Annotated in this window: 107 protein-coding genes, 1 tRNA gene and 4 pseudogenes (2 of these 112 only partly in view); 62 read left to right on the top strand and 50 right to left on the bottom strand. The window is 59.6% G+C overall.

The features are described 5' to 3' along the window. A protein-coding gene (locus AO353_RS03970) for a putative bifunctional diguanylate cyclase/phosphodiesterase (protein ID WP_054593780.1) crosses the window boundary here: on the bottom strand, positions 1-272 show its 5' end (the start). The gene continues 1,780 nt to the left of window position 1, outside the view; the window shows 272 of its 2,052 coding nt (coding positions 1-272); its start codon is at positions 270-272; the stop codon falls past the left edge of the window. A gap of 484 nt (positions 273-756) precedes the next feature. On the opposite strand from AO353_RS03970, the gene AO353_RS03965 reads away from it, so the two are divergent. The 7 genes from AO353_RS03965 to AO353_RS03935 all read left to right on the top strand — a co-directional run bounded on the left by AO353_RS03965 (position 757) and on the right by AO353_RS03935 (position 9,974). Next, positions 757-2,781: a type VI secretion system tip protein VgrG gene (locus tag AO353_RS03965; protein WP_054593779.1), complete on the top strand. Its 2,025-nt coding sequence runs from the start codon at positions 757-759 to the stop codon at positions 2,779-2,781. After that, on the top strand, positions 2,778-3,611 hold the full coding sequence (locus tag AO353_RS03960; RefSeq protein ID WP_054593778.1) for a DUF4123 domain-containing protein: 834 nt from the start codon (positions 2,778-2,780) through the stop codon (positions 3,609-3,611). Before AO353_RS03965 ends, AO353_RS03960 begins: the two co-directional genes overlap by 4 nt. Next, entirely contained in the window at positions 3,608-6,880 is a 3,273-nt protein-coding gene (locus AO353_RS03955) for a toxin VasX (RefSeq protein WP_054593777.1), read from the top strand. Before AO353_RS03960 ends, AO353_RS03955 begins: the two co-directional genes overlap by 4 nt. Continuing rightward, positions 6,877-7,827, top strand: coding sequence for a hypothetical protein (locus AO353_RS03950; protein WP_054593776.1), 951 nt, complete (start codon positions 6,877-6,879; stop codon positions 7,825-7,827). The genes AO353_RS03955 and AO353_RS03950 overlap by 4 nt, the downstream gene beginning before the upstream one ends. Beyond that, the gene (locus AO353_RS31070; RefSeq protein ID WP_146016081.1) at positions 7,824-8,174 is read left to right on the top strand and encodes a hypothetical protein; all 351 of its coding nucleotides are present in this window, start codon (positions 7,824-7,826) and stop codon (positions 8,172-8,174) included. The genes AO353_RS03950 and AO353_RS31070 overlap by 4 nt, the downstream gene beginning before the upstream one ends. Then, positions 8,171-9,115 carry a hypothetical protein gene (locus AO353_RS03940; RefSeq protein ID WP_054593774.1) on the top strand — a complete coding sequence of 315 codons (945 nt, stop codon included), beginning with the start codon at positions 8,171-8,173 and terminating at the stop codon, positions 9,113-9,115. Before AO353_RS31070 ends, AO353_RS03940 begins: the two co-directional genes overlap by 4 nt. Before the next feature lie 565 nt (positions 9,116-9,680). Continuing rightward, positions 9,681-9,974 carry a hypothetical protein gene (locus AO353_RS03935; RefSeq protein ID WP_054593773.1) on the top strand — a complete coding sequence of 98 codons (294 nt, stop codon included), beginning with the start codon at positions 9,681-9,683 and terminating at the stop codon, positions 9,972-9,974. 58 nt (positions 9,975-10,032) lie between these two features. Here AO353_RS03935 and AO353_RS03930 read toward each other — a convergent pair whose 3' ends face one another. The 3 genes from AO353_RS03930 to AO353_RS03920 all read right to left on the bottom strand — a co-directional run bounded on the left by AO353_RS03930 (position 10,033) and on the right by AO353_RS03920 (position 11,813). Continuing rightward, complete coding sequence (locus AO353_RS03930) at positions 10,033-10,629, bottom strand: superoxide dismutase (RefSeq protein ID WP_054593772.1); 597 nt, start codon at positions 10,627-10,629, stop codon at positions 10,033-10,035. A 174-nt stretch (positions 10,630-10,803) separates the two neighbouring features. After that, positions 10,804-11,406: a LysE/ArgO family amino acid transporter gene (locus AO353_RS03925; protein WP_054593771.1), complete on the bottom strand. Its 603-nt coding sequence runs from the start codon at positions 11,404-11,406 to the stop codon at positions 10,804-10,806. A gap of 5 nt (positions 11,407-11,411) precedes the next feature. Then, positions 11,412-11,813, bottom strand: a complete 402-nt coding sequence (locus AO353_RS03920; protein WP_054593770.1) for an ACT domain-containing protein — start codon at positions 11,811-11,813, stop codon at positions 11,412-11,414. A gap of 96 nt (positions 11,814-11,909) precedes the next feature. On the opposite strand from AO353_RS03920, the gene AO353_RS03915 reads away from it, so the two are divergent. From AO353_RS03915 to AO353_RS03905, 3 genes are all read left to right on the top strand, one after another. Next, entirely contained in the window at positions 11,910-12,803 is an 894-nt protein-coding gene (locus AO353_RS03915; protein ID WP_054593769.1) for a LysR family transcriptional regulator ArgP, read from the top strand. 71 nt (positions 12,804-12,874) lie between these two features. Beyond that, entirely contained in the window at positions 12,875-13,873 is a 999-nt protein-coding gene (locus tag AO353_RS03910; protein ID WP_054593768.1) for an NAD-dependent epimerase/dehydratase family protein, read from the top strand. A gap of 100 nt (positions 13,874-13,973) precedes the next feature. Next, positions 13,974-14,822 carry an ATPase gene (locus AO353_RS03905; protein ID WP_173859944.1) on the top strand — a complete coding sequence of 283 codons (849 nt, stop codon included), beginning with the start codon at positions 13,974-13,976 and terminating at the stop codon, positions 14,820-14,822. 156 nt (positions 14,823-14,978) lie between these two features. Here AO353_RS03905 and AO353_RS03900 read toward each other — a convergent pair whose 3' ends face one another. Together AO353_RS03900 and pobA are read right to left on the bottom strand one after the other, a co-directional pair. Next, positions 14,979-16,496, bottom strand: a complete 1,518-nt coding sequence (locus tag AO353_RS03900) for an MDR family MFS transporter (RefSeq protein ID WP_054593767.1) — start codon at positions 16,494-16,496, stop codon at positions 14,979-14,981. 79 nt (positions 16,497-16,575) lie between these two features. Further along, a complete protein-coding gene (gene pobA, locus AO353_RS03895) occupies positions 16,576-17,769 on the bottom strand; it encodes a 4-hydroxybenzoate 3-monooxygenase (RefSeq protein WP_054593766.1) in 1,194 nt (397 codons plus the stop codon). A gap of 177 nt (positions 17,770-17,946) precedes the next feature. Between pobA and AO353_RS03890 the strand changes: the two genes are divergently transcribed. Then, the gene (locus AO353_RS03890; protein WP_054593765.1) at positions 17,947-18,843 is read left to right on the top strand and encodes a helix-turn-helix domain-containing protein; all 897 of its coding nucleotides are present in this window, start codon (positions 17,947-17,949) and stop codon (positions 18,841-18,843) included. A gap of 9 nt (positions 18,844-18,852) precedes the next feature. Here AO353_RS03890 and AO353_RS31305 read toward each other — a convergent pair whose 3' ends face one another. Both AO353_RS31305 and AO353_RS03885 read right to left on the bottom strand, forming a co-directional pair. After that, positions 18,853-19,026, bottom strand: a complete 174-nt coding sequence (locus tag AO353_RS31305; RefSeq protein ID WP_173859945.1) for a hypothetical protein — start codon at positions 19,024-19,026, stop codon at positions 18,853-18,855. Positions 19,027-19,139: 113 nt separating this feature from the next. Then, the gene (locus AO353_RS03885; protein WP_081013694.1) at positions 19,140-20,045 is read right to left on the bottom strand and encodes a LysR family transcriptional regulator; all 906 of its coding nucleotides are present in this window, start codon (positions 20,043-20,045) and stop codon (positions 19,140-19,142) included. A gap of 115 nt (positions 20,046-20,160) precedes the next feature. Between AO353_RS03885 and AO353_RS03880 the strand changes: the two genes are divergently transcribed. Next, positions 20,161-21,045: an MBL fold metallo-hydrolase gene (locus AO353_RS03880; RefSeq protein WP_054593763.1), complete on the top strand. Its 885-nt coding sequence runs from the start codon at positions 20,161-20,163 to the stop codon at positions 21,043-21,045. 227 nt (positions 21,046-21,272) lie between these two features. Beyond that, complete coding sequence (locus AO353_RS03875) at positions 21,273-21,887, top strand: NAD(P)-dependent oxidoreductase (protein ID WP_054593762.1); 615 nt, start codon at positions 21,273-21,275, stop codon at positions 21,885-21,887. A 75-nt stretch (positions 21,888-21,962) separates the two neighbouring features. Here AO353_RS03875 and AO353_RS03870 read toward each other — a convergent pair whose 3' ends face one another. Beyond that, a complete protein-coding gene (locus tag AO353_RS03870) occupies positions 21,963-22,844 on the bottom strand; it encodes a LysR substrate-binding domain-containing protein (protein WP_054593761.1) in 882 nt (293 codons plus the stop codon). A gap of 159 nt (positions 22,845-23,003) precedes the next feature. Here AO353_RS03870 and AO353_RS03865 point away from each other — a divergent pair, with 159 nt between their 5' ends. From AO353_RS03865 to AO353_RS03840, 6 genes are all read left to right on the top strand, one after another. After that, positions 23,004-24,641 (top strand): 5-guanidino-2-oxopentanoate decarboxylase, encoded by a 1,638-nt coding sequence (locus AO353_RS03865; RefSeq protein WP_054593760.1) that lies wholly within the window; start codon positions 23,004-23,006, stop codon positions 24,639-24,641. Continuing rightward, the gene (locus AO353_RS03860) at positions 24,638-26,086 is read left to right on the top strand and encodes an aldehyde dehydrogenase family protein (RefSeq protein ID WP_054593759.1); all 1,449 of its coding nucleotides are present in this window, start codon (positions 24,638-24,640) and stop codon (positions 26,084-26,086) included. Before AO353_RS03865 ends, AO353_RS03860 begins: the two co-directional genes overlap by 4 nt. 216 nt (positions 26,087-26,302) lie before the next feature. Next, entirely contained in the window at positions 26,303-27,406 is a 1,104-nt protein-coding gene (locus tag AO353_RS03855; RefSeq protein WP_054593758.1) for an ABC transporter substrate-binding protein, read from the top strand. A 149-nt stretch (positions 27,407-27,555) separates the two neighbouring features. Further along, positions 27,556-28,464, top strand: coding sequence for an ABC transporter permease (locus tag AO353_RS03850; RefSeq protein WP_054593757.1), 909 nt, complete (start codon positions 27,556-27,558; stop codon positions 28,462-28,464). Next, entirely contained in the window at positions 28,461-29,309 is an 849-nt protein-coding gene (locus tag AO353_RS03845) for an ABC transporter permease (RefSeq protein WP_054593756.1), read from the top strand. Before AO353_RS03850 ends, AO353_RS03845 begins: the two co-directional genes overlap by 4 nt. Before the next feature lie 18 nt (positions 29,310-29,327). Further along, positions 29,328-30,383 (top strand): ABC transporter ATP-binding protein, encoded by a 1,056-nt coding sequence (locus AO353_RS03840; protein ID WP_054593755.1) that lies wholly within the window; start codon positions 29,328-29,330, stop codon positions 30,381-30,383. 136 nt (positions 30,384-30,519) lie between these two features. Here the strand turns inward: AO353_RS03840 and AO353_RS03835 are convergent, their stop codons facing one another. Beyond that, complete coding sequence (locus AO353_RS03835) at positions 30,520-31,449, bottom strand: AraC family transcriptional regulator (RefSeq protein WP_054593754.1); 930 nt, start codon at positions 31,447-31,449, stop codon at positions 30,520-30,522. 335 nt (positions 31,450-31,784) lie between these two features. On the opposite strand from AO353_RS03835, the gene AO353_RS03830 reads away from it, so the two are divergent. Then, positions 31,785-32,150: a putative quinol monooxygenase gene (locus AO353_RS03830; RefSeq protein WP_054593753.1), complete on the top strand. Its 366-nt coding sequence runs from the start codon at positions 31,785-31,787 to the stop codon at positions 32,148-32,150. A gap of 9 nt (positions 32,151-32,159) precedes the next feature. Then, positions 32,160-32,423, top strand: coding sequence for a hypothetical protein (locus tag AO353_RS03825; RefSeq protein ID WP_054593752.1), 264 nt, complete (start codon positions 32,160-32,162; stop codon positions 32,421-32,423). Between the two features lie 9 nt (positions 32,424-32,432). On the opposite strand, the gene AO353_RS03820 is transcribed toward AO353_RS03825, so the two are convergent. The 6 genes from AO353_RS03820 to AO353_RS03795 all read right to left on the bottom strand — a co-directional run bounded on the left by AO353_RS03820 (position 32,433) and on the right by AO353_RS03795 (position 40,238). Then, positions 32,433-33,065 carry a flavin reductase family protein gene (locus tag AO353_RS03820; protein WP_054593751.1) on the bottom strand — a complete coding sequence of 211 codons (633 nt, stop codon included), beginning with the start codon at positions 33,063-33,065 and terminating at the stop codon, positions 32,433-32,435. Positions 33,066-33,209: 144 nt separating this feature from the next. Then, positions 33,210-33,497, bottom strand: a complete 288-nt coding sequence (locus tag AO353_RS03815; protein WP_054593750.1) for a hypothetical protein — start codon at positions 33,495-33,497, stop codon at positions 33,210-33,212. Between the two features lie 449 nt (positions 33,498-33,946). Beyond that, entirely contained in the window at positions 33,947-35,266 is a 1,320-nt protein-coding gene (locus AO353_RS03810; RefSeq protein ID WP_054593749.1) for an MFS transporter, read from the bottom strand. A gap of 206 nt (positions 35,267-35,472) precedes the next feature. Next, complete coding sequence (locus AO353_RS03805) at positions 35,473-36,798, bottom strand: sigma-54-dependent transcriptional regulator (RefSeq protein ID WP_054593748.1); 1,326 nt, start codon at positions 36,796-36,798, stop codon at positions 35,473-35,475. Beyond that, positions 36,792-38,558 carry a sensor histidine kinase gene (locus tag AO353_RS03800; protein ID WP_054593747.1) on the bottom strand — a complete coding sequence of 589 codons (1,767 nt, stop codon included), beginning with the start codon at positions 38,556-38,558 and terminating at the stop codon, positions 36,792-36,794. Before AO353_RS03800 ends, AO353_RS03805 begins: the two co-directional genes overlap by 7 nt. Positions 38,559-38,714: 156 nt before the next feature. Then, positions 38,715-40,238, bottom strand: a complete 1,524-nt coding sequence (locus tag AO353_RS03795; RefSeq protein WP_054593746.1) for a fumarate hydratase — start codon at positions 40,236-40,238, stop codon at positions 38,715-38,717. Between the two features lie 491 nt (positions 40,239-40,729). Between AO353_RS03795 and AO353_RS03790 the strand changes: the two genes are divergently transcribed. Genes AO353_RS03790 through AO353_RS03780 form a run of 3 tightly spaced genes read left to right on the top strand, consistent with a single transcriptional unit; the run spans position 40,730 to position 43,542 of the window. Further along, positions 40,730-41,836 (top strand): sensor domain-containing diguanylate cyclase, encoded by a 1,107-nt coding sequence (locus AO353_RS03790; protein WP_054593745.1) that lies wholly within the window; start codon positions 40,730-40,732, stop codon positions 41,834-41,836. Next, entirely contained in the window at positions 41,829-42,764 is a 936-nt protein-coding gene (locus AO353_RS03785) for an iron-sulfur-binding ferredoxin reductase (RefSeq protein WP_054593744.1), read from the top strand. Before AO353_RS03790 ends, AO353_RS03785 begins: the two co-directional genes overlap by 8 nt. Positions 42,765-42,792: 28 nt before the next feature. Beyond that, on the top strand, positions 42,793-43,542 hold the full coding sequence (locus AO353_RS03780; protein ID WP_054593743.1) for an enoyl-CoA hydratase-related protein: 750 nt from the start codon (positions 42,793-42,795) through the stop codon (positions 43,540-43,542). A 135-nt stretch (positions 43,543-43,677) separates the two neighbouring features. On the opposite strand, the gene pyk is transcribed toward AO353_RS03780, so the two are convergent. Beyond that, positions 43,678-45,129, bottom strand: a complete 1,452-nt coding sequence (gene pyk, locus AO353_RS03775; protein ID WP_054593742.1) for a pyruvate kinase — start codon at positions 45,127-45,129, stop codon at positions 43,678-43,680. A gap of 245 nt (positions 45,130-45,374) precedes the next feature. On the opposite strand from pyk, the gene AO353_RS03770 reads away from it, so the two are divergent. From AO353_RS03770 to AO353_RS03760, 3 genes are all read left to right on the top strand, one after another. Continuing rightward, positions 45,375-45,674 carry a hypothetical protein gene (locus tag AO353_RS03770; RefSeq protein ID WP_054593741.1) on the top strand — a complete coding sequence of 100 codons (300 nt, stop codon included), beginning with the start codon at positions 45,375-45,377 and terminating at the stop codon, positions 45,672-45,674. A gap of 127 nt (positions 45,675-45,801) precedes the next feature. Continuing rightward, positions 45,802-46,176 carry a tetratricopeptide repeat protein gene (locus tag AO353_RS03765; RefSeq protein ID WP_054593740.1) on the top strand — a complete coding sequence of 125 codons (375 nt, stop codon included), beginning with the start codon at positions 45,802-45,804 and terminating at the stop codon, positions 46,174-46,176. A gap of 253 nt (positions 46,177-46,429) precedes the next feature. Further along, a complete protein-coding gene (locus AO353_RS03760) occupies positions 46,430-46,789 on the top strand; it encodes a PilZ domain-containing protein (protein WP_054598168.1) in 360 nt (119 codons plus the stop codon). 22 nt (positions 46,790-46,811) lie between these two features. Here AO353_RS03760 and AO353_RS03755 read toward each other — a convergent pair whose 3' ends face one another. The 7 genes from AO353_RS03755 to AO353_RS03725 all read right to left on the bottom strand — a co-directional run bounded on the left by AO353_RS03755 (position 46,812) and on the right by AO353_RS03725 (position 54,470). Further along, the gene (locus AO353_RS03755; RefSeq protein WP_054593739.1) at positions 46,812-47,201 is read right to left on the bottom strand and encodes a DUF6124 family protein; all 390 of its coding nucleotides are present in this window, start codon (positions 47,199-47,201) and stop codon (positions 46,812-46,814) included. 345 nt (positions 47,202-47,546) lie between these two features. Then, complete coding sequence (locus AO353_RS03750; protein ID WP_054593738.1) at positions 47,547-48,878, bottom strand: DUF58 domain-containing protein; 1,332 nt, start codon at positions 48,876-48,878, stop codon at positions 47,547-47,549. Between the two features lie 212 nt (positions 48,879-49,090). Beyond that, on the bottom strand, positions 49,091-50,092 hold the full coding sequence (locus AO353_RS03745; protein ID WP_054593737.1) for an AAA family ATPase: 1,002 nt from the start codon (positions 50,090-50,092) through the stop codon (positions 49,091-49,093). Further along, positions 50,089-51,246: a DUF4350 domain-containing protein gene (locus tag AO353_RS03740; protein ID WP_054593736.1), complete on the bottom strand. Its 1,158-nt coding sequence runs from the start codon at positions 51,244-51,246 to the stop codon at positions 50,089-50,091. Before AO353_RS03740 ends, AO353_RS03745 begins: the two co-directional genes overlap by 4 nt. Further along, complete coding sequence (locus AO353_RS03735) at positions 51,243-52,781, bottom strand: DUF4129 domain-containing protein (RefSeq protein WP_054593735.1); 1,539 nt, start codon at positions 52,779-52,781, stop codon at positions 51,243-51,245. Before AO353_RS03735 ends, AO353_RS03740 begins: the two co-directional genes overlap by 4 nt. Next, positions 52,768-53,748 (bottom strand): stage II sporulation protein M, encoded by a 981-nt coding sequence (locus AO353_RS03730; protein ID WP_054598167.1) that lies wholly within the window; start codon positions 53,746-53,748, stop codon positions 52,768-52,770. Before AO353_RS03730 ends, AO353_RS03735 begins: the two co-directional genes overlap by 14 nt. After that, positions 53,745-54,470, bottom strand: a complete 726-nt coding sequence (locus tag AO353_RS03725) for an RDD family protein (protein ID WP_054593734.1) — start codon at positions 54,468-54,470, stop codon at positions 53,745-53,747. The genes AO353_RS03730 and AO353_RS03725 overlap by 4 nt, the downstream gene beginning before the upstream one ends. A 174-nt stretch (positions 54,471-54,644) precedes the next feature. On the opposite strand from AO353_RS03725, the gene sbcB reads away from it, so the two are divergent. Continuing rightward, complete coding sequence (gene sbcB / locus AO353_RS03720) at positions 54,645-56,072, top strand: exodeoxyribonuclease I (RefSeq protein WP_054593733.1); 1,428 nt, start codon at positions 54,645-54,647, stop codon at positions 56,070-56,072. A gap of 100 nt (positions 56,073-56,172) precedes the next feature. On the opposite strand, the gene mvaT is transcribed toward sbcB, so the two are convergent. Next, on the bottom strand, positions 56,173-56,547 hold the full coding sequence (mvaT, locus tag AO353_RS03715) for a histone-like nucleoid-structuring protein MvaT (protein WP_005790963.1): 375 nt from the start codon (positions 56,545-56,547) through the stop codon (positions 56,173-56,175). A gap of 340 nt (positions 56,548-56,887) precedes the next feature. On the opposite strand from mvaT, the gene purU reads away from it, so the two are divergent. Both purU and AO353_RS03705 read left to right on the top strand, forming a co-directional pair. Next, entirely contained in the window at positions 56,888-57,736 is an 849-nt protein-coding gene (gene purU / locus AO353_RS03710; RefSeq protein ID WP_054593732.1) for a formyltetrahydrofolate deformylase, read from the top strand. A gap of 80 nt (positions 57,737-57,816) precedes the next feature. Next, entirely contained in the window at positions 57,817-58,023 is a 207-nt protein-coding gene (locus AO353_RS03705; RefSeq protein WP_054593731.1) for a hypothetical protein, read from the top strand. A 182-nt stretch (positions 58,024-58,205) separates the two neighbouring features. On the opposite strand, the gene AO353_RS03700 is transcribed toward AO353_RS03705, so the two are convergent. The 4 genes from AO353_RS03700 to AO353_RS03685 form a co-directional block, all read right to left on the bottom strand. After that, complete coding sequence (locus tag AO353_RS03700; protein WP_054593730.1) at positions 58,206-59,201, bottom strand: lysylphosphatidylglycerol synthase transmembrane domain-containing protein; 996 nt, start codon at positions 59,199-59,201, stop codon at positions 58,206-58,208. Then, entirely contained in the window at positions 59,198-59,962 is a 765-nt protein-coding gene (locus tag AO353_RS03695; protein WP_054593729.1) for a DUF2334 domain-containing protein, read from the bottom strand. The genes AO353_RS03700 and AO353_RS03695 overlap by 4 nt, the downstream gene beginning before the upstream one ends. A gap of 4 nt (positions 59,963-59,966) precedes the next feature. After that, positions 59,967-61,076 carry a glycosyltransferase family 4 protein gene (locus AO353_RS03690; RefSeq protein ID WP_054593728.1) on the bottom strand — a complete coding sequence of 370 codons (1,110 nt, stop codon included), beginning with the start codon at positions 61,074-61,076 and terminating at the stop codon, positions 59,967-59,969. A 174-nt stretch (positions 61,077-61,250) separates the two neighbouring features. Then, positions 61,251-63,140, bottom strand: a complete 1,890-nt coding sequence (locus tag AO353_RS03685; protein ID WP_054593727.1) for a methyl-accepting chemotaxis protein — start codon at positions 63,138-63,140, stop codon at positions 61,251-61,253. A gap of 182 nt (positions 63,141-63,322) precedes the next feature. Here AO353_RS03685 and AO353_RS31465 point away from each other — a divergent pair. After that, positions 63,323-63,415 (top strand): annotated as a pseudogene (locus AO353_RS31465) (hypothetical protein); the annotation flags it as partial. 96 nt (positions 63,416-63,511) lie between these two features. Here AO353_RS31465 and AO353_RS03680 read toward each other — a convergent pair. Then, complete coding sequence (locus tag AO353_RS03680; RefSeq protein ID WP_054593726.1) at positions 63,512-63,967, bottom strand: DUF721 domain-containing protein; 456 nt, start codon at positions 63,965-63,967, stop codon at positions 63,512-63,514. A gap of 306 nt (positions 63,968-64,273) precedes the next feature. Between AO353_RS03680 and secA the strand changes: the two genes are divergently transcribed. The 4 genes from secA (at position 64,274) to AO353_RS03660 (ending at position 70,032) form a co-directional block, all read left to right on the top strand. Further along, the gene (secA, locus tag AO353_RS03675; RefSeq protein WP_054593725.1) at positions 64,274-67,009 is read left to right on the top strand and encodes a preprotein translocase subunit SecA; all 2,736 of its coding nucleotides are present in this window, start codon (positions 64,274-64,276) and stop codon (positions 67,007-67,009) included. Between the two features lie 138 nt (positions 67,010-67,147). After that, positions 67,148-68,365, top strand: coding sequence for a bifunctional glutamate N-acetyltransferase/amino-acid acetyltransferase ArgJ (gene argJ / locus AO353_RS03670; RefSeq protein WP_054593724.1), 1,218 nt, complete (start codon positions 67,148-67,150; stop codon positions 68,363-68,365). A 96-nt stretch (positions 68,366-68,461) separates the two neighbouring features. Next, complete coding sequence (locus AO353_RS03665) at positions 68,462-69,094, top strand: glutathione S-transferase family protein (RefSeq protein ID WP_054593723.1); 633 nt, start codon at positions 68,462-68,464, stop codon at positions 69,092-69,094. Then, positions 69,091-70,032, top strand: coding sequence for a Nudix family hydrolase (locus tag AO353_RS03660; protein ID WP_019693274.1), 942 nt, complete (start codon positions 69,091-69,093; stop codon positions 70,030-70,032). Before AO353_RS03665 ends, AO353_RS03660 begins: the two co-directional genes overlap by 4 nt. 144 nt (positions 70,033-70,176) lie before the next feature. Here the strand turns inward: AO353_RS03660 and AO353_RS03655 are convergent, their stop codons facing one another. Genes AO353_RS03655 through AO353_RS03645 form a run of 3 tightly spaced genes read right to left on the bottom strand, consistent with a single transcriptional unit; the run spans position 70,177 to position 73,763 of the window. Further along, positions 70,177-70,758, bottom strand: coding sequence for a cob(I)yrinic acid a,c-diamide adenosyltransferase (locus AO353_RS03655; RefSeq protein WP_054593722.1), 582 nt, complete (start codon positions 70,756-70,758; stop codon positions 70,177-70,179). 2 nt (positions 70,759-70,760) lie between these two features. After that, a complete protein-coding gene (locus AO353_RS03650) occupies positions 70,761-72,800 on the bottom strand; it encodes a sensor histidine kinase (protein ID WP_054593721.1) in 2,040 nt (679 codons plus the stop codon). A gap of 45 nt (positions 72,801-72,845) precedes the next feature. Beyond that, positions 72,846-73,763 (bottom strand): putative 2-dehydropantoate 2-reductase, encoded by a 918-nt coding sequence (locus AO353_RS03645; protein ID WP_054593720.1) that lies wholly within the window; start codon positions 73,761-73,763, stop codon positions 72,846-72,848. Positions 73,764-73,906: 143 nt separating this feature from the next. On the opposite strand from AO353_RS03645, the gene AO353_RS03640 reads away from it, so the two are divergent. After that, entirely contained in the window at positions 73,907-74,392 is a 486-nt protein-coding gene (locus tag AO353_RS03640) for a YajQ family cyclic di-GMP-binding protein (RefSeq protein WP_019693270.1), read from the top strand. Between the two features lie 139 nt (positions 74,393-74,531). Further along, on the top strand, positions 74,532-75,368 hold the full coding sequence (locus AO353_RS03635; RefSeq protein ID WP_054593719.1) for a mechanosensitive ion channel family protein: 837 nt from the start codon (positions 74,532-74,534) through the stop codon (positions 75,366-75,368). A gap of 245 nt (positions 75,369-75,613) precedes the next feature. On the opposite strand, the gene AO353_RS03630 is transcribed toward AO353_RS03635, so the two are convergent. Beyond that, positions 75,614-76,972 carry an OprD family porin gene (locus AO353_RS03630; protein WP_054593718.1) on the bottom strand — a complete coding sequence of 453 codons (1,359 nt, stop codon included), beginning with the start codon at positions 76,970-76,972 and terminating at the stop codon, positions 75,614-75,616. A gap of 925 nt (positions 76,973-77,897) precedes the next feature. On the opposite strand from AO353_RS03630, the gene AO353_RS03625 reads away from it, so the two are divergent. Together AO353_RS03625 and AO353_RS03620 are read left to right on the top strand one after the other, a co-directional pair. Next, positions 77,898-78,323: an HIT family protein gene (locus AO353_RS03625; RefSeq protein WP_054598166.1), complete on the top strand. Its 426-nt coding sequence runs from the start codon at positions 77,898-77,900 to the stop codon at positions 78,321-78,323. 3 nt (positions 78,324-78,326) lie between these two features. Further along, a complete protein-coding gene (locus AO353_RS03620; protein WP_019693266.1) occupies positions 78,327-78,533 on the top strand; it encodes a SlyX family protein in 207 nt (68 codons plus the stop codon). 92 nt (positions 78,534-78,625) lie between these two features. Here AO353_RS03620 and AO353_RS31920 read toward each other — a convergent pair whose 3' ends face one another. Next, complete coding sequence (locus AO353_RS31920) at positions 78,626-79,228, bottom strand: cold-shock protein (RefSeq protein ID WP_054593717.1); 603 nt, start codon at positions 79,226-79,228, stop codon at positions 78,626-78,628. Positions 79,229-79,882: 654 nt separating this feature from the next. Here AO353_RS31920 and AO353_RS03610 point away from each other — a divergent pair. The 22 genes and pseudogenes from AO353_RS03610 to AO353_RS32025 all read left to right on the top strand — a co-directional run. Further along, positions 79,883-80,230, top strand: a complete 348-nt coding sequence (locus AO353_RS03610; protein WP_173859946.1) for a ribbon-helix-helix domain-containing protein — start codon at positions 79,883-79,885, stop codon at positions 80,228-80,230. Positions 80,231-80,397: 167 nt separating this feature from the next. Further along, the gene (locus AO353_RS03605; RefSeq protein ID WP_010457489.1) at positions 80,398-80,619 is read left to right on the top strand and encodes an FmdB family zinc ribbon protein; all 222 of its coding nucleotides are present in this window, start codon (positions 80,398-80,400) and stop codon (positions 80,617-80,619) included. A 108-nt stretch (positions 80,620-80,727) separates the two neighbouring features. Then, a complete protein-coding gene (gene aspS / locus AO353_RS03600) occupies positions 80,728-82,503 on the top strand; it encodes an aspartate--tRNA ligase (protein WP_054593716.1) in 1,776 nt (591 codons plus the stop codon). 129 nt (positions 82,504-82,632) lie between these two features. Next, positions 82,633-83,379 carry a YebC/PmpR family DNA-binding transcriptional regulator gene (locus AO353_RS03595; protein ID WP_054593715.1) on the top strand — a complete coding sequence of 249 codons (747 nt, stop codon included), beginning with the start codon at positions 82,633-82,635 and terminating at the stop codon, positions 83,377-83,379. 203 nt (positions 83,380-83,582) lie between these two features. Beyond that, positions 83,583-84,107, top strand: coding sequence for a crossover junction endodeoxyribonuclease RuvC (gene ruvC, locus AO353_RS03590; RefSeq protein WP_019693260.1), 525 nt, complete (start codon positions 83,583-83,585; stop codon positions 84,105-84,107). 118 nt (positions 84,108-84,225) lie between these two features. Further along, positions 84,226-84,834 (top strand): Holliday junction branch migration protein RuvA, encoded by a 609-nt coding sequence (gene ruvA / locus AO353_RS03585; protein WP_054593714.1) that lies wholly within the window; start codon positions 84,226-84,228, stop codon positions 84,832-84,834. Continuing rightward, positions 84,835-85,896 carry a Holliday junction branch migration DNA helicase RuvB gene (gene ruvB, locus AO353_RS03580; protein ID WP_054593713.1) on the top strand — a complete coding sequence of 354 codons (1,062 nt, stop codon included), beginning with the start codon at positions 84,835-84,837 and terminating at the stop codon, positions 85,894-85,896. It begins immediately after the preceding gene. A gap of 139 nt (positions 85,897-86,035) precedes the next feature. After that, positions 86,036-86,503 carry a tol-pal system-associated acyl-CoA thioesterase gene (gene ybgC, locus AO353_RS03575; protein WP_019693257.1) on the top strand — a complete coding sequence of 156 codons (468 nt, stop codon included), beginning with the start codon at positions 86,036-86,038 and terminating at the stop codon, positions 86,501-86,503. Further along, positions 86,493-87,188: a protein TolQ gene (tolQ, locus tag AO353_RS03570; RefSeq protein ID WP_019693256.1), complete on the top strand. Its 696-nt coding sequence runs from the start codon at positions 86,493-86,495 to the stop codon at positions 87,186-87,188. The genes ybgC and tolQ overlap by 11 nt, the downstream gene beginning before the upstream one ends. A gap of 23 nt (positions 87,189-87,211) precedes the next feature. Beyond that, positions 87,212-87,664: a protein TolR gene (gene tolR / locus AO353_RS03565; RefSeq protein ID WP_162174768.1), complete on the top strand. Its 453-nt coding sequence runs from the start codon at positions 87,212-87,214 to the stop codon at positions 87,662-87,664. Then, complete coding sequence (tolA, locus tag AO353_RS03560) at positions 87,664-88,743, top strand: cell envelope integrity protein TolA (protein ID WP_054593712.1); 1,080 nt, start codon at positions 87,664-87,666, stop codon at positions 88,741-88,743. Before tolR ends, tolA begins: the two co-directional genes overlap by 1 nt. A gap of 17 nt (positions 88,744-88,760) precedes the next feature. Then, positions 88,761-90,041, top strand: coding sequence for a Tol-Pal system beta propeller repeat protein TolB (tolB, locus tag AO353_RS03555; RefSeq protein ID WP_173859947.1), 1,281 nt, complete (start codon positions 88,761-88,763; stop codon positions 90,039-90,041). A 52-nt stretch (positions 90,042-90,093) separates the two neighbouring features. Then, positions 90,094-90,591 (top strand): peptidoglycan-associated lipoprotein Pal, encoded by a 498-nt coding sequence (gene pal / locus AO353_RS03550; protein WP_054593710.1) that lies wholly within the window; start codon positions 90,094-90,096, stop codon positions 90,589-90,591. A 6-nt stretch (positions 90,592-90,597) separates the two neighbouring features. Further along, positions 90,598-91,431 (top strand): tol-pal system protein YbgF, encoded by an 834-nt coding sequence (gene ybgF, locus AO353_RS03545; RefSeq protein WP_054593709.1) that lies wholly within the window; start codon positions 90,598-90,600, stop codon positions 91,429-91,431. A 169-nt stretch (positions 91,432-91,600) separates the two neighbouring features. Further along, positions 91,601-92,248, top strand: coding sequence for a 7-carboxy-7-deazaguanine synthase QueE (gene queE, locus AO353_RS03540; RefSeq protein ID WP_054593708.1), 648 nt, complete (start codon positions 91,601-91,603; stop codon positions 92,246-92,248). Between the two features lies 1 nt (position 92,249). Then, complete coding sequence (gene queC, locus AO353_RS03535) at positions 92,250-92,942, top strand: 7-cyano-7-deazaguanine synthase QueC (RefSeq protein WP_054593707.1); 693 nt, start codon at positions 92,250-92,252, stop codon at positions 92,940-92,942. Between the two features lie 63 nt (positions 92,943-93,005). Further along, a tRNA-Lys gene (locus AO353_RS03530) sits at positions 93,006-93,081 on the top strand. Between the two features lie 263 nt (positions 93,082-93,344). After that, positions 93,345-94,403 carry a quinolinate synthase NadA gene (nadA, locus tag AO353_RS03525; protein ID WP_054593706.1) on the top strand — a complete coding sequence of 353 codons (1,059 nt, stop codon included), beginning with the start codon at positions 93,345-93,347 and terminating at the stop codon, positions 94,401-94,403. A gap of 193 nt (positions 94,404-94,596) precedes the next feature. Next, a pseudogene (locus AO353_RS32035) lies at positions 94,597-94,701 on the top strand (hypothetical protein); the annotation flags it as partial. A 193-nt stretch (positions 94,702-94,894) separates the two neighbouring features. Then, positions 94,895-94,999 (top strand): annotated as a pseudogene (locus AO353_RS32030) (hypothetical protein); the annotation flags it as partial. Between the two features lie 163 nt (positions 95,000-95,162). Then, positions 95,163-95,297 carry a hypothetical protein gene (locus AO353_RS31855; RefSeq protein ID WP_256586891.1) on the top strand — a complete coding sequence of 45 codons (135 nt, stop codon included), beginning with the start codon at positions 95,163-95,165 and terminating at the stop codon, positions 95,295-95,297. 193 nt (positions 95,298-95,490) lie between these two features. Beyond that, positions 95,491-95,595: pseudogene (locus AO353_RS32025) on the top strand (hypothetical protein); the annotation flags it as partial. A 157-nt stretch (positions 95,596-95,752) separates the two neighbouring features. Here AO353_RS32025 and AO353_RS03520 read toward each other — a convergent pair. The 12 genes from AO353_RS03520 to arcD all read right to left on the bottom strand — a co-directional run bounded on the left by AO353_RS03520 (position 95,753) and on the right by arcD (position 110,485). Continuing rightward, a complete protein-coding gene (locus AO353_RS03520; protein ID WP_054593705.1) occupies positions 95,753-96,241 on the bottom strand; it encodes an RDD family protein in 489 nt (162 codons plus the stop codon). Between the two features lie 96 nt (positions 96,242-96,337). After that, positions 96,338-96,550, bottom strand: coding sequence for a cold-shock protein (locus AO353_RS03515; RefSeq protein WP_019693243.1), 213 nt, complete (start codon positions 96,548-96,550; stop codon positions 96,338-96,340). Positions 96,551-96,951: 401 nt separating this feature from the next. Next, positions 96,952-98,076 (bottom strand): glycine cleavage system aminomethyltransferase GcvT, encoded by a 1,125-nt coding sequence (gene gcvT / locus AO353_RS03510; protein WP_054593704.1) that lies wholly within the window; start codon positions 98,074-98,076, stop codon positions 96,952-96,954. A gap of 41 nt (positions 98,077-98,117) precedes the next feature. Next, positions 98,118-99,494: an L-serine ammonia-lyase gene (locus AO353_RS03505; RefSeq protein ID WP_054593703.1), complete on the bottom strand. Its 1,377-nt coding sequence runs from the start codon at positions 99,492-99,494 to the stop codon at positions 98,118-98,120. A gap of 185 nt (positions 99,495-99,679) precedes the next feature. Continuing rightward, the gene (gcvP, locus tag AO353_RS03500) at positions 99,680-102,532 is read right to left on the bottom strand and encodes an aminomethyl-transferring glycine dehydrogenase (protein WP_054593702.1); all 2,853 of its coding nucleotides are present in this window, start codon (positions 102,530-102,532) and stop codon (positions 99,680-99,682) included. A gap of 9 nt (positions 102,533-102,541) precedes the next feature. Then, entirely contained in the window at positions 102,542-102,925 is a 384-nt protein-coding gene (gene gcvH, locus AO353_RS03495) for a glycine cleavage system protein GcvH (protein WP_054593701.1), read from the bottom strand. Between the two features lie 495 nt (positions 102,926-103,420). After that, complete coding sequence (locus AO353_RS03490) at positions 103,421-104,929, bottom strand: sigma-54-dependent transcriptional regulator (RefSeq protein WP_054593700.1); 1,509 nt, start codon at positions 104,927-104,929, stop codon at positions 103,421-103,423. A 182-nt stretch (positions 104,930-105,111) separates the two neighbouring features. Further along, a complete protein-coding gene (locus tag AO353_RS03485; RefSeq protein WP_054593699.1) occupies positions 105,112-105,468 on the bottom strand; it encodes a DUF5064 family protein in 357 nt (118 codons plus the stop codon). A 57-nt stretch (positions 105,469-105,525) separates the two neighbouring features. Beyond that, positions 105,526-106,455, bottom strand: a complete 930-nt coding sequence (gene arcC / locus AO353_RS03480; RefSeq protein WP_054593698.1) for a carbamate kinase — start codon at positions 106,453-106,455, stop codon at positions 105,526-105,528. A 221-nt stretch (positions 106,456-106,676) separates the two neighbouring features. Beyond that, entirely contained in the window at positions 106,677-107,687 is a 1,011-nt protein-coding gene (locus AO353_RS03475) for an ornithine carbamoyltransferase (protein ID WP_054593697.1), read from the bottom strand. A gap of 71 nt (positions 107,688-107,758) precedes the next feature. Further along, positions 107,759-109,015 (bottom strand): arginine deiminase, encoded by a 1,257-nt coding sequence (gene arcA / locus AO353_RS03470; protein WP_054593696.1) that lies wholly within the window; start codon positions 109,013-109,015, stop codon positions 107,759-107,761. A gap of 42 nt (positions 109,016-109,057) precedes the next feature. After that, positions 109,058-110,485: an arginine-ornithine antiporter gene (gene arcD / locus AO353_RS03465; RefSeq protein WP_054593695.1), complete on the bottom strand. Its 1,428-nt coding sequence runs from the start codon at positions 110,483-110,485 to the stop codon at positions 109,058-109,060. 496 nt (positions 110,486-110,981) lie between these two features. Here arcD and AO353_RS03460 point away from each other — a divergent pair, with 496 nt between their 5' ends. Continuing rightward, positions 110,982-111,845 (top strand): DNA-3-methyladenine glycosylase family protein, encoded by an 864-nt coding sequence (locus AO353_RS03460; protein WP_054598164.1) that lies wholly within the window; start codon positions 110,982-110,984, stop codon positions 111,843-111,845. A gap of 36 nt (positions 111,846-111,881) precedes the next feature. On the opposite strand, the gene AO353_RS03455 is transcribed toward AO353_RS03460, so the two are convergent. The 3 genes from AO353_RS03455 to AO353_RS03445 form a co-directional block, all read right to left on the bottom strand. Continuing rightward, positions 111,882-113,228, bottom strand: coding sequence for a CoA transferase (locus AO353_RS03455; RefSeq protein ID WP_054593694.1), 1,347 nt, complete (start codon positions 113,226-113,228; stop codon positions 111,882-111,884). Positions 113,229-113,335: 107 nt separating this feature from the next. Then, positions 113,336-113,944, bottom strand: coding sequence for a biliverdin-producing heme oxygenase (locus tag AO353_RS03450; RefSeq protein ID WP_054598163.1), 609 nt, complete (start codon positions 113,942-113,944; stop codon positions 113,336-113,338). A gap of 112 nt (positions 113,945-114,056) precedes the next feature. Continuing rightward, positions 114,057-114,271, bottom strand: partial view of a TonB-dependent receptor gene (locus AO353_RS03445; protein WP_054593693.1) — the 3' end only. It continues 2,350 nt past the right edge of the window; 215 of the gene's 2,565 nt are visible here — the last part of the coding sequence; its start codon lies beyond the right edge, outside the window; the stop codon is at positions 114,057-114,059.

The following is a 114,271-nucleotide window of genomic DNA, read 5'->3' as shown; positions in this document are numbered from 1 at the left end:
TGGCCGATGGAGGCCATGCGCACGGCGTCGTCCTGGAACAGGCCTTCGATAACCTGCATACCCATTTCCCGATCGAGGCTGTACACCGCCTGGGTCGAGGGATCGCGGAACATGTCGAGGATGCGCTGGGCATCATTGGCCACGGCCTGGCGCGTTTTATAAGCATCGAAAACAATCTGCGCGCAGCTCAACACCACACCGACGATCAATGCCGACAGGAGCACGACCCGGAGCAACTTCACCGACAAGCTGTTTTTGAGTTCCAGCTTCAAAGGGTTTTTCCTTGTTCCGTGCGGGTAACGTCAAGTTGCCATGAGTATTGGCAATCCGATGATGGCAGTCAAAGGGACAATCAAGCCGTGTAGATTTTGTCTGCTGGCTTGGCCGCATTGCCCGGGGTATTGGCAATTAGAGCCCATTAGTAGTGTTTCGGTAGGCACCTCCTGCAACTTGAGGGGGAGGGGCGAATATTTGTGTCTGGTTGATGGTAGACGGCTGTGGCGCAGGGGCAAGGGAACGTTTGTTTTCGAGATAACGCTTCAGGTCCTGCAAGTCGCCAGGGCTCAGGGTGCCGGCCGCCTGCTTCAATTTGTTAACGCAACATCTTGAAGGGCAGAACAGTCTGGCTGTATTCGAGGAACGCTCCTACATCAATCCAATTTCCCCATTGTTAACGTGCCCGCCAATTTTCGCGTGCACAAACCATGGACGGTTTGGACATCGCGCTTCATTTCCTCTTTGCTTAGGGATAAGCGTATGTTCGATTCGGCCAATACGGTGCACTTCGCGCTGCAGATTCCCGCTGTTCGCAACGATTTCAAGGTGCTGGCCTTCGACGGCACTGAGGCCATCAGCGCCTTGTACGCGATCCAGGTTGAACTGGTCAGCGAAAACCCTGATTTCGATCTGGAGAGCCTGCTCGCCCAACCCGCATTCCTTCAATTCGGTCATAACGGCGAAGGCCTTCATGGCCATATCGAAGAGGTGTTCGTCGGTGAAACCGGTAGGCGCCTGACCCGTTATCGCCTGACCCTCGTACCGACGCTGCATTACTTGCAGTTCAGTCACGATCAGCGGATTTTCCAGAACCTGACGGTGCCGCAGATCATTGCGAAGGTGTTCAAAGGCCACGGCGTTCAGGCCGATGCCTTCATCTTTCATGTCAGCACCAGTCCCGTCCGCAAATACTGCACCCAATATGGGGAAAGTGATTTTGAGTTCATTCAGCGCCTGTGTGCCGAAGATGGTATCGCGTGGCATCACCAGCATTCGCCTGACGGCCATGTGCTGGTATTCACGGACGATCAGGTCTTTTTCCCAAAGCTGGGCGAAACCCCTTATCAACAAGACGCCGGCATGGTGGCGGAGCATCCGGTCGTTAACCAGTTCTCTCTGCGTTTCAGTACTCGCACCAGCACAGTCACACGCCGTGACTATGACCTGATACGCCCGAGCTTGCTGCTGGAAAGCCGCTTCACGGCCGAGTTCAGCCCAGAGCTTGAGGACTATCGCTACCCGGTGCGGATGGACACTGAAGAACGCGGCAAACAGCTCGCCCGCCAGGCGCTGGAACGGCACCGTACCGATTATCAACTGGCCGAGGGCAATAGCGATCAGCCGACCTTGCGCAGCGGTCACTTCTTCGACCTGACCGAGCATCCGCGCAAAACGTGCAACGATTTATGGCTGCTGGTCAGCGTTCAGCACGTTGGGCGACAACCTCAATCACTGGAGGAAGCGATCACCAGCGACGCCACACCCGAAAGCGGTTTTACCCAAGGCTACCGCAACCGCTTCAGCGCAATTGCGTCGTACGTGCTCTACCGTCCACCGCTGCCTCCCCGCAAACCCGTGCTGGTCTGCCAGACCGCTCGTGTCACAGGACCGCCCGGAGAGGAGATTTTTTGCGATGAGTACGGTCGCGTCAAAGTTGAGTTTCCTTGGTGCAGGGCCGAACTCAACAGCGAAAAGAGCAGTTGCTGGTTACGGGTTGCATCCAGTTGGGCCGGCGAGGGTTTTGGGGCAGTGACCATCCCGCGCGTCGGCATGGAAGTGGTCGTGACCTTTCAGGAAGGCGATCCGGATCAACCGTTGATCACCGGTTGCGTGGTCAACAAGGTCACGTCCGTCGCTCATCAATTGCCCAAGAACAAGACCAGAACGGTTCTGCGCAGCCAAAGCTCGCCGCGCAGTAGTGGCGGCTACAGCGAATTGTCGATTGAAGACCGTGCGGGGCAGGAAAAAATCTACCTGCGTGCCCAACGCGACATCGAGCAACTGATCCTCAACGACAGCCACTGTCTGATCAGCAACAACCGCTTCGAACAGGTGCACAAAAACAGCACCAGTCTGATCAAGGGCGACGAACTGCACACCACCCAAGGCGTGCGTAACACGGTGATCGGTGGTGATGAACTCATCACTATCACCGGCAACAGCAGCACGACGGCAGAAGGCACGCTGGTGATTAAGGCGGGTCAACAGGCTCGCGTTACCGCCACCAACGTGGTGATCGATGCCGGCATGAGCCTGACGCTCAAGGCGGGTGGTCACCACATCGTGATCAATGCCAGCGGGATTTTCAGCAGCGTGGCCATTGTTGAAGGTGGCGCGCCGATGGCCGGGATAGCTCCGGAGCCTGCTCGTTCATTGCTCCCCGTGGCGCCACAGGCTTTGATTACGCCATCACTGGCCGTGCAAAAACAGGCATTGACTGAGGCGGCGCAGCAGGCCGCACCGATCTGTGCCGTGTGTCAAAAACTGGCGGAGACATCGGCATGAGTCAGGCTTACCTGCTGCTGGATCGCGCCCAGATTGAACGCCTGCCTGAGCGTTTGTTCGAGCTCGAGAGCACAGCGTTCCAATCGCTTTACCAGACCACCGCTTTTGGCCTATTGGAGGAAGTCGGGCCGGTGTTGGTGCCTGTTTCCCCCAATAGTCCGCTGGCTTACACCTTTTATCGGGAGTGGAGCGCGATGTGTGGCATCTGGCTGGAGTCAGAGGCGCAAGAAGCGGTTGTGCTTGAGCATTTACGCAGTCTGATTCACGCTCGTGTCGAAGGGGATGTCACGGTTTTATTTCGTTATTACGACCCTCGCATCACAGCGTTGTGGCTGACGGGTTTGCCTCCCCATGAGCGTGATCGGCTGATGGGACCGGTGCGCTTGATCCGGCTTCCGGAATTGGATATCCATCAGGAAAATCCGGATCAGCCCGCTGCACAGTATGCGCAAGAGCCTTGGTTATACCTGCCTGCGGAGCAACTGGAGCACTTGGGCACCGCCCAACGGCAGCAGCTCGCTCAACGGTTGATCGAACATAGCCAACAGTACTTTGCCGAATACCTGCAAGGGCTGGACGCCTTTGCACTGCAACAGTGGGCGTCGCAGTGCCAGCACACTGCCGGACGTCACGGTTACAGCGCCATCGATGAAGTCCTGCTTTGGGCTCGCTTCCACGCAGTGCTGGGCACTGACTTTCCCGATGCGCCGGCTCACGCGGCTTACCGACAGATATTGGTCGAGCCCGGCGTATCGCCCAGGCAACGGCTGGAAAACCTGAATGCCGAACTGACGCGTCAACAGCTCACCGACAAGGAAGGCTGCGTATGAGCGCCCAAAAACTGGCGATGGTCGACCGCGCCGCTCAGGCCGAACGGGCCGCCAAGGCTCAGCCTCACGTCGATATCAACACTACGATGGCACCTTGTCCGGCCAGCCAGTCCGAGCTATTCGTGGTGCCCGTGCGCTATGCCCTGGCTGAGGAAAAAGCCGAGCACCCCTGCTGCGTTCCCAGTGTGAGCACGCAAAGTCGTCCCATGGCGGCGCGTCGTCTGCGCGCCGGGTTTGTTTATCTGTGGCAGGACACAGGCCCCCTCAAGCGTTTTGCCGTCTCGCCGAATGGTTTGCTCAAGGAACAGACGCTGGAGGCCGATGCCACTCAGGTGCTCGACGCCACCCTGACGGGGCTGGCCCTGAAAAAAGTCCACGATGCCTGGATGCTCTACAGCGAGTTCCCACTGGGCCCGGAACATTGCCAATCGCTGAGCGACAGCAGCGCCCAACGCAGCGCGCACATGCGCCCGTTGGCCTTGCGCACCGTGGCCAACGAACTGCAAGCCGAGCATTGTCCGCCACTGGAAAAAGCCGTTCAGGTCATGGCCGAACTCATTCCGAGTACCTATGCGCGGTCGATGAAGGCTGACCAGCAACAGGGCGCTGAGGACACCGACGCGCTGGGCGCAACCCTGATGAAAGACCCGACCCTGGCCAACATCAAGGCCTACACCGACGCCATGCATCGGGCACGTGAGCGCGAGAAGGTCATCGCCCGACATCCTGAGGCCAGTGATCAGGTGCCGGGCGAGTGGAGCGCCGAACGCTGGGATGCTCAGGGCACCCAGGATTGGCTGGACACCGCCAAGGCGAAGGCCGGGGCGTTGTTTCCCGTGTTCGCCTGCCTGGACGACGACCTGGGCGTGCTGCGTGACATCAATCACGAGCAGGAGTGGCTAGAGGCGGATCACGAGCAATGGCTCGCAGATAACCACCTGCGCCTGAGCATCGGCGGCTTTGTGCGCAGCCTGATCAGTGAAGACGGCGCCGAATTGGCCGGGTCCATCAGCTACCGCTACAAGGGGCGCGACATCAACCTCACGCCCGAGCAGGGCCAGGTCATGCTCGATACTCAGCGTCAGCTCGATGAAGCACTCCGGGCTGAAACCCAGGCCCGGCAGCACGGCGGCCAGCCCAGCCAGGCCGAAGTCGCCGCCCGTGATGCGCGCATCACTCACATCGTGGCCCCGGTGCGGGCGTTTATTCCGGCGGACTTGTACGCCGAAGTGGAATACCTGGTGCGCGAATACCGCGCTGAAAAACAGGCCAATATCGATAACCAGATCTTCAGTGCCAAGGTCGGTGAGTACATCGATCTGCACGCCATGAACCGCTGGTTCGCCGAAACCGCCGCGACGCACTATCAGCACATCGAACAGCGTCACACCACGTTATTTGCCGACCGAGGCGTGTACCTGACACGCTCCCGCAGCGGTACCTGGTTTGTCGATTACCACGACCTGGAGACGCGCCACTGGCTGACCGAACTGGCCAGCGGTTGCCTGACGGCCCAATGCATCCGTGCCCAGGGCGCCGAACAATTCGCCGATTACGTGCGGGCCGCCGATGGCGGCGCCCTGAAACAACTGTTCAACGCCTGGACGCCCTCGATCGAGGCGGCGGTTAACGACATTTCTCGCCTGGGCGAGCTGATGGCGGCACTGGCCTCCGACAACATCAGCGCCACCCATCAGGCATTGGCACCTTTGAGCGCAGCGGTTCTGAACGACATCGCGGCCATGGCCCGAGACGCCGGCAGCCAATGGAGCGTGCTGGTCAACCGGCTGGCGGCGGCGCTGTTGTTGCTCAAGGGTGACGGCACCTTCAGCGGCTCATGGATGGGCATCCTCATCGCCGCCCGACTGGGCAGCGACACGCGTTTGCAGTTCGTGACCGAGGCTGGCCGGCAGGTGTGGACGTTGTTGGGGCAACAGGCCGAAGGGCTTCGTCAATGGGTGAGTGCCACAGCGAAGGCCATAGGCATGGGGCGTGTGGAACGGATTGTCAGATCGCTTTTTGTGACCGACAGCGGTGGAGTGGTGCCGTTGGCGGCGTTGTTGTTGAACGTGCTGAATGCGCATAACTATTTGAGTCAGGCCGGGGTGTTGGAGGGGATGGACAGTCGGCGTCAATACGATACGGCCTCTGCCACGCTATATGCGGCCGCAGCGTTGGTGGCGGTGGTTGATAACCAGGTGCGGAATGGGTTGGGGAAGGATCGGTTCTTTATTCGCTCATCTGCGGCTCCGACGCTTACGCTGTTTGGTGGGGTGATTGGTGGATTGTCCACCGCCGCAGCGATTGCGGAGTTCAAGTCTCTACAAGTACAACTGGAGAGTGCCCAAAACCGAGTCGATCCGTGGCTGGAGATGCGGCAGACCGTGGTCGCAGGGCAGGTCGGTGCTTTTGGTGCTCAGGCATTGTTGGGGATGGCCCAAACCGGCAGAGCCTTGGCAGGTTTAGTTGAAGTCGAAGTCGCCATCTTGCGTTACACGCTGTATATGGGCCCGTTGAACTGGATCATCGCCGCACTGGGATTGCTGTACCTGACTGCTTGGTTCTTTGAGCGGACGCCGCTGCAAAACTTCCTGAATTTCTGCTGCTGGTCTAAAGCCCGAGCTATCGATCTGGAACCTATCGCGCCCAAAGCCCAACAAGACGAACTCGACCGGCTGTACCGCATCCTTTATTCGCCTCGGGTCAGCATGCAAAGTAGCTCGGAGACGACTGCGGGTAATGGCCCTTCAGGCCTCGCTTTCGTCAGCTCCATCAATGCCCTGACCATCGATTTACCGGGAGCCGAGCCGGACAGTGTCTATCTGGAACTGAGCATGGTCGGTGACCCCGTTGATACCCAGGCCTCCCGCGACCTGATCAAAAACAGCCCGATCCATCACTACAAAACACCGCGCCCCTGGCGAGACATGACGCCTCATTGGTTATCCAGCAGCATCTGTCAGTGGATACCGCACAAAGAAGGTCAGGGCCTACGCTTGAGTGGCCCCTTTAAAGAGCTGCGCAACATATTGGGCACGACACCCAGCACGGTTTCCCTACGGTTGCGTTATCGCACACCATTGATCGCAATGCTCGGCGCTCGCACTTTTATCGGCGGCGAACTGGGACTCGCTTTTACCCTGAATGACACCACTGGTGTGATAGAGCTGCGGGCCGACCCGACGCCGCAACTCGATCGAGTGTCGAGTTACCCACTCGGCGAGGACCACCCCGGCGCGATTTACCTGCAACCCAAGGACAAACAATGAGCACGCCACCGGCAGGCACCACGAAAAAACGGATCTTTTCGCGCAATGACTACCTGGCGCCGTTGCCGATTCCTACGGGAGAAAAGCCGCAGGACGTGCTCAACACGATCTGGCGCAAGAACGAGGCCTTTCTCGACATTGGCAGCTATAGCATTGGTTCGGCGGTGATGGTGTTGTGGCCAGTGGTGATGCTATTTTTAGCCATAGCTTATCTCACACGCAACATCGCCTCAGGCGATTTTAGCCAAGACATATTGATAGCAGGCTCAATCATCACAGGCATCCCAGCACTGTTTCTGATCCAAGGCCTCTTCCGCGAAGTTCCCTTACCTGTGCGCTTCAATCGACAACGCCGAGAAGTCTGCGTACCGCGCGACAATGGCGAGTATTGGATCGTCCCATGGGAAAGCGTGACGGCCGCCGCCACCCAGCAGTCGTCGGTCAGTCAGGCGGGGAGAGCGACGATGGGCTTACTGATCATTGGTTTCGAAAACCCAGACCCGCAGGCCAAGGAAGATAACAAGCATTTTTCACTAGGATTCAACTGTGGCGGCGGCGGCACGGCGATGGCGTTGTGGGAGTGCATGCGCAGTTACATGGAGATTGGTCCGCAGGCTGTTGAGGATCAAACCGCACGTTTCGACAGATCAAAAGGAATATGGGCTACTTACCTGGACGATCTGATCAATGCCGCGAAATTGAGAGGCTGGTTCGTAACCGCCCTGTGGGAAGGGTTTTGCGGGCTTTTCATTTTCAACACACTACTGATAGATGTCCTTGAACGCTGGAAACTGAATCCTCCCCCTGATTTGCCCTATCCCGACATCATCGAATGGTCAAAACCATTACCCCCGGAACAGTGGGCCAAACGCTCCCCGGAACTGGAAGCCGCCATCGCCAAACGCGAGGCTGAACTGGCCGCACAGGCAGAGCGAGCGTTGGCTTGACGATGAATACTCAAGGTTACTTGCCCAGCAGTACCTGTCAGTGGATACCGCACAACGCAGGTCAGGGCCTACGCTTGAGTGGCCCCTTTAAAGATCTGCGCAATATATTGGGCACGACACCCAGCACAGTTTCACTAAGGTTGCGGTATCGCACGCCATTGATCGCAATGCTCGGCGCCCGCACTTTTATCGGCGGCGAACTAGGACTCGCTTTTACCCTGAATGACACCACTGGCGTGATAGAGCTGCGGGCCGACCCTACGCCGCAATTGGATCGTGTGCCGAAATACCCGCTCGGCGAGGACCATCCCGGCGCGATTTACCTGCAACCCAAGGACAAACAATGAGCACGCCACCGGCAGGCACCACGAAAAAACGGATGTTTTCGCGCAATGACTACTTGGCGCCGTTGCCGATTCCTACGGGTAGAAAACCCTGTGATGCACTCAACATCATTTGGCGCAAGAACGACGTGTTTTTGGATATTGGGAACTACAGCATAGGTTCGGCGGTAATGGTGATGTGGCCGGGAGTAATGGTGGTCCTAGCCATGTCTTTCTTCACTCGTAATCTCAACTCTGATTTTAGCCAAGGTGTGTTAATTCTTGGTGCAGTGATTATGAGCATCCCAATACTGTTTTTAATCCAAGGGCTACTCCGCGATGTGCCCCTACCCGTGCGCTTCAATCGACAACGCCGAGAAGTCTGCGTACCGCGCGACAATGGCGAGTATTGGATCGTGCCGTGGGAAAGCGTGACGGCCGCCGCCACCCAGCAGTCGTCGGTCAGTCAGTCCGGTAAAGCCACGATGGGTTTATTGATCATCGGTTTCGAAAACCCAGACCCGCATGCCAAGGAAGATAACAAGCACTTTTCACTGGGTTTCAACTGTGGCGGCGGCACCACGGCGATGGCGTTGTGGGAGTGTATGCGCAGTTACATGGAGATTGGTCCGCAGGCTGTTGAGGATCAAACCGCACGTTTCGACAGATCAAAAGGAATATGGGCTACTTACCTGGACGATCTGATCAAAGCCGCGAAATTGAGAGGCTGGTTCGTAACCGCCCTGTGGGAAGGGTTTTGCGGGCTTTTCATTTTCAACACACTACTGATAGATGTCCTTGAACGCTGGAAACTGAATCCGCCCCCCGACCTGCCCTATCCCGACATCATCGAATGGTCAAAACCATTACCCCCGGAACAGTGGGTAAAACGCTCCCCGGAACTGGAAGCCGCCATCGCCAAACGCGAGTCTGAACTGGCCACGCGGGCCAGGGATGCGGCGTGAGCACGCCACCGGCAGGTATCTGCAAGGGACGCGCAAGGACAGGTTTGTTTTCAAAAATAGGCGCTGCGAAAGCTGCGATTTTTTGATTTTTGCATGTCCCTAATACTTGTAGGACTGCTCCCGGTGTGGCGAGAGAGCTTGTTCTCATCGGGGGGGGAAGCAGCCAAAAAACCTGCGCGTTCATTCCTCCAGTCACATCGAGTAGCCGGTTTACGCCGGCTTCGCCGCCGAACGGGAGCAAGCTCCCTCGCCACAATGACCGCGCAACCGTCCTACACCGCAGTTGCAGTCACTAAAGTCGACGCCTAAAGTTCTCCCGTGGCCAATGTCAATCGGCTACGGGGTTTCGCAGCCCTTACGATACGTGTAGTAACCTAGCACCCTAAAAAGTAACGACGGTCGTCTCAACGCCCGAAGTCCGTTTTATGGTGGCTGTGTGTGGGAGATCTTCGGGTCTGCCGGGTTCCTCGTATCCCTGGTCTGCGAACCCGCACATAGCTACCACCCCATTCGTTTCGCAGCGAACGGCGGTAGCTCTTCTTTTAGATTCGAGGAAGATTTACTTATGACGATGAACAACCCGTCACGCCGCTTCACCCCCATGGCCCAATTCGCCACCGATTACCCCGTCCTGCTCATCGACAGTGATGCGCCGCTACGCGATCTCCACAACTGCGTCAGCGAACGCCTTAATGCCGTCCTCAAGTACCTCAACCTCATGGCTTGCACCAGCCTGCCGGACTACGCCGAGAACGACATCAACACCGTCACCAACATCGCCCGGATCATGATCCAGGATGTTGCCGATGTGTTTGGGGTGATTGAGCAGCGTGGTTTTGAGGCCTCCCAGCACCAATAGCCGATGTTCAACCATAAAAAAACCCGGCAATGCCGGGTTTTTTTGACTGCAAGCAGACTTAAGCGGTGAAGGTTTTGCCTTCGAACTGCTCAGCCACGAACTTCCAGTTAACCAGATTCCAGAACGCTTCAACGTACTTCGGACGCAGGTTGCGGTAGTCGATGTAGTAAGCGTGTTCCCAGACGTCGCAGGTCAGCAGCGGGGTGTCGCCGCTGGTCAGCGGGTTGCCGGCGCCGATGGTGCTGGCCAGGGCCAGGGAACCGTCAGCTTTTTTCACCAGCCAGCCCCAACCGGAACCGAAGGTGCCGATCGAAGTCTTGGTGAATTCTTCTTTGAACTTGTCGAACGAACCGAAAGCCGCGTTGATTGCGTCAGCCAGTGCGCCGGTTGGTTGACCGCCAGCGTTTGGCGCCATGCAGTTCCAGTAGAAAGTGTGGTTCCAGACCTGAGCGGCGTTGTTGAAGATGCCACCCGAAGAAGTCTTGACGATTTGTTCCAGGGTCTTGCCTTCGAACTCGGTGCCTGGCACCAGGTTGTTCAGGTTCACGACGTAGGTGTTGTGGTGCTTGTCGTGGTGATATTCCAGCGTTTCCTTGGAAATGTGCGGCTGCAGTGCATCGTGTGCGTAAGGCAGTGGCGGCAATTCGAAAGCCATGGTGATTCTCCTAATCAGGTCAGTTGCGGTGAGCGCAAGGCCGATCACGGGCGGCCAGACAAGCGCCGGGAGTTTGTACTCTTTGCGGCGCAGGTGTCGGATCATAGCACCGGGGGTGCGGCTTAACCACGCAGCAACTGTGTGGAATAGAGGTTCCAGAGCCGTTTGTAATATTCAGGCGGCGCTGATCAGTTGAAAGGCCACGGCAAACATCATCACCGCCACCAGCAGGTCGAGAATCCGCCAGGTGCTCGGGCGTGCCAGCCACGGCGCCAGCCACGCGGCACCCAGCGCCAGGGTGAAAAACCACAGCAATGATGCGCTGGCCGCGCCCACTACATAAGCGCTCGGCACGGTTTGTTGGGCCCCGAGCGAACCGATCAGCAACACCGTGTCCAGATACACATGAGGGTTGAGCAGCGTCACCGCCAGTGCACTGAGCAATACCGCGCGCAATGAACGCACGGTCTGGTTTTCACCCTGTTGCAGGCTTTGCCTGGAACAGGCGCGACGCAGGGCCAGGCTGCCGTACCACAGCAGGAAGGCTGCGCCACCCCAACGGGCGATCGCCAGCAACAGTGGATTTTGCGCGAGGATCGTCGCCAGCCCGAACACTCCGGCGGCCACCAGCAACGCATCGCAGGTCACGCAGAGCGCCGCCACCGGCAGGTGATGTTCGCGGCGCAGGCTTTGCGCCAGCACGAACGCATTTTGCGTACCGATCGCCATGATCAGTCCCGCAGCGACCAACAGGCCGTTCACATAACTTTGCCACATAAGGTTTACTCCGCGTTGGCCGCGAGCTGCCGCAGTACCGACATCGCGCGCTTGGCGTCGGCCTGGCCGACAAACAAATGGTCGTGGTAATAGCCGGCAATCACGTTGCAGCTGATCCCGGCCTGGCCGAGGGCTGTGGCGAAGGCGGCGGTCAGGCCAACGGCTTCGAGGGCCGAATGCACGTTGAGGGTGATCCACGCCGCCAGATAGTCGAAACTCAACCCGGCCTTTTCGGCTTGCGAGCGCTCAAGAATCACCGTCAGGCCTTCCTGTTCGCGGAAACTGCCGATGATTTCGCAGCCCTTCGGCAGGTGACCGTCGCGAATCGTACAGAACACGTATTCGCCGTCGTTGAGCTGCGGGCTCATGCTGCGCAGCAGGGTGTTCAATGAGGTTTCGCCAGCCATGTCGCTGATCCTTGTTCAAGAGTTCTTGCTGGTCATTCTCCTGCTCCAGGTTGTATAAGAAAAACCAATATTGCTGATCGCTCATTAGGAAAACTGATGTTCGACTATAAATTGCTGTCCGCCCTTGCTGCGGTGGTTGAGCAGGCCGGGTTCGAGCGCGCCGCTCAGGTGTTGGGGTTGTCGCAATCGGCGATCTCCCAGCGCATCAAGTTGCTCGAAGCGCGCATCGGCCAGCCGGTGCTGGTGCGGGCCACGCCACCGGCACCGACCGAGATTGGCCGGCGTCTGCTCAACCATGTGCAGCAGGTGCGTTTGCTGGAGCGCGACCTGCAAAGCCTGGTGCCGGCGCTGGACGAAGAAGGCTTGCCGGAACGCCTGCGCATCGCCCTCAACGCCGACAGCCTGGCCACGTGGTGGGCCGAGGCGGTGAGTGACTTTTGCGCCGAGCAACATCTATTGCTCGACCTGGTGGTGGAAGACCAGACCGTTGGCCTCAAACGCATGCGCGCCGGTGAAGTGGCGGCGTGCGTGTGTGCCAGTGAGCGCCCGGTGGCTGGCGCTCGCAGCGTGTTGCTGGGCGCCATGCGTTACCGCGCGCTGGCCAGCCCGGCGTTTATTGCCCGGCATTTTCCCCAAGGGGTCAGGGCCGATCAGTTGGCGCGCACGCCGGCGCTGGTGTTTGGCCCGGATGACTTTTTGCAGCACCGTTACCTGGCGTCATTGGGCGTGGAGGGTGGTTTCGAACATCATTTGTGCCCGTCATCCGAAGGTTTTATCCGTCTGACTGAAGCCGGTCTGGGCTGGGGACTGGTGCCGGAGTTGCAGGTGCGTGAACAGCTTGAGCGCGGTGTGCTGGTGGAGTTGTTGCCAGATAAACCGATTGATGTGCCGTTGTACTGGCATCATTGGCGCAATGGTGGCCAGTTGCTGGGGTTACTCACCGAGCATCTGGTACGTTTATCCAGGCAGTGGCTGGTGCCGTTGGACTGACGGGCAGCGTCAAGAGCAGACGAAATCGGTAATGCGACACGCATGAAAAACGAAACACATCGGAGCAAGTCATGAAAATTCTGGTCACCGGCGCAAGCGGCTTCATTGGCGGGCGCTTTGCGCGTTTCGCCCTGGAGCAGGGCCTGGACGTGCGGGTCAACGGCCGCCGGGCCGAAGGCGTCGAACATCTGGTACGGCGGGGCGCGGAGTTTGTCCAGGGCGATTTGAGTGACCCGGAACTGGTTCGCGAGCTGTGCGCAGACGTCGAAGCCGTGGTGCATTGCGCGGGTGCGGTGGGGCTTTGGGGGCGCTATCAGGACTTCCATCAGGGTAACGTGCTGGTCACCGAAAACGTGGTCGAAGCCTGCCTGAAACAGAACGTCCGGCGGCTGGTGCACTTGTCGTCACCCTCGATCTACTTCGATGGCCGTGACCACCTGGGGCTGACCGAAGAACAGGTACCCAAGCGCTTCAAGCATCCTTATGCAGCGACCAAATACCTGGCCGAGCAAAAAGTCTTCGGTGCTCAGGAGTTTGGTCTTGAAGTACTGGCCCTGCGCCCGCGCTTTGTCACTGGAGCCGGTGACATGAGCATTTTCCCGCGTCTGTTGAACATGCAGCGCAAAGGGCGTTTGGCAATCATCGGCAACGGCCTGAACAAGGTCGATTTCACCAGCATGCAGAACCTCAACGAAGCCATGCTCAGCTGTTTGCTGGCGACGGGATCGGCGCTTGGCAAGGCCTACAACATCAGCAACGGCGCGCCGGTGCCGCTGTGGGATGTGGTCAATTATGTAATGCGCCAGATGGACGTCCCGCAGGTGACTCGTCATCGCTCCTACGGTTTGGCCTACAGCATTGCGGCGCTGAACGAGGGCTTTTGCGCACTCTGGCCGGGGCGTCCGGAACCGACCCTGTCACGTTTGGGCATGCAAGTGATGAACAAAAACTTCACCCTCGATATCAGCCGCGCCAGGCATTATCTGGACTACGATCCCAAGGTCAGTCTGTGGACGGCGCTCGATGAGTTTTGCGGCTGGTGGAAGGCCCAGGACCCGGGCGCAAAATAAACTCTGAACCGAGCCAACTGATCACGGTCGATCAATGCGGCGAGTTCAGGGTTTATACTCGTCGCATTTAGCCATCACTGTGGTTCAGAAAGGTTGCCTCATGTCCATGCGTAACGATGCCAACGACGACTTCGACGATGTACCGAGCCTGCGTGCCGACCCTCACGATGCCGACGATTTTCCAACCGCCGCCGCTGCCCGTGAACACACCAGCGTACATGCGCGAAACGCGAGCAGGGGCAAAGTAAAAGTCCCGAGCACCGGCCCGTTGTGGGCCTTGGTCGGGGCGTTGCTGTTCGCTTTTGCCGGCCTTGCCTGGTGGAGTTTTCAGCAGATCTCGCTGATGGAGCAGCAACTGGTCGCGACCCAGGAAAGTTTTGCCCGCATCAGCGAGGAGGCCGCCGGGCGCTTGCAGGATATTTCCGGCAAAGTGGTCGCCAGTCAGTCGAACGTCACCAGCGACAGCGAAGCGCTGAAACTGAAAATCAAGCAACTTGAAACCAAGCTGGTGGAGCAGAACCAACAGCAGCAAGGCGTAGTCGGCCAGGCGTCGGACCTGGACAAGCGGCTGGCACAGATCGCTGCGCAAAGCGTTGAGCAACATGCCGTCAACGCTCAATTGCAAACCGATCTGAAAGCCCTGAGCGCTGACGTGACGACCCTGAAAAATACCCCGAGCGACACCAGCAAGTTCGATGCCCAGCTGAAAAGCCTGAGTGCCGAAATCGCCGCCTTGAAGAAACAAGGCAACCCGAGTGCGGCGATCGAGCGCCTGGAGCAAGAATTGGTAGTGATCAAAAGCCAGCAGGACAGCCGCCCGGCCGCGGCTCAAGGCAGCAATGCGAATGTCGCCGAGTTCGACGCCTTCCGTGGCCAGGTCACACGCAACATCACCACCTTGCAGAGCCAGATCCAGAACCTGCAGCAGCAGCTCAACGCTCGACCTTGATGTATAGGCGTTGAACACCTGTGGCTGCGGGGGGATTACAGCTCTTGATGATGTGGTATTTGTGATGACGCCATCGCGGGCAAGCCTTGCTCCTACAGGTAATGCACTGCTCTTGTAGGAGCAAGGCTTGCCCGCGATGCAGGCGACTCGGTCTCTCTATCGAACCTTGTCTTCCCGCCCGCGCAACACCTTGTTCGGCATCGCAATCGCTGCCGCCAGCCCCAGCAACGACACCGCTGCGCTGACCATCAGCAAATGCTGGAAGGTCAGCAGCAGCTCGGCGCGCAAGGCGTTTTGAGTCTCGCCCGGTGCGGCGTTCAGGCCATCGAGCAAAACGTTTCCGGAACTGCCTTCGGCGATCAGCGACGAGCCGGTCAAATGGGCGAAACTCGAATCCTGCAACAGCGCCAGCAACAAGGCCGACATCAATGCCACGCCGACCGCGCCACCAAGTGAGCGAAACAGGTTGGTGGTGCTGGTGGCGACGCCGATGTCGCGTTGCTCCACCGAGTTTTGCGTGCCGACCAATGAGGTCGGGAACTGCATGCCGGTGGCAATGCCACTGAGCAACATGAAGGCGCTGCTGATGAGCATCGCTTGCGGCGGGCTGAACGCCATGCCGAGAATCGCGATCGGGGTGAGCAGGGCGCCTGTCAGGATCATCGGTTTGTAACGACCGGTCACCGAGGTCCGGCGACCGGCGAAGTAGGCGCCCATCGGCAACCCCATCGCCAACGGCAACAAGTGCAGCGCCGCGCTGTCGGCTCCGGCCCCGGTGACACTCTGGAAACGCAGCGGCATCAGCACAATCAGCGAAATCGCCTGGAAACTGGTGAAGAAAATCGTGCACCAGCAGAGGAGTGCATTGCGGTTGGCGAACAGGTGCATCGGCAGCAACGGCTCGCGCGCCCGCCGCTCATGCCAGACGAACAGCGTCAGGGTCAGCACCGCACACGCCAGCAACCCGAGCACTTCGCTGCTGCGCCACGAATGCCCTTGGCCAACCTGAGTGATGCCCAGCAGCAACGCGGTCAGGCCGATGATCATCAGCAACGTGCCCAAATAATCGATGACCGGCTTGCGCTGCGGCACCGGCAAACCCACCAGTGTGCGGTTGGCCACCAGCCAGGCGCCGAGGCCCAGCGGCAGGTTGATCAGAAACACCCAGCGCCACGACAGGTACTCGGTCATGTAACCGCCGAGCACCGGCCCGGCCACGCTGGCCACCGCGTACATGCTGCTGAAGTAACCCTGATAACGCCCGCGTTCGCGGGGCGGCACGATGTCGCCGATGATCGCCTGGCTGACCGAAATCATTCCGCCGGCACCGATGCCCTGAAAAATCCTGGCGAGGACCAGCTGCTCCATGCTCTGGGCCATGCCGCAAAACACCGAGGCCAGCGTGAATAATCCCATGCCGAACAGCATCAGCCGCCGACGGCCGTAAAGGTCGCCGAGCTTGCCGTAGATCGGCACTGCCACGGTCATCGCCACCATGTAGCCTGCGATGACCCAGGCCAACAGGCTGAAATCCTTGAACTGGGCTGAAATGGCCGGCATCGAGACGGCGACGATGGTTTGATCCAGCGCCCCGAGAAAGATCGCCAGCATCAGGGAGACCAACACGCTGCGGATGGCCGGTTTGGTGGAGTCAGGCTGGTTCAGATTGGTCACGGGTCAAACCTGCGGGCGGTGATTAACCCGCAAGAGGCAAGGCGAGCGGGGATGCTCGCCAGTGTAAGTCGATAGCAGGCTATTCGATAGCCTCATACGGAAGCCCGACGTAATTTTCTGCAATGGTTTTTCGACCGGCTTCGGAGTCGACGAAGTACTCGAGCTCCGACTCGCTGATGCGCTGGCTGAAGGCATCGCTGCCTTCGAACGTGTGCAGCATCGAGGTCATCCACCAGGAAAACCGTTCGGCCTTCCAGACTCTCCGCAGGCAGATTTCCGAGTACTTCTCCAGCAGCTCGGTGCGGCCGTCTCGGTAGACCTTGAGCAGAATGTTGAACAAGGTGCTGACGTCGCTGGCGGCCAGGTTCAGGCCTTTGGCGCCGGTGGGTGGGACGATATGGGCCGCGTCGCCGACCAGGAACATCCGCCCGTACTGCATGGGCTCGACCACAAAACTGCGTAGCGGCGCGATGCTTTTTTCAATCGACGGACCGGTGACCAGCGTGTCGGCAAGCGCCTGCGGCAGGCGCGATTTCAGCTCTTCCCAAAAGCGCTGATCGGACCAGTCCTCGACCTTTTCGTCAGCGGGCACCTGAACGTAATAGCGGGTACGTGTGGTCGACCGCATGCTGCACAACGCGAAGCCGCGAGCATGTCGGGCGTACACCAGTTCATCGTGGACCGGCGGGGTGTCGGCGAGTATACCGAGCCAGCCGAACGGGTAGACCCGTTCGAATATGTTCAGCGTGTCGGCGGGAATCGATTGCCGTGCGACACCATGAAAGCCGTCGCAACCGGCAATGTAGTCGCAGTCCAGGCGCCAGGTTTCACCGTCCTTTTCAAAGGTCAGGAACGGCTCGGCGGATTTCATCCCGTGAGGCATCACGTTGCTGGCCTCGTAGAGGGTCGATGCCCCCGCCGACTGACGGGCGGCCATGAGGTCGCGGGTGACTTCGGTCTGGCCGTAGATCATCACGGTTTTGCCGCCGGTCAACGCGTGTAGATCGATGTGCACCTGGCGTCCATCGAGGGCCAGCTGGAAGCCGCCATGCACCAGACCTTCAGCGTCCATGCGCTGGCTGACGCCGGCCTGGCGCAACAGCTCGACCATGCCTTGCTCCAGGACCCCGGCGCGGATTCGCCCCAGTACATAGTCGGGTGTCTGGCGTTCGACAATGACCGTGGCAATGCCGGCGTTGTGCAGCAACTGGCCGAGCAGCAGGCCAGAGGGGCCGGCACCGATAATCGCGACTTGGGTTTTGAGGGTTTTCATTATTGTTAGGGCTCGCAAGCTTCACGCGGACAAAGTCGGTGAATGGTTTTTATGAATCGAGTGCTTGCATTTTTCGCTTGTGAGTCGGTCAATTGAAGGTGAAAACTGCGCTGAAACCTGTACATTTCGCCAATCGGGGCGATTACCGCCCGTTACGCTGAGGCCTGGACTGAAGTGATGAACAAGCCTGCCCTTCCTTCGATTCCCGTATTCAAACTCTATGGCGAGAGCCTGGACTGGCCGACCCCTGACTTGTTGCATTGCGAAACCATTTCCAAACGCAGCCGTGAACATCAATGGGAAATCAAACCCCATCGGCATGCCGATTTATGTCAGTTACTGTTTGTGTACAAAGGTCAGGCGGAGCTGGAGATCGAGGGGCAGCGCACGCAACTGAGCGAAGCCGCGATCCAGATCCTGCCACCGCTGTCGGTGCACGGCTTTCGTTTTTCCGAAGATGTAGAGGGATTTGTGGTGACACTGGCCGCGCCGCTGGTGGCTCATCTTCAAGCGCAGTTGGGCAGTTCGGTGAATGCCCTGGCAGTGGCGGAGAGTTACGCGGCAGGAAGCGATGCGGACTACCTCAACAGCCTGTTTACAGCCTTGCAGAATGAATACGTCGGGCACCAGCCAGCACGCGAAATGCTCATGCATTCGCTGGTCAGCGTGATCATGGTGTGGGTCAGCCGCCAGGTGATCCAGCGCCGCGCCGCCAGTCAGCGACCACAGCGTGCACGCGAATACCTCAACGGGTTTATTCAACTGGTGGAAGAGAATTATCGCCAGCACGTGAAGGTCGAGGATCTGGCACACCGGCTGGGGATTTCCGTGTCCCACCTCAACGGCACCTGCCGTGAGCTGGCGGGACAACCGGCATTGCAGATCATGCACGAGCGCCAGTTGCTGGAGGCCAAGCGATTGCTGACCTACACCAGCATGACCATCTACGAGATGTCGGATGTGCTGGGGTTCTCCGACCCGACCAATTTCACCCGGCTGTTTCGACGCCGCGTGGGGATCTCACCGAAGGCGTTTCGGGATCGCTTGAAGGCTGATCAGGATAGCGAGGGCTAAGCGCCCTCGTTACTTGAGGTTCAGGGTCGCGGTGTGTGGAATGCACCGTTCAAAGTTGCAGCTGGCGTACTCACGTGGCAGCTGCCGGGCCTGTTCAACGCGGTAGGCGGCGGTGCCATACAACGCCAGCGCGGCGGTGCAGGTGATAAAGATCGCGAGATACCTTCTGGTTTTAACGCTCATGGCGCTGACCTCTGAACCGATACCCCATATTTTTTAAGGGGTACTGATATCAGCATAGGTCAGCGGTGGTGAGTTGCCATAAACCCCCTCACCACAAGGTAGGTGTTCTGCCTTTAAAGCCCCACATCCCACGCAGGTTCTTCGGGAAACCTCGACACCAGAAAATCCAGCATGCTGCGCAGCGCTGCGGGCATGTGTTTGCGTGAGGCGTACACCGCGTACATGTTCATCTGCCGTGGTTCGGCGTGTGGCAGCAGGCGCACCAGTTCGCCGCTGTGGATATGCACGCCGGCCTGGTAGCTGGGCAGCATCGCCACGCCGGCACCGGCCATTGCTGCGCGCAACAGCGTGCTGGCTTCGTTGGCGCTGATGTTGCCCTGCACCGGCACCGAAACCTGCTCGCCGTCCTGTTCGAAATGCCAGAGGCTCTTGCCGAAGTAAGAGTGGGTCAGGCAATTGTGCTGGCTCAAGTCCTCGACCCGTTGCGGTGTCGGGTGTTCGCGCAGGTAGGCGGGGGAGGCGCAGATCACCGAACGGCAGACGGTCAGCTTTCGGGCAATCAGGTTCGGGTCCAGGTCGTTGCTGGTGCGGATCGCGAGGTCTATGCGCTCGTCCACCAGGTTCACCGTGCGGTCGAGCATTTGCAGGTCGATGCTGACCCCGGGAAAGCGTTTGACGTATGCCGCCATGGCGTCCGCCAGTTGTGCCTGGCCGAACGAGGTGCTGACGCTGATCCGCAGCAAGCCGCGTGGCGCATCGTCCGGCTCGCTGACGGCGGCCTGCATGTCGCTCGACAGATCGAGCATCTGCCGGCAACGCGGCAGGATCTCGGTGCCGGCGGCGGTCAGGCTGAGTTTGCGCGTGGTGCGGTGCATCAAGCGCGCCCCGACCCAGTCCTCCAGTTCGGCCAGATAGCGCGACACCACCGGGCGCGACAGGTCCAGGTGATCGGCCGCGGCTGACTGGCTGCCGAGGTCGACGACGGTGACGAACACCCGCATTGCTTGGAGACGATCCATGATTTGCCCGCTTTCAGAAACAAACTATGTTCAAGCATCGCATTTTTTGTAGCGAGTCAGGCAACTAAGCTCTGTCCCATCGCCAAACACGGCTTATGCACAACGGAGCAGCACCATGATCGGCTTCACTTCTTTCAAGCGTCTTTTACTCGCCACCGCCACCCTGGGTTTTGCCGCTCATGCGGCAGCCGCCACCCCGGCACTGACTCTGGACGTCTACAACCCGGGCGCCGCTGCGATTTTCCCGGTGACCTCGGTACTGGTCAGCGGCGAGAAAGAAGCGATTCTGGTGGACGCGCAATTCGGCAAATCCCAGGCCGAGCAGGTGGTGGAAAAAATCCGCGCCAGTGGCAAGCAACTGACCACCATCTACATCAGCCATGGTGACCCGGATTACTACTTCGGCCTGGACACGATCACCGCTGCGTTCCCAAAAGCCAAAGTGCTCGCTTCGCAGCCGACGGTTGACCACATCAAGGCCACCGTTGAAGGCAAAGTAGCGTTCTGGGGACCGAAACTGGGTGCCGATGCACCGACAAAAACCATCGTGCCGGGTGTGCTCAAGGGCCATAGCCTGACCCTGGAAGGCAAGCAGCTCGACATCATTGGCCTGGACGGCAAGCAACCGGACCGGAGCTTTGTCTGGATCCCGTCGATCAAAGCCGCGGTCGGTGGTGTGGTCGTCGCGGAAAACATCCACGTGTGGATGGCCGATACTCAAAGCGCGCAGTCCCATGCCGATTGGTTGACTACGCTGAAGACCATCGACAGCCTGAAACCGAACACCATCGTTCCAGGTCATTACCTGGGTGACAGCGCACGTTCGCTGGCCGCTGTGCACTTCACCGCCGACTACATCAAGGCGTTCGACGCTGAAACTGCCAAGGCCAAAGATTCGGCCGAGCTGATCGCCGCGATGAAAAAGCGTTACCCGAACCTCGGCGAAGAAAGCTCGCTTGAGCTGAGCGCCAAAGTCGCCAAAGGCGAGATGAAGTGGTAAATCGCTGAAGTAACAACTGTGGCAAGGGGCTTTTGTGGCGAGGGGGCTTGTCGGAACGCCGCACCGCCCCGTTCGGCTGCGAAGCAGTTGTAAAACCTGTGAACGCGTTCTACCTGACAGATTTTGTTCACTGGTTTCGGGCTCGCTTCGCAAGCCAACGGGGGCAAGCCCCCTCACCACACAAACCCTATCGCCACAGGTCAACCTAATCAACTGGAGCACTGTTCATGAGCAAGATCGCAATCATTGGCGCCACCGGTCGTGCCGGTAGCCAACTGCTGGAAGAAGCCCTGCGTCGCGGTCACAGCGTCACCGCCATTGCCCGCGACACCTCGAAAATCAGCCCGCGTGCCGGTGTTGTCAGCAAAAATGTCGACGTTGCCGATAGCGCAGCGCTGCAAGCGGCGGTCGCAGGTGCTGATGTGGTGATCAGCGCGGCACACTTTTCGACGATCCCGGCCAGCGCGATTATCGAGCCGGTCAAAAAGGCTGGCGTGAAACGTCTACTGGTGGTCGGTGGTGCCGGTTCCCTGTTGGTGCCGGATGGCAGCAAAGTCATCGAATCCCCGAACTTCCCTGAAGAGTACAAGGCCGAGGCGACTGCCGGTGGCGTCTACCTCGACACCTTGCGCCAGGAAAAGGATCTGGGCTGGACCTTCCTTTCACCGTCGGCGCTGTTCGTCGAAGGCGAGCGTACCGGCACCTTCCGTGTGGGCAAGGACCATCTGCTGGTGAGCGCCGAAGGCAAGAGCTGGATCACCTTCGCCGACTACGCGATTGCGATGCTCGATGAAGTCGAGAAGCCAGCGCATAGCCGTCAGCGGTTTACCGTGGGCTACTGATCCACAGTAAACCACGCGCTCCCTGTAGCAGCTGGCGCAGCCAGCTGCTACAGGGGGAAGCGTTTGAGGGCAGATTCAGCGCGCCTGCGCCTGCACCACCAGCCATTCCATCAGTTCACGCAACTGCGGCGACGGTCCGGGTTTCTGCGGGAACACCAGGTAATACCCCAGCCCCGTTTTCACCTTCAAATCAAAAGGCATGACCAGCCGTCCGGCACTCAGGTCATCGCCGATCAACGACCAATCCCCAATCGCCACTCCCGTTCCTTGAGACGCCACGGACATCGCCAGGTCTAGGGTTTCGAAATGCTGACCCTTGCCGAGTGTGTTGAGGTTGACGTCCGCCGCTTTCAGCCAGGCCTTCCAGTCCCGCTGATCGCGCGTTGGGTGCAGCAGCAAATGTTGACTCAGGTCTGACGGGCTGTGCAGCGGCACCGGGCCGTCAAGCAGTGGCTGCGAACAGACCGGCGTCAGTTGCTCGTCAAACAGATGCAGTGAGGCCAGCGAACTGTCGGGCGGCGCGCCGTACATGACCGCAGCGTCGAACTGCTCGCGATGAAAATCCACGCCATGTTGCACCGTGGTGGTCAACTCCACCGGCACGTCCGGGCGTTCTTTTTGCCATTGCAGCAAACGCGGCAGCAGCCAGCGCATGACGCAGGTCGGGGCCTTGAGCTGCAAGGTTTCGCGGTGCGCGCCCACCTGCTCCACCGCCTCATCAATCAAGCCGAACACCTGCTGGATCCGTGGCAGCCACTCGAGCCCCTCGGCCGTCAGGCTCAAACCGCGTGCCTGGCGATGAAACAGCGTGTAGCCCAAATGTTCTTCCAGCCCGGCGATCTGCCGGCTCACCGCGCCCTGGGTGATGTGCAGTTGCTCGGCTGCCCGGGTGAAATTGCAGCACTGGGCCGTGATCAGGAACGTGTGCAACGCGGGAAGGGGGGGAAGTCGTTTCATAGAACGCCAAGGCATGAGGTGAGGACATGGCGAGTATGACTTTTTATCGATTGTTGCGGCTACCCGCTGACCGTTCCAATAACGCCATGACTGAGCACCGCGGCGCGCCATCCAATGCCGCGCGGGGCCAGCGTCTCAACGAACAAGAAGGGTAAAGATATGGCGACGTGCGGCGAAGTATTGGTCAAGTTACTCGAAGGTTACGGGGTCGAGCAGGTGTTCGGCATTCCCGGCGTGCATACCGTTGAGCTGTATCGCGGGCTGGCCCGTTCGAGCATCAACCACGTTACTCCGCGTCACGAGCAGGGTGCCGGCTTCATGGCTGACGGTTATGCCCGCACCAGCGGCAAACCGGGTGTGTGCTTCATCATCACCGGCCCCGGCATGACCAACATCACCACAGCGATGGGCCAGGCCTACGCCGATTCGATCCCGATGCTGGTGATCTCCAGCGTGCAATCGCGCAACCAGTTGGGCGGCGGACGCGGCAAGCTGCACGAACTGCCGAACCAGAGCGCACTGGTGGCCGGCGTTGCGGCGTTCTCCCATACGCTGATGTCCGCTGCCGAACTGCCGGGTGTGCTGGCCCGAGCCTTCGCCTTGTTCCAGGCCGGCCGTCCGCGTCCGGTGCACATCGAAATTCCGCTCGATGTGCTGGTCGAAGACGCCGATGCCTTGCTCGCCAGCCAACCGGTGAACATCACTCGCGCCGGTGCAGCGCCGTCCGCCGTCGCGCAGATGAGCGAACTGCTGGCCAACGCCAAACGCCCGTTGATCCTCGCCGGTGGCGGTTCGATCGATGCAGCGGCCGAGCTGACCCGGCTCGCCGAATTACTCGATGCACCGGTAGCGCTGACCATCAATGCCAAAGGCATGCTGCCGTCGGCTCACCCGTTGCTGATCGGTTCGACCCAAACGCTGGTGGCCACCCGCGCACTGGTGGCTGACGCCGATGTGGTGCTGGCCATCGGCACTGAGCTGGCCGAGACCGATTACGACGTGACCTTTGCCGGCGGCTTTGAAATTCCGGGCACCTTGCTGCGGGTCGACATCGATTCGGACCAGACCGTGCGCAACTATCCGCCGAAGGTGGCGCTGGTCTCCGATGCACAAAGCGCGGCCCAGGCCTTGCTCGACGGCGTGGCCAAACATTCGCTGGCCGAGCGTTGCAGCGATTGGGGCCAGGCTCGCGCCGCCAGCTTGCGTGCCGAGCTTGAAACCATCTGGGACGCGCCAACCCGCGCGCAGACGCTGTTCCTGCAGACCGTGCAGGATGAGTTGCCGGAAGCGGTATTCGTCGGCGACTCGACCCAACCGGTGTACACCGGCAACCTGACGTTCAACCCGGAACGCCCGCGTCGCTGGTTCAACTCGTCGACCGGTTACGGCACCCTCGGCTATGCCTTGCCGGCGGCCATTGGCGCGTGGCTCGGCGGTGGTCAGGAACGCAACAGTCGTCCACCGGTGGTGTGCCTGATCGGCGACGGCGGCCTGCAATTCACCTTGCCGGAACTGGCCAGCGCGGTGGAAGCACGCACCCCGGTCATCGTCCTGCTGTGGAATAACCAGGGCTACGAAGAGATCAAGAAATACATGGTCAACCGCGACATCGAACCGGTTGGCGTCGACATCTACACCCCGGATTTCATCGCCGTGGCCAAAGGCCTGGGTTGTGCGGCACACGCCGTCAGCGGCGTTGAAGAACTGCGCGCGGCACTGCGTGCAGCCACTGATCGCCAGGGCCCGACCCTGATCGAAATCGATCAGGCCCAGTGGATGAAGGCGGTGTCGGCATGAGCTTTCCAATCATCCAGGACGGTTTGTATATCGATGGCCAATGGTCGGCTGGCGACGAGCACTTGCGGGTCCTCAATCCGGCGACCGAAGCGCTGTTGACCACCGTCAAGGGAGGCGATCAGCGCGCAGTTGATCAGGCGGTCACAGCGGCCAGTGCGGCGTTTGTGCAGTGGTCGAAAACCACCGGTGCCGAGCGTGGCGCGGTGTTGCGCAAGATCGCCAATGGAGTGCAGGCACGCCGCGAGCGCTTGATGTATTTGCAGTCGAGCAACAACGGCAAACCACAGTTCGAAGCGGGCATCGATGTCGATGACGTGATCGCCACGTTCGAGTATTACGCAGGTCTCGCTGAAGCGCTGGACGCCGGCCAGGACCGCGTTGTGGAACTGCCGAGCGAAGACTTCGCCGCCCGCGTGCGCCGTGAAGCGTGCGGTGTGGTCGGGTTGATCGTGCCGTGGAACTTCCCGATGGTCACCACTGCCTGGAAGCTCGCGCCAGCCTTGGCGGCGGGTTGCTGCGTGGTGCTCAAGCCTTCGGAAGTCACGCCGCTGCCGGAGCTGGAACTGGCGGCGATCATCGCCGAGAGCGGCTTGCCCGACGGTGTGTTCAACCTGGTCTGCGGTACCGGGCTGGCGGTCGGTGCGCCGCTGTCGGCCGATCCGCGGGTGGCAAAAATTTCCTTCACCGGCAGCAACGCGGTCGGCGTTCAGGTCATGCAGCGTGCGGCGGAAACCGTCAAGGGCGTGAGCCTGGAACTGGGTGGCAAATCCTCGCTGTTGGTGCTGGCGGATGCCGATCTCGAGCTGGCCGTGGAGCTGGCCAGTGGTGGTGGTTTCTTCAACGCCGGGCAGATGTGTTCGGCCACCAGCCGGGTGTTGGTCGCCGATGAACTGGCGGACGAATTCCTGCTGCGCCTGACGGCGCGTGCCAATGCGATTCGCGTGGCTGACCCGTTTGACCCCGAGGTTGAAATGGGTGCGCTGGTCAATCAGGCGCAATACCAGCGCGTGCTGGGCCACATTGATCGCGGCTTGAGCGCGGGTGCGCGGTTGGTCTGTGGCGGTGACCGGCCTGCCGATCTGCCGCATGGCTATTTTTTGCGGCCGACCATTTTCACTGAAGTGCCCCTCGACAGTGCGTTGTGGTGTGAAGAGATTTTTGGCCCGGTGCTCTGTGTCCGCAGTTTTGCCACGGAGCAGGAGGCAATCGAGCTGGCCAACGACAGCCAGTTCGGTCTGGTGGCCAGCGTGGTCAGCGCTGATCCGCTGACCGCCGAACGGGTCGCCAACGCCTTGCAGGCGGGGCTGGTGTGGATCAACGCGCCGCAGGTGATCTTCCCGCAGACCGCCTGGGGCGGCTACAAGCAGAGCAGCATCGGCCGCGAGTTGGGGCCGTGGGGCTTGCAGGCGTTTCAAGAAATAAAGCACGTGATTCGGGCCGTCTGACAGCACGAAAACAGCCCACGCATGCCTCGTAACGAGGCATGCGCCAGGGACATGGCACCAATGATTTTTTTTCGATTGTTGCGCGTTTTGCGTGACCTCAGGATGAACCCGCAGACCTCGCTACAGCCCTTGTAACACGGGGCTGGCAGCGGATCGAAGAGCGCGGGCGCAAGGGATGCTCCTAACTCATACCTACAACAATAAAGGGAGTCCTTCATGGGCGATCATGATCTGAACAGAAGACAATTCATCAAGACCGTAGGCGTTGCATCGGTTGCGGCGGCCGCCATGAGCATGCCGTTCATCCGCGCCAACGCCAGTGACACACGTTTTCAGGGCAAGACCCTGCGGCTGTTGACCTGGTCCGATGACACCGGGCTTGCGGCGCTGCGCAACATCGCCGCGACCTTTGAAGCCAAGACCGGCGCCAAGGTCATCGCGGACCGTACCGGCAGTACTTCGGAAATGGTCGCCAAACTGAAGGCCGGTGGTGATCGCCCGCAATACGACGTCATCACCCTGGCTGGCGTCGGCGCTGAAGGTCTGGCCGCTGCCGGGTTGCTGGAAAAGCCGGACCTGAACCGCATTCCCAACCTGATCGACGTACCGGAGAAATACCGCACCGGGGCCAACGGTCACGGCATCGGTTACCTGCTCTGGTGCAACAGCCTCGTCTACAGCAGCCGCACTCAGAAAGAAGCCCCGGACAGCTATGCGGCCCTGTGGGACGCGGATCTGGCGCCGAACATCTTCCTGCCGCCGCCGAACTGGACCGAGGCCATGGACCTGATCATCATCGCCGCCAAACTGGCCGGTGGTGACGAGCACAACATCGAACCCGGCTTCAAAAAACTCGCCGAGCTCAAGAGCCGCGTGGTGACCCTGGGTGAGAACCCGAACCAGATCGCCGAACTGTTCCGCACCGGCTCCCTGGACATGGGTGGGTTGTACGCTCCTGCATTCTTCCCGAAACAGATCCGCGATCCGAACTACGGTCTGAGTGCAACCTTTGGCATGAAGGAAGGTTTCTACACCGACCTGATGCAGTCGGTCATGCCGAAGAACCGTCCGGGCGATACCGACCTGGCCTATGCCTTCATCAACCACTCACTCGATCCGCTGGTGCAGGGCAAGATGGCCGAAGACATCTATAACGGCCCGGTCAACGCCAAGGCAATCATCTCTGCCGAAGCGCGCAAGAGCCCGTACATCCTGACGCCGGAGCAGATTGCCGAGAAGGCGATCATGCACGACAACGCCTTCCTGGCGACTGTGCATGACCAATGGATTCGTCGCTACACGGAAATCTTCTCTTCCTGATCTGAATCGCAGGGAGGTTCTTCGAACCTCATCGCGGGCAAGCCTTGCTCCTACTGGAGCAGCGCAATACCTGTAGGAGCGGGGCTTGCCAGCGATCGAGTGCGCAGCACTCGCCTTGCACTTGATCTTCCATTGACGAGACCATTGCTATGGAACACCAACCTCTGACCCAAACGGTCAGCCCCGTTGCCGTACGCCCGAGCTTCGGCGTTTCGCCGACGGCGCGCGCCTGGTTATTTCTTTCGCCATCGATGCTGTTTCTCGGTGTGCTGATTGCCGCCAGCCTGCTGGTGTTGCGCATGAGCGTGGGCACCAAAGGCGCGGAATGGAGCGGTTTCAGCCTCGCCAGTTATGCCCAGCTGCTGGAACCCTATTACCTCAAGTCCCTGCTGCTGACCTTGCGCCTGGCATTGATCAGCGCGGTGATCGCCGTACTGCTGGCGATCCCGGTGGCGTACACCATGTCGCGCCTGACCTCGCCGTTGCTGCGCCGAGTGTTTCTGGCCGCCGTGCTGTTGCCGTTGCTGGTCAACCTGTTGCTGCAAAGCTACGGCTGGCTGGTGATTCTGGGACCTGGCGGGATGCTCAATCAGGCGCTGATGGGCCTGGGCCTGATCAAGCGTCCGATCATGCTGCTCTACAACCAGAACGGCGTATTGATGGGCCTGGTACAAACCGCTTTCCCGTTGGCCGTGCTGCCGATTGCCAGCGCCATGCGCGGCGTTGCCCGCACTTACGAGGAAGCCGCGGCGACCTTGGGCGCGAGCCGCTTGAAGGTGTTTTTCCAGGTGGTGCTGCCGATGAGCATGCCGGGAATCATCACCGGCGCGACCCTGGTATTCGCCTACAACGCCAGCAGCTTTGTGGTGCCCTTGCTGCTCGGTGGTCGGCGTGTGCCGATGCTCGCGGTGATGGTGCATGACCAGATCGCGCCGCTGATGAACTGGCCTGCCGCTTCCGCTGCCGGTGTGGTGCTGATCGTCACCACGCTGGCCATCATGACCTTGTCCGAATACATCACTGGCCGTCGTCGGCGCATGCTGGAGGCTTCGCAATGAGCACGTTGAGCAAGAAGCGCCTGTCGCTGTTGCCAGGCGATACCGGAAAATTTGCCGGGATCCTTTCAGGCGTCATCCTGTTTCTGGCGGTGTTGCCGATCCTGACCATGATTGTCATGTCGTTCAGTGGTTCTTCGAACCTCGACTTCCCGCCCAGCAGTTACAGCCTGCAATGGTACAAGGCTGCCTGGCACACCTTCGTGTCCCCGGACGCCAGCGATGTGCTGAGCCTGGGCAAAGCCATGAGCACCAGCCTGATGGTCTCGTTCATGGCCATGATCTTCGCCACCCTCGTTGCGGTGCCGGCAGCTTATGCACTGACCCGCCTGGAGTTTCGTGGCAAAGCCATGGCACTGCAATTGATGTCGCTGCCGTTGGTGTTCCCGATGGTGGTACTGGGCCTGGCGTTGTTGCTGGTGTTCGACAGCCTGCCGTTCCAGATGACGGTGTCGCGACTAGTGATTGCCCACGTGATCCTGGCCTTGCCGTTTGTGGTGAAAAACTGCACGGCGGCGATGCTGTCCATCGGCAGCGAAGTCGAAGAAGCCGCACAGATGCTCGGCGCTTCGCCGACACGGGCAATTGTCGATGTGGTCGTGCCGTTGATGAAGTCGGGGATCCTGGCCGGGATGCTGCTGGCGTTCATTGTCTCGTTCAACGAATTCACCGTGACTTACTTCCTCTACACCATCGATGTCATGACCGTGCCTATCTGGATGTTCAGCCGCACCGTGTCGTCGCTGGACCCAACCGTATTCTCGTTTGCCGTGCTGATCGTGCTGATCGACTTCGTCCTGATCTGGGCGTTGGAGAAGCTGGTTGGTGAAGGTGGCGTCTCGTTCTGATTTCTGGAGGTAATTAATATGACTGGTCTGATTCTGGAAAACGTCGAGAAACGTTACGGCACGGCGTGTGCGGTCAAGGACGTCAACCTGCATCTGCCTGAGGGCAAGCTGGTATGTTTTCTTGGCCCTTCGGGCTGTGGCAAAACCACCTTGCTGCGAATGATCGCCGGCCTGGAAACCCTTTCCGGCGGCGAGATTCGTCTGGACGATGAAGACATCGGCAACACACCGGCACACCTGCGCAACTTCGGCATGGTGTTTCAGTCGCTGGCGCTGTTCCCGCACATGACGGTCGGCGAGAACATCGCCTATCCGCTGAAACTGCGTGGCGTGAGCAAGGTCGATCAGCAGGCGCGGGTGGTGGAGTTGCTGGAACTGATTCAGCTGCAAGAAATGATTGATCGCCCGGTTGCGAAGCTCTCCGGTGGTCAGCGTCAGCGCGTGGCGATTGCCCGGGCGATTGCCTCGCACCCGAAAATCCTCCTGCTCGACGAACCGCTGTCGGCCCTCGATGCCAAGCTGCGCGAATCGATGCAAGTGGAGATTCGTCAGCTTCAGCAACGCTTGAACATCACCACCATCATGGTCACCCACGACCAGCGCGAAGCCATGACCATGGCCGATATCGTGGTGGTGCTGGGGCAGAATCGGGTGCAGCAGGTCGGCACGCCGATCGAGATCTACCGGCATCCGGCCAACGAGTTCGTCGCCGACTTTATTGGTTCGGGGAACATTTTTCCGGCCACCGCATTGGGTGACGGTAAAGTCGGTTTGCCCGGTGGCGATGCACTTCAGGTGCCGATTTGCAGCAGCATCGTGGTCGGTGAAAAGGTCAAGATGCTGGTGCGTCCGGAAGACCTCCAGCTGTCGCACCCACAGGCAACCGCCGGTAATCGCTTGCTGGGCAGGGTGACGTTCGTGCGCGATATCGGCGCGACCATCGAAACCACGGTCGAGTGTTCCGGGGTGACGCTGACAGCCTTGAGCACGCCATGCCAGGGCATCGGCCTGAGCATCGGCAACCCGGTGTCGGTGACCATTCCATCCGAAGCCTGCCGCGTACTCGCCGCCTGACCCGCCACGCATCCACAAATCCACACCGCTCAACCCGTAGGAGCAAAGCTTGCTCGCGATGCAGGCGCCGCGGTCTCACTCGCTGACCGCGTCATCGTTCATCGCGAGCAAGCTTTGCTCCTACGGGTTTGGGGGGTTAGACAGACATCCGCAACCGCGCCAAATCCCGCAACGGCGGCGCGCCAAACAGCCGGCTGTACTCGCGGCTGAACTGCGAGGGGCTTTCATAGCCCACGCGGTAACCTGCCGCCGAGGCATCGATGCCTTCGGCGAGCATCAAGCGCCGCGCCTCTTGCAGGCGCAGTTGCTTCTGATACTGCAGTGGGCTCATGGCCGTCATCGCCTTGAAGCGATGGTGCAGGGTCGACACACTCAGGTTCACTTCCTTGGCCAACTCATCAATGCGCAACGGCTGCTCGTAGTTACCGTTGAGCCATTTGATCGCCTGGCCGATGCGATGGCTCTGGCTGTTGGCGACGGCAATCTCATACAGCCGATGGCCTTGGGGGCTGCGCAACAAGCGATAGAGAATTTCCCGACGAATCAGCGGCGCGAGCATCGCGATGTCTTTCGGGGTGTCGAGCAAGCGCGCCAGGCGCAGCACGGCATCGAGCATCGGTTGATCCAGTTGTTCGACATACAGGCCGCGCCCGGCAGGGCGGGTGGGCACGCCGATGGGCCCGGCGTCGGCAATCAATGCGGTGATTTCCGCCGGGTCGATATCCAGGCGCAAGGCCAGGATCGGCTTATCTGGCGAGACATCGACCACCCGTCCGCTGAGCGGCATCGAGACCGAGACCACCAGATAGTTGAGCGGGTCGTAGTTGAAGACGTCGTCGGCCAGCCGAACTTCCTTGCGCCCCTGGGCCATGATGCACAGCGCCGGTTGCGCGAGCACCGGGGCAAAGTCGTGGGACTGGCTGTGACGCGACAAAAACAACGAGCCGATGGCGGTCGCGTAGCTGCCATCCTCGCAGGTATTGCGACGAATGATTGCCGAGAGCTCCACACGCTGTTTTTCCATGTTGGCATCCAGCGGGGCGTGAGTGGAATCCAGAGATGGCATGCAAAACATCCTCGGCAAGGAGATGGGATGAGCACAGCTTAAATTTGTGCAAGTCCGGGGGGTAGGCAAATCCTGCGCAAAACTTGCCTGATCCTGCTGTGTGGTCGGATTCAGCATAGAGAACGTGAACAGAACATGGGAAAACTTGCTTGAAACCCCTTTGTCACATTTGCGCAGCTGACCTGGCGTTGGTTTGGCGGCAGTCAGCTGCGGGTGCAGGATTGTGCAATAAGCCGGCAGGAATCGACTAACGGGCCTAGCGCCTGTCGCTTAATCTCTGTCCCTGTCGCAGCTTCTCTCAGGCTGCCGATCGTCTACATCAGGGAGAGTCGAACATGTCCACGCAGATCCCCGTCAGCCATATGGCTTTTGTCCGTGCCCGCGCAGGCCGCTCGATGGAGTTGGGCGCGCGTTTGAGCAGCCTGATCGAACCGTCGCGTCAGGCCAGCGGTTGCCTGCACTTTGCCTTGCAGCATTCGTTGTGCGATCCCGAACTGTGGCTGGTGTCCGGTTTTTGGGTCGACCAGCAGGCCATGACCGCCTATTTCGGCACCCCGGCCATGCAGATCTTTGCCGAGTTGGTACAAGAGTTGGTGGTCAATAGCCTGGATTTTCACACCTTCAGCGAAGTCTCGGCGGCTCAGGCACACGGCGAATATCCGCAGTTGAACAGTGCCTCACTACAGCAGTTGGCCAGCTGACGGTTTAGAATGGCCGACTTTCCATTGGCCAGGATCCGCGACATGGCACGTAAAGAGTTTGCACAGTTCGAAGCTGTTTCCGCCGTAGTACCGGGTGAAGGAGGCTACAGCGCCGCCATCGCCGTCAAAGCCCTGGGTGGCTCAGGCGCCCCGCGCTTTCACAAAATCCTCGATGAACAGAAATTCAAGACCGCCTTCGAAGCCGATCAGGCTGCCGAGCAGAAGCTTGAGCAGTTGACCGACGTCGCTGAAGACGGCGAACTGGTCTGGTAACGATTTGACCTATGCCTTGGTGGCCCCCGGGCGGAACATCTTGAACAAGGCCTCAGGCCCCAGCTGGAAATAATCCGCCGGCCCACCGCCGCGCAGAATCGGTTCTGCCGCGGCGGTGTCGTACACCCCATCCTTGAGCAGCCACTTGGCGATATGCACGGCGACCACTTCGCCAAGAATCAGCCAGCTCGGCACCACTTCTTTATCCGCACGTTGCAACTGAATGATCTGCGTGACCTTGCACTCAAAGGACACCGGGCTTTCGGCGACGCGCGGCACCTGAATGATTTTCGAGGCTGCCGGCGTCAGCCCGGCCAGTTCGAATTCGTTGACGTCGGCCGGGACCGTCGCGCAGCTCTGGTTCATCTGCTCGGCCAACGGTCGGGTGGCCAGGTTCCAGGCGAATTCGCCGGTCTGCTCGATGTTGTTCAGGCTGTCTTTACGGCCGACGCTTGAGAACCCGATGATCGGCGGAATGTAGTTGAACGCGTTGAAAAAACTGTACGGCGCCAGGTTCAGTCGACCTTCGGCATCCTGCGAGGAAATCCAGCCGATAGGCCGCGGGCCGACGATGGCGTTGAATGGGTCGTGGGGCAGGCCATGGCCCAGGGCAGGTTCGTAGTAGTGAATATCATCAGACATGGCGGGCTCTTGTGCAGACGTAAAGGTGAAGGTTGCCATAGTGCAAGTCATTGAGGGTGAGTGCCACTCTCGCAGCGCCGGGTTTTCACTGTCCCAGAAACAACTAAGCCCGGCCGAAGCCGGGCTGTGAAGTCTGCCCAAGGTTTAGCTGATAGCGGCGGCAGTACCGGTGCGATCAAAACCGTCGGCGGCGATAGCGTCAGCGGTACCGGTGTGATCAAAACCATCAGACGCGACTTTGGCCGAGCCAGTGCGATCGAAGCCATCAGCGGCGAAAGACGCCGAGCCTGTGTGATCGTAACCATCAGCCGCGACAGCGGCCGAACGTTCAGCGGTGAAAGCGCCTGAACCGGTGCGGTCATAACCGTCGGCAGCGAAGGTGTTGGCGGCCAGTACGGAGAGGGTCAGGGCGAAGATCAGTTTGGTTTTCATGATGTGTACTCCAGGTGTGTTTGCGTGTTGTGCGTTGGGTATGGAGCTCATACTACGCATATAAAACTGATTAAAAAGCGCAAATAAATGCTAAAAACAATCGATTAAGTAGATATTAAGGTCGTTGCAGAATGTTCCAGACCACTGCTTCGAGGCCTGCATTGTGTATACGTACGAGATGTCGATATGGATTCAAGCGGCGACAGAACGAGAGTGTCAGCAGGGCATTAACGGATCGTTATCGGTTCGTCGCGGGTTGGCGGGGGGATTGGTGGTGTGCAGAACAAGTACGCGAGTCGTAGGGCTGCCGAGTTGTCTTAAGCGTCCTGTGATGATCGTTCTCAGGCAGGAGCGTGAGAACGATCACTCAACAGGCCGCCTGCCAGATCGCTATCGCGGGCAAGCCTGGCTCCCACAAAGGCCTTGCACCTTTGTGGGATTTTTGCCGGTCAGTCAGTCTCGATCCGCGAGTGTTTGCGGGTGTCCTTCATGGTTACGTACACCAGCAACGACACCGCGATGCAGGCGGTAACATACCAGTAGTAACCGGTTTCCATGCCAATGCTCTTGAACCACAGGGCGATGTATTCAGCGGTACCGCCGAAGATCGACACGGTCAGCGCATACGGCAGGCCGACGCCCAGCGCGCGGATTTCGGTGGGGAACAGCTCGGCTTTGACCACCGCGTTGATCGAGGTGTAGCCGCTGACGATGATCAACGCCGCCATGATCAGGAAGAACGCGCCCCACCAGGTCTGGATGGTGTGCAGGGTGGTGAGGATCGGCACGGTGAACAGGGTGCCGAGAATGCCGAAGGCAATCAGGATCGGCCGCCGCCCGACTTTATCCGAGAGGCCGCCGATGATCGGTTGCAGGCACATGAACAGGAACAGCGTGGCCGCCGAAATGGTGGTGGAGTCGGAGATGCTCATGCCGACCGTGTTCACCAGGTATTTCTGCATGTAGGTGGTGTAGGTGTAGAAGGCCAGGGTGCCGCCCATGGTCAGGCCGACCACGGTCATCAGTTCCTTGGGATGACGCAGCAGGGTGCGCATTGCGCTTTCTTTGGACTTTTCTTTCTTGGCGAACGACTCGGTTTCTTCCATCCCGCGACGCAGGTACAACGCGACGATGGCACACAGTGCACCGATGGCAAACGGAATGCGCCAGCCCCAATCGTACAGTTGTTCGGTGGTCAGGGTTTGCTGCAGCACGATCAGCACGCCCAGGGCGATGAGCTGGCCGGAGATCAGCGTGACGTACTGGAAGCTCGAGAAGAAGCCGCGACGTTCCTTGGTCGCCATCTCGCTCAAATAGGTGGCCGAGGTGCCGTACTCGCCACCGACCGACAGGCCCTGCAGCAAACGGGCGAACACCAACAGAATCGGTGCGCCGACGCCGATGGTTTCATAACCCGGGCTCAAGGCGATGATCAGCGAGCCGAAGCACATCAGGTACACCGACGCCATCAACGCGGCTTTACGCCCGGCGCGGTCGGCATACAGGCCCATCAGCCAGCCGCCGATCGGACGCATCAGAAAGCCCACGGCGAAAATCGCAGCGGTGTTCAGCAGTTGGGCGGTGGTGTCGCCTTTGGGGAAAAAGGCTTTGGCGAAGTACAGCGAGAAGGCGGCGTAGACATACCAGTCGTACCACTCGACCATGTTGCCGACAGAACCGCTGAAGATCGATTTGATGCGGCTGGCCGTGGTCTTTTCTTTGGCAGGCACAGCGGCCGACCCAAGAGGCAGGGTTTGTGAGTTATCCATGACGGATCCTTCATTTAATTGTTTTTGTGGAGCGCGCGTAAACGCAGCCTGCGAGGGCTATAGCAGGAGCTGTGCCAAGGGGGAGAGGGCCGGTTTAGAGGGGGTTACGGGAATGAGTGAGCGGAAATCCGCTTATGGTGAATAGGGTGATGAGCAAAAAACCGCCTACGCATGATCATTCCCACGCTCTGCGTGGGAATGATTGATTACAGGAACATCTCTCGGCTCAGCCCATGCCGCTGCATCTTTTCATTGAAGGTGCGACGCGGCAGTTGCAGTTCTTCCAGCACGGCTTTGATATCGCCCTTGTGCCGGGTCAGTGCGGCGCGCAGGCAGTGGGCTTCGAAGGCTTCCTGCTGGGCGGCGAGGGACTGGCCGGGTTCGATGCCGACCGGTTCCGGCTCGCCCAGGCCCAGCACCTGACGCTCGGCGACGTTCGCCAGTTCGCGCACATTGCCCGGCCAGTCGTGGCTCAGCAACCGACTCAACTGCGGGCCGCTCAGAGGCGGAAAGCTGCGTCCCAGCCGCTGCGCCGCAGCGTGAGCGAAGTGTTCGAACAACAACGGAATGTCTTCACGTCGTTCGCGCAACGGCGGCAGGCGCAACTCCGCAACGTTCAGTCGATACGCCAGGTCTTCGCGGAAACGCCCGGCGCGGGCTTCATCCAGCAGGTCGGGTTTGGTTGCGGCAATGATCCGCAGGTCTACGTGAATGCTCTGGTTGGAGCCCAGTCGTTCGAGCTTTTGCTCCTGCAACACGCGCAGCAATTTGACCTGCTGAGCCAGCGGCATGCTTTCGATTTCATCGAGGAACAAGGTGCCGCCATCGGCGTATTCCAGCTTGCCGATACGTTTGCCCTGAGCGCCGGTGAAGGCGCCGCTTTCATGACCGAATAACTCGGCTTCGAACAGTTGCTCGGGGATCGCCGCACAGTTCAGCGCCACGAACTGTTTGTCGGCACGCGGGCCGAAATCATGCAGGCAACGGGCGACCAGCTCTTTGCCGCTGCCGGTTTCGCCGCGAATCAGCACGTTCACCGGCAGCGCCGCGAGGTCCAGCACTTGCCGACGCAGGGTCTGCAAACCACGGGAGACGCCGAGCAGGCTGGCGTCGAGTTTGCTGCGGTTGTCGGCCTGTTCGTGCAGGGCACGGTTTTCCAGCACCAGTCGACGTTTGTCGAGCGCCCGGCGCAGGCTGCTGAGCAAGGTTTCCGGGCTGAAGGGTTTTTCGAGGAAGTCGTAGGCGCCATCGCGCATGGCTTCAACCGCCATCGGCACATCGCCGTGGCCGGTCAGCAGGATCACCGGCAAATCGGCGTCCCGCTGTTGCAGCCGGGCCAGCAGTTCCAGGCCGGTCATGCCGGGCATCCGCACATCGCTGAGGATCACCCCGGGAAAATTTGCCGGCAGTTGCGCCAGGCATTCATCGGCGCGGCTGAACAGTTTGACCTCGAACCCCGAGAGGCTCAGCCACTGTTCGACGGCATCACGAATACTGCTCTCATCGTCGACCACGATCACCGAGTTCAACATTGAATGTGCGTCTCCAGATCGATGGGCAAGGTGAGGGTGAAGACGGCACCGTCGCCGTGATTGTCGGCGCTCAGGCGACCGCCGAGTTCATGCACGATGGCGAACGATACCGCCAGCCCGAGGCCCAGGCCATCACCCACCGGTTTGGTGGTGAAGAATGGATCGAAGACCTTCGGCAGATCCTGCGGCGCAATACCGCCACCGCTGTCGGCGACGGTCAGGCGCCATAGCTGTTCATCGGCTTCAAGGCGGATTTCCAGACGCTTGAGTGGTTTGTCACGCATCGCATCGAGGGCGTTGCGCAGCAGATTGATCAGCACCTGTTCCAGGCGAATCGCATCGCCGCGAACCCAGGCCGGGCGACTCATGTGCAAAACCCGGTCGATCTGTTCATCGCGCAGTCGAGCGTCAAGTAACTGCAAGGATTGATCGACCACCGCCGCCAGGTCCAGACGCTCGCGCAAACCGCTGGGGCTTTTGCGCGCGAACGTCTTGAGATGACCGGTGAGGGCGGCCATGCGTGTCAGCATCTCATCCACCGGCCTCAGCGCTTTATACGCGTCGTCGACCCGGCCATGATCGAGCAGCAGGCGCAAGGTCGCCAGCTGCGTGCGCTGGGCGGTGAGTGGCTGGTTGATTTCATGGGCCAGGGCCGCCGACATTTGCCCCAGCGCCGCGAGTTTGGCCGATTGCACCAGGCCGTCCTGAGCGGTGCGCAGCTCGCGGGTGCGCTCTTCGACCAAGCGTTCAAGCTCTTCGCGGCTGCGCTGGCGCAACCTGGCCAAGCGCCAACGCTGGCTGAGAAACAGCAGCAAAAACACCAGTGCCAGCCAGAGTCCGGCAGCGGCCAACCCGGCGTTACGCACATCTTCGAAGGCCACCTGCGGGCGACGCAGCAGGTGCAAGGTCCAGCCTTCGGTGCTCAAGGGCAGCGATTCCCAGAGGTAATCCGCTGTGCCGTCGGGGCCGTCGACGCGGGCCAGATAACTGTTCTGGTCAAAGCGTCGAATCGGTTGATGGTCAAGCGGGGTCAGCGGCTGCTTGTCGTATTGGCGAGTGGTTTTGAGCTCGGCGCGGTCGGTGTCCGATAGCGTGCCCAGCAACCGATAGCGCCACCCCGGCTGGTTGGCGATAAACACTATGCCCCGTGCATCGCTGACCAGCAGCGTGTCGCTGCCTTGGCGCCATTCGCGTTCCAGCTCCGGAAACTCGAGTTTCACCACCATGGCGCCGAGAAACTCGCCGTTATCGCCCGTCACCGCACTGGACAGAAAATACCCGGGAATTCCACTGGTCACGCCCACCGCGTAAAAGCGTCCGGCACCCTGGATGCGGGTCTGGCTGAAATAAGGGCGGAAGCCGTAGTTGTGGCCGACGTAACTGCTGGGCAAGCGCCAATTGCTGGCGGCCACGGCCAGGCCCGTGTGATCCAGCAGTTCCAGGGTGGACGACTGGGCCGCGCCGTTGATCTTCTCCAGTTTACGGTTCAGTGCGTCCTGTTGATCAGCACTCACCGGGCCATCGAGTGCGGCGCGCAGTTCCGGGTCTAGCGCCAGCACCGCGGGCAGGGTGCGGTAACGTTCGATCAAGGTGTGCAGGGAATTGGCGTACAGCGCCAGTTGCTGATTGGCGCGGGCGGCATCGTCCACCTGGGCCTGGCGTTCAGCGTGGCGCATGGCAAGGCCGGCGGCCAACGCAGCGCCAGCAAGGATCAGCAGGGTATACAGCGTCAGGCGTAATGGACGAGAGATCGCAAGCATGGCGTAAGAAACAGTCAGCAATACGGGCGCGCACCATAGCATGCAGTGGTGCAGGAGGGCTTGACCAAAGGCACCGTTGGCGAGTCGTTATGGAGAATAAAAAAAGCCGCGCTGTTTTTGCAAACAGGGCGGCTTTCTTTTCCAGCGGTTAAAGGCTTATTGCACTTCTACTGCCAGGCTTTCACTGATTTTCTTCTGCCAGATGGCTGGGCCGGTGATGTGCACCGACTCGCCCTTGCTGTCGACCGCAACGGTCACCGGCATGTCTTTGACGTCGAACTCGTAGATCGCTTCCATGCCCAGTTCGGCGAACGCCACCACGCGGGATTTTTTGATCGCTTGCGCTACCAGGTAAGCCGCGCCGCCGACTGCCATCAAGTAAACAGCCTTGTGGTCCTTGATCGCTTCGATCGCGGTCGGGCCGCGTTCGGATTTGCCGATCATGCCCAGCAGGCCGGTTTGCTCGAGGATCTGGCGGGTGAACTTGTCCATCCGCGTCGCGGTAGTCGGGCCAGCTGGGCCGACCACTTCTTCGCGTACCGGATCGACCGGGCCGACGTAGTAGATGAAGCGACCCTTGAGGTCCACCGGCAGGGTTTCACCCTTGTTCAGCATCTCGACCATGCGCTTGTGCGCAGCGTCGCGACCGGTGAGCATCTTACCGTTCAGCAGGACGGTTTCGCCTGGCTTCCAGCTCTGCACTTCTTCAGGTGTCAGGGTGTCGAGATTGACGCGGCGGGCCGACGGGCCGGCTTCCCAGACGATTTCCGGGTAGGCGTCCAACGGTGGCGCTTCCAGCGACGCCGGGCCGGAACCGTCGAGCACGAAGTGCGCGTGACGGGTGGCGGCGCAGTTGGGGATCATGCACACCGGCAACGAGGCGGCGTGGGTCGGGTAATCCATGATCTTCACGTCGAGCACGGTGGTCAGGCCACCCAGGCCCTGGGCGCCGATGCCCAGTTGGTTGACCTTCTCGAACAACTCCAGGCGCATCTCTTCGATACGGTTGGACGGGCCGCGTTTTTTCAGCTCGTGGATGTCGATGGATTCCATCAACACTTCCTTGGCCATGACCGCGGCTTTCTCGGCGGTGCCGCCGATGCCGATGCCGAGCATGCCCGGTGGGCACCAGCCAGCGCCCATTTCCGGAACGGTTTTCAGCACCCAGTCAACGATCGAGTCGGACGGGTTGAGCATGGCCATTTTCGACTTGTTCTCGGAACCGCCGCCCTTGGCTGCCACGTCGACTTCCACGGTGTTACCCGGAACGATCGAGTAGTGGATCACCGCCGGGGTGTTGTCCTTGGTGTTTTTACGAGCGCCCGCCGGGTCGGCGAGGATCGAAGCACGCAGGACGTTTTCCGGCAGGTTGTAGGCGCGACGCACGCCTTCGTTGATCATGTCGTCCAGGCTCATGGTCGCGCCATCCCAGCGCACGTCCATACCTACGCGTACGAACACGGTGACGATACCGGTGTCCTGGCAAATCGGACGGTGGCCGGTAGCGCACATGCGCGAGTTGATCAGAATCTGCGCCATCGAATCGCGGGCTGCCGGCGACTCTTCACGCAGGTAGGCCTCGTGCATCGCCTGGATGAAATCCACGGGGTGGTAGTAGGAAATGAACTGCAGGGCGTCAGCAACGCTCTGAATCAGGTCGTCTTGCTTGATCACGGTCATGAGTCGCGCTCCTCTAAAAGACGGGAACATTCAATAAGGTGCTTGCAGTTGGGGTGCATCGGTCGGCTGCAAGCACCTTTCAAGGCACGCCGGGGTTGCTGGCGCGACGCTAAAAAGGCGCGGCAGTATAACGCGCCTCGAAGCCGGGCACACCCGCCGGCAGTCAAACCAAAGTCGCATAGGGTCAAGCATGCCCATCTGTTGGCAAACCTTTGTGGCGAGGGAGCTTGCTCCCGCTGGACTGCGAAGCAGGCCTAAAGCTTCTCACCTCGATGTCTCAGGCACACCTGGCTGGCTGGATTTGCGGCCGCTTCGCAGCCGAGCGGGAGCAAGCTCCCTCGCCACAAAGGTTTGCCTGGCCTGCATTGCATCGTGCGTGCCTATCACCTCAAAATTGAATGGTCATTCTTGAGGTGCAACACTAAAGTGGCATCTGGCATTTCAGGGTAGGACACTGTTATCAGTCCCCCCTTCGCACGGTGAGCCAACGATTGACCCATAACGCTCTCCAGAGTCTGTTGCTCAAGCGCTTTATTCTGGCGACGGGCACCTATGCGCTGGTGTTATTGCTGCTGTGGCTGGCGATTCTCAGTGGTCACTATCAAGGGTCGGTGCGCAGCGCGGTAATCGGTACAGTGCTGGTGATACTCAGCCAGACGGTGTTGTTCGCGCTGTTTTTCACTGGGCGCAATCTGCGTTTTGCCGACCCTGGCCTGACTGAAGTTCAGGTGCTCCTGGGGCTTGGCTGGCAGACCTGGTTGATCGCTCATCTGGACTCGGCCCGTGGCGCCTTCCTGGTGTTTTACCTGTTGATTCTGTTATTCGGACTTTTCCATCTGCCGCGCCAAGCGTTCATCCGATGTGCGGCCTTGGTCTTTTTCAGCTTTGCGGGCCTTAACCTCTGGGAAGGTTATCACCTCGAACCGGTCGACCCGGCGCTGGCGGCGCTGCAAGTCTGCGTGTTGTTTATCGTGCTGGTCTGGCTGACGCTATATGCCGGCTACGTTCAGACCTCACGCCAACGCATGCGCAAGCGGCGCTTTGCCTTGCAAGCGCATCAAGACACCTTGCGCGGGATGATGCGCCAACTCGAAGACCTGGTTGCCACCGACGAACTCACGGGGTTGTTCAACCGCCGGCATTTTCTACGCCTGACCACGCGCGAACTGCGCAGCATGGAAGAGGGTACGGTGCATGGTCTGGCACTGATTGACCTCGACTATTTCAAACGCATCAACGACAAGTATGGCCATGCGGCCGGCGATCAGGTGTTGCAGGCGTTCGCCGGTGTCGCCACCGCCTGCCTGCGTGAAGACGATGTACTGGCGCGTTATGGCGGTGAGGAGTTTGTGTTGTTGCTACCCGATTGTGATCCCGAGCGCCTGACCTCTTGCTGCGAGCGGCTGCGCATTGCCTTTACCGAGGTCGAACTGGTCGGTCTGCCGGTGCAGGACCTGAGCCTGTCCGCCGGCATGACCTTGCTTGAGTCGGGCGACGATCTGGATGGCGCCTTGCAGCGTGCCGATCAGGCGCTGTATCGCGCCAAGCGTGACGGTCGCAATCGCTGCGCCGCCGCCTGGGAAAACGCCGATGCCTGATCTAAGGGTGGGCGAACTTCAGTGGTCGGTGGCAGCGGGCAGCAACCTGCTCGACGCGCTTAACCAGAAGGGGATGCACGTGCCCTACAGCTGCCGCGCCGGCAGTTGCCATGCGTGCATGGTGCATTGCCTCAAAGGCGAGGTGAGCGACCGACGTCCCGATGCGCTGAGTGCCGAGCAACGTGAGCAAGGTTGGCGGCTGGCCTGTCAGTGCGAGGTCGTCGATGACCTGCACGTAGCGGTATTCGATCCGCTGCGCGACGGTTTGCCGGCCACCGTTGAGGCTGCCGATTGGTTGAGCCCCAGCGTGTTGCGCCTGCGTTTGCAGCCCGAGCGGCCCTTGCGCTATCAGGCCGGGCAGCATCTGGTGTTGTGGGCCGGTAATGTGGCGCGGCCGTATTCGCTGGCCAGCCTGCCGCAGGAAGATCGTTTTCTGGAGTTTCACCTCGACTGCCGCTTGCCGGGCGAATTCAGCGATGCGGCACGCTTGCTGAAAATCGGCGACCCGATTCGCCTGGGCGAGTTGCGCGGCGGTGCGCTGCATTATGACCCCGACTGGCAAACCCAGCCGTTGTGGCTGCTGGCGACCGGCACCGGATTGGCGCCATTGTTCGGTGTGTTGCGCGAGGCGTTGCGCCAGGATCATCAAGGCCCCATCCGGGTAATTCACCTGGCCCATGATGCCAGCGAGCATTACCTGGCCAAACCCTTGGCGGCGCTGGCGGCACAGCGTCCCAACCTTAGCGTCGAGCTGTTGACGGCGGCTGAGCTGACCGTGGCTTTGGCGCAATTGCGCCTTGTTTCCCGGCAAACCCTGGCTTTACTCTGCGGGCACCCCGACAGCGTCGACGCCTTTGCCCGACGCCTGTACCTGGCAGGGCTGCCGCGCAATCAACTGCTGGCCGATGTTTTCGTGCCGCGGGGTTGAACGCGAAATCACTTTCACGAGATTCACCATGACGAACGCCATCCTGCTGGAACGTGAGCGCGGGCTGCTGACCTTGCGCCTCAACCGCCCGGACAAGAAAAACGCCCTGACCCGCGCGATGTACAGCCAGTTGGCGGACGCCTTGCTACAGGCCGACGCCGACCCCGAGATCAACGCCATACTGATCACCGGCACCCGTGAATGCTTTACCGCGGGCAACGACATTGCTGATTTCCTTGAAGAACCGCCGAGCGACCTCACCAGCCCGGTGTTCCAGTTCATGCGCAACCTGCTGGAATGCCGCAAACCGGTGATCGCGGCCGTGGCCGGCGCTGCGGTGGGCATTGGCACCACCTTGCTACTGCATTGCGACCTGGTGTACATCAGCGCGGATGCGAAGTTGCGCATGCCGTTCGTCAACCTCGGGCTGTGCCCGGAGTTCGGTTCCAGCCTGATCCTGCCGCGCTTGCTCGGGCAGGCCAAAGCCGCCGAACTGTTGCTGCTGGGCGAAGGTTTCAATGGTGAACAAGCCGCCGCCTGGGGCATCGCGACCCAAGCGTTGCCCACCGGTGAGGCTGCACTGGCCAAGGCGCGCGAGATGGCATTGCGCTTCGAAACACTGGCGCCCGAAGCCGTGCGCATCAGCAAGCAGTTGATGAAAGCCCCGGACCGCGAACAGCTGCGCAAAGCGATCGAGGAGGAGGGCAACCTGTTTGTCCAACGGCTGCGCTCGCCGGAAGCGATTGCGGCGTTGTCGGGGTTTATCAACAGAGCCTGAATCTTTGTTGATTGGGCCGACGCCATCGCGAGCTTGCTCGCGATGGCGGCAGACCGGGCGACGCATGTCTAGGGTCAAAAACCAAAAAGCCCCGCCATTCACATGGCGGGGCTTTGCGTTTCAGCGCTCTTTTACTCAGACCATCTTGTCGCCAACGTGCAGGATCTTCATGCCGTTGGTGCCACCGATGGTGTGGTAGCTGTCGCCCTTGGTCAGGATGACCCAGTCGCCTTTCTCGACCACACCGAGTTTGAGCAACTCGTCGATCGCAGCCTGGCTGACTTGCTCGGGCGGCAACGATGCCGGGTCGAACGGTACAGTGTAGACGCCACGGAACATGGCGGCGCGGGCCTGGGTTTCGCGGTGCGGGGAGAACGCGTAGATCGGCACCGAAGAACGAATGCGCGACATGATCAACGGCGTGTAGCCACTTTCGGTCAAGGCGATGATCGCCTTCACGCCCGGGAAGTGGTTGGCGGTGTACATGGCGGCCAGGGCAATGCTCTGGTCGCAGCTTTCGAACACTTTACCGATGCGGTGGCTGGAGGTTTTGCTGGTCGGGTGCTTTTCAGCGCCGATGCAAATCCGTGCCATGGCCTGGACCGCTTCGAGCGGGTATTGGCCGGCGGCGCTTTCTGCCGAGAGCATCACGGCGTCGGTGTAGTCGAGTACGGCGTTGGCTACGTCGGACACTTCAGCGCGGGTCGGCATCGGGTTCAGGATCATCGACTCCATCATCTGGGTCGCGACGATCACCGCTTTATTGTGGCGGCGTGCGTGCAGGATGATCTTCTTCTGAATACCCACCAGCTCGGCGTCGCCGATTTCCACGCCCAGGTCACCACGGGCGACCATCACGGCGTCCGAGGCTTTGATCAGGCCATCGAGGGTTTCGTCATCGGCCACGGCTTCAGCGCGCTCGATCTTCGCCACCAGCCAGGCAGTACCGCCGGCTTCGTCGCGCAGTTGGCGGGCGTATTCCATGTCGGCGGCATCGCGCGGGAAGGACACGGCGAGGTAGTCGACTTCCATTTCGGCGGCGAGCTTGATGTCGGCCTTGTCTTTTTCAGTCAGGGCCGGAGCCGTCAGGCCGCCACCGCGACGGTTGATGCCTTTGTGGTCCGACAGCGGGCCGCCGATGGTCACGGTGCAATGCAGTTCGGTGGCGGTGGCGGTATCAACGCGCATCACCACGCGGCCGTCGTCGAGCAGCAGCTCGTCGCCCACGCCGCAGTCTTTCACCAGGTCCGGGTAGTCGATGCCGACCACTTGCTGGTTGCCTTCGGTCAACGGATGGCTGGTGGAGAAGGTGAATTGATCACCGATCTTCAGCTCGATCTTCTTGTTGGCGAATTTGGCGATACGGATTTTCGGGCCTTGCAGGTCACCCAGCAGGGCAACGAAGCGCCCGTGCTTGGCAGCGAGGTCACGCACCAGCTTGGCGCGAGCCTTGTGCTCGTCGGGGGTGCCGTGGGAGAAGTTCAAGCGGGCGACGTCCAGGCCAGCCAGAATCAGCTGTTCGAGAACTTCCGGCGAGTTACTGGCCGGGCCAAGGGTAGCGACGATTTTGGTACGACGGACGGACATGCAAAGACTCCTGAGTTCAAGCGCTGGGTGAGGCTACTATGGTCCGATGCTGTAGTCATTGTTCGTTTGCACTACTTTTCATTTGTTTCTTTAAACGAACATTCCTGAAAATTTTCGGATCCGTCCATTGATAAGCACCTGCCGTTTGTCGGCGCTGTTGGTTTTAGCAGGTAGGCAGGCATTAGGGGGCGGGGTTGAATGCTCTGGAGGCTCGTCAAAAGGTGACGAGTCAAGGAGATGACAACATGACCACGGACACCCAGGTGCTGATTATTCCGGTAATCGTGCAACCGGCAGAGGGCGCAACAGAGCAAAACAAGGTCAAGGTATCGGGAACCGCTAAGGCAGGCGCCGTCGTTACTATTGCCAAGGCAGGCGACCACAACCATTGGTTTTTGAAAGTCGTCGCGGCTGCGGCGGACGGTCGTTGGGCGGGTACTTTTGGTGAAGACCTGCCCCAAGGTGTGCATAAGATTCAGGCACAGCAGATGCTTAACGGTGTCGTTTCGCCTTGGTCATCGGTTCGAACATTCAAGGTCGACTGACCGGCACATTTTCCTGTATTCAAAAGCCCACTGAGCCTTGGCGGCTCAGTGGGCTTTTTTCGCTTGATCCGGTGATTGAAGATTTTCACCAACGGGTCGATACAGAGCACAAGACAGGAGAACCCCCATGCGATTCGTGCTCATTGCCGCCCTTGCCCTCAGTGCTACGGGTTGCACCCGTTGGTCGATGGACCATCATTTGAACAACGCCTACCGCGCTTATGACCGAGGCAATTGCGAGGACGCGATGCTCGAATTGTCCCAGGTCGATCGCAACAGCCGGGCGCGGCGCTATATACAGCCGGAAGTGTCGATGCTGCGCGGCCAGTGCCTGGAACGTCAGAAGCTCTATGTCGATGCGGCCCAGACTTACCAGTTCATCATCGCCCAGTACCCGGACAACGAGTACGCGTACCGTGCCCGCGCGCGGCTGGAAACCTTGCAGTCGCTGGGTTGGTATCCACCGCGCAGCAGCGCCAAAGCCATTCCCGCGCCTTTGTAAGTTTTAACCCCAAAAGATCGTCCGAACGCGGCCCGATCTTTTGGCGGTGTACGTGCCAGCCTTGAGCTAATCTTCGATTAGCGCGTTTTAGAATGTTCAACCTAAATCACGTTAATCCCTGTGATCGGCGGCGGTGAGGCGAATGCACAACAATGACGTTCGCACCGGGATCGGGGAGAGCGCTCCTGTCTGGCAGGTACGTTCCGAAGTATGAGTACGACCCTGCTCAAGGGGCTTAATCGTGATAAACAGCCTGTTCACTGACCGCCGGATCGAGCGGCATCAACTGCCGTGTTTTCTGAGGGTGTTCAACAGCGTCACCGACAAACCCATCGGTTTTCTCGGCAATGTTTCCGAAGACGGCCTGATGCTTATCAGCCTGTTGCCGATGATGGTTGGCGCAGCGTTTGACCTGCGCCTGAAAATTCCCGCCAGCGAGGGGCTGTTGCAGGTCATCGACCTGCGCGCCATTTGCTTGTGGTGCCATGAAGACGCCACTCCTCAGCATTACGACGCCGGTTTCGAGGTGCAACGTGCACCGCCTGAATACGGGCAACTGGTGAGCGCCTTGCACCAGTACTTCAGTTTTTATCCGGTGCCGGCTTCGGTTTAACTCCCCCTCCTACAGACGCGCGTTACAGCTGAAGCCCGTATTCGATCGGCTGGATCGGGTGCTCGTTGTCCAGCGCCTTCTCCACCACCAACAACCCGTGCTCGGTCAATTGATGGATCGCCAGCGCCAGGTTGCGGTGCTTGTCTTCCAGGTCGTCGGACAGGTCGAGGATCAATGTGCTCACCGAGCAGAACGTCTCGTAGGTGTAGGCCATCAAGGCTTCGTTGTTGATGTCGGGGAGCACGGCGAAGAACTTCAGTGAGCGCCGTTCATAGTCACGTGGGTTGCCGGTGCCGGGTTTGAGGTAGTGGTCCAGCGCTTTGTGCGCGGCGGCGTGGAGCTTTTTCGAGTCGGGGGAGTCGTAGGGGGAAACGTTGTCGTATTCGGGGGGATTCGGAGTGGCTTTGAACATTCTGTTGTTTCCTTGAGTGGGACTGCCACCGACTCGCGACTAAACGAGGGGTGGCGGCTGAACGCAGGTTAGTCGACCGGGAGGAAACACGAAAAACCGGCGCGCCCGAGGGCGCCCTGCGCACAGCCACCATAACGTTCAGGGATAGGGAATACCTGACCATCTGGAGCGCAGTGCACCTACGTGTAACCTCCGAGCGACTAAACCCGATCGCTGATGGGCAGCGATAGGACTCACGTTAGCCGTGGCGAACAAGGTGCACAAGCCGGCGGATTCTGGCGGATGTGTAGGCTGCGGCGCAAGGATTTGTAGCCTCAGGCCGGTGATGTGATTGTGGTGAGATTTTTAGAGCACTCCGGCTTTTTTCCAGCTCAAATACCGCGTCACCAACTCCGAGCCCAGTTCACTGGGCCGCACATCCAGCACCGGCACTCCATGAGCGCTCAACCGTTCATGGAGTTCGGTCCGGGCATTCAAATAATCCACCGTGCCGCAGTAAGCCAGGGCTTCATCCAGGGTTTGCACGGGGGACTGCCGCAACTGATCGAGTATTCCTTCGCGCAAACTCGCCACCAACACTCGATGTTGGCGGCCGATGCGTTTGACCGTGCTGAGCAATTCGTCATCGTCTTCATCACGCAGGTTGGTGATCAGCACCACCAGCGCCCGACGTTTTTGACGGGCCAGCAATTGGCTGGCGGCGGCCTGGTAGTCGGCCGGGCGTTGGCTGCTGTCCAGGTCGTAGACGGTGTTGAGCAACACATTGAGTTGGCCAGTACCTTTGACCGGGGCGAGGTAGCGTGGTTGATCGCCCGCGAAGGTGCAAAGACCCACGGCATCGCCCTGACGTAACGCCACGTAGCTGAGCAGCAGGCAGGCATTGAGCGCATGGTCGAAATGCGCCAGTTCACCGTCCAGGCTGCGCATTTGGCGGCCGCAGTCGAGCAGGAAGATGATCTGCTGGTCGCGCTCGTCCTGGTACTCACGGGCAATCGGTGTGCGTTGGCGGGCGGTGGCTTTCCAGTCGATCTGGCGCAGGCTGTCGCCTTCGCGAAACTCACGCAGTTGATGAAACTCCAGACCCAACCCGCGACGTTGCCGCTGGCGCACACCGAGCTGGCTCAGCCAGTTGTCGACGGCCAGCAATTGCGCACCGTACAGACGGGCGAAATCCGGGTAGACGCGGGTGCTGTCGGTGACGTTCAGATAGCGCCGGGCGGACCATAAACCGAAGGGGCTGGGCAGGTTGATTTCGCAGCGCCCGAAGCTGAAATGGCCACGCCGCAGAGGGCGCAGGCGATAACTGATCAGGCTGTGCTGGCCGGGTTGCAGTTCGACCGATTGTGGCAGGTGTTCGAAGCTCAGGCCGTCGGGGACATGGTCGAACAGTTGCACGTTCAGTGGCTGAGAATAGTCGTGCGTAATCTCCACATGGACGTCACTCCAGCGCCCGAGCGCGAGGCTACCGGGCATCTGACGGTGCACGCCGGGTGACGGCAGGCGCATCAGCCGGACGGCATCGAGCAGCGCCAGCAACAGAAGCGCCAGCAGCAAGCCCCAGTTGATCGACAGCAGGCTCGGTGCAACGCTGAAACCCAGCGCCCTTAATGTACCGAGCACGATGCTCAGGCCTAGCAGGGCGGCCAGCCAGATCAGCAAGAGGCGAGTGGGTTTCATGGTGTGGGGCTCCTGGTCATAGGGTCACCCACCTGCTTGAAAGGCATACGAATTGTGGCGAGGGAGCTTGCTCCCGCTGGGCTGCGCAGCAGTCCTGAAACCTGCCGCGGTTTTTTTCAGGTATTGCGTATTAGCTTGATTGCGAGCGCTTCGCGCTCGAGCGGGAGCAAGCTCCCTCGCCACAGGGGGGGGTGTCAGCAAAATAGCAATACTCATATCCTTGGCGCCGGAACCTGATCGAGCAGTTGCCTGAGCACCTGGTCGACCTCCAGACCTTCGATGTCCAGTTCCGGGGCGATGCGCACGCGATGGCGTAACACGGCCAGCGCGCAGCCTTTGATGTCATCCGGAATCACGAACTCGCCACCGCGCAGCAGCGCCCGTGCCCGTGCGACCCGCACCAGGGCAATCGTTGCCCGTGGGCCGGCACCGAGGGTCAGACCGGGCCAGTTGCGGGTGGTGCGCGCCAGGCGCACGGCATAGTCCAGCACCTGTTCATCCAGTGGCAGGTCGCTGGCGATTCGCTGCAAGGCCAGTACATCCTTGGCTTGCAGGACGGTGCGCAGCGGTTGTACATCGAGCATGTCGGCGCGTGTCGAGCGGCTGACCTGACGGACCATGTTCAGCTCCTGAGCAGCATCCGGGTAGTCCATGCGCACCTTGAGCATAAAACGGTCGAGCTCCGCTTCGGGCAGCGGATAAGTACCTTCCTGTTCGATGGGGTTTTGCGTCGCCAGCACCATGAACGGTTGTGCGATGGGCAGGGCGCGGCCTTCAAGGGTGACCTGGCGTTCCTGCATGGCTTCGAGCAGCGCAGCCTGGGTTTTCGCCGGTGCGCGGTTGATTTCGTCGGCCAGCAGCAGGTTGGTGAACAGCGGGCCTTTGCGCAGTTTGAACTGCTCGGTTTGCAGGTCGTACACCGCATGCCCGGTGACATCGCTGGGCATCAGGTCCGGGGTGAATTGAATGCGCGCAAACTCGCCACCGAAACAGCGGGCCAGGGCACGCACCAGCAAGGTTTTGCCTAGCCCCGGAACACCTTCGAGCAGCACATGGCCACCGGCAATCAGCGCGGTAAGCACATCGTCAATCACCGTGTCCTGGCCGATGACGGCCTTCTGCAATTCAAGGCGCACGGCTTGCGCCAGTTGGCTGGCGCGCTGGCGTTGTTGGGCGGCATGGGTCAGGCCGGCAGGTTCGGTGGAGTCATTCATAAGGCATTCCTGAGGGTTTGCAGGTGGGCGACCTGACGGCTGAACTCAGCGCTGGAGAGCCGCTGTTCGGGCCGTGGGCTGAGTGCCTGGCTGATGGCGCGGGTCGGTTGGCCGGTCAGGCGCGCGAGCACCTGCCATTGTTCGGCAACGCCGAGTTGTTCGAAGCCTGGGTGACGGTGTCGGGCGCGGCGCAGCACATCGTGTTGCAGAGCCAGCAGCAGGCTGTGCTGACCGTTGCGCCGCAGCATGAAGTCTGCACTGGCACGCAAATGCTCCTGAAGTTGCCGACGGGCTTTGGGTGCCGGTGCCTGCGCGGGGCCCTGACGTAACCCGACATGCCAGATCCACAGGCCGATCAACGCGACGAGCGCCACCAGTGCCTGCGGGAAATAACGCAGCAGCAAGGTCAGCAGGTTCTCGTGATCAATCGTGTAGAGCAGGGTCACGCCCGTGTCTGAATACAGATACCAAAGCAGCCAGGCATTGTCGTATCGGCCGATGTTCGGGGTTTTCCACAATTCGGCGTCAGTGACTACCGTGATGGAACCCAGGCCGTAACCGAGTTGCATCATGTGGGTGGCCAGCGCGCTGTTGGCCCAGGACTGCGCGAGGTCTTTCGGGTCTTCGAGATGGAACTGCGGATCGAAACTGGCGTAGGCCGGAGCGTCTTCGTCTTCGAGATAGAGTTTGGTCAGGTTCGGGTAAGGGTCTGCTTTGGCATCGGGTGGTGGGTTGCCAAGATCCTTGCTCATGGATTGATGCAGTTGCACCCGGTCGAGCAGCAGGTCGCCGCTCTTGCCGGTTTTTTCATTCCACAGGGCTTCGGCCACAAACAGCAGACGTCCACCGGCACGGGTCCAGTTCAGCAGCTGATCGGCCTGGCGCGGGGTCATGTTGGCGCGATCACCGAGCAGTAACAGGCTCTGTTGATGCGGTTCCAGATACGGCAGGATGTCGAGGCTGTTGGCGTGAGTCACGGTCAGCCCTTGTTGGCGCAAAAAGTGTTCGGCTGCCAGATACGGATTGGCTCGGGCTTCAGGGGAAGGGCCGTGGTCGATGACTTCCTGATAGGGCGTTGCCTGCTGGTACAGATAAACAGCCAATGCAGCGAGCAGCCCGGCAATCAGCAGGCCAGGGATCAGGCGCCGATTCAACGCGAAGCTCCCGGGCCGAACAACGCCCGCCAGCCGTCACACAGTTCCTGTTGCAGGTGTGCCGGTGGCAAGCGATGCCCATAGGCCATGTTCTGCCAGTGGACTGTCAACGTGCTGCTGAAGGTATGCAGAGCCGGTTCTTGTAGCTGTTGGACCCGTTCCAGCACCTGGCCCTCGGTGTCGGCGCTTTTCAGCGGGAGGTTGAAGTCGTGCAGCAAACGGCTGAGCAAGGCCCGATAGAGCAAGCCGAGGGCTTCGCGGGGCTGGGTCGACCAGAGGTTTTCGACGCTGGCGGCGATATCGTCCGGCAGGGTTTCCCGATCGAGATCAAGGCCGAATAATTGGGCCGGCGCCGGGTGTGCGGGCGTTTGGCGCAGTTTTTGATGGCGGCTGACAAAGGTCCGTAGCCAGTCGCGGTAACGCCAGATCAGCAACGCGATGGCGCCGATGACACTCGCCCACAGCAGCACCTCGATGACCTGCGCCAGACCGGCGAAGCGCTGGCTGTCGAGCAGTGCGAAAAACGCTTTGAGCCAACCCGGTGTTTGCGTGTCGGCAGGTTGATCGGGCGTTTCTTTACCAAAGCGATAGTGGGTGACGGTCTGCGGATTCTTGAACGGTGGCGTGTCGAGTATGGCCTTGATGCTGTTGCTGGCGGCCTGGCTGGTCAGCGGTTGCTGGAGCAGGCGCGGGCTGTCGGGGGCGTTGGCGGGTTCGGCGGCCCAGAGTGGCTGCGTGGCGGGCAACCACAGTAGCCCGAGCATCAGCAGGCAGGCGGCGACGCTGCTCAGGCGCTGGCGCAGGCGGCGAAACACCAGTTCGATATCCCAGGCTTCGAGCCGGGTACGACGGTTCAGGTACAAGCTGAAACCGCAGGCGACATAGATCGGTTCCCAGATGATCAGGATCAGCGCGTAAAGCGCATTGATCAGGTGGTCCAGCCAGAGCCAGTCCTGTTCAGGGGTAGCGATCAGCGTTTGCCAGTCCCAGTTCAGTTCGATTTGCGCTGGCAGCAAAAAATAGAACAGCACCATCAGGCCGATCCACAGGGCGGCTTCCAGATGCGCGCCAATCAGCGTCAGCCAGCGTGCTGCGCCGCGATCGCGTTGTTGCAGCACGGCCAGGCGCTGCTGGCGTGCCAGACCGTTGAGTTCTTCAAGTTGCACGACCGGCATGATGAAGCTGCGACTCAGGCCAAAGCGCCGCCAGGTCAGGCTGGCCAGCAACTGCGGTTTGAGCAGTCGCGGCCATTGGCGCAGCGCCTGTCTCAAGGTCGGGGTTTCGCCGAACAGGGCGCTCGAGAGGATGTACAGCGGCAATCGTTCGAACGCCGGTTTCAACCACCAGAACAGCAGCACGGCCATTGAGGGCGAGTCCCACAGCAACAGGCTCAGCAGGGCAAACACCGGCAGCGTGACGATGGCCCAACTGGTCATCAGCAGGCGGCGATGTTGCTGGTTCAGCAGAACGCCGAGGTCCATGGCTTCCCAAGTGGTGCGAGGGCGGATGACCACGCTGGCGTCACTCAGGCGCATGGCGTGTACGTCCGGCAAATATTAGGTAAATCGCCATCACCACCCAGAGGGCGGCGCCCACCAGGTATTTGATCGGCGGTGCAAGTCCGGCGCGGGATGACCAATAGGCCTCGATAAACGCAGCAAGCAGTAGAAACAGCATGACGCCGCAGATCATCAAGACACTTTTATGAGCCGCACGGCGCAACGCTTCACCGCGTGGCAAGCGGCCGGGGGCGATCAGCGCCCAGCCCAGTTGCAGGCCGGCCGCACCGGCCAGGGCGATGGCGCTGAGTTCGAAGGCACCATGGCCGACGACGAATGACCAGAAGTTTTCCCCGTAGCCGATGTGCGTCAGGTGACCGGCAACCGCACCGATCATCAAACCGTTGAAGAACAGGAAAAACGCGCTGCCCAGGCCAAACAGCAATCCGCTGGCATAGGTCTGAAAGGCGATGCCGATGTTGTGCATGATGTAGTAACCGAACATGACCCAGTCGTCGCTGGCGGCGCGTTCACCCAAGCGCCCCAAGTGACCGGCTGCCGGGTCGTACATGCTTTGCATCTCGGACACCTGTCCGGCCGGGACCAGGCTATAAACCAACTCGGGGTACAGGTACACCAGCACACCGATGCCCACCAGCGAGCCGAAAAACAACAGGCTTGAGACCAGCACGAAAGGCCATTGCTCACGGACCAGTCGAGGAAAGCCGGCGAGGACAAAGGCCAGCAGATGGGCGCCGACCCGACCGCGATGCCGATAAAGCTGTTGGTGCCCGCGCAGTACCAGCTGTTGCAAGGGGTCGATCAGGTAGCTGCTGTAGCCGCGCTCCTGTGCCAGCGCGAGGTGCTGGCACAGCCGTCGGTAATCTTTGGGGAACGAGGTGCCATCGAGGGCATTGGCTTTGCCGCGTTCAAGCAGATCGAGCCGCTGGGAAAATTGATCCCATTCGGCTCGATGGCGATTTTCGAAAAGGCTCTGCTTCATGCCGGCCCCAGCAAACTGCGGGCAATGCCATTGAGTTTGGCGACTGCGTGGGGCGGTGAGACATGGAGCGGCTCGGCGAGGATGGCCGCCAGCTCATTGACCCGTTCACTGGAGAGCTCCGTCTGACGCTCGGCGAAACCCAGCACCGCGCGTTGCTCATTGAGGTTCAGCGCAAAGGGCGGGTGCAGTGCCAGGGCTTGCGGAATCTGTGGTCGGGTGACCGCCTGTTCGCGGTAGATCACCAGTGTGCCGGCTGCAATATCGCCCAGTCGTTTGAAGGTCGGATGTTGCAGGCAACTGATAGCGCCGAGGCTGTAGCCGAACGGCAGCATGTCGACGAACCGCAACAGGTTGCGGATCAGTGAGGCTGGCCAGCCAACGGGCGTTCCATCGTCATGTACGACACGCAGCCCCATCAGCTGTTTACCGGGCGAGCGGCCCTGGTTGAGGACTTCGAACAGCACCATGTACCACCAACTGACCAGAAACAGCAGCACCGAGCCCAACCCGATGCCGACGCTCCCCAGCAAGGCCAGGACAATAAACAGCAAGCCCAGCACCAGCCCGCGCACCCCCAGGTCGATGGCAAACGCCAGTACACGGGGCATCAACCCGGCAGGTCGCAGCGGCAGATCGATGCCTTCCGGCGTTTCAACCTGATGCCGCGTGTCCAGTGGCGGGGGCAGCGTTGCTTTCCTTGGCGGTGCTGAAGTCTTGCGCATGATCAACCTGATGGTTGGGATTCAATAACGATTCGATGCTAGCAGCCTTCGCAGCGCTAACGACATAACTATGTATGACAAGGTATCAACCAGAAATGCTTGAATAGCAAGATTGCTGGTCGGCGCCGCGCTTGAGCGCCTAGACTTTGCCCGTCTCAAGTTCAGGAACGCCCCGTGACCTCCATCTTCTGGTACGACTACGAAACCACCGGCATCTCACCGCGCTGCGACCGTCCGCTGCAAATGGCCGGGATTCGCACCGACCTTGACCTCAACGAGATCGACGATCCGGTCAATCTCTACTGCCAGCCGAGCGACGACATCCTGCCTCACCCGGCGGCGTGCGTGATTACCGGCATCACCCCCGGCCGCCTGGCCGAGCAAGGCCTGAGTGAAGCCGACTTCATGACCCGGGTACATGCGCAACTCGCGGCCCCCGGAACCTGTGGTGCCGGTTACAACACCTTGCGCTTCGATGATGAAATGACCCGTTACAGCCTGTACCGGAATTTCTTTGATCCGTATGCGCGGGAGTGGCAGGGCGGCAACAGTCGCTGGGATCTGATCGATGTGGTGCGCGCGGCGTACGCGTTGCGCCCGCACGGTATTGTCTGGCCTGAAGAAGACGGTCGCGTCACGTTGAAACTCGAACGCCTGACTGCCGCCAATGGCCTCGACCATGGCCAGGCTCACGATGCGTTGTCCGATGTGCGCGCGACGATTGCCCTGGCGCGGTTGATCCGCGACAAGCAGCCAAAACTCTACGACTGGCTGTTCAAGCTGCGCAGCAAGCAGAAGGTCATGGATCAGATCCGCCTGTTGCAACCGATGGTGCATATCTCTGGGCGTTTCTCGGCAGCCCGCAGCTATGTCGGGGTGGTCTTGCCGTTGGCCTGGCACCCGCGCAATCGCAACGCACTGATTGTCTGCGACCTGCATCTCGATCCGCAGGGGCTACTCGACCAGGACACCGAGACCTTGCGTCAGCGTTTGTACACCCGCCGCGAGGATCTGGCCGAAGGCGAATTACCGGTGCCGCTCAAACTGATTCACATCAACCGTTGCCCGGTGGTGGCACCGTTGTCGGTGTTGCGCGCCGAAGACCAGCAACGATTGCAACTGGACATGGCGCAGTATGAAGCGCGCGCACTGCGTCTAAGTGACGCACAGGAAGTATGGCGAGATAAAGTTCTGGCCATTTATGCCCGCGAGGATTTCACGCCAATCGAGGACCCTGAACAACAGTTATACGACGGCTTCATTGGCGATCGGGACCGGCGTTTATGCGAACAAGTCCGAAATGCGGACCCGATGCAATTAGCGCAAGAGCAATGGCCGTTCGATGATGAACGTTTGCCGGAATTATTATTTCGTTATCGTGCGCGTAACTTTCCCGAGACCTTGAGTCGCGAGGAGCACGAACGCTGGAAATTATTCTGTCAGCAACGTTTGTCAGACGCCGGATGGGGAGCGCCCAATACCTTGCAGGGGTTTAATGAGGCAATGGCGCAATGCTCGCTTAGTGCTACAGCGATTCAGCAACAGGTACTGGACGAATGGCGCGAGTATGTCGACTCATTACGCAAGCGTTTGGATCTTTGAAACAAGCTGTACAAATACCTGAAGGCGGGGCATAAAAAAACGCCAGCGGACGCTGGCGTTTTTGGGTGCTCGCAAATGAACCTGCGAAGCGGGTTGCGGCTTAGCCAAGCAGGGTAGCCCAGCCTTCAACCACGTCACCGCCCCACTTGGCTTTCCACTCTTTCAGCGTCTTGTGGTTGCCACCTTTGGTTTCGATGACTTCGCCGTTGTGCGGGTTCTTGTATTGTTTAACCTTGCGAGCGCGCTTGGTGCCGGTAGTTTTTACAGCACCGCGTGGTGCTTTAACTTTGGACTCTGGATCCAGCAGGGCGATGATGTCGCGCAGGGACTTGGAGTATTCGCCCATCAGGGTACGCAGTTTGCCTTCGAATTCCAGCTCGGTTTGCAGTTTGTCGTCTTGGGACAGGTTCTTCAAACGGGCTTGCAGCTCTTTGATAGCTTCTTCGGTGGCACGGTATTCGTTGATCAAGGACATGAGGACTACCTTATGTTGGGCGCTGGATGACAGGGTACAGTGGCGCAATAATAGTCAGGGTGTTTCATCAAGTAAACATTTAAGCCGGCTTTTATTTAATTTAATTAGAGTGTTCAGCGAAAAAAGCCTCACGCCGCTGTTAAAACTTGTCAGGGTTTCATCACAGATACTCACAAAAGCCCGCTTGCGTATTTCGCCAATAGAATATTGTCGAGCGTTCAGAGGCCGCCAATCGGTAGGGCGAGGCCGCACTCTACAGGGCAAGGCATCAGGGTTACTGCAGTTTTGCTGCGCAATCGCTAGAATGGCGGCCTTTGCGAAGTTCTGGAGTTTCCCCCCCATGCGCACTTTTCGGCTAGTGATTGCTTGCCCGGACCGCGTCGGTATCGTTGCTAAAGTCAGCAACTTTCTGGCGTCACACAATGGCTGGATCACTGAAGCGAGCCATCACTCGGACACGCTCAGTGGCTGGTTCTTCATGCGTCACGAAATTCGTGCCGATTCGCTGCCGTTCGGCCTTGAGGCGTTTCGTGAGGCCTTTGCACCGATCGCCGAAGAGTTTTCGATGGACTGGCGCATCACCGATACCGCGCAGAAAAAACGCGTGGTATTGATGGCCAGCCGCGAATCCCACTGCCTGGCCGACTTGCTGCACCGCTGGCACAGCGACGAGCTGGACTGCGAAATTTCCTGCGTGATTTCCAACCATGACGACCTGCGCAGCATGGTCGAGTGGCATGGCATTCCTTATTACCATGTGCCGGTGGACCCGCAGAACAAAGAGCCGGCCTTTGCCGACGTTTCGCGCCTGGTCAAACAGCACGACGCCGATGTGGTGGTGCTGGCGCGTTACATGCAAATCCTGCCGCCGGAACTGTGCACCGAGTACGCCCACAAGGTGATCAACATTCACCACAGCTTCCTGCCATCGTTCGTCGGTGCCAAGCCGTACCACCAGGCGTCGATGCGTGGCGTGAAGCTGATTGGCGCGACCTGCCACTACGTGACCGAAGAGCTGGACGCCGGTCCGATCATCGAGCAGGACGTGGTGCGTGTCAGCCACAGCGACAGTATTGAAGACATGGTGCGTTTCGGCCGTGACGTCGAGAAGATGGTGCTGGCCCGCGGCCTGCGCTATCACCTGGAAGACCGCGTGCTGGTGCATGGCAATAAAACCGTAGTGTTCTGATTGCTGAGTGCTGATTGAAAAAAACAGGGCCTGAGCGTTCAATCGCTTCAGGCCCTTTTTTTCGGAGTGAGGTAGGGGAGATGGCTGATCCACTGGATAAGGCAACATCCAAAGCCCCCGCGACATTGGGCGAGGGCTGTCTGAGTCGGTACGACCCGGATGAGCTGAGCCCTGAAGACGGCACGGAGTTTCCCGGTGCCGCGCAATTGTGGGAGCAGTTGAAGCCAGTCGCTGACGATGAAACTGCGAGCCCTGAAAAGATTCCGAGCACAACACATAACCTGTAGCAGCTGGCGAAGCCTGCGTTCGGCTCGGTCCGCGTTCGGGCGCAGCAGTCGTAAAATCAGGCACCATGTTTTTTCAGGTTAACCGTGGCGTCAGGATTTACGGCCGCTGCGCAGCCGAACGCCGCCTCGCGGCTCGACAGCTGCTACGGATTGCGTACTGGCTTAACTGACGGGTGCTCCCCCTAAGCCTGTTTGATCTTCATCAGTTTGTTCAGCAGTGGTTTACCGGCCATCACCAGGAACACCGGTGCGCCGGCCAGCAAGTAGAAGTAATAGGTCACTGCTCGCCAGATCAGAATTGCGGCCGCCGCCGTCGATTTCCCTACCATGGGCGCCAACAGCGCTGCCGACGTCAGTTCCGCCGCGCCGGCACCGCCCGGCAACAGGCTGAACTGCCCGGCGCTGAGTGAGAGCATCTGGATCAAAAAGCTCCAGGCCCATTGAAGATCCGTGCCCAGCCCCCGCAAAGCCAGATACAACACGCTATAGCGCAGTAACCAGTGCACGCAGGTCAGCGCAAATACGCTGATCAGTGTGTGTGCAGGCAACTTGAGTGTTTCCGTGAAGGCCGCAAGAAAGTGCAGCAGCTTGCGTGCCCAACGGCGCCGGGTGGCAGCGTTAAGCTTGAAGTGCTTGAGCACGCGACCGCTGAGGCGAATCAGTAGGCGATGGTAGCGTGCCACCACCCCGCAACTGAACAGGCCGCCGACCATCGAAATGGCGCTGAGCGTCAGCATCCACTCGAGGTTCTGGCTCAGGTGCTGAAACAGTGCATACACCACGATGGCGATCAGCGCGCAGAGAAAGAACAGCAAATCGCTCAACTGATCCATGGCGAACACCGCACTGCCATGGGCCGGGCGCACACCATTGCGGGCCAGCAGGGCCATCAGTGTCAGCGGTCCACCGCCGCCGCCCGGGGTCGCGCAAATCGCGAACTCGGTGGACATCACCACCCCAAGGCATTTCAGGCGGCCTATCCGGCTGCGCTGTTCACCCAGCAACAAGCGCAAGCGTATTGAGTTGGTGAACCAGCAGAGCAGGATCATGCCCGGCATCGCCAGCAACAATGTCGGCGGGAAGTGCTGCAGTCGTGGCCATAGTTCATTGGCACCGAGCAATAGCGGGATCAGCACCGCGCAGAGCAGGGCGGCGACCAGCCACAGGACGCGACTCATGCGGCGCTACTGACCTGAGCGCTTTGCGTGCGCAGCCACCGAGCCTTGGTCATTGGCACTCGGCCGTTATTGAGCAAGCGTTCGAGGGTCTGCAGCCAGTAAGTGCGGGAGAACTCATGGCGCAGGTCCACCGGGTGTACGCCCAGGCGAATCACCGGGGCGTGCTGCCAGCGCAGTTCGCGTTGAGCGCTGACAATTTTCGATACGCCACGACGCCAGGCACTGCGCGCGCTCCAGACCAGACCTGGGGCGTTGACCCGGGAGAAATCCGGCAGGCGATACAGGTGCTGCGGATCACTGGTGTAGCTCAGCGGTAACTGGCGCAGGGCTTGACGCGTGCCTTCGCTCATCAGCCAGGCCGGTGCAACAAAACCCTCCAGTGGCCAGTGGTAACGGCTGAACAATTCGATCCCGGCGAGCAGGCGGGCCCGCGCAGCCTGTTGCGAAAGACTGTAGAACTCGCCTTCATGGGTGTAGACCCGGCGCATGAACCAGTCACCGGGACGCGCCGTTAGCGGGCTGTCATCGCAATGGTAGTAACCGTGCAGTGCCAGTTCGTCACCGCGCTCGATGCGGTGGGTCAGCACGCTCCGAAAATCCGGATGGCTATCGAGGTGGTGGTGTTTGTGAAAGTCGGGGACGACCAGCCAGGTCATCGGCACCTCGCCGAGCGCGTCCACCGCTTCGACAAACGGCTGATAGTCGGCCCAGCTTTGCGGGGTGACGTCATGCAGCACCAGAAGCAGGCTTGGCGTGTTCATGGCATCAGCGAATGCTCAGCCGCGGCAAAGGGGCACCGAGGACTGCGTAATAGTGACCCAGCAGGCTGTTGACCACTGAATCCCAGGCGTAATGCTGTTCGACATGGCGGCGGGCGTATCGACCGAGATCGTTATGTTGTGCAAACAGTTCGCGCACAGCGTTGGCCATCGCCACTGGATTATTGGGGGCGCAGAGTATGCCGCAGTGCTCATTGATGATTTCGTTGAAGGCACCCGCAGCCACCGCGACCACTGGAATGCCACAGGCCATGGCTTCGAGAACGACCAGGCCAAAGGTTTCCTGATCGCCTGCATGCAGCAAGGCATCGGCGCTGGCCATCAGCTGGGCCACCTGTGGTGCAGGGCAGAACTCATCGACCAGCGTGACGTTATCCGGTACCTGTGCCGACACCGAGGTGCCGACCAGCAGCAGGTGATAACGGTTTCCCAGACGCTTCATGCAATTGAGCAGGACGGGAATGTTTTTCTCCTTGGAACCTCGCCCGGCGAATATCAGCAGTCGAGTGTCTTCGGCGATCTTCAGCTTCGCCCGCAGATCCGGGTCACGAGCGTCTGGATTGAAGGTTTGCAGGTCCACGCCCAAGGGTTGGACGTAAACGTTTTTGACCCCAAGCCCCATGAGCTTGTCGGCCATGATCTGGCTCGGCGTCAGCACCCGGTCAAAGTTGCCGTACAGCTTGCGGATATACGCTTCGACATTCGGCGTGACCCAGTTGCCCACACGGTTGCTCGCCAAAAGCGGCAAGTCGGAGTGATAGAAACCAATCACCGGAACGTCCAGTTCGCGCCGCGCATCCAGCGCTGCCCAGGCTGTCAGGTAAGGATCACCGACTTCTATCAGGTTCGGTTGCAGGTCGTGCAGGGCATTACGCCAGGGCGTCAGTCGCAGCGGGAAGCGATAGCCTTTGCCGAAGGGCAGAGCCGGGGCGGGCACCGTGTAGACACCGTCCTGCTCGCTCCGCCGTGCTCCCGGGACCAGCAAGCTGTGACGAATCCCCGGCTTACGGCCCAGGCGGCGGTGCTTGGCATCCAGATAAGTCCGCACGCCACCGCTGGCCGGTGCGTAGAACATGGTGATGTCAGCGATATGCACGATAACCCTCCGTTCTATCCATTGTTCTCCTTAGGGATGACCCTTATGAAGAATAGATGTTCGGATGGGGATGTGTGGCGGGGTGTCAGTGAGGTGTTGTGGTGGCTGACAGGCCGCTATCGCGAGCAGACGGAACGTCGCCCGGCTGCTCGTGATGGGGCCTTCAAGGGTGCGTCAGATTCTGAAACTACCGACCAACTGCTTCAATCGCGCCGCTTGCTGCTCCAGGTCGGAACAGGCGCGCAACGTCGATTGCAGGTTTTCCACGCCTTCCTGGTTCAGCGTGTTGATTTCATTGATGTCGACGTTGATCGACTCGACCACGGCGGTTTGCTCTTCGGTGGCGGTGGCTACCGACTGGTTCATGCCGTCGATCTCGCCGATGCGCAAGGTCACGCTGTTCAGGCGCTCACCGGCGAGGTTGGCGATCTCGACGCTGTCCTGGCTGTGACGCTGGCTGTCGCTCATGGTGCTGACCGACTCGCGGGCGCCGATTTGCAGCTCCTCGATCATGGTCTGCACTTGCTGTGCCGATTCCTGGGTGCGGTGCGCCAGGTTACGCACTTCATCGGCGACCACCGCAAAACCCCGCCCAGCCTCACCGGCCCGCGCCGCTTCAATCGCCGCGTTGAGGGCCAGCAGGTTGGTTTGTTGGGAGATGCTGGTGATCACTTCGAGAATCTGCCCGATGTTCACGGTCTTGCTGTTCAGCGACTCGATGTTGGTGCTGGAGGCGCTGAGCATGCTCGACAGCTGATTCATCGCCGCAATGCTGCGGTCGACCACTTGCTGGCCGTCTTCGGCCAGGCTGCGCGCATCGCTGGCCTGGTGCGAGGCTTGCGCCGCGTTACGGGCGATTTCCTGAGCTGCAGCGCCCAGCTGATTGATCGCGGCCGCCACACTGTTGGTCCGGCTCGATTGTTCGTCGGAGTTGAGCATCGACGAGTTCGACGCGCTGACCACGCGCAGAGCGACTTCGTTGACGTGCTCGGTCGCCGACGACACTTCGCGGATCGAACCGTGGATCCGCTCGACGAAGCGGTTGAACGCGCTGCCGAGGATGCCGAACTCGTCCTGGCTCTGGATGGTCAGGCGGCGGGTCAGGTCGCCTTCACCGTCGGCAATGTCCTGCATCGCGCGGGTCATGACGTGCAGCGGCTGGATCAGGATACGGATCAGCATCCCGAGCAAGGCGATGATGATTGCCACGGCAATGATCGTCGCAATGATCGCCGAGGTGCGGAAGCTGCTGAGCATCGAGAAGGCTTTGTCTTTGTCCACCGACAGACCGACGTACCAGTTGACCGATGGCAGGCCTTTGATCGGGGTGAAGGTGACGATACGGGTTTTGCCGTTGACCTCGACTTCACTGATGCCGCCACCGATACGCGGGGTGTTCGTCGGGTAAGCCTCGCTGAGGGACTTCATCACCATGGTTTTATCCGGGTGAACCAGGATCTTGCCGTCGGCGCTGACCAGGAAGGCGTAGCCCATGCCGCCAAAGTCACGCGCGGTCAGGGTGTCGATCAGGGTTTGCAGGCTCAGGTCACCGCCGACCACTCCCACGCTTTGCCCGGCTTTTTTCGAGGCGGTGGCGATGGAGATGATGGTCTGGCCGGTCGCCGCATCGATATACGGTTCAGTGAGCGTCGAGCCATTGCTGTTTACCGCGCCTTTGTACCAGGGACGAACGCGTGGGTCGTAGCCGTCCGGCATCTTGGAATCGGGGCGGTTGATGAACGTACCGCTGGCATCGCCCAGGTACCGGGCCATGAAGGTCGACGCCAGGGCATTCTGCTCAAGCAGGTTGGAAACGTTGCCTTGTTCGGGGTTGAGGGCGATGTTCTGGGCCAGGTTTTCCACCATGAGAATCCGCCCGGCGAGCCAGGACTGGATATTGGAGGACGTGACATCGCCCATCTCATGCAGGTAATTGTCCAGGTCCTGGCGAATCGCGTTGCGCTGTAAATAGTCGTTGTACAGCGTGAACGAAGCGAAGGCGGCAATGACGATGAGCGCGGCTGCAAGCAGGATTTTGTGGCTGAAGCGCAGGTTTTTGTTCATGGCTTGGGGTGTCCGCTAATGTCTTATTGTTGGGGCGTGTTGCTTTGAAAAGCGCGCAAACCAGGCGCTGTCGCACATAAGCTGATATTTCCGTCTGTCCTTCGGGAATTATCGGACCTGATTCTCTGTCTGGTCTCTTGCTTGTATCTATCGGCTGCGCAGGACTAAAACTTAGGGGCTTGAAATCGTCGACGCGACAGGCGGCCAATCAGTTGGTGCGACAACTGGTCCGCGGTTTGATGGGCTCGTTGCTCGGCGGCAGCAAGCGCCGATAGCTCTTGTAGGAGCAAGGCTTGCCCGCGATCGGGACGCCTCGGTGTAACTGATACACCGCGTCATCGTTCATCGCGGGCAAGCCTTGCTCCTACGGTTTACTGTTTGGGTTTGGCGTGTGCCGCCAGGCGTTCCAGCGCTGCGCGCAATTTCGGATCGCTGATGCCGTCGGCGGTGGCCTGAATGGTCGCCGCCGCATCGCTCGACAGGTCCATGGTGTGGCCGACGGCGCCTTGTTGCACGGTCGGTGGTTGTACCTTGAACAGGATTCGAGTCAGGCTGGCGAACTCGTCGAACATCTGTAATTGCCGTTGCAGACGCTTCTGCTGATAGCGCAGACGGGTTGCCCAATGACCGTCGGTGACGATCAGCAACAGGCTGCCCTCGCGCCACGACGCCACATGACAATGTTCACGGGCGGCCGGCTGCAGCTGGCTTTCCAGCAAACGCTGTAAATGACCCAGGCGTTGTGCGTGGCCGAAAATGGCTTTTAACGGTTTGGCTTCGCGAAGCAGAACGGCGGGTGCTCTGGCCGTAAGAGGGCGAAATGCCATGATCAGACACCTGAAGTAACAGAGCCGCCATGGTAGCAGAAAGCACTTGATGCGCCTGAGCCATTGCTTTGTGAGCGCTTTACTCATTAAATCAACGAGTAACTTCTGGCGTGAATGGCTTGAAGTTCAGCAAAATGCCCTTATTTTAAGTGAGCCCCGTAACAGCGCTGTGCATGCATCGTGGAACAACGCCACTTTCCTCACCATCGTTTCCGGGTAGAATGCTCGTTCGCATGCGGCCATGAGGGCTGCACGGGCGACTCACGGGGCCGCCCTCCATCCCTTTGTGTGGAAGATCCTGCCGATATGTTTGCGCCTTTGTTAAAGAAACTTTTTGGAAGCAAGAACGAGCGTGAAGTCAAACGCATGCTCAAGACGGTACAGATCGTCAATGCCTTCGAAGAGCAAATGGTGGCCCTTTCGGACGATCAGCTGCGCGCCAAGACTGATGAGTTCAAGGCCCGCATCGCCAAAGGTGAAAGCCTCGACAAACTGCTGCCTGAAGCCTTTGCGGTTGCCCGTGAAGCCGGCAAGCGGGTTATGGGTATGCGCCACTTCGACGTTCAGTTGATTGGCGGCATGACCTTGCACGAAGGCATGATTGCCGAAATGCGTACCGGTGAAGGCAAGACCCTGGTGGCGACACTGGCGGTTTACCTGAATGCGCTGTCCGGCAAGGGCGTGCACGTTGTTACCGTGAACGACTACCTGGCTCGTCGTGACGCCAACTGGATGCGTCCGCTCTACGAATTCCTCGGCCTGAGCGTCGGCGTGGTGACGCCGTTCCAGCCGCCGGAAGAGAAGCGTGCGGCCTATGCCGCCGACATTACCTACGGCACCAACAACGAATTCGGTTTCGACTACCTGCGCGACAACATGGCGTTCAGCATGGAAGAAAAATTCCAGCGTGAACTCAATTTTGCCGTGATCGACGAAGTCGACTCGATCCTCATCGACGAAGCCCGTACTCCGCTGATCATTTCCGGTCAGGCCGAGGACAGCTCCAAGCTGTACATCGAGGTCAACAAGCTGATCCCGCAGTTGAAGCTGCACGTCGAGGAAGTCGAAGGCGAAGTGACCCAGGCCGGTCACTACACCGTCGACGAGAAGACCCGTCAGGTCGAGCTCAACGAAGCCGGTCACCAGTACATCGAAGAAGTGCTGACCGGTATCGGCCTGCTGGCTGAAGGCGAGAGCCTGTACTCGGCGCACAACCTGGGCCTGCTGACCCACGTTTATGCCGGTCTGCGTGCGCACAAACTGTTCCATCGCAACGTCGAATACATCGTCCAGGACGGTCAGGTCGTACTGGTCGACGAACACACCGGTCGTACCATGCCGGGTCGTCGTCTGTCCGAAGGCCTGCACCAGGCCATCGAAGCGAAGGAAAACCTGAACATCCAGGCCGAAAGCCAGACCTTGGCGTCGACCACGTTCCAGAACTACTTCCGTCTTTACAGCAAGCTGTCCGGCATGACCGGTACGGCGGACACCGAAGCGTTCGAATTCCACCAGATCTACGGTCTGGCGGTGATGGTCATTCCACCGAACAAACCGCTGGCACGTAAGGACTACAACGACCTGGTGTTCCTCACCGCGGACGAGAAGTACGCGGCCATCGTTGCCGACATCAAGGAAAGCATGGCTCAGGGCCGGCCAGTACTGGTGGGCACCGCGACCATCGAAACGTCCGAGCACATGTCCAGCCTGCTCGTGAAGGAAGGCATCGAACACAAGGTTCTGAACGCCAAGTTCCACGAAAAAGAAGCTGAAATCATCGCTCAGGCCGGTCGTCCGGGTGCACTGACCATCGCCACCAACATGGCCGGTCGTGGTACCGACATCCTGTTGGGCGGTAACTGGGAAGTGGAAGTCGCCTCCCTTGAGGATCCGACGCCTGAGCAGATCGCCCAGATCAAGGCCGACTGGCAGAAGCGTCACCAGCAAGTGCTCGAGTCGGGCGGTTTGCAGGTGATCGCCTCCGAGCGTCACGAATCGCGCCGTATCGACAACCAGCTGCGTGGTCGTGCCGGTCGTCAGGGTGACGCCGGTTCCAGCCGTTTCTACCTGTCGCTGGAAGACAGCCTGATGCGCATCTTTGCCTCTGACCGGGTGAAGAACTTCATGAAGGCCCTGGGCATGCAGCCTGGCGAAGCGATCGAGCACCGCATGGTGACCAACGCTATCGAAAAGGCTCAGCGCAAGGTTGAAGGCCGTAACTTCGACATTCGCAAGCAACTGCTCGAGTTCGACGACGTCAACAACGAACAGCGTAAAGTGATCTATCACATGCGTAACACGTTGCTGGCCGCGGACAACATCGGCGAAACCATTGCCGACTTCCGTCAGGACGTGCTCAACGCAACGGTCAGCGCACACATTCCGCCGCAATCGTTGCCAGAGCAGTGGGACGTTGCCGGTCTGGAAGCTGCCCTGCAAAGCGACTTCGGCGTGACACTGCCGATCCAGCAATGGCTCGACGAAGACGATCACCTGTACGAAGAAACCCTGCGCGAGAAGCTGATGCACGAGCTGCTGGCGGCGTACAACGAGAAAGAAGAGCAGGCGAGCGCCGAAGCGCTGCGCACCTTCGAGAAGCAAATCGTGCTGCGCGTTCTGGACGACCTGTGGAAAGACCACCTGTCGACCATGGACCACTTGCGTCACGGCATCCACTTGCGTGGCTATGCGCAGAAGAACCCGAAGCAGGAATACAAGCGCGAGTCGTTCACGCTGTTCTCCGAACTGCTGGACTCGATCAAGCGCGACTCGATTCGTGTGCTGTCGCACGTTCAGGTTCGCCGCGAAGATCCGGCCGAAGAAGAAGCGCGCCTGCGTCAGGAAGCCGAGGCATTGGCCGCACGCATGCAATTCCAGCACGACGAAGCCCCAGGCCTCGAGCAACCGGAATTGTTGGGTGAAGAGGTCGATGTGGCGCTCGCTGCCGCTCCGGTGCGCAACGAGCAGAAGCTGGGCCGCAATGAGCTGTGCTACTGCGGTTCGGGCAAGAAGTTCAAACACTGTCACGGTCAGATCAACTAAGATTTCTGCCAGACATTGAAATACCCGCGCCGCGACCGGCATCAGCCGTCGCGGCGTTTTACCATTTAAAACACCGATGCCAGGTTAAAAAGAACAGGGCGACGACGGTGCAGACATTACATTAAGAGGAGCGCTTTCATGGCTGTTGGTCTTGGTCCTTTGCCAACGTTGCACCCGGTTGCCGGTTTTGAACTCGGTATCGCTTCGGCCGGCATCAAGCGCCCCGGGCGCAAAGATGTCGTGGTCATGCGCTGCGCCGAAGGTTCCACGGTGGCCGGTGTGTTCACGTTGAATGCTTTTTGCGCTGCGCCAGTGATTCTGGCCAAGCAACGTGTGCAGGGCCCGGTACGTTATTTGTTGACCAACACCGGCAATGCCAACGCCGGTACCGGTGAGCCTGGTTTGGCTGCCGCCGAGCGCACCTGCGCCAAGCTGGCTGAATTGACCGGCGTCGACGCCAGCCTCGTGCTGCCGTACTCCACTGGCGTGATCGGTGAGCCGCTGCCGGTCGAGAAGATCGAAGGCGCGCTGCAAGCTGCCCTCGACGACTTGTCGGAGAACAACTGGGAAGCTGCAGCTACCGGGATCATGACCACCGATACCCTGCCGAAGGGTGCGAGCCGGCAGTTCCAGCATGAAGGCGTGACCATCACCGTCACCGGTATCAGCAAAGGCGCCGGGATGATTCGCCCGAACATGGCGACCATGCTCGGTTACATCGCCACCGACGCCAAAGTTTCCCGCGAGGTGTTGCAGAACCTGCTGCTGGACGGCGCCAACAAGTCGTTCAACCGCATCACCATCGATGGCGACACCTCGACCAACGACTGCTGCATGCTGATCGCCACCGGTAAAGCCGCGCTGCCGGAAATCACCTCCGCCAGCGGTCCACTGTTCGCGGCGCTGAAGCAGGCGGTGTTTGAAGTGTGCATGGACGTCGCCCAGGCCATCGTTCGCGACGGCGAAGGTGCGACCAAGTTCGTCACCGTTGAAGTCAACGGCGGCGGCAATCACCAGGAGTGCCTGGACGTTGGTTACACCGTGGCGCATTCACCATTGATCAAGACCGCGTTGTTTGCCTCCGATCCCAACTGGGGTCGTATCCTGGCAGCCGTTGGCCGTGCCGGTGTGCCGAACCTGGACGTGAGCAAGATCGACGTGTTCCTCGGTGAAGTCTGCATCGCCAGCCGCGGTGCCCGTGCCGCGACTTACACCGAAGCCCAGGGCTCGGCTGTAATGCAGCGCGAAGAAATCACCATTCGTATCGAACTGGGTCGCGGCGATTGCAGCGAAACCATCTGGACCACCGACCTGTCCCACGAATACGTGAAGATCAACGCCGAATACCGCACGTAATTCATGGTGGGCAAGTCATGCTTCTGTAGGAGCAAGGCTTGCCCGCGATGGAGGCCGCAGGCCTCCCGCTTGTCCCTCATCAAAAGGCGCCTGAACATGAGCTACCACCTGATCATCGGCGACAAACTGTATTCCTCCTGGTCCTTGCGCGGCGCTTTGGCGCTGGAACTGGCCGGCGCGACCTACACCGAAGAACTGATCAAGCTGAACCAGCCGGACACCCGTGAACGCCTGCTCAAGCATTCACCGACCGCCAAAGTCCCGTTGCTGAAAACCGAACACGGGACCATTGCCGACTCGTTGGCCATCGCCGAGTACCTGGTCGAGCGTTTCCCGAACGCCAACCTCTGGCCGAAGGATATCGCCGCCCGCGCCCAGGCCCGTTCGGCGTGCGCACAAATGCACAGCGGCTTTTTCGCCATGCGTAGCAACATGCCGTTTGACCTGAGCCACGGTGCGCCGTTGTCGCCAATGCCGCCCGAAGTGCAGGTGGAGATCGAGCGGATGCTGGCGTTGTGGGCTGAATGCCGCGCGGTCGCAACCGAACCCGGCCCGTTCCTGTTTGGTCGCGTAAGCCTGGCAGATGCCTTCTTCGCACCCATAGCTGTGCGCTTGCGTACTTATCAAGTCGCGCTACCGGCGGTAGATGCGGCCTATGTTGAAGCGATTTACCAATGGCCAGCCTTCAAGGCCTGGCAGAAAGCCGGTCTAGAGGAAATAGTGCGGTGAAACGAGTTCATGTAGCAGCGGCTGTTATCCGTGATGCCAGCGGCAAGATCCTCATCGCTCGCCGCGCCGATACCCAGCATCAAGGCGGCCTGTGGGAGTTTCCCGGCGGCAAGGTCGAGGACGGCGAAGCGGTGCAAGCCGCGCTGTCGCGCGAGCTGCAGGAAGAGTTGGGCATCGTGGTCAGTGCCGCTCGGCCATTGATCAAAGTTCAGCATGACTATCCGGACAAGCAAGTGTTGCTGGATGTCTGGGAGGTCTCGGCGTTTACCGGCGAACCGCATGGCGCCGAAGGCCAGCCTCTGGCATGGGTGACGGCGCGTGAACTGCGCGACTACGAGTTCCCGGCCGCCAACCAGCCGATCGTGGCGGCTGCGCGTCTGCCAGGCGACTACCTGATTACCCCGGAAGGCCTGGAAACGCCAGCCCTGCTGCGCGGTATTCAGAAAGCCATCGCCGGCGGGATCAAGCTGATCCAGTTGCGCGCGCCGAATGGCTACGACCCGCAATACCGCGATCTGGCGGTGGATGCCGTGGGTTTGTGTGCCGGTAAGGCGCAACTGATGCTCAAGGGGCCGTTCGAGTGGTTGGGAGATTTCCCGGCCGCCGGTTGGCACATCACCGCAGCGCAACTGCGCAAATACGCCAGTGCCGGGCGTCCGGTGCCAGCCTCGCGCTGGTTGGCGGCGTCCTGCCACAACGCTGAAGAGCTGAGCCTGGCGGAACAGATGGGCGTGGACTTCGTCACCCTGTCACCGGTTCAGCCAACCCAGACTCATCCGGATGCATCACCACTCGGCTGGGAGCAGGCCTCGCAGTTGATTGCAGGGTTCAGCAAACCGGTGTTTCTACTGGGTGGTGTGGGGCCTGCCGAACGGCAAAAAGCCTGGGAAGCGGGTGCACAGGGCGTGGCGGGGATTCGGGCGTTTTGGCCTGATTGATTGGCGGTGATTCTGAGGGCCTCATCGCGGGCAAGCCTTGCTCCTACAGGGCAGAGTTGTTCACAAGACTAGTGAACGACATCAATCCGTAGGAGTAAAGCTTGCTCGCGATGGCGGCCTCACAGGCGATGGAATTCTGCTTGGTTAAGCCTCAGGCTTCGCCGCCGCTTGCCACAAAATCTCGGCAATCCCCTGGCGCTTGGCAATCAGCCGAGCCGCCACAAACAACAGGTCCGACAAGCGATTGATGTACGCCAGGCCAACCCCGGCCAATGGCTCCAGCGCGTTCAGATGCTGACAACGTCGCTCGGCGCTGCGTGCCAGGCTGCGGCAGACGTGGGCTTGGGCAATCAAGGCTGAACCGCCGGGCAGAATGAAGTTCTCCAGCGGTCCCAGCTCCTCGTTCCAGACATCGATCGCCGCTTCCAGGCGTTCGACTTCTGCGGCATTCAAGGCCTGATACACCGGCATAGCCAGTTCACCCCCCAAATCGAACAACCGGTGCTGACACGGTTCAAGCACCTCAATCACCTCGGCCAGGCCAGGATGAGCGTGGCGTTGCTCGGCCAAGCCAGCCAACAGCAACCCGAGCTGGCTGTTCAGCGTATCGACTTCGCCGATGGCTTCGACCCGTGGATGGTCCTTCGGTACGCGGCGACCATCGCCAAGCCCGGTTTCACCTTTGTCGCCGGTGCGGGTGTAAATCTTCGACAAGCGAAAACCCATGCTTAGCGCTCCAGTTGTTTGAGTTCGTGAGAGGCGAGCGGAGTAGTGCCCGCCAATGGCAGGCGCAAGGTGAAGCACGTGCCTTGGCCGAGGGTCGATTGCACTTCCATCTGACCCTTGTGGTTGTTGGTGATGATGAAATACGACACCGACAGTCCGAGGCCGGTGCCCTGGCCGATTTCCTTGGTGGTGAAGAACGGTTCGAAGGTGCGTTTGCGCACGTTCTCGCTCATGCCCACGCCGTTGTCCTCGACCTGGATTTCCGCCCACGGCGGGTTCAGTCGGGTGCGCAGAATGATGCGTCCCGGCTCTGTGGCGTTTTCACGCTGGTGAATCGCCTGAGCAGCGTTTTTCAGCAGGTTGAGCAGCACTTGTTCGAGCTCGTTGGCAGTGCCGGGGACTGGCCCCAGTTGCGGGTCGAACTGACGAATGATGGCTTGGCCCTTGAAGTCGAAGCCGATGGCCAGGTCGAAGTCGTTGCTGGCGATCTCCACGGCTTGATCGATCAGTGCCGGCAGGTCGCACGGAGCCATTTGGCGGTTGCTGCGACGACTGAAACTAAGCATGTGGGTGACGATCTTTGCGGCTCGGGCGCCGGCCTGTTGAATGCCGTCGAGCAGTTGCGGTACTTCGCGGTTTTGCAGGTAGCGATTGACGCTGTCCAGTTCGATGCCGATCTGTTCGGCGGTTTCGATGTTCTTCGGCAGGTCGGCCGACAAGCGCCGACGAATGTTCTGCACGTTGTGCAGGATCGCTCCCAAGGGGTTGTTGATTTCGTGGGCCATGCCGGCGGCGAGGCCGCCGACCGAGAGCATCTTCTCCGACTGCACCATCATTTCTTCGAGGGACAGGCGCTGGGTAATGTCGTCGATGCGGATTACCACGCCGCGTCCGGCACCGCCCATCAACGGATAGAAGGTCAGCGCGTAATGCTTGGGCTCATCGTCCTTGACCCACGTAACGCGCTCGATCTTGACCACGCTGTGCTGCTCGACGGTTTCCCTGAGTTGCGGCAGGAACGGTTTCAGCGGTTCGAAGGCGAGGAAGATCGGCTGGTTCAGCGCTTCGTCCAGGCGAGTACCGGAAAGCGCGCTGGCTTCCTGGTTCCATTGGGTCACATAGAGCTGTTCATCAAGGGCAATCAGTGCCGAAGGCATCGAGTCGATGATGCTGTTGAGGTAGTTCTGAAAACCGGTGAGTTTCTTCTCGATCTTGCTCCGCACCTGGACTTCCAGTTCCAGTTTACGGTTGGTATGACGGGTTTCTTCGGCCAGGCCCTGGGCCTGGTCGTAGGCGGCCTGGGAGTCGTCCCGCGCGCGCTTGAGTTGCTGTTCACGGGCTTCGATGCGCGAGAGCATGGTGTTGAAGGCTTCGGCAAGGCTGCCGATTTCGTCGTGGTTGCCGCGTGACGCACGCAAGGCGTAGTTTTCTTCGCGAGTCACCTGTCGGGACAATTCTTCGAGTTCATGAATCGGCCGAGTGATCAGGCGTTTGATCTGCCGGGCAATCACCAGCCACAGCAGCACGCTGAAAATCAGAATCCCGAGGCTGGCGGTCAGGGTGCCGGTGTAGAACGCCATCGGCAATTCGCTGCTGGCCACCAGCAGCAGATGACCCGGCGCCTCGCCCGGGCGCAACAGGGTGATCAGCTGATTGCTGCGAAACTCGGAGGCCTGCCAGGCTTCGATATTTCGATAGTGCTCGGGCAGCTTGAGTTTGTCGCCGTGCTGCACCTGCGCCAGGCGCAGGCCTTTGCCGTCATACAGCGCTGCGGCTCGCAGCGGTGAATAGCTGTTGAGTTCGTTGAGCAGCCGTTGGGCTTCTTCGGGAGAGTTGAGCGCCTGGTCGGCGATGGACGGGTTAGCCACCAGCCGGCCGATGGTCTGCAAGGCCTGCGGGGCCATGCTTTCCTGAGAGATCCAATAGGCGGCGCTGATAAAGGTCAGGTTGGCCACCAGCAACACGGTGGTCAACAGCACCAACAGGGCGGCCAGCAGTTTCTGGCCGACCGGCAGGTTTTCAAGGCGCTGGCGCAATGGCATCGGGGTCGTCGCTAAAAAGGAACAGGAAGGCAGCGTAGCCGTTGCTCAGTCGCTGGGCAATCCGCGTGCGTGCAGGTGCGTAATCAGCCGCTGCTGCAATTGATTGAGGTGCGGCAGCACCAGTTGGTGTCTCGACGCAGCAGTGCAGGCATGCCCCAGCAGATAGCTGATCTCGGTTCGGCGTTGACTGGCAACGTCCTGGTACATCGACGAGTAGTTGGCCGCAGTCGCTTGAATCACCCGCTCGACTTCCTGCTGCAGGTTGTGTGCGGCGGCAGGTTGACCGCAACGCTCCAGCAGCTCGCTCAGCTCGGCACAGAGAGTGGCGACCTCGCAATGATGCTGTTGCAAACCGCCGTTACGGCAGTCATGCAGCACGGTCAGGGGGTTGATTGCGCAATTGAGCGCGAGTTTGCGCCACAGGCGGGTCAGGATGTCTGTGCTCCATTCGTGCGGGATGCCGGCGGCGCTCAGGTCATCCAGCCAGATCGGCGGGGTAGGGTGGCTGGCATCGCCGAGCCAGGTGTACCCATGACCGGCAAACACCACGCGCCAGTCGTCATCGCGAAACGCGCCTTCGGTGCTTGAGGCAAAGATGCAGCGCGCCTGCGGGACACGTGCGGCGACGGCGTCCTGACTGCCGAGGCCGTTCTGCAACAGAATCAGCTCTGCGTTGGGTGCAAGACGCGCTGCCAGTTGCGCGACTGCACTTTCGGCGTCGTAGGCTTTGCAGGCCACCAGCAAGCGGTCTATCGGGCCCGCGCTGTCGACAGTTTCGCCGGGGATCGCATACTGCCGCGCTTCGCCCTGTTCGACCAAGGTCAGCCCGCCAGCGGCCTGATAGGCCTGCAAGCGCGCCGTGTCGCGCAGAATCAGTTTCACCGGCAGGCCAGCCCGTGCCAGGCGCGTGGCCCACAGGGTGCCCAGGCTGCCGGCGCCAAGGACGTGCCAGGTGGTCGACATCAGTTTTTTGCTCGGATTGGCAGGCGCATGTGAGGCTCGCAGCGTAGGAAGGTAAAGACCCGTTATAATCAGCGCGGATTTTAACCGCAAGCCAGGCGTGTTCCATCGCTATTGAGCGCGCCCTTTTTTATTGGAGAGATTACATGCCGTCGTTCGACGTGGTATCCGAACTGGACAAACACGAACTCACCAACGCGGTCGAGAACGCCGTCAAGGAACTCGACCGTCGTTATGATTTGAAAGGCAAGGGCAGCTTCGAGTTCAAGGAAAAGGACCTGACTGTCAATCTGACTGCCGAGGCCGACTTCCAGCTGGAAGCGATGATCGAGATCCTCAAGCTGGCACTGGTCAAGCGCAAGATCGATGTGCAGTGCCTTGAGGTAAAAGACGCCTATGCTTCCGGCAAGCTGATGAAGCAGGATGCTGTGCTCAAGGAAGGCATCGACAAGGAGCTGGCGAAGAAGATCGTTGCTCACGTCAAAGACGCCAAGCTCAAGGTCCAGGCCGCCATCCAGGGCGAGCAGGTACGGATCACCGGCAAGAAGCGTGATGACCTGCAGGAAGCCATTGCGGCACTGCGCGCCAAGGAATTTGGCATGCCGCTGCAGTTCAACAACTTCCGCGACTGATCAGTCTTCAGGGAACCTCCGGGCGTTAATGACGTCCGAGGCCCATGTAACGGCAGAAACGATTGAGCCATCATCCTTGGCTCGGTCTTTCTGCCGTGCAGTTTTTACGTGCCGGGTAGCCGGGAATCAGGAGAGATAGATGGACATAAATGCTGAAGTGGACAACCTGGTCAAGGCTTCCCAGGCCTGGATCCCGATGATCATGGAATACGGCAGCCGTGTGCTGCTGGCGGCCATTACCCTGGCCATTGGCTGGTGGCTGATCAACAAGCTGACCCACAAGGTTGGCAAGCTGCTGGCCCTGCGCAACGCCGATCTGGCGTTGCAGGGGTTTATGAGCAGCCTGGCGAACATCATCCTCAAAGTGCTGCTGATGGTCAGCGTCGCGTCGATGATCGGTGTTGAGACCACCTCGTTCGTGGCCGCCATTGGTGCTGCCGGTCTGGCGATCGGTCTGGCGTTGCAAGGCAGTCTGGCGAACTTCGCTGGCGGCGTGTTGATTCTGTTGTTCCGTCCGTTCCGTATCGGTGATGTGATCGAAGCACAGGGCATTACCGGCACCGTCGACAGCATTCAGATCTTCCATACCCTGCTGCGCACCGGTGACAACAAAACCGTCATCGTGCCTAACGGTAATCTGTCGAACGGCATCATCACCAACCACAACCGTCAACAGACCCGTAAAGTGGTGTTTGACATCGCTGTGAATTACGACGCCGATTTGCAGAAGGCGCGTGAGGTGCTGTTGGAGTTGGCCAAGGATGAGCGCGTGTTGGCTGATCCTGCGCCGGTAGCGGTAGTGTCGACCCTGGGCGATAGCTCGATTACGGTTTCCCTGCGCGTCTGGGTGAAAACGGCGGACTACTGGGATGTGATGTTCATGTTCAATGAACACGCCCGTGATCGTCTGAAGGCGGCAGGTATTGATATCCCGTACCCGCAACGAATGATTCGTATGGTTCAGGAAACGGCGTAACAAGTAGCGGATTATTACTTGGCCTGTTGGTCAAGTATCGGTAGCGAACTCAAGGGACGATAAGCCCCTTGAGTGTTTTTACAGTCTGCTGTTTTGTTGTTCTGAAAGCGGAATAGAGTGCGGGCTTATTATTAGCAGGCTATTTATTGGTAGCTAATTTCATGTTGTCATCAAGCAGTCATAAAAAAAAGGCCCATCACTGATGGGCCTTTTTTATATCAACCGAACAACTGTAGTCGTAGCGATTACAGGATGTTGATTGGGTACTCGGTGATCAGGCGGAACTCGTCGATATTGCCTTCGGCCTGGTCGTTGTTGCCTCTGTGCCAAGCTTGGCGAGCACGGAAGGACAGGTCTTTGAGAGGACCACTCTGGACAACGTATTTGGCTTCCAGGTTGGTCTCGTTGTGACGACCGTCTTCGCCGTAGCCGTAGAGGCGGTAAGGGCTGTCAGCAGCCATCTTGGTGCCGTCGATGCCTTGACCGTGAGCATAACGAGCCATGAAGCTCAGGCCTGGTACGCCGTACTCAGCCATTTTCAGGTCATAACGTACCTGGATGGATTTTTCTTCAGGGCCGTTGAAGTCAGAGTACTGAATCGAGTTGGCCAGGAAGATCGAGTCGCCACCGCGGTTGTTATCGCCTACACCGATGTAGTCGAATGGTGTATCACCGTGAACTTGCTGGAACGCCAGAGTAACGGTGTGCGCCTTCAGGAAGGAGTAGGCCGCTGCCAGCGAGTAGGTGGTGTTGTCGATTTTGCCTGCTTTCGCTGCACCGGTATCGTTGGTCTGATACAGGTTGAAGTCGAAGTTCAGGGACTGGTCAGTCGCCAACGGAATGGTGTAGTTCGCGTTGCCGTAGTACTGGGTCCAGGTGTCCTGGAACTTGGCACCGTAGAGCGAAACGCTCAGGTTGTCATTGATGCCGTATTTACCACCCAAGTAATCAGCAGCTTCGACCTTGGTGCCAGCGTACTGGGTCCAAAGCTCGCCATTGTGACGGGTTTGGTCCTGGCTGCTACCACCGGTGAAGTGACCGGCCTCGAGATCGAGGTTTTTAATCTCGCTGCTCTGCAGTTGGAAACCGCTAGCGGTTTGTTGGAACATGCGGGAGCCGCCAACAGCGAATACCGGGGCGGTGGAAGGTGTGAAGTCACCCACTTTCAGCTCGGTTTTGGAGATGCGAACCTTCAGTGCTGCACCCGCTTTACCCATTTGGCTATTGACGTCGTGGCCAATAACGTTGCCGTTTGCGTCGCGGAGGGTGGTGCGGCTCATGTTGCCCGTACCCGACTGCGCGTCAGTACCGTCCAGTTTAAAGGCGGCATCGCCGTAGGCTTCAACGCCCACACCAACCGTACCCTGGGTATAGCCAGAGTTGAACTTGCCCAGTACGCCCTGAGTCCAGTCTTTCTGGTCTTGAGCGCCATTTTTGTTGTTACGGTTGAAGTAGTAGTTCTTCAGTACCACGCCAGCGGAGGCGCCTTCAACGAAACCTTTTGCGTCAGCCTGGTCGGTTACAAACGGGTCGGCCATAGCGACTTGGGCGCCGGTAGCTGCAGTAACAGCCAGGGCGATCATGCTCCACTTCATCACGCGCATCGTGATTTGCTCCTTTGGTTTTAGAAGAGTACTGCCGTCCCACCTGATTTATTATCTGGGCGGCTCTTTCTTTTTGTGTCGGCGCAAACTTATATCACGCCGACAATGTTGGCGATACTTGCGTATCTAACCTTTCAGCTTCTTTACGGCCCTGTCGCAAAATGCGCTGTAGAGGTCGTAATTTCACAAATTTTTTGCCTTCGGACTGACAACTTCAGCGTTGTTTTCCAAGGCTTCAGTATCAGAAAAAGAAATCCCTGTCTTGCACTTGAAGCTCCCTGGGCAGCCATGCCGCTATTGTTATGAGCCTTTAGGTTCCGACTTCCAGCGGATGCCTTACAGGCGATGTGTGTATGAATGCAACAAGCGTGCACAAATCGGCTTTTTGTTGCCGGTTTTTTCAAAAAAACCTGCCTTAATGACTAAAGCCGCATAAAACCGGGGCTTTCAGGGCTGATCTGTTTGAGCTTGACGCCGCGGTTCTTCTAGTGTTGCACCATCAAAGAGCATGAGTATTAGCACACAAATGTTACTGCTCCACCCTCGCGGGTGAGTAGACGGCGGATGCTCGACGTTTTCAGCGTAGACGCAGTGTGCAGATTTGGTGCAAAAAATTTTCAAGACTGTACGAAATTCGTACAGCGAAGACCTCGAATGCAGATCTACATCCACTGATAGGTCGTTGATTTTTTGACGAAGCGCCGAGGTCTGGTGCTGAGGTGGTGCATCGAGAATGAAAATGTTCAGTACCGGGGCGTTCGTGCGTTGAGCGTTTGTATCGGGTCATCCGGCTCGGGGGCTGTGTACCCTGTTTTTTCGCAGTGATCCGTGCGGCGTTCGCGGGTATGCTGCTGTTATATACGGGCGATTAGCCTTCGGGCTGGGCGCTAAACTGAGTCTCATGCAAAGTGCGGGAGTGCGCGCGGTGTTCGCCTTAGATCCACGACTTGAACAAGACACCCTGCCGATTGGGGATTTCCCACTAAGTCGGTTGTTGCTGTCCAATGATTCGAATTACCCCTGGTTTATCCTGGTGCCGCGTCGTGAGGATATCAGCGAGTTGTTTCAACTGGATGTCGCCGACCAGCAGCAGTTGTGGCGGGAAACAACCGAGTTGGCCGAAACGCTCAAGGATTCGTTCGACGCCGACAAGTTGAATATCGCGACCCTGGGGAATGTTGTCAGTCAGCTACACATGCATGTCATTGTGCGTAAGCGCAATGATGCCGCCTGGCCAGCCCCGGTTTGGGGCAAACACCCGGCCAAGCCTTACAGTGCCGAAGAAGTGGCAGTAATTCGCGAACGGCTGCGTTTGGTCTTGACCGATGACTTCACGTTTCTGGAGGGCTGAACCATGAGCCTGGAAGAGCGCATTACCGAACTGGAAAGTCGTCTGGCGTTTCAGGATGACACGATTGAAGCGATGAATGATGTGCTGGTGACACAGCAGCGGGTGGTCGAGCGCTTGCAGTTGCAAATGGAAGCGTTGCTCAAGCGCCAGGAAGAAGCGGCCGGGCAGTTCGAGTCCTTCGAAGAAGAGGCTCCACCACCGCATTACTGAGTGCCGGCCGGGGCGACACATCGGCAGTCGATAAAAAACCGCGATGCAGCCAGGCTGCATCGCGGTTTTTTAGTGTGGGCGTGGAACTTACATCAGCGACGCGGCAACGCGGCGATCACGTCTTCAGCTTGCAGGCCCTTGTCACGGTTCATGACAGAAAACTCCACGCGCTGGCCTTCGACCAGGACGCGGTGACCTTCACCACGGATTGCACGGAAGTGCACAAAAATATCGTCTCCGGAATCGCGAGAAATGAAGCCGAAGCCTTTGGAGGTGTTGAACCATTTGACGGTGCCGGTATCACGATTGGTCATGTCGTAATTTTGCGTAGCGGCAGCAGGAGAGGATTTATAAAAGCTGATGGCCAGGTGCAGAAGTACGGCGATCAGGGCGACGATGAGGCTAAGCAGGACTGCGGGCTGACCACCAATGACCGGCATCGGTGCGAGGAGGGTCAGGGTTTGCACAACAACGGCAAGCACCAGCAAGGCACTGACCAGATTTTGCAGTTGGTGACGTGGACCTTTGTTCCAGTAAGGAATAACCGGCGCGAGGGTCAGGTTGAGCAAGCCGAAGAACGCCAGATACAGCGCGTCAGGTTGTTGCAGGTAAGGTGCGGCTTCGGTTCGCAAGCTAGGGATGAAGGACAGCAGCAAAGCCGCTGCGCCCGTTAGCAGGTGGACGATTTTCAACATTTTGATTGACTCACGTTAAGACGGATCACAAGGAAGAGCTGATTGAGCACGGTTCGCTTCTGAACAATGGGAGGCGCTGGACACGTACCCGGTATCAGCCTATGCGCTGCACCCAGGAAAATAGAGGCAGCGACACGCCTCTATTTAACAGCAAAGCCCAGGCCTTCTCAAATCAAGTGCAGGGGGCACGGCGGCGGAGGCGGATGGTGGTTTGCGCGTACTGGTCGCAGGTGTTGCCTGAAGGCTTGTTCTAGAGAGCTCGATCGGTTTTTTGGCCTGCTGCGGGCAGAGAAAACGCTTTGAGTTCGCGGATTCAGGGTGTTTTCTTCTATAGAGGGGAAAGAGGTGCGCGAGTGCCAGAGGGTGCCCGGCGCCGTCAGTGTTTCTCCTGTCCGTGGCCTGAGATGCTTCTCTGATAGGGCGATGTCCGAGCCTTTTTCGGCTTTATTCGCTCGGTGGTTTTGACTTTTCCCGCGCTGAAATTCCGCTTTATAGGCAGATGTAGGACCGTGTTAATGGTCTCCCTACGGTTGTTGGCTTGTCCTACGTTGATGGTCATAAAGTCATCTGGATATAACTATCCGCCTGCGTTTCTATAAGGAAACAGAGGGTTGCTCTTGTTGAAAGCAAGTATGACAAAGGAGTGTCAGCAGTATGAGTCGAGGAATAGGGCAAGGGACAATCGAAGTCGCTCGGTTTCAAGATGGAAAGCAGGAGGGGAAGAGAGATCCTTTTGTTCGGGAGTTTGACATGGGGTTGGCGCGCCCATTGTCCCGATCAGTGCGTTTGAATGGATTTGCCACCTGTTTGCGCCTTGAGCAGGTCTATTGGGACATTTTGGCCAGGATGGCGAAAATCAACTGTTGCTCGGTGAGCGCTTTGCTTTCCTACGTTGATAGAGAGGTTCACCTGCGTCATGGCGGGGTGAAAAATTTCAGCGGGTTGGTCCGGGTGGTGTGCGTTGTACACAGTTTGAATGAGGACGCCTGTAGCGTTGAATGACGTGCCGCTCGGTGATGGGGACGGCTCGTGTGGCCAGGTGTCACCCGAATGCGCATGTGCCTGTGCAGCGTTACGGCTGCACAGGCTCGATTTAATGGATATAATCCCGCCCTTTGCCGCGAAACCCGACGTTTGCGCGGTGATAATCTGATTGCCGAGACAACCCCATGCCGATGTACGACTATCAATGTGCTTCCTGTGGTCATCAGTTGGAAGCCATTCAGAAGATCAGCGCAGCACCGTTGGTCGACTGCCCTGCCTGCCAGGCACCCGAATTGAAAAAGATGCTGTCCATGCCAGGCTTCCGCCTCAGCGGCACCGGCTGGTACGAGACCGATTTCAAAACCGGTTCGAAGAAGAATCTGGCCGGCGGCGACAAAGCTGACTAAGTTGAACGACACGCGTGAGCTCTTGCATCATCAGGCACCTTATTGAAGTGCGGTGGTGCGGCAAGGCCTCCAAACGAATTTCGAATTACGAGAAGTGAAACCACTACCATGATGCGCAGCCATTATTGCGGCCAACTGAACGAAAGCCTGGAAGGTCAGGAAGTTACCCTTTGCGGATGGGTCCACCGTCGTCGTGACCACGGCGGGGTGATCTTCCTCGATATCCGTGATCGTGAAGGTCTGGCCCAGGTGGTGTTCGATCCGGATCGCGCCGAAACCTTCGCCGCCGCCGACCGTGTGCGCAGCGAATACGTGGTCAAGATCACCGGTAAGGTGCGCCTGCGTCCAGCCGGTGCCGGTAATGCCAACATGGCTTCGGGCATGATCGAAGTGCTGGGCTACGAGCTGGAAGTATTGAACGAAGCGGAAACCCCGCCGTTCCCGCTCAACGAATTCTCCGACGTTGGCGAAGAAACCCGCCTGCGTTATCGCTTTATCGACCTGCGTCGTCCGGAAATGCTCGAGAAGCTGCGTCTGCGTTCGCGCATGACCACCAGCATCCGTCGCTACCTGGACGAGAATGGCTTCCTCGACGTCGAGACGCCGATCCTGACTCGTGCCACCCCAGAGGGCGCGCGTGACTATCTGGTGCCGAGCCGTACTCACGCTGGCAGCTTCTTCGCCTTGCCGCAATCGCCGCAGCTGTTCAAGCAACTGCTGATGGTTGCCGGCTTCGATCGTTACTACCAGATCGCCAAATGCTTCCGCGACGAAGACCTGCGTGCCGACCGTCAGCCGGAATTCACCCAGATCGACATCGAGACCAGCTTCCTCAACGAAGCCGAGATCATGGGCCTGACCGAAGGCATGATCCGCAACCTGTTCAAGGAAGTGCTGGGTCTGGAATTCGGTGAATTCCCGCACATGACCTGGGACGAGGCCATGCGTCGTTACGGTTCCGACAAGCCGGACCTGCGTAACCCGCTGGAACTGGTTGACGTTGCCGACCAGCTCAAGGAAGTCGATTTCAAGGTCTTCAGTGGCCCGGCCAACGACCCGAAAAGCCGTATCGCCGCTCTGCGCGTTCCAGGCGGGGCGAGCATGCCGCGCAGCAAGATCGACGACTACACCAAGTTCGTCGGCATCTACGGTGCCAAGGGCCTGGCGTACATCAAGGTCAACGAGCGCGCGAAGGGCGTTGAAGGGCTGCAATCGCCTATTGTCAAAAATATCCCTGAAGCCAACCTCAATGTGATCCTTGATCGCGTTGGCGCGGTTGATGGCGACATCGTGTTCTTCGGTGCCGACAAGGCCAAGATCGTCAGCGAAGCGCTGGGCGCACTGCGGATCAAGGTCGGTCACGACCTGAACCTGCTGACCTGCGAGTGGGCACCGATGTGGGTTGTCGACTTCCCGATGTTCGAAGAGAACGACGACGGCAGCTTCACCGCCTTGCACCACCCGTTCACCGCACCGAAGTGCACGCCAGAAGAGCTCGAAGCCAACCCGGCGACCGCTCTGTCCCGTGCCTACGACATGGTATTGAACGGCACCGAGCTGGGTGGCGGTTCGATCCGTATCCACCGCAAGGAAATGCAGCAGTCGGTCTTCCGTCTGCTGGGTATCAGCGAAGCGGAACAGGAAGAGAAATTCGGCTTCCTGCTCGACGCCCTGAAATACGGCGCGCCGCCGCACGGTGGTCTGGCTTTCGGTCTCGACCGTCTGGTGATGCTGATGACCGGCGCCCAGTCGATCCGTGAAGTGATTGCCTTCCCGAAAACCCAGAGCGCTGCCTGCGTCATGACTCAGGCTCCTGGCCTGGTCGACGCCAAGGCGCTGCGCGAGCTGCACATTCGCCTGCGCGAACAGCCTAAGGCTGAGTAAGACCGAGCACCCTGGCACATCAAGCGATGCGCCAGGGTGTCAGATCCAGATTGTGTTGCCCGCTCGCCTTCATGGGCGTGCGGGCATTGTTTTATAGAGAATTGTTTTAAAGAGAATTCGGAGCGAGTTATGGCGGGTCATTCCAAGTGGGCGAACATCAAGCACCGCAAAGAACGTCAGGATGCCAAGAAGGGCAAGATTTTCACCAAGTGGATTCGTGAACTGACTGTCGCGGCCCGTCAGGGCGGCGGTGATCCGGGCTCCAACCCGCGTTTGCGTCTGGCGCTGGATAAAGCCCTTGGCGCGAACATGAGCCGTGACATCATCGATCGCGCGGTGGCTCGTGGTGCTGGCGCTGCCGACACCGACGACATGGTCGAGCTGAGCTACGAAGGTTACGGTCCGGGCGGCGTAGCGGTAATGGTCGAGTGCATGACTGACAACCGCAACCGCACCGCAGCGGCTGTTCGTCACGCTTTCAGCAAGTGTGGCGGCAACCTGGGGACCGACGGCTCGGTGGCCTACCTGTTCGAGCGCAAGGGGCAGATTTCCTTCGCACCGGGCGTCGACGAAGACGCGCTGATGGAAGCGGCCATGGAAGCTGACGCCGATGACGTGGTCACCCACGAAGACGGCTCGATTGATGTGTTCACTTCGTTCGCCGGCTTCTACTCGGTTCGTAATGCTCTGGAAGCTGCTGGCTTCAAAGGTCATGACGCGGAAATCGTCATGCTGCCGACCACCAGTGCCGAGCTGGACCTGGAAGGCGCCGAGAAGATCCTCAAGCTGATCGACATGCTCGAAGACCTGGATGACGTGCAGAACGTTTATTCCAATGCGGATATTCCAGAGTCGGTGGCCGCGCAGCTGGGCTGATGGGCGACGCAGATCTGGTGTGGGAGCGGGCCGGGCGGCGTTCCGATGCCCGCGATGACGTCGGCAGGCTCGACATTGATGTTGAATGTTCTACCGCTATCGCGGGCAAGCCCGGCTCCCACAGGGTTTTCGGCAGGGCCGCAAAATGTGCACTCGGCACAGCCTGCTCTGTGCTGGCCTCACTCTCTAAACCCGCAGGCGTTATGACTTTAATTCTTGGTATCGACCCCGGTTCGCGCATTACCGGTTACGGCGTTGTACGTGATACCGGCCGTGGCTGCGTGTATGTCGCCTCGGGTTGCATTCGTACCGGCAGCGGCGAGTTGCATGAACGGCTGCAAATTGTTTATCGCGGTGTGCGTGAAGTCATCCAGACCTACGGCCCGGTCACCATGGGGATCGAAAAGGTCTTTATGGCCCGTAACGCCGACTCGGCCCTGAAGCTGGGCCAGGCTCGTGGCGCGGCCATCGTTGCCGGCGCCGAAGAAAACCTGGAAATTGCCGAATACACCGCAACCCAGGTCAAGCAGGCGGTGACCGGGACGGGCGCGGCGAATAAAGAGCAGGTGCAGATGATGGTCATGCACATGCTGAAACTGACCAGCAAACCGCAAATCGATGCCTCGGATGCCCTGGCAATCGCCATTTGTCATGCTCACACCCGTTCCAGCCTGTTACCCCATGGTCTGGGGACGGCTCGCAGTCGTGGCGGTCGCCTTCGCCTCTGATCTGATAGCATCAGCCCACTCATTTTATCCGTTGAGCGTTTTGCGCCTGTTTTGCCGGCCGCCACGCTCACTTTGGTACTCGTCAGCCAGATCTGGCCAACGCTTAAGGATTTGAAACGTGATTGGACGTTTGCGCGGCACCTTGGCTGAGAAGCAGCCGCCGCACCTGATTCTGGATGTAAATGGTCTGGGCTATGAGCTGGAAGTGCCGATGACCACGCTTTATCGACTGCCGTCGGTCGGAGAGCCGATCACCTTGCACACCCATTTGGTTGTGCGTGAAGACGCCCAACTGCTCTACGGCTTCATTGGCAAGCGTGAGCGCGATTTTTTCCGTGAACTGATCCGCCTCAATGGCGTGGGCCCCAAGTTGGCGCTGGCCTTGATGTCGAGCCTTGAAGTCGATGAGCTGGTGCGCTGCGTGCAGGCACAGGACACATCGGCGTTGACCAAGGTGCCGGGCGTCGGCAAGAAGACCGCCGAGCGTTTGCTGGTGGAACTCAAGGATCGTTTCAAGGCCTGGGAGACCGTGCCAAGCATGTTCGCCCTGGTGCCGAATCAGCCGGATGCGCCAATACCCGTGGCCACCGCCGAAAATGACGCGGTGAGTGCGTTGATTTCCCTGGGCTACAAGCCGCAGGAGGCCAGCAAGGCGATTTCTGCCATCAAGGAGAAAGGCTTGAGCAGTGAAGACCTGATTCGTCGCGCCCTGAAGGGAATGATTTAAGTGATTGAAGCTGATCGTCTGATCGCCGCCACGGGTGGCCCCCGTGACCGCGAAGAAGTCCAGGACCGGGCGATTCGTCCCGTCAGCCTGGCCGAATACATCGGCCAGCCGACCGTTCGCGAGCAGATGGAGTTGTTCATCCAGGCTGCCCGTGGGCGCAACGAATCCCTCGATCACACGTTGATCTTCGGTCCGCCGGGGCTGGGTAAAACCACCTTGGCCAACATCATTGCCCAGGAAATGGGCGTGTCGATCAAAAGCACCTCGGGGCCGGTCCTCGAGCGTCCGGGTGACCTCGCGGCGTTGCTGACCAACCTCGAACCGCATGATGTGCTGTTCATTGACGAGATCCATCGGCTGTCGCCGATTGTCGAAGAAGTGCTGTACCCGGCCATGGAAGACTTCCAGCTCGACATCATGATCGGTGAAGGGCCGGCGGCGCGTTCGATCAAGCTCGACCTGCCACCGTTCACCCTGGTCGGCGCCACCACCCGTGCCGGGATGCTGACCAACCCGTTGCGTGACCGCTTCGGCATCGTTCAGCGCCTGGAGTTCTATAGCACGGCGGATCTGGCGACCATCGTCAGCCGTTCGGCGAACATCCTCGGCTTGCCGCTGGACCCGGAGGGCGCCTTTGAAATCGCCCGTCGGGCCCGTGGTACGCCGCGTATCGCCAACCGCTTGTTGCGCCGGGTGCGCGATTTTGCCGAAGTCCGGGCGAAGGGGCATATCACTAAACCGATTGCCGATCTGGCGCTGAACCTGCTGGACGTCGATGAGCGTGGCTTCGATCACCAGGACCGGCGTCTGCTGCTGACCATGATCGAGAAGTTCGATGGCGGCCCGGTCGGGGTGGACAGTCTCGCGGCGGCGATCAGCGAAGAGCGGCACACCATCGAGGATGTGCTGGAACCCTATCTGATTCAGCAGGGCTATATCATGCGGACCCCGCGTGGTCGGGTCGTAACCCGGCATGCGTACTTGCATTTCGGTTTGAATATCCCGTCACGGTTAGGTGAAATGCCCGTGCCAGACGAGTTTCTTGATGCAGTAGACGAATGACGACCTCTGCGTGCCGATTTATTTCGGCTTTGTGCGGTCCTAGGGGGCTGCGATTGCCGATCTTTCGCACGAAAGTCGTTCGAGAATGAAAAAACAGTTGCCTGGCCGGATTGGCAACCTGAGGAGTAACCACTAGAGTATGCGCGCGCAAAACGGGCTTGAGTCGTTCGCACATCGTTGTCGCGTTTATTACGAGGACACCGATGCCGGCGGCATCGTGTATTACGTTAATTACCTTAAGTTTATGGAGCGGGCTCGAACCGAGCGGCTACGGGAGCTGGGCTTTGCCCAATCGCAGCTTGCTGGTGAGGACCTGTTGTTTGTCGTGCATTCCAGCGAAGCGCGCTATCACGCGCCGGCGCGACTGGACGACGAGCTTCTGGTAAGTGCAGAAGTAATCGAATTGAACCGCGTCAGCCTGCGCTTTAAACAGCAGGTCAGGCGAGCCGCGGATAATGCACTGCTCTGCGAAGGGCAGTTTTTGGTGGCCTGTGTGCGCACCCATAGTTTGAAACCCCGGGCCATTCCCGAAGCTCTACGTGCGGCCTTTGCCGACGTGAGCGGCGCGGGTACACACTCAGAGCAGGAGATAAAGCGTGGAAGCTAACGTCGTCGACCATTCCTCCATGTGGAGCCTGGTCAGCAATGCCAGCGTTGTGGTGCAGTTGGTAATGCTGATCCTGGTAGCCGCATCGGTGACCTCGTGGATCATGATCTTTCAGCGCAGCAATTTGCTGCGCGCCGGTCGACGTGCCCTGGAGAGCTTTGAGGAGCGCTTCTGGTCCGGCATCGACCTGTCCAAACTCTACCGTCAGGCCGGCAGCAACCCTGACCCGGATTCCGGCGTAGAGCAGATCTTCCGTGCAGGTTTCAAGGAGTTCTCCCGTCTGCGTCAGCAGCCAGGCGTTGATCCGGAAGCGGTCATGGAAGGTGTGGCGCGCGCCATGCGCGTGGCCATTTCCCGCGAAGAAGAAAAGCTCGAGCAGAGCCTGCCGTTCCTTGCGACCGTCGGTTCCGTCAGCCCGTACATCGGCCTGTTCGGTACAGTATGGGGCATCATGAACTCCTTCCGTGGACTGGCAACTGCCCAGCAAGCAACCCTGGCCACCGTGGCTCCAGGTATTGCCGAGGCACTGGTTGCAACGGCCATCGGCCTGTTCGCGGCGATCCCGGCCGTTATCGCTTACAACCGTTTCTCTGCCCGCAGCGAAACCTTGCTTAGCCGTTACTACACCTTCGCCGACGAGTTCCAGGCGATCCTGCACCGCAAAGTGCACACCAGCGAAGAATAAGCAGGTAATTCCCAATGGCTTTAATCGCTCGAGCTCGCAAAAAGCGCAAGCCGGTTGCCGAGATGAACGTGGTGCCTTACATCGACGTGATGCTGGTACTGCTGGTTATCTTCATGGTGACCGCACCGATGCTCAATCAGGGCGTGAAAGTTGATCTGCCCAAGGTTTCCAGCGAAGCCTTGCCGCAAGACAACAACACCCAGGTCCTGACCATTTCGATCAAGGCTGACAAGACCTATTACTGGAACCTTGGCAGCGAAGTCGACACCGATAAGCAGCAGGACAGGGCCATGACCCTGCCGCAGATGACCAGCGCCGTGACCAAGATCATCAGCGCCGGTAATGAAAACGGCAAGCACACCCAGGTCTTCATTCGTGGCGACAAGAGCGTCGATTACGGCTCCGTCATGGGCGCCATGGGTGGGTTGCAGAAAGCCGGGGTCGGTAATGTTGGCTTGATTACCGAGGCGCCCTGATGCAGCAACAGCGAGAGCCGACAGCCTCGGAAAGCTACTTCTGGCCTAGTGTCTGGGCGATCGGCCTGCACGTGCTGGTGTTTGGCATGCTGTTCGTCAGTTTTTCCATGACACCGGAATTGCCGCCGGCCAAGCCGATCGTCCAGGCGACCCTGTACCAACTGAAATCGAAAAGTCGGGCGACCACCCAGACCAATCAGAAGATTGCGGGTGAAGCGCAGAAATCCGCTGCGCGCCAGACCGAAGTCGAACAGATGGAACAGAAGAAGGTCGAGCAGGAAGCGGTGAAGGCTGCGGAACAAAAGAAAGAAGCGGCGGCTCAAAAAGCCGAGGAAGCCAAGAAGGCCGACGAGTCGAAGAAAGCGGAAGAGGCGAAAAAGGCTGATGAAGCCAAGAAAGCCGATGAAGCGAAGAAGACCGCCGAAGCCAAAAAGGCCGAACAGAAACAATTGGCTGATATAGCCAAGAAGAAAGCTGAAGAAGAAGCCAAGAAAGCCGCTGAAGAAGAGGCCAAGAAAGAGGCCGCTGAAGAAGCGAAGAAAAAGATAGTCGAAGACGCGAAGAAGAAAGCCGCGGAAGACGCCAAGAAGGTAGCTGAAGCAAACGAGGCGAAGAAGAAAGTCGCCGAGGAAGCGAAGAAGAAAGCTGCTGCCGATGCTGCGAAGAAAAAATCGCAGGAAGCGGCGCGTAAATCTGCCGAAGAGAAAAAGGCTCAGGCCCTGGCTGATTTGCTTTCCGACACGCCGCAGCGTCAGCAAGCCTTGGCCGATGAGCAGGGCGATGAAACCGCGGGCAGTTTCGATGATCTGATTCGTGCTCGGGCAGCGGAAGGTTGGGCTCGTCCTCCTTCGGCACGCAAAGGCATGACGGTTGTGCTGCAAATCGGCATGTTGCCCGATGGTACGGTGACTTCGGTCAGCGTGGCCAAGTCCAGTGGCGATGGTCCGTTTGACGCTTCGGCTGTAGCGGCGGTCAAGAATATTGGACGTTTGACAGAAATGCAGGGAATGAAGCCGAGCGATTTCGCTCCCTATCGTTCATTCAAGATGACATTCACACCTGAGGATCTAGCCTTGTGAGAAACCTTCTTCGAGGAATGCTTGTCGTTATTTGCTGCATGGCAGGGATAGCGGCAGCAGATGAAAAGAACATTCTGGTCACCAGCGGCAGTGACCGGGCAACACCGATTGCGGTTGTTCCATTTGGCTGGCAGGGCGGTAGCGTCCTGCCGGACGACATGGCGGAAATCATCGGTAACGACCTGCGCAACTCGGGTTACTACTCGCCGATTCCAAAGCAGAACATGATCAGCCAGCCAACTTCGGCCAGCGAAGTCATCTACCGTGACTGGAAGGCCCTGGGCGCCCAGTACATCATGGTCGGCAGCATCGTTCCGGCGGGCGGTCGCCTGCAGGTGCAATACGCACTGTTCAACGTCGCGACCGAGCAGCAAGTGCTGACCGGTAGCGTGTCGGGTGGCGTCGATCAACTGCGCGACATGGCGCACTACATCTCCGACCAGTCGTTCGAAAAGCTGACCGGCATCAAGGGCGCGTTCTCCACACGCCTGCTATATGTAACGGCCGAGCGCTTTTCGGTGAACAACACGCGCTACACCCTGCAGCGTTCGGACTACGACGGTGCTCGTGCCGTGACCCTGCTGCAATCGCGTGAGCCGATCCTGTCGCCGCGTTTCGCTCCGGATGGCAAGCGCATCGCCTATGTGTCGTTCGAGCAGAAGCGTCCGCGCATCTTCATGCAGAACATCGACACCGGTCGCCGCGAGCAGATCACCAACTTCGAAGGCCTCAACGGCGCGCCAGCCTGGTCTCCGGACGGTACTCGCCTGGCGTTTGTGCTGTCCAAGGACGGCAACCCGGACATCTACGTGATGAACCTGGGGTCGCGTCAGATCAATCGCGTGACGGCTGGTCCTGGCATCAACACCGAACCGTTCTGGGGCAAGGATGGTTCGACCATCTACTTCACCTCCGACCGTGGCGGCAAGCCGCAGATCTACAAGACCAACGTCAATGGTGGTGGTGCGGAGCGTGTGACCTTTATCGGTAACTACAACGCCAACCCGAAACTGTCGGCTGACGAAAAGACGCTTGTCATGATTCACCGTCAGGATGGCTTCACCAATTTCCGGGTGGCGGCTCAGGATTTGCAGCGCGGTAGTGTAAAGATCCTGACAGACACCAACCTAGATGAGTCAGCCACTGTTGCGCCCAACGGCACCATGGTAATCTACGCCACCGCCCAGCAGGGCCGGGGAGTCTTGATGCTCGTGTCCATCAATGGACGCGTAAGGCTCCCGCTTCCTACCGCTCAAGGCGAAGTCAGAGAACCTTCCTGGTCCCCTTACCTGAACTGACGCGGCGCTACACGTTTTACTTAACACATTGGGGTTCATTAGGAGTTTCACGATGGAAATGCTGAAGTTTGGTAAGTTTGCTGCGCTGGCCCTGGCCATGGCTGTAGCTGTAGGTTGCTCGTCCAAAGGCGGCGACAACGCCGGTGCAGGCGCTGTAGATCCAAACGCTGGTTACGGCGCTAACACTGGTGCAGTTGACGGCTCCCTGAGCGAAGAAGCTGCTCTGCGCGCAATCACCACCTTCTACTTCGAATACGACAGTTCGGACCTGAAGCCAGAAGCCATGCGCGCTCTGGACGTTCACGCCAAAGACCTGAAAGGAAACGGCGCTCGCGTTGTTCTGGAAGGCAACACCGACGAACGTGGTACTCGTGAGTACAACATGGCACTGGGCGAGCGTCGTGCGAAAGCCGTTCAACGCTACCTGGTACTGCAAGGTGTTTCCCCAGCTCAGCTGGAGCTGGTTTCCTACGGTAAAGAGCGTCCAGTTGCTACTGGCCACGACGAGCAGTCCTGGGCTCAAAACCGTCGCGTCGAACTGCGTAAGTAATTCGTCATGCGAACGTGCCGTCGTGCTGTAACTGTTCTGGCTCTCAGTCTCGCACCGCTTGCGGTGTGGGCTGCGGTTCCTGTGGTCGATGACAACTCCGGTTATAACAATAGCGGGAGCAGTTATCCGCCTGCGGGTTACGGTACGAACGGCGCCTATGCCGGGGGAGGGGTTACGGCCCCTGCCTCGGCACAGGGCGTGCTGTTCAACCAACTGCAACAAATGCAGGAACAAATCGCGCGCCAACAAGGTGCGATCGAAGTTCTGCAAAATGATGTAGCGCGCATGAAGCAGGAAAACCTGGAGCGATACCAGGATCTTGATCGGCGTATTGGAACCGGCGGTGCACCCGCTGCGGCTCCTCAAAATTCTCCAGCCGGTGGCGATATGAATAATGCCGCCGGTGCAGCTGCTGGTGCGAGTGCTGCCACTCAAGCCCCTGCGGCCAGCAGCGAACCGGGTGATCCGGCGAAGGAAAAGCTCTATTACGATGCGGCCTTCGACCTGATCAAAGCCAAGGATTTCGACAAGGCCAGCCAGGCGTTTGCGGCATTCCTGCGCAAATACCCGAACAGTCAGTATGCGGGCAATGCCCAATACTGGTTGGGCGAAGTGAACCTGGCCAAGGGCGACCTGCAAGGCGCGGGTCAGGCTTTTGCCAAAGTTTCGCAGCTGTACCCCAAGCACGCCAAAGTGCCTGACTCGCTGTACAAGCTCGCTGATGTAGAGCGCCGCCTGGGTCATACCGACAAGGTCAAAGGCATTCTGCAGCAGGTGGTTTCCCAATACCCGGGTACTTCCGCCGCTCAGTTGGCCCAACGCGATCTGCAGCGCATGTAAGGCTGTTTGACCTGTTTACAAGAAACCCGCGCTTGCCGCGGGTTTTTTCGTTAGAATTCACCCCCCTTTTTTATGAAACACCGCTTTTGGGGATCTGCGCGTTGGCGGGGTTCCTTTAAGTGCCTGACGGAGGCGGACAGCCTGTTTAGCTGTTACGCCCGTGGCGACTATGCAAGACACATTGAGAATTACCGAAGTTTTTTACTCGTTGCAGGGTGAAACGCGGACTGCCGGGCTGCCCACTGTATTTGTGCGCCTGACCGGTTGTCCATTGCGTTGCCAATACTGCGACAGCGCCTATGCCTTCACTGGCGGCACCGTTCGCCCGCTCGAGGATATCCTCGAGCAAGTGGCCGGCTTTCGTCCGCGCTACGTCTGTGTCACCGGCGGTGAGCCGTTGGCACAACCTAACGCCATTCCTTTGCTCAAGCAGTTATGTGACGCCGGTTACCAGGTGTCGCTGGAAACCAGTGGCGCCCTGGATATTTCAGCGGTCGATCCACGAGTCAGCCGGGTGCTTGACCTGAAAACACCCGGGTCGAAAGAAGCGCACCGCAATCTCTACGAGAACATCGCCCTGCTGACGGCCAACGATCAGGTCAAGTTCGTGATCTGCTCTCGCGAAGACTACGACTGGGCGGTCTCCAAGCTGATTCAGTACGGTCTCGACCAGCGTGCTGGCGAAGTCCTGTTCTCGCCAAGTCACCATGACTTGAGCGCGCGCGAGCTGGCTGACTGGATTGTCGCGGACAACCTGCCGGTGCGCCTGCAATTGCAGCTGCATAAATATCTTTGGAACGACGAGCCGGGGCGCTGAAATGACTGAGCAACTGAACACTACTGAAAAACGTGCGGTCATCCTGCTGTCTGGCGGTCTGGACTCGGCAACGGTCGTGGCGATGGCCCGTGCTGACGGCTACAGCTGCTACACCATGAGTTTCGACTATGGTCAGCGCCACCGCGCCGAGTTGCACGCCGCTGAGCGTGTAGCGCGTGATCTGGGCGTCATCGAACATAAAGTGATTGGCCTGAACCTGAACGGCATTGGTGGCTCGGCATTGACCGACAGCTCCATCGATGTGCCTGAGGCGCCGAGCGAAGGTATCCCGATCACTTACGTGCCGGCCCGCAATACCGTGTTCCTGTCTCTGGCATTGGGCTGGGCCGAAGTGCTCGGCGCGCGCGACATTTTCATTGGCGTGAATGCGGTGGACTATTCCGGTTACCCGGATTGCCGTCCCGAGTTCATCGAAGCCTTCGAGCGCATGGCCAATCTGGCGACCAAGGCCGGGGTAGAGGGGAACGGTTTCCGTATCCAGGCACCGCTGCAAAACCTCAGCAAGGCGCAAATTGTCCAGGCAGGCGTGAAGCTTGGCGTCGACTATGCACTGACGGTTTCCTGCTATCAGGCGGACGATAACGGCCGTGCATGTGGCAAATGCGACAGCTGCCGTCTGCGTGCGGAAGGCTTCCTGGCGGCCGGAATCAGCGACCCAACCGTTTATTTTTGATTTATTTCAAATTAGGTGTTGAATAGTCCTTAAAAATCAGTATTATACGCGCCACCACACAGCGGGTCGTTAGCTCAGTTGGTAGAGCAGTTGGCTTTTAACCAATTGGTCGTAGGTTCGAATCCCACACGACCCACCATTTTAAAAAATCTGGAAGGCCCACGTAAGTGAGGATTTCCGGGTTTTTTTTTGCCTGCGATTTGAGCCTGGCTCAATCAGGGTGTTGCACCGCGTGACGCAGGTCAGAATGATCTTTTGCATCTCGGGGATATTCTGTAGCCTTGCGCAGCTTCAATGCTGTCCATGCCTGATGAATACTCACTCTCCCGGCGGTACCTTCTGTGGTCCGGAGCCGGGTGTATACTCGACTTTCGCGCGAAAGCGCCCGTAGGTCTTGCGATCATGACGCAAATTTCAGAACGCCTTCTGGTACAAGCCCACCTCGACGCCAAACAGCCCAAACCGCTGAGCGCCGAAGAACAAGCCCATTACCGCGCCGCCATCGCCGCCGAGCTCAAGGCTCAGGACGCGGTGCTGGTTGCCCACTTCTATTGCGATCCGATCATTCAGGCCCTGGCCGAAGAAACCGGTGGCTGCGTTTCCGACTCCCTGGAAATGGCCCGCTTCGGCAACGCTCACCCGGCCAAGACCGTGGTGGTTGCCGGTGTGAAGTTCATGGGTGAGACCGCAAAAATCCTCAACCCTGAAAAACGCGTACTGATGCCGACCCTGGAGGCGACCTGCTCGCTGGACCTGGGTTGCCCGGTCGACGAGTTCTCGGCGTTTTGCGATCAGCACCCGGAGCGTACGGTGGTGGTATATGCCAACACCTCGGCAGCGGTGAAGGCGCGGGCAGACTGGGTGGTGACCTCCAGCTGCGCGCTGGAGATTGTCGAGAGCCTGATGGATAACGGCGAAACGATCATCTGGGGCCCGGACAAACACCTGGGCACCTACATTCAGCGCAAGACCGGCGCCGACATGCTGCTCTGGGATGGTGCCTGCATCGTTCACGAAGAGTTCAAGGCCAAGCAGCTGGAAGACATGAAGGCCCTGTATCCGGACGCCGCGATTCTGGTGCACCCGGAGTCGCCGACAGCGGTGATCGAATTGGCCGACGCGGTAGGCTCCACCAGCCAGCTGATTGCCGCTGCGCAAAGCCTGCCGAACAAGACCCTGATCGTGGCGACCGACCGTGGCATCTTCTACAAGATGCAGCAGCTGTGCCCGGACAAGGTCTTCATCGAGGCGCCTACCGCCGGCAACGGCGCGGCCTGCCGCAGTTGCGCACATTGCCCGTGGATGGCGATGAACACCCTTGAGCGCACGCTTCAGTGCCTGCGTGAGGGCTCAGGCGAGATATTTGTCGAGCCGGCGCTGATCCCTCAGGCGATTCGCCCGCTCAAGCGCATGCTCGACTTCACCGCGGCAGCGCGGATGAAGCTGGCGGGTAACGCCTGATCATCTGTGGCGAGGGAGCTTGCTCCCGCTCGGCGGCGTAGCCGTCGTAACGTCCTGCATGCACTTTTAACCGGCAAATCGAGTTGGCAGTTTTAGGGGCGCTTCGCGCCCCAGCGGGAGCAAGCTCCCTCGCCACAGGGTTTGGCGTTTCGGCGGGTTATTTTTTCTTCTTCGGGATCCGTACCAACTGGGTGAGATCTTTGTCGAGCCGGCGCTGATCCCTCAGGCGATTCGCCCGCTCAAGCGCATGCTCGACTTCACCGCGGCAGCGCGGATGAAGCTGGCGGGTAACGCCTGATCATCTGTGGCGAGGGAGCTTGCTCCCGCTCGGCGGCGTAGCCGTCGTAAAGTCCTGCATGCACTTTTAACCGGCAAATCGAGTTGGCAGTTTTAGGGGCGCTTCGCGCCCCAGCGGGAGCAAGCTCCCTCGCCACAGGGTTTGACGTTTAGGGGAGTTATTTTTTCTTCTTCGGGATCCGTACCAACTGGGCGAGATATTTGTCGAGCCGGCGCTGATCCCTCAGGCGATTCGCCCGCTCAAGCGCATGCTCGACTTCACCGCGGCAGCGCGGATGAAGCTGGCGGGTAATGCCTGATCATCTGTGGCGAGGGAGCTTGCTCCCGCTCGGCGGCGTAGCCGTCGTAACGTCCTGCATGCACTTTTAACCGGCAAATCGAGTTGGCAGTTTTAGGGGCGCTTCGCGCCCCAGCGGGAGCAAGCTCCCTCGCCACAGGGTTTGGCGTTTCGGCGGGTTATTTTTGCTTCTTCGGGATCTGTACCAACTGGGTGAGATCTTTGTCGAGCCGGCGCTGATCCCTCAGGCGATTCGCCCGCTCAAGCGCATGCTCGACTTCACCGCGGCAGCGCGGATGAAGCTGGCGGGTAACGCCTGATCATCTGTGGCGAGGGAGCTTGCTCCCGCTCGGCGGCGTAGCCGTCGTAAAGTCCTGCATGCACTTTTAACCGGCAAATCGAGTTGGCAGTTTTAGGGGCGCTTCGCGCCCCAGCGGGAGCAAGCTCCCTCGCCACAGGGTTTGACGTTTAGGGGAGTTATTTTTTCTTCTTCGGGATCCGTACCAACTGGGCGAGATATTTGTCGAGCCGGCGCTGATCCCTCAGGCGATTCGCCCGCTCAAGCGCATGCTCGACTTCACCGCGGCAGCGCGGATGAAGCTGGCGGGTAACGCCTGATCATCTGTGGCGAGGGAGCTTGCTCCCGCTCGGCGGCGTAGCCGTCGTAACGTCCTGCATGCACTTTTAACCGGCAAATCGAGTTGGCAGTTTTAGGGGCGCTTCGCGCCCCAGCGGGAGCAAGCTCCCTCGCCACAGGGTTTGGCGTTTCGGCGGGTTATTTTTTCTTCTTCGGGATCCGCACCAACTGGCTGTTGGAGTACATGTCGTGCCAGCTGCGCTGCTGTTTGTCGAAGAGTACCCAGAAGAACCCCTGGCCTGCGCACAGCAAGGATGCGATCGACACCACAAAGCGCAACAGCGCCTGCCACAGGCTGATCGCCGAGCCATCGGCGTTCTGCACGCGGATGCACCAGACCTGCATGCCGAGGGTTTGACCGGACCAGGTCCAGAATTTGGCAAAGAAGCCAAACAGCACGAACAGCAAAATGGTCGAGAACAACGGATCGCCATCCAGCGCGCCGGCTTCGGTCAGGGCGCGCATCTGCTCTTCGCCGATGATTGCCATCTGCACCATCTTGTAGATACCGCCCGTAACGATCAGCAGGGCAGTGCACAGCAAGAAGTCGTAGAACATCGCTGCCAGGCGACGGCCCAGGCCGGCGATGGGGAATTCACCCTGAGGGCTTAGCAGGTGTTTCGACATGGGGTGGCTCTCGGCTGAAAAAGAAGCCATTTTACGGAATTGCGCGCACAAAAAAGCCCCTGATGTCAGCATCAGGGGCTTTTTCGTTACAGAAGATCAGCCTTCTGCTTGTACTTCGTCAGCTTGCATGCCTTTCTGGCCCTGCACAGCGATGAAAGTGACTTTCTGGCCTTCTTTCAGGCTCTTGAAGCCGCTACCTTGAATGGCGCGGAAATGCACGAACAGATCCGGACCGCTTTCTGGAGTGATAAAACCAAAACCTTTCTCGTCGTTAAACCACTTGACGGTGCCGCTCTGACGTTGGGACATTTCTTATTTCCTTTGACGCAAAAATTGATGACAGCCTCTTTCTCATGAAAGAGTACTGGAGCTGGTTGCAGGAGAGTAAGAGGCGTCGAACGGGATGTAGCTAACTTGTAGGCTACTGCCCAGGTCACGATTCCAAGCGACCCATGCAAACACAGTGAACAAACTCTACGCCAACTACGGGAGAAAAAACAAGCCCCGTGGAAGCCGCGTATTGCTTGGCTTGATGACTGTTTCACAGGATGGATAGTGCGGCTTATTCGATAGTGTTGTTCAATTGTTTTCGATTGATATAAGTCAAGTTCACAATCGAAGTGCCTGATCCAGGTATGCACTGTTTTATGGCGGTTGCGTTACAGATTAGTGCACTGTTACGCAACCGCGTTACTTATAGGAACAGTCAATCAACCACGATAGTAGCGTTGTGGAACAAATGGCATTTTGCTTACAAGCAAAGGCACCTTTTTCCCACGTACAATCGCCCAAACCTGGGTATCGAGTGCGATGTAAGCACTGTCGAGGTAACCCATGGCCAAAGGACCGCCCAAGGTCGGTCCGAAGCCGCCGCTGCACACGCTGCCGATGATTTCGCCTGCTTCGTTGACGATTTCCGCACCTTCGCGCACTGGCGTGCGTTCCTGAGGCAGCAGGCCGACGCGTTTACGGCTGACACCGTTTTGTTGCTGGGCGAATACGGTCTCGGCGCCCGGGAATCCTCCGGCACGCGCCCCGTCGGCACGCCGTGGCTTAGAGATGGCCCAGAGCAGGCTGGCTTCGATCGGTGTGGTGTCGGTGTTCATGTCGTGGCCATAGAGGCACAGGCCGGCTTCCAGGCGCAGCGAGTCACGGGCGCCGAGGCCGATGGCCGCGACTTCCGGCTCGGCCAGCAAGGCCCGAGCGAGGGCTTCGGCATCGGCGGCAGGCACGGAGATTTCGAAACCGTCTTCACCGGTGTAGCCCGAACGGCTGACAAAGCAGTCGACGCCGAGCAAGGTCACGCGGGTGAACTGCATGAACGTCATCTTCGCCACTTCAGGGGCCAGGCGCGCGAGCACGGTCACCGCGGCCGGGCCTTGCAGGGCGAGCAGGGCGCGTTCTTCGAACAATGGCTCGATGCTGCATTGATCGCCGATGTGCTGGCGCAGGTGTGCCAGGTCCTGGTCCTTGCAGGCGGCGTTGACCACCAGGAACAACTCGTCGTTCCCGAGGTTGGCGACCATCAGGTCGTCGAGGATGCCACCGTTCTGGTTGGTGAACATCGCATAGCGCTGCATGCCCACCGGCAGGTCGATGATGTCCACCGGCACCAGGGTTTCCAGGGCCTTGGCGGCGTTGGCACCGGTCAGGCGGATCTGGCCCATGTGCGAGACATCGAACAACCCGGCCTGATCACGGGTGTGCTGGTGTTCTTTCATCACGCCCAGTGGGTACTGGACCGGCATGTCGTAGCCGGCGAATGGCACCATGCGCGCACCGAGTTCGATGTGCAGCGCGTGCAGAGGGGTTTTCAACAGTTGTTCGGTGGACATATGCAGCTCCTGAAAATTGCACTGATGCAGATGCGTTCGCATCAGCACTCGATAATGTTGACCGCCAAACCGCCACGGGCGGTTTCCTTGTATTTGCTTTTCATGTCGGCGCCGGTCTGGCGCATGGTGCGGATGACCTTGTCGAGGGAGACGAAGTGTTGACCGTCGCCGCGCAGGGCCATGCGCACCGCATTGATGGCTTTGACCGAGCCCATGGCGTTGCGCTCGATGCACGGCACTTGCACCAGTCCGCCAATCGGGTCGCAGGTCAGGCCGAGGTTGTGTTCCATGCCAATTTCGGCGGCGTTTTCCACTTGCTGCACCGTGCCGCCGAGCACTTCGCAGAGCGCGCCGGCAGCCATTGAGCAGGCCACGCCGACTTCGCCCTGGCAACCGACTTCGGCGCCGGAGATCGAAGCGTTTTCCTTGTACAGAATGCCGATGGCGGCGGCGGTGAGCAGGAATCGCACCACACCGTCTTCGTTGGCGCCGGGGATGAAGCGCATGTAGTAATGCAATACCGCGGGGACGATCCCGGCTGCACCGTTGGTGGGCGCCGTGACCACGCGCCCGCCGTTGGCGTTTTCTTCGTTGACCGCCAGCGCATACAGGTTGACCCAGTCGAGCACCGACAACGGATCGCGCAGCGACGATTCCGGGTTCTTGCACAGTTGTCGATGAAGGGCGGCGGCGCGGCGTTTGACTTTCAAGCCCCCGGGCAGAATCCCTTCGTTACGGCAACCCGCGGCCACGCAGTCCTGCATCACTTGCCAGATTTTCAGCAGGCCGGCGCGGGTTTCCGCTTCCGGGCGCCAGGCGCTTTCGTTGGTCAGCATCACCTGGCTGATGGACAACCCGTAAGTGGCGCAATGGCCGAGCAGGTCCTTGGCGCTTTTGAACGGGAAGGTCAGGGGTGTCGTATCCTCGACGATGCGGTCGGCGCCGGCAGCGTCTTCGTCGACCACAAAACCGCCACCGACCGAGTAATACTCGCGGCTGCGGATCTGGATGCCGGCTGCATCGAAGGCGCGAAAGATCATGCCGTTGGGGTGATAGGCCAATGGCTTGCGAATCATCGCCAGATGGAGTTTTTCGTTGAATTCAATGACGTGCTCACCGAGCAGGTTCAAGCGACCGCTGCTGCGAATCTCATTCAGGCGAGCGGCGATGTTCTCGGTGTTCACGGTGTCCGGGTGTTCACCTTCCAGACCCAGCAACACGGCCTTGTCGCTGCCGTGGCCTTTGCCAGTGGCGCCGAGCGAGCCGTAGAGCTCGACTTTGACGCAGGTGGTGGCTGCCAACAGGTTTTCACGACGCAGGCCTTCGACGAAGCGCGCAGCGGCGCGCATCGGGCCAACGGTGTGGGAGCTGGAGGGGCCGATGCCAATCTTGAACAGGTCGAACACGCTTAACGACATGGTTGTTCTCCGGTTTCTTGTTATAGGCGTAGCGCGAACCTGTAGGAGCAAGGCTTGCCCGCGATGAACGATGATGAGGTCAATCAGGTGGACCCTGTAACGGCTATCGCGGGCAAGCCTTGCTCCTACAGGGGGGAGGTGTGTCCCTACGGAGGGGGGCGGGTGAATCCGCCCCCCTGCATAGATCAAGCGTAGCTTTCGATCGACGGGCAAGCGCAAATCAGGTTGCGGTCGCCGAACACGTTGTCGACCCGACCGACCGGTGGCCAGTATTTGCCTTCGATCAACGAAGCCACTGGATACACCGCTTGCTCACGGCTGTACGGGTGCGTCCACTCGCCAACGATTTCCGCAGCCGTGTGCGGGGCGTTTTTCAGCGGGTTGTCGTCCTTGTCCAGGGTGCCGTTTTCCACTGCGCGGATTTCTTCGCGGATGCAGATCATCGCGTCGCAGAAGCGGTCCAGCTCTTCTTTGGATTCGCTTTCGGTCGGCTCGATCATCAACGTGCCGGCCACCGGGAACGACATGGTCGGGGCGTGGAAGCCGAAATCGATCAGGCGCTTGGCGACGTCATCGACGCTGATGCCGCTGCTGTCTTTCAACGGGCGCAGGTCAAGGATGCATTCGTGGGCGACCAGACCGTTGCTGCCGGTGTAGAGCACTGGGTAGTGTTCTTCGAGGCGACGGGAAATGTAGTTGGCGTTGAGGATTGCCAGTTGCGAAGCCCGCTTGAGGCCTGCGCCGCCCATCATGCGGATGTACATCCAGGTGATCGGCAGAATGCTCGCGCTGCCGAACGGTGCTGCGCAGACCGCGCCTTCCTTGCGTTCCATGGCCGCGTGTCCCGGCAGGAACGGCGTCAGGTGCGATTTCACGCCAATCGGGCCAACACCCGGGCCGCCACCGCCGTGCGGGATACAGAAGGTTTTGTGCAGGTTCAGGTGCGAGACGTCGCCGCCGAACTTGCCCGGTGCGCAGAGACCGACCATGGCGTTCATGTTGGCGCCGTCGATGTACACCTGGCCGCCATTGTCATGAATGATCCCGCAGATTTCGCGGATGCCTTCTTCGAACACGCCGTGGGTCGACGGGTAAGTGATCATCAGCGCGGCGAGGTGCTCGCGGTGTTCGATGGCTTTGGCGCGCAGGTCTTCGATGTCGACGTTGCCGCGAGCATCGCACGCGGTCACGACCACGCGCATACCGGCCATGTTGGCAGTGGCCGGGTTGGTGCCGTGGGCCGACGACGGGATCAGGCAGATGTCGCGGCGTTCTTCGCCACGGCTCTGGTGGTAGGCACGGATTGCCAGCAAGCCGGCGTATTCACCTTGGGAACCGGCGTTCGGTTGCAGCGAAATCGCGTCGTAACCGGTGGCGGCGCAGAGCATCGCTTCCAGTTCATCGGTCAGTTGCTGGTAACCGGCGCTTTGCGCAGGCGGAGCGAACGGGTGCAGGGCGCCGAATTCGGCCCAGGTCACCGGGATCATTTCGCTGGCGGCGTTGAGTTTCATGGTGCACGAACCCAGCGGGATCATGGTGCGATCCAGCGCCAGGTCCTTGTCGGCGAGCTTGCGCAGGTAGCGCATCAGCTCGGTTTCCGAGTGATAGCGGTTGAACACCGGGTGGCTGAGGATCGGCGATTGACGCACCAGTTCAGCCGGGATGCGGCTTTGTACCGAGGCGGCCAGCGCGGCGAAGTCCGGCAGGGCTTTGCCGTCAGCCAGCACGCTCCACAGGGTCTCGATGTCGGCCTGGGTGGTGGTTTCGTCGAGGGACAGACCCAGGCGCTCGCCATCGATGACACGCAGGTTGATGCGCTGGGCGCGGGCCTTGTCGTGCAGGGCAGCGGTGTTGGCGCCAGTGGCCAGGGTCAGGGTGTCGAAGAAGTTTGCTTGCTCAACGTTCAGACCCAGTGCGCTCAAGCCTTTGGCGAGGATCGCGGTCAGGTGATGAATGCGGTTGGCGATCTGCTTCAAGCCTTTAGGGCCGTGATACACGGCGTACATGCTGGCGATGTTGGCCAATAGCACTTGGGCGGTGCAGATGTTGCTGGTGGCTTTCTCGCGGCGGATATGTTGCTCGCGGGTCTGCATGGCCAGGCGCAGGGCCGGCTTGCCGAAACGGTCCACCGAGACGCCGACCAGACGGCCTGGCATGTCGCGCTTGAACGCATCCTTGGTGGAGAAGTAAGCCGCGTGCGGGCCACCGAAGCCCAGCGGCACGCCGAAGCGTTGCGCACTGCCGATGGCCACGTCGGCGCCGAACTCGCCCGGCGGGGTCAGCACGGTCAGGGCCAGCAGGTCAGCAGCGACTGCGACCAGCGCATTAACCGCGTGGAAGCGTTCGGTCAGTTCGCGGTAGTCGAACAGGTCGCCGTTGCTCGCCGGGTATTGCAGCAGCGCGCCGAAGAACGCGCTGACATCCGTCAGTTCACGTTCGTCGCCGACCACCACGTCAATGCCCAACGGCTCGGCACGGGTGCGCAGCACGTCGAGGGTTTGCGGGTGGCTGTGGATCGAGGCGAAGAAGGCGTGGCTGCCCTTGTTCTTGCTCAGGCGTTTGCAGAAGGTCATGGCTTCGGCAGCGGCGGTGGCTTCGTCGAGCAGGGACGCGTTGGCGATCGGCAGGCCGGTCAGGTCGCTGATCAGGGTCTGGAAGTTCAGCAGCGCTTCCAGGCGGCCCTGGGAAATTTCCGGCTGGTACGGGGTGTAGGCGGTGTACCAGGCCGGGTTTTCCAGCAGGTTGCGCAGGATCGGCGACGGCGTATGGCAGTTGTAGTAGCCCTGGCCGATGTAGGTCTTGAACAGTTGGTTCTTGGCGGCAATGGCTTTGATCGAGGCCAGGGCCTCGGCTTCGCTCAAGCCGTCTTCCAGTCCGAGAACGCTGGTGCCTTTGATGCTGTCGGGGATGACGCTGGCGCTCAGGGCTTCCAGCGAGTCAAAGCCGAGGCTGTTGAGCATGGCTTGCTCATCGCCTGCGCGCGGGCCGATGTGGCGTGCGATGAATTCGTTGGCGGTGCTTAGATTTACTTGAGTCATGGCGGCTCCTCAGGCTTCGGCGTTGGCTTTGATCAGACGGTCGTAAGCGTTTTGATCCAGCAGTTTGGCGACAGCCGAGGCGTCGGTAGGCTTGAAGCGGAAGAACCAGCCTTCGCCCAGCGGATCTTCGTTGACCAGTTCAGGGCTGCTGTCCAGCGCCGGGTTCACTTCCAGCACGTCACCGTCCAGTGGCATGTACACGCCGCTGGCGGCTTTTACCGATTCCACGGTGGCCGCTTCAGCGCCTTGTTCGTAGGACTGCAGCTCAGGCAGTTGTACGAAAACCACGTCGCCCAAGGCGTTCTGTGCGAAGGCGGTGATGCCGACCGTAACGCTGCCGTCAGCTTCGGTGCGCAGCCATTCGTGATCTTCAGTAAAACGCAACTCGCTCATGGAAACTCCTAGGGGGCCAGATTCGTCTGGTGGACGCGATTGAATGCTCGTGCAGGGCAGAGCTGAATGTTCAGTGACTTGACAAGAACGTAGCAAGAACGCGGCCAACGTTTTTTATTCGTTATAAATCAATAGGTTGATGATTATTGCGGGCGGGGTGAAAAACACGACTGTAGCGAAATCGCTACAGATTGAGGCGTGTAAAAAAGCCTATGGGGATCAAAGCCTTGCGTAGCGCAGTTTAATCGAGTGTGTAGCGAAATCGTTCCGCTGTAGCGCATTCAGTACAGGTGGAGGTCGCTTTTGGCGTGAAGAATGGGTGCCTTGCGGTCGATTGTGGCGAGGGAGCTTGCTCCCGCTGGGGCGCGAAGCGGCCCTAAAACTTGCAATTGAGTTGCCGCAGATACTTCGTGTTTGCTGGTTTACGACTGCTTCGCCCGAGCGCGGACCGGCCGGCGGGAGCAAGCTCCCTCGCCACGGGGCGATTATCGGGGGTCAGGGCTTGCCGGGAATCCCGTACTTGCGCAATCGATGGGCGATGGCGGTGTGGGAGGTTTGCAGGCGGCTGGCCAGTTGGCGGGTCGAGGGGTAGTTGACGTAGAGCTTTTCCAGCAGGGTTTTCTCGAACGCTTCCACGGCCTGCTCAAGGCTGTCGACATCCACGTCGCTTTCGCGGGCCACCGAGGTGCCGGCGATGTCCAGGTCGCCGATGTCCACCAGGCTGCTTTCACAAATGGCCGCGGCGCGGAAGATCACGTTCTGCAATTGCCGCACATTGCCTGGCCAGCGGTTGCCGAGCAGGGCCGGGTAAGTGCCGGGCGCCAGACGACAGACCGGGCGCTGGATCTGTGCGCAGGCCTGCTGCATGAAATAGCGCGCTAGCAGCAGGATGTCCTGACCGCGCTCACGCAGCGGCGGGACTTCGACGTTGAGCACGTTGAGGCGGTAGAACAGGTCTTCACGGAACGCGCCTTCGCTGACCATTTTTTCCAGGTTGCGGTGGGTGGCGCTGAGGATTCGCACATTGACCTTGACCTCGCGATCGCCACCGACCCGACGGAAGCTGCCATCGTTGAGGAAACGCAACAGTTTGGCCTGCAAGTACGGCGACATTTCGCCGATCTCGTCGAGGAACACCGTGCCCTGGTTGGCCAGTTCCATCAGGCCTGGCTTGCCGCCACGCTGAGCGCCGGTGAAGGCGCCGGGGGCGTAGCCGAACAGCTCGCTTTCGGCGAGGTTCTCCGGGAGTGCCGCGCAGTTCAACGCCAGAAACGGCGCGCTGTGTCGGGTGCTGATGGCATGGCAGGCGCGGGCCACCAGCTCTTTGCCGGTGCCGGTTTCACCCTGGATCAGCAGCGGCGCATCGAGCGCCGCCACCCGTTGCGCGCGGGCCTTTAGGGTGCGGATCGCCGGGGACTCGCCGAGCAACGCATCGAAACCTTCGGCGTGATCGTGGTGCAACGCTGAGAGTTGCTCACCGATGCGATTGGGTTGATACAAGGTCAGCAGGGCCCCGGCATCGGTGATGGGCGTGGCGTCCAGCAGCAAGGTCTGGCCGTTGACGGTGATCTCGCGCAACGGCAGGCGGAAGCCGTTTTCCAGCAGCGTGTCGAGCAGCGCCGGATCGCTGAACAACTCGGCGACGCTTTCCCCGGCCGGTTCACGGCCGTACAAGGCGATCAGTGCCGGGTTGGCCAGCAACACGTTGCCCGCGCTATCGAGGGCCAGCACCGGGTCGGTCATCGCCGCCAGCAACGCGTCGAGTTGCAGGTGCCGACGTTGTCCGGGAAGAATGTCGACCACCGTCACCGCTTGCACGCCGCGCACATTGAACAGCGCATCGCTCAGTTCTTCGAGCACTTGCGGGCTAAGGGTCGGCGCATCGATGTAAACGTTCGGCGGCACCATTTCCACCGCATCCAGGTTGAGATTGCGCCCACCGAGCAAGGCCAGGACTTCCTGGGTGATGCCGACGCGGTCGATGAAGCTGACGTGGATACGCATGGGACGGTTCAGTGTTCTGGAGTGCGGAGGGTGGCAAGTATGCCTTGGAGCGGGGTGTCAGGTGAAATTCGTAATCAAATTGTAGGAGCAAAGCTTGCTCGCGATGAACGATAACGCGGTGTATCAGTTACACCACGGTGCCTGCATCGCGAGCAAGCTTTGCTCCCACAGGTTATGGGTTATTACAGGTGTTCAGGCTTCACCGGATCTCCGGATTTCACATCGAGCTGCTTGCGTACGTCTTCGAACATTTCGTCGTAGTACTTGTGCAACGAGCTGATGTTGGCAGTCTTGGGCATGCCGTATTTCTGTGCGATGCGCGTGGCGTGTCGAGCAAAGTCGAAGGCCTGGTCTTTGGCCAGGAAGAAGTCTTCCTTCAGGTCCTTGCCCTCGACCGAACCATGCACCGTGAAAAGCATGCCTATACCTTCCTTGGGGTCGGTGGCGATCGCATAGTCGATGCACAGGTTGTAGCTGAAGTCGTCCTTGTTCAGTGCATGGCGCTCGATGTGCAAGTGACCGGGCTCAAATATGGCCATGGACATCTCCTTCAAAGGCGTTGAAACGGGGCAGGTTCAAGTCCTGCCCGGTTGGTTTTACAGGTAAGTGATACCAGGTTCAGCCGTGCTGATTCGGGTGCCGGCCCTACCCTGGACGATCGCTTCGATGTCCGAGAGTGAACCGATCACCGCGACTTTGCCAGTGTTGCGGGCGAACTCGCAGGCAGCCTGGACCTTCGGCCCCATGGAGCCGGCGGCAAAATCGAGTTTTTCGATGTCGTCCGGGTGGGCCCGGGCGATGGCTTTCTGGGTCGGCTTGCCAAAGTCGATAAACGCGGCGTTGACGTCGGTGGCGATCACCAGCAAGTCACTTTCCAGTTGTTCGGCCAGCAGCGCCGAGCACAGGTCTTTGTCGATCACCGCTTCCACGCCCTTGAGCTTGCGGTGCTCGTCGTACATCGTCGGAATGCCGCCACCGCCTGCGCAGATCACGATGCTGCCTTTTTCCAGCAGCCACTTGACCGGGCGGATTTCGAAGATGCGCTTGGGTTTCGGGCTGGCCACCACGCGGCGGAATTTGTCGCCGTCCGGGGCAATGGCCCAGCCTTTTTCGGCGGCGAGTTTTTCTGCTTCGGCCTTGGAATAGACCGGGCCGATGGGCTTGCTCGGGTGTTGGAACGCCGGGTCATTGGGGTCGACTTCGACTTGGGTCAGCAGGGTCGCGAAGGGCACTTCGAAGTCCAGCAGATTGCCCAGTTCCTGTTCGATGATGTAGCCGATCATCCCATCGGTTTCAGCACCCAGCACGTCCAGCGGATAAGGGCTGACAGAGGTGTAGGCGGCCGCTTGCAACGACAGCAGACCGATTTGCGGGCCATTGCCGTGGGCGATCACCAGTTGATTGCCGGGATGGATCTTGGCGATCTGTTCCGTGGCAACCCGGATATTGCCGCGTTGATTGTCCGCGGTCATGGGCTCACCACGGCGGAGCAGGGCGTTACCGCCCAGTGCAATGACGATACGCATAATGCAATCCTTCTGAAATTCGGTGATCCCGTAGGAGCTGCTTTTGTGGCGAGCGAGCTTGCTCGCGCTCGAGCGCAGCGGTCGCAATCAGGCAGAATACGGCGCAACTGGTGCGACACGATTGAAGCCTTTACGACTGCTGCGCCCGAGCGCGGACCGGCCGGCGGGAGCAAGCTCCCTCGCCACAAAAACTGCTTCCACAAAAAGGAAGCGTCAGCCTGTTAGATATCCGCCAGCGCCGAGACCAGGATCGCCTTGATGGTGTGCATGCGGTTTTCCGCTTGCTCGAAGGCGATGTTGGCGGGCGATTCGAATACTTCTTCAGTTACCTCAACGCCGTTGGCCAGGTGCGGATAGCGCGCCGCAATGTCCTTGCCGACCTTGGTTTCGCTGTTGTGGAACGCCGGCAGGCAATGCATGAATTTCACCCGGGGATTGCCCGAGGCTTTCATCATTTTAGCGTTGACCTGGTACGGCAGCAGTTGTTCGATGCGCTCGTCCCACGCTTCGACCGGCTCACCCATCGACACCCAGATGTCGGTATGAATGAAGTCCACACCCTTGACCGCTTCGGCAGGGTCTTCGGTGATGGTAATGCGTGCGCCGCTTTCTTCTGCGAAGGCTTTGCACTGATCGATGAAGTCCTGATGGGGCCACAGCGCTTTCGGTGCGCCGATGCGTACGTCCATGCCGAGTTTGGCGCCGATCATCAGCAGCGAATTGCCCATGTTGTAGCGCGCATCACCAAGGTAGGCGTAGCTGATGTCATGCAGCGGCTTGTCGCTGTGCTCGCGCATGGTCAGGGTGTCGGCGATCATTTGCGTTGGATGGAACTCGGCGGTCAGGCCGTTGAACACCGGCACGCCAGCGAACGTGGCCAGCTCTTCGACGATTTCCTGTTCGAAGCCGCGGTACTCGATGGCATCGAACATCCGTCCGAGAACGCGGGCGGTGTCTTTCATGCTTTCCTTGTGGCCGATCTGCGACGACACCGGGTCGATGTAGGTGACGTGAGCTCCTTGGTCATGGGCCGCGACTTCGAAGGCGCAACGGGTGCGGGTCGAGGTTTTTTCAAAGATCAGCGCGATATTCTTACCTTTGAGGTGCGGCTGTTCGGTGCCGGTGTACTTGGCACGTTTCAGATCGCGGGACAGGTCCAGCAGGTAGTGCAACTCGCGATTGGTGTGGTGCATCAGCGAGAGCAGGCTGCGATTACGCATGTTGAAAGCCATGATGTGGATCTCCTTGGATTTCGGTTATCCCCAAGGCCGGCGCTTTATAAGCGCTGGCCCTGGTTTGAAGGTTAATAGTCGATCGGGTCGCGGATGATCGGGCAGGTCATGCAGTGGCCGCCGCCACGGCCACGGCCGAGTTCGCTGGCGCTGATGGTGATGACCTCGACCCCGGCCTTGCGCAGCAAGGTGTTGGTGTAGGTATTGCGGTCGTAGCCGATTACCACGCCAGGTTCCAAGGCCACCACGTTGTTGCCGTCGTCCCACTGTTCGCGTTCGGCGGCGAAGCTGTTGCCGCCGGTTTCGACGACGCGCAGGGCCTTGAGGTTGAGCGCGGCGGCCACGGTGTCGAGGAAGCTGGTTTCTTCGCGGCGGATATCGATACCGCCCGGTTTGCTTTCGTCAGGGCGCAGGGTGAAGGCCACAATCTGGCTGACCACTTCCGGGAAGATCGTCACCAGGTCGCGGTCGCAGAAGCTGAACACCGTGTCCAGGTGCATCGCCGCGCGGGATTTCGGCAGGCCGGCAACGATTACCCGCTCGACCGCTTTGTGCTTGAACAGGTTCAGCGCCAGTTGACCGATGGCCTGACGGGACGTGCGTTCGCCCATGCCGATCAACACCACGCCGTTACCGATGGGCATCACATCGCCGCCTTCCAGCGTGGCGTTGCCGTGCTCCTGATCCGGGTCGCCGTACCAGACCTGGAAGTCGGCGTTGGTGAACTCCGGATGGAATTTGTAGATGGCGCTGGCCAGCAGGGTTTCCTGACGGCGCGCCGGCCAGTGCATCGGGTTCAGCGTGACGCCGCCATAGATCCAGCAGGTGGTGTCGCGGGTGAATTGGGTGTTCGGCAGCGGCGGCAGAATGAAGCTGGAGTGGCCGAGGAAGTCGCGGAACATTTCGATGGTCTTGCCACCGAAGCTGTTGGGCAGGTCATCGGCCGACACGCCGCCAATCAGGAATTCGGCGATCTTGCGCGGCTCAAGGCTGCGCAACCAGGCGTCGACTTCGTGGACCAGGCCGACACCCACCGAGTTGGCGGTGATCTTGCGTTGCAGAATCCAGCCCAGCGCTTCTGGGTTGGCGACGATGTCGGTCAGCAGGTTGTGCATTTCCAGCACGTCGATATCGCGCTCGCGCATTTTGGTGACGAAGTCGAAATGGTCACGCTTGGCCTGGGCTACCCACAGCACATCGTCGAAAAGCAGTTCGTCGCAGTTGTTCGGGGTCAGCCGCTGGTGAGCCAGACCGGGGGAGCACACCATGACTTTGCGCAGTTTGCCGGCTTCGGAATGTACGCCGTACTTCACTTTTTCCGTGGTCATTTCAGATCCTCCAGATAACAAAACAGTCGAATGGTTCAGGTGCTACAGGGTCAGGAAGCCGTCGTAGAGTCCATAGGCCGCCACCAGGGCGCCAATGACTACCGCGGTGAAAATCAGCTTCTCGACGTTGGTGAAAACCGCTTTGCCCAACTCGCGCTTGGCCTTGGCGAACAGGATTGCGCCGGGGGCATAGAGCAGGGCGGACAGCAGCAGGTATTTGATGCCGCCTGCATACAGCAGCCAGATCGCATAGATCAGCGCGATGGCGCCGATGACCAGGTCTTTCTTGCGTTCGGCCAGGGCGTTTTCGTAGCTCTCGCCGCGCACCGCCAGCAGCAGGGCGTAGGCCGCCGACCACAGGTAAGGCACCAGAATCATCGAAGTGGCGAGGTAGATCAGCGACAGGTAAGTACTGGCCGAGAACAGGGTGATGACCAGGAAAATCTGCACCATCGCGTTGGTCAGCCACAAGGCATTGACCGGTACCTGTTTGGAGTTTTCCTTACGCAGGAACTCCGGCATGGTGTGGTCTTTGGCGGCGGCGAACATGATCTCCGCACACAGCAGCACCCACGACAGCAATGCACCGAGCAACGAGATGACCAGGCCGACACTGATCAGTACCGCGCCCCAGTGACCGACGACGTGCTCGAGTACGGCAGCCATCGACGGGTTTTGCAGTTTGGCCAACGCCGGTTGAGTCATGATGCCCAGTGACAGCACGTTCACCAGCATCAGGAACAACAGCACGGTGATGAAGCCAATGACGGTGGCTTTACCGACGTCCGAACGTTTTTCCGCCCGGGCCGAAAAGATGCTCGCGCCTTCGATGCCGATGAACACCCAGACGGTGACCAGCATCATGTTGCGCACCTGGTTCATTACGCTGCCCAGGTCCGGGTTTTTCAGGCCCCAGATGTCGGCGGTAAAGATGTCGAGTTTGAAGGCGAAGATCGCGATCAAGACGAACAGCACCAGTGGCACGACTTTGGCGACGGTGGTCACCAGGTTGATGAACGCCGCTTCCTTGATCCCGCGCAGCACCAGAAAGTGCACGGCCCACAACAGCAGCGAAGCGCCGATCACCGCCGCAGGCGTATTTCCCTCCCCAAATAGCGGGAAGAAGTAGCCGAGGGTACTGAACAGGAGTACGAAGTACCCCACGTTACCCAGCCAGGCGCTGATCCAGTAACCCCAGGCGGACGAGAAACCCATGTAGTCGCCGAAACCGGCCTTGGCGTAGGCGTAGACACCGCCATCGAGGTCAGGCTTGCGGTTGGCGAGGGTCTGGAAGACGAACGCCAGGGTCAACATGCCCACGGCGGTAATGACCCAACCAATCAGCACTGCGCCGACATCGGCACTGGCGGCCATGTTTTGCGGTAAAGAGAATATCCCGCCCCCAATCATGGAACCTACTACCAGGGCGACTAAGGCGCCGAGTCGTAGTTTTCCGGAAGATTCAGACATGCATGACTCCATTGCCGGAGAAGAGAGAGCCACACTCTAAATCCGCTCGCTGACAGGACAGCTGATCTGGATCAGTTGATGGCCACATTCCATTGTTAATGACTGATGTGTGAATACTTCCTGAATAGAGCGTGTGTGCCACAAGAAGCCTGTTCCAGAGGGCTTTCTATAAATTAACCGGGGATGGCTGCTAATCGCTGCGAGCCTTGAAGCTAGTTGTTTTTCCAGAATGCGAAAATTTTGCACATCTGTTTTCAGTACAGAATTTATGTATCTGGAATGCCCCACAAAACCGGCAAAGTGCCTTCATGGCATAGATGAGAGCATTCTGAATAAGCATTGTTTTTTGCCGTTATTTTATTAGCGTCATATCACGTTGCCTATTTAATGAATTGAACACTTGTTATGGTTTCAAAACATGACAAACAGTCGACTCGAGATGAGAGGTAAGGATGTCGCAACCGGCGCAAACGCTTCGACTCGGCGGGCTGTTGTGGTGAAGCTGTTGCTTGACTATCAGCCGCCTTATGACTGGCCGGCGATGCTCGGCTTTTTGTCGGCGCGGGCGATTGCCGGGATGGAGTCGGTGGTCGATGGTGTGTACTCGCGCAGCATCAGCCTGAACGGTGTGCACGGCACGTTTTCGATTACGCCAGCGGCTGATAATGCGCTGGAGGTAAGGCTGTGCTTCCCCGATGCGTCAGTCGTGCCCGAGATCATTACGCGGTTGCGGCGGATGTTCGATCTGGACGTGGACTTGCCGCTTATCCACCAGCAACTGGCGGTTGATCCGTTGATGGCAAGGTTGATTGCCGAGCGTCCTGGTTTACGTGTGCCGGGGACCTGGGATGGTCTGGAGCTGGCGATACGTGCAGTGCTGGGCCAGCAGATCACGGTCGGCGCCGCGATCAAGCTGGCGGGTAAGTTGGTGGCGCAGTATGGCGAACCGTTGTCTGCGCCGCTGTCAGGATTGACTCATGTGTTTCCGCAAGCGGCGGTGTTGGCGACAGCGGATCTGGCAACGTTGGGAATGCCGAAAAGCCGTGGGCGGACGCTGTCTGGCGTGGCGCAGGCATTGCTTGACGATCCCTTGTTGTTTGAACCGGGTCGGGACGACGGTATTGCGCGATTGCTGGCATTGTGGGGGATTGGCGACTGGACGGCGCAGTACATCGCGTTGCGACAGATGCGCGAGATGGATGCGTTTCCGTCAGGCGATGTGGGATTGATCAACGCGCTGGCGGCGCTGGAAGGCGGGCCGGTGACGCCGCGCGAGTTGTTGGCCCGTGCCGAGGCTTGGCGACCATGTCGGGCGTATGCGGCGCAGCTGCTGTGGACGTCGTTGGTTCGCATCGATTGATCGTTCCCACGTTCCGGTGGGAACGATCATGGGGGCTCACCATCGCGCCCGATGTGACCCCAATTCCCCGGCCGGAATGGCCCACTGCAACGGCGTGCCGGTTATTTTCAGCGGTACATGCAACCGATGCGCCGGGCCCCAGGGTGTCTGTTCGATCACCATTCCCTGATCGTTGTCATCTTCAGGCCGCAAGGCCTCATCCGTTCCCGGACCCTGTTCAACCAGCAACTTTGCCGTGCGCGCCAGAGACAATCGTGCCGAGCCACTGCGTCCGCTATTTAATTGCTCGGCCAACAACTTGATCGCACTGGCCGCCATCAGGTAACCGGTGGCGTGGTCCAGCGCCTGAACCGGCAAGGGTGTCGGTTTGTCCGCCTGCTTCCACCCCATCCCGGCCTCGGCGATGCCGCTGCTCATTTGCACCAGGCTGTCGAAACCACGACGGTTTTGCCAAGGGCCGCTCCAGCCGTACGCATTGAGGCAAACGTCGATCAGGCCGGGGGCGAGTTCCTGCCGTTCGGCGGTGCCGTAGCCGAGGTGTTCGAGGGCATTGGCGCGGTAACCGTGGAGCAGGATGTCGGCGTCCTTGAGCAAGCTTTCGAATACCCCGCGATCGACGCTGTTGTGCAGGTCGAGGCGGGCGCAGCGTTTACCCAGGGTGACTTCCGGAATCACACCCGGTTCGTTCCACTGCGGTGGATCAATGCGCAGCACATCGGCACCCAGTCCCGCAAGGAAGCGGCTGGCAACGGGCCCGGCGAGGACGCGGGTCAGGTCCAGCACCTTGATGCCCGCCAGCGGTTGTGCGACCGAACCTTGCCAGGCTTTCGAGCGTTCGCTGTTGCCGGCGGAAAAATCAATCAGTGGCTCGGCGTTGACCGCCAACCCTTGAGGGTGTGACTGCCATTGTGGCCATGAGCGCATTTCAGCGGCGCAACCACCAGCCTCGACTATCGCGTGTTCCAGATCTCTTTTGCTCCATTGAGCGACCTTGGCGGCCATCGCGCTACGATCAAAGCAGTGTCCCAGCACCTGCTCGGCGGCGCTGCGGTGATGGGGGGCATTGGTGTGCAGGCGAATCCAGCCGTCCTGGGTCGCGTAGTCCCCTGCGATGGAGTCCCACAGCGGTGGCACGTTCCAGCCGATCGGGCGGATCGATGTGGCAAACCAGAAGGAGGCGAGACGACGGTCGACTTCAAGGGCCGGTAACCGACCGGTCTGTTGCCGGAGCAATTCGCAGGCGGCCTGGCCGGCAGCCGCGATGCTGGCGCTGGCGAGGTCCGTCACGGCAAACACCGAGGGCAGGGCGCCTTTGGAGGTAAAGGTGATCGCAGTAGCGGGCAAGCCGAGCGCGGCTTGAATGGACGTCAGGAAATCAGTCATCGAAGGCCCTCCGGAAGAGAGCACCGATAATAGAACAAAAGATCACAATCTGTAGGCGCCCCCCCGCTCCTACAGAAAGCAAGGCCAGTTGAGCCTGGAAGATTGAATCAGGCCAATTCAGGGGTTGTGGCGTAAGCCTGTTCCAGCAGCACGGTGAAGCGGTTGAAGGCGTCGATGGCGCCTTTCTCGACTGCGGCTTCTTCTTCGGCACTGAACTCAAGACCGTCGAGGGTTTTGACGAAGCGTTTCCAGCCTTCGGCGCGGCCACCGGCAGGTTCTCCCAGGTGACGGGCACCAAAGGTTTCGCTCAAACCCAGGCTAACGGCACGCTTGATCAGGAACGCGGCACCGAGTTTCGACCCTTCGGAGACGAAGATCCAGCCCAGGGCTTCGGCCTTGCCCGGGTTTTTCACGGCACCGGCCACCGGGGCCGGGACGTCGGTTTCCAGGTCAGCCAGGTCAGCCTTGGCGGCGTCGGCACGGCAACGCTGCGGCAGGTCCGGGACGATGGCGATCAGCTCGGCATCGTTGTACAGCGACACCAGTTCTGACTGGAACAGGTACTGGGCAACCACGAAGCGGGCGAAGTTGGCTTGGGATTCGAACGGTGCATGGGCTTTCACCAGCGCGTCGAGCTTGCTGTGTGGCTCATTAGTGATCTGGTTCAGGCGTTGCGAGCGCAGGCTCGGGCGTTCAGAGGTATGGGCAGCGGTCATGAAGAGGTCCTTGAGAATGAAAGGCGCGTTGTAACTGGACGAACCAGACGACGCGGCAGCGTAAAAAATCCTCACTGCGCTTTCGTCCAAAAGCGCAGCAAGGCTCCATCAGTCAGATGTCCCAGATCAGGTTGATCGCGAAGTTGCGGCCCGGCTCGGTCAGGCGATCAAGGTTGGCCGGGCTGATCACGGCGGCTTCACCGACGCTGTCGTAACCGCGCACGTTGTCCCACTGCCAGTATTTCTTGTCGGCCAGGTTGTACACGCCAGCGCTGACGGTGACGTCGTCGGTCACTTTGTAGAAACCGCTCAGGTCGACCACGCCAT

This window comes from Pseudomonas fluorescens, from assembly GCF_001307155.1.
Lineage (GTDB): Bacteria > Pseudomonadota > Gammaproteobacteria > Pseudomonadales > Pseudomonadaceae > Aquipseudomonas > Aquipseudomonas helvetica.
This window is presented reverse-complemented; position numbering and strand designations above follow the sequence as displayed.

Bases quoted from the DNA above. Each gene is read 5' to 3' on its own strand.
- AO353_RS03965 (WP_054593779.1), top strand. From the start codon at position 757: ATGTTCGATTCGGCCAATACGGTGCACTTCGCGCTGCAGATTCCCGCT.
- AO353_RS03960 (WP_054593778.1), top strand. From the start codon at position 2,778: ATGAGTCAGGCTTACCTGCTGCTGGATCGCGCCCAGATTGAACGCCTG.
- AO353_RS03955 (WP_054593777.1), top strand. From the start codon at position 3,608: ATGAGCGCCCAAAAACTGGCGATGGTCGACCGCGCCGCTCAGGCCGAA.
- AO353_RS03950 (WP_054593776.1), top strand. From the start codon at position 6,877: ATGAGCACGCCACCGGCAGGCACCACGAAAAAACGGATCTTTTCGCGC.
- AO353_RS03940 (WP_054593774.1), top strand. From the start codon at position 8,171: ATGAGCACGCCACCGGCAGGCACCACGAAAAAACGGATGTTTTCGCGC.
- AO353_RS03935 (WP_054593773.1), top strand. From the start codon at position 9,681: ATGACGATGAACAACCCGTCACGCCGCTTCACCCCCATGGCCCAATTC.
- AO353_RS03930 (WP_054593772.1), bottom strand. From the start codon at position 10,629: ATGGCTTTCGAATTGCCGCCACTGCCTTACGCACACGATGCACTGCAG.
- AO353_RS03925 (WP_054593771.1), bottom strand. From the start codon at position 11,406: ATGTGGCAAAGTTATGTGAACGGCCTGTTGGTCGCTGCGGGACTGATC.
- AO353_RS03920 (WP_054593770.1), bottom strand. From the start codon at position 11,813: ATGGCTGGCGAAACCTCATTGAACACCCTGCTGCGCAGCATGAGCCCG.
- AO353_RS03915 (WP_054593769.1), top strand. From the start codon at position 11,910: ATGTTCGACTATAAATTGCTGTCCGCCCTTGCTGCGGTGGTTGAGCAG.
- AO353_RS03910 (WP_054593768.1), top strand. From the start codon at position 12,875: ATGAAAATTCTGGTCACCGGCGCAAGCGGCTTCATTGGCGGGCGCTTT.
- AO353_RS03905 (WP_173859944.1), top strand. From the start codon at position 13,974: ATGTCCATGCGTAACGATGCCAACGACGACTTCGACGATGTACCGAGC.
- pobA (WP_054593766.1), bottom strand. From the start codon at position 17,769: ATGAAAACCCTCAAAACCCAAGTCGCGATTATCGGTGCCGGCCCCTCT.
- AO353_RS03890 (WP_054593765.1), top strand. From the start codon at position 17,947: ATGAACAAGCCTGCCCTTCCTTCGATTCCCGTATTCAAACTCTATGGC.
- AO353_RS31305 (WP_173859945.1), bottom strand. From the start codon at position 19,026: ATGAGCGTTAAAACCAGAAGGTATCTCGCGATCTTTATCACCTGCACC.
- AO353_RS03885 (WP_081013694.1), bottom strand. From the start codon at position 20,045: ATGGATCGTCTCCAAGCAATGCGGGTGTTCGTCACCGTCGTCGACCTC.
- AO353_RS03880 (WP_054593763.1), top strand. From the start codon at position 20,161: ATGATCGGCTTCACTTCTTTCAAGCGTCTTTTACTCGCCACCGCCACC.
- AO353_RS03875 (WP_054593762.1), top strand. From the start codon at position 21,273: ATGAGCAAGATCGCAATCATTGGCGCCACCGGTCGTGCCGGTAGCCAA.
- AO353_RS03870 (WP_054593761.1), bottom strand. From the start codon at position 22,844: ATGAAACGACTTCCCCCCCTTCCCGCGTTGCACACGTTCCTGATCACG.
- AO353_RS03865 (WP_054593760.1), top strand. From the start codon at position 23,004: ATGGCGACGTGCGGCGAAGTATTGGTCAAGTTACTCGAAGGTTACGGG.
- AO353_RS03860 (WP_054593759.1), top strand. From the start codon at position 24,638: ATGAGCTTTCCAATCATCCAGGACGGTTTGTATATCGATGGCCAATGG.
- AO353_RS03855 (WP_054593758.1), top strand. From the start codon at position 26,303: ATGGGCGATCATGATCTGAACAGAAGACAATTCATCAAGACCGTAGGC.
- AO353_RS03850 (WP_054593757.1), top strand. From the start codon at position 27,556: ATGGAACACCAACCTCTGACCCAAACGGTCAGCCCCGTTGCCGTACGC.
- AO353_RS03845 (WP_054593756.1), top strand. From the start codon at position 28,461: ATGAGCACGTTGAGCAAGAAGCGCCTGTCGCTGTTGCCAGGCGATACC.
- AO353_RS03840 (WP_054593755.1), top strand. From the start codon at position 29,328: ATGACTGGTCTGATTCTGGAAAACGTCGAGAAACGTTACGGCACGGCG.
- AO353_RS03835 (WP_054593754.1), bottom strand. From the start codon at position 31,449: ATGCCATCTCTGGATTCCACTCACGCCCCGCTGGATGCCAACATGGAA.
- AO353_RS03830 (WP_054593753.1), top strand. From the start codon at position 31,785: ATGTCCACGCAGATCCCCGTCAGCCATATGGCTTTTGTCCGTGCCCGC.
- AO353_RS03825 (WP_054593752.1), top strand. From the start codon at position 32,160: ATGGCCGACTTTCCATTGGCCAGGATCCGCGACATGGCACGTAAAGAG.
- AO353_RS03820 (WP_054593751.1), bottom strand. From the start codon at position 33,065: ATGTCTGATGATATTCACTACTACGAACCTGCCCTGGGCCATGGCCTG.
- AO353_RS03815 (WP_054593750.1), bottom strand. From the start codon at position 33,497: ATGAAAACCAAACTGATCTTCGCCCTGACCCTCTCCGTACTGGCCGCC.
- AO353_RS03810 (WP_054593749.1), bottom strand. From the start codon at position 35,266: ATGGATAACTCACAAACCCTGCCTCTTGGGTCGGCCGCTGTGCCTGCC.
- AO353_RS03805 (WP_054593748.1), bottom strand. From the start codon at position 36,798: ATGTTGAACTCGGTGATCGTGGTCGACGATGAGAGCAGTATTCGTGAT.
- AO353_RS03800 (WP_054593747.1), bottom strand. From the start codon at position 38,558: ATGCTTGCGATCTCTCGTCCATTACGCCTGACGCTGTATACCCTGCTG.
- AO353_RS03795 (WP_054593746.1), bottom strand. From the start codon at position 40,238: ATGACCGTGATCAAGCAAGACGACCTGATTCAGAGCGTTGCTGACGCC.
- AO353_RS03785 (WP_054593744.1), top strand. From the start codon at position 41,829: ATGCCTGATCTAAGGGTGGGCGAACTTCAGTGGTCGGTGGCAGCGGGC.
- AO353_RS03780 (WP_054593743.1), top strand. From the start codon at position 42,793: ATGACGAACGCCATCCTGCTGGAACGTGAGCGCGGGCTGCTGACCTTG.
- pyk (WP_054593742.1), bottom strand. From the start codon at position 45,129: ATGTCCGTCCGTCGTACCAAAATCGTCGCTACCCTTGGCCCGGCCAGT.
- AO353_RS03770 (WP_054593741.1), top strand. From the start codon at position 45,375: ATGACCACGGACACCCAGGTGCTGATTATTCCGGTAATCGTGCAACCG.
- AO353_RS03765 (WP_054593740.1), top strand. From the start codon at position 45,802: ATGCGATTCGTGCTCATTGCCGCCCTTGCCCTCAGTGCTACGGGTTGC.
- AO353_RS03755 (WP_054593739.1), bottom strand. From the start codon at position 47,201: ATGTTCAAAGCCACTCCGAATCCCCCCGAATACGACAACGTTTCCCCC.
- AO353_RS03750 (WP_054593738.1), bottom strand. From the start codon at position 48,878: ATGAAACCCACTCGCCTCTTGCTGATCTGGCTGGCCGCCCTGCTAGGC.
- AO353_RS03745 (WP_054593737.1), bottom strand. From the start codon at position 50,092: ATGAATGACTCCACCGAACCTGCCGGCCTGACCCATGCCGCCCAACAA.
- AO353_RS03735 (WP_054593735.1), bottom strand. From the start codon at position 52,781: ATGCGCCTGAGTGACGCCAGCGTGGTCATCCGCCCTCGCACCACTTGG.
- AO353_RS03730 (WP_054598167.1), bottom strand. From the start codon at position 53,748: ATGAAGCAGAGCCTTTTCGAAAATCGCCATCGAGCCGAATGGGATCAA.
- AO353_RS03725 (WP_054593734.1), bottom strand. From the start codon at position 54,470: ATGCGCAAGACTTCAGCACCGCCAAGGAAAGCAACGCTGCCCCCGCCA.
- mvaT (WP_005790963.1), bottom strand. From the start codon at position 56,547: ATGTCCTTGATCAACGAATACCGTGCCACCGAAGAAGCTATCAAAGAG.
- purU (WP_054593732.1), top strand. From the start codon at position 56,888: ATGCGCACTTTTCGGCTAGTGATTGCTTGCCCGGACCGCGTCGGTATC.
- AO353_RS03705 (WP_054593731.1), top strand. From the start codon at position 57,817: ATGGCTGATCCACTGGATAAGGCAACATCCAAAGCCCCCGCGACATTG.
- AO353_RS03700 (WP_054593730.1), bottom strand. From the start codon at position 59,201: ATGAGTCGCGTCCTGTGGCTGGTCGCCGCCCTGCTCTGCGCGGTGCTG.
- AO353_RS03695 (WP_054593729.1), bottom strand. From the start codon at position 59,962: ATGAACACGCCAAGCCTGCTTCTGGTGCTGCATGACGTCACCCCGCAA.
- AO353_RS03685 (WP_054593727.1), bottom strand. From the start codon at position 63,140: ATGAACAAAAACCTGCGCTTCAGCCACAAAATCCTGCTTGCAGCCGCG.
- AO353_RS03680 (WP_054593726.1), bottom strand. From the start codon at position 63,967: ATGGCATTTCGCCCTCTTACGGCCAGAGCACCCGCCGTTCTGCTTCGC.
- secA (WP_054593725.1), top strand. From the start codon at position 64,274: ATGTTTGCGCCTTTGTTAAAGAAACTTTTTGGAAGCAAGAACGAGCGT.
- argJ (WP_054593724.1), top strand. From the start codon at position 67,148: ATGGCTGTTGGTCTTGGTCCTTTGCCAACGTTGCACCCGGTTGCCGGT.
- AO353_RS03665 (WP_054593723.1), top strand. From the start codon at position 68,462: ATGAGCTACCACCTGATCATCGGCGACAAACTGTATTCCTCCTGGTCC.
- AO353_RS03655 (WP_054593722.1), bottom strand. From the start codon at position 70,758: ATGGGTTTTCGCTTGTCGAAGATTTACACCCGCACCGGCGACAAAGGT.
- AO353_RS03650 (WP_054593721.1), bottom strand. From the start codon at position 72,800: ATGCCATTGCGCCAGCGCCTTGAAAACCTGCCGGTCGGCCAGAAACTG.
- AO353_RS03645 (WP_054593720.1), bottom strand. From the start codon at position 73,763: ATGTCGACCACCTGGCACGTCCTTGGCGCCGGCAGCCTGGGCACCCTG.
- AO353_RS03640 (WP_019693270.1), top strand. From the start codon at position 73,907: ATGCCGTCGTTCGACGTGGTATCCGAACTGGACAAACACGAACTCACC.
- AO353_RS03635 (WP_054593719.1), top strand. From the start codon at position 74,532: ATGGACATAAATGCTGAAGTGGACAACCTGGTCAAGGCTTCCCAGGCC.
- AO353_RS03630 (WP_054593718.1), bottom strand. From the start codon at position 76,972: ATGCGCGTGATGAAGTGGAGCATGATCGCCCTGGCTGTTACTGCAGCT.
- AO353_RS03620 (WP_019693266.1), top strand. From the start codon at position 78,327: ATGAGCCTGGAAGAGCGCATTACCGAACTGGAAAGTCGTCTGGCGTTT.
- AO353_RS31920 (WP_054593717.1), bottom strand. From the start codon at position 79,228: ATGTTGAAAATCGTCCACCTGCTAACGGGCGCAGCGGCTTTGCTGCTG.
- AO353_RS03610 (WP_173859946.1), top strand. From the start codon at position 79,883: ATGAGTCGAGGAATAGGGCAAGGGACAATCGAAGTCGCTCGGTTTCAA.
- AO353_RS03605 (WP_010457489.1), top strand. From the start codon at position 80,398: ATGCCGATGTACGACTATCAATGTGCTTCCTGTGGTCATCAGTTGGAA.
- aspS (WP_054593716.1), top strand. From the start codon at position 80,728: ATGATGCGCAGCCATTATTGCGGCCAACTGAACGAAAGCCTGGAAGGT.
- AO353_RS03595 (WP_054593715.1), top strand. From the start codon at position 82,633: ATGGCGGGTCATTCCAAGTGGGCGAACATCAAGCACCGCAAAGAACGT.
- ruvC (WP_019693260.1), top strand. From the start codon at position 83,583: ATGACTTTAATTCTTGGTATCGACCCCGGTTCGCGCATTACCGGTTAC.
- ybgC (WP_019693257.1), top strand. From the start codon at position 86,036: ATGCGCGCGCAAAACGGGCTTGAGTCGTTCGCACATCGTTGTCGCGTT.
- tolA (WP_054593712.1), top strand. From the start codon at position 87,664: ATGCAGCAACAGCGAGAGCCGACAGCCTCGGAAAGCTACTTCTGGCCT.
- tolB (WP_173859947.1), top strand. From the start codon at position 88,761: ATGCTTGTCGTTATTTGCTGCATGGCAGGGATAGCGGCAGCAGATGAA.
- pal (WP_054593710.1), top strand. From the start codon at position 90,094: ATGGAAATGCTGAAGTTTGGTAAGTTTGCTGCGCTGGCCCTGGCCATG.
- ybgF (WP_054593709.1), top strand. From the start codon at position 90,598: ATGCGAACGTGCCGTCGTGCTGTAACTGTTCTGGCTCTCAGTCTCGCA.
- queE (WP_054593708.1), top strand. From the start codon at position 91,601: ATGCAAGACACATTGAGAATTACCGAAGTTTTTTACTCGTTGCAGGGT.
- queC (WP_054593707.1), top strand. From the start codon at position 92,250: ATGACTGAGCAACTGAACACTACTGAAAAACGTGCGGTCATCCTGCTG.
- nadA (WP_054593706.1), top strand. From the start codon at position 93,345: ATGACGCAAATTTCAGAACGCCTTCTGGTACAAGCCCACCTCGACGCC.
- AO353_RS03520 (WP_054593705.1), bottom strand. From the start codon at position 96,241: ATGTCGAAACACCTGCTAAGCCCTCAGGGTGAATTCCCCATCGCCGGC.
- AO353_RS03515 (WP_019693243.1), bottom strand. From the start codon at position 96,550: ATGTCCCAACGTCAGAGCGGCACCGTCAAGTGGTTTAACGACGAGAAA.
- gcvT (WP_054593704.1), bottom strand. From the start codon at position 98,076: ATGTCCACCGAACAACTGTTGAAAACCCCTCTGCACGCGCTGCACATC.
- AO353_RS03505 (WP_054593703.1), bottom strand. From the start codon at position 99,494: ATGTCGTTAAGCGTGTTCGACCTGTTCAAGATTGGCATCGGCCCCTCC.
- gcvP (WP_054593702.1), bottom strand. From the start codon at position 102,532: ATGACTCAAGTAAATCTAAGCACCGCCAACGAATTCATCGCACGCCAC.
- gcvH (WP_054593701.1), bottom strand. From the start codon at position 102,925: ATGAGCGAGTTGCGTTTTACTGAAGATCACGAATGGCTGCGCACCGAA.
- AO353_RS03490 (WP_054593700.1), bottom strand. From the start codon at position 104,929: ATGCGTATCCACGTCAGCTTCATCGACCGCGTCGGCATCACCCAGGAA.
- AO353_RS03485 (WP_054593699.1), bottom strand. From the start codon at position 105,468: ATGGCCATATTTGAGCCCGGTCACTTGCACATCGAGCGCCATGCACTG.
- arcC (WP_054593698.1), bottom strand. From the start codon at position 106,455: ATGCGTATCGTCATTGCACTGGGCGGTAACGCCCTGCTCCGCCGTGGT.
- AO353_RS03475 (WP_054593697.1), bottom strand. From the start codon at position 107,687: ATGGCTTTCAACATGCGTAATCGCAGCCTGCTCTCGCTGATGCACCAC.
- arcA (WP_054593696.1), bottom strand. From the start codon at position 109,015: ATGACCACGGAAAAAGTGAAGTACGGCGTACATTCCGAAGCCGGCAAA.
- arcD (WP_054593695.1), bottom strand. From the start codon at position 110,485: ATGTCTGAATCTTCCGGAAAACTACGACTCGGCGCCTTAGTCGCCCTG.
- AO353_RS03455 (WP_054593694.1), bottom strand. From the start codon at position 113,228: ATGACTGATTTCCTGACGTCCATTCAAGCCGCGCTCGGCTTGCCCGCT.
- AO353_RS03450 (WP_054598163.1), bottom strand. From the start codon at position 113,944: ATGACCGCTGCCCATACCTCTGAACGCCCGAGCCTGCGCTCGCAACGC.